This window comes from Gluconobacter wancherniae NBRC 103581, assembly GCF_007988885.1.
GTDB lineage: Bacteria > Pseudomonadota > Alphaproteobacteria > Acetobacterales > Acetobacteraceae > Gluconobacter > Gluconobacter wancherniae.
Genome location: NZ_BJUZ01000001.1, coordinates 1 through 115343, shown reverse-complemented (window position 1 = coordinate 115343; position 115343 = coordinate 1). Strand labels below are relative to the sequence as shown.

105 protein-coding genes, 1 other RNA gene, 4 pseudogenes and 1 riboswitch (1 of these 111 running past the window's edge) are annotated in these 115343 nt (G+C 55.5%); of the genes and pseudogenes, 50 read left to right on the top strand and 60 right to left on the bottom strand.

Annotated features, from left to right (window positions below):
- Positions 1-320, bottom strand: partial view of an MBL fold metallo-hydrolase gene (locus GWA01_RS00540; RefSeq protein ID WP_146792988.1) — the beginning only. 607 nt of this gene lie to the left of the window's left edge; 320 of the gene's 927 nt are visible here — the first part of the coding sequence; it begins with the start codon at positions 318-320; the stop codon falls past the left edge of the window.
- A gap of 107 nt (positions 321-427) precedes the next feature.
- Between GWA01_RS00540 and GWA01_RS00535 the strand changes: the two genes are divergently transcribed.
- From GWA01_RS00535 to GWA01_RS00525, 3 genes are all read left to right on the top strand, one after another.
- Entirely contained in the window at positions 428-1075 is a 648-nt protein-coding gene (locus GWA01_RS00535) for a peroxiredoxin (protein ID WP_146792986.1), read from the top strand.
- Positions 1072-1467 (top strand): ArsR/SmtB family transcription factor, encoded by a 396-nt coding sequence (locus GWA01_RS00530; RefSeq protein ID WP_146792984.1) that lies wholly within the window; start codon positions 1072-1074, stop codon positions 1465-1467. Before GWA01_RS00535 ends, GWA01_RS00530 begins: the two co-directional genes overlap by 4 nt.
- Positions 1468-1576: 109 nt before the next feature.
- The gene (locus GWA01_RS00525) at positions 1577-1837 is read left to right on the top strand and encodes a hypothetical protein (protein WP_146792982.1); all 261 of its coding nucleotides are present in this window, start codon (positions 1577-1579) and stop codon (positions 1835-1837) included.
- A 220-nt stretch (positions 1838-2057) separates the two neighbouring features.
- On the opposite strand, the gene GWA01_RS00520 is transcribed toward GWA01_RS00525, so the two are convergent.
- Genes GWA01_RS00520 through GWA01_RS00505 form a run of 4 tightly spaced genes read right to left on the bottom strand, consistent with a single transcriptional unit; the run spans position 2058 to position 5940 of the window.
- Entirely contained in the window at positions 2058-3341 is a 1284-nt protein-coding gene (locus GWA01_RS00520) for an MFS transporter (RefSeq protein ID WP_146792980.1), read from the bottom strand.
- A 60-nt stretch (positions 3342-3401) separates the two neighbouring features.
- The gene (locus GWA01_RS00515; RefSeq protein ID WP_146792978.1) at positions 3402-4064 is read right to left on the bottom strand and encodes an HAD family hydrolase; all 663 of its coding nucleotides are present in this window, start codon (positions 4062-4064) and stop codon (positions 3402-3404) included.
- Between the two features lie 45 nt (positions 4065-4109).
- Positions 4110-4988 (bottom strand): methylenetetrahydrofolate reductase [NAD(P)H], encoded by an 879-nt coding sequence (metF, locus tag GWA01_RS00510; protein WP_146792976.1) that lies wholly within the window; start codon positions 4986-4988, stop codon positions 4110-4112.
- Positions 4989-5016: 28 nt separating this feature from the next.
- The gene (locus tag GWA01_RS00505; protein WP_146792974.1) at positions 5017-5940 is read right to left on the bottom strand and encodes an ArsR/SmtB family transcription factor; all 924 of its coding nucleotides are present in this window, start codon (positions 5938-5940) and stop codon (positions 5017-5019) included.
- A 65-nt stretch (positions 5941-6005) separates the two neighbouring features.
- Positions 6006-6132, top strand: a riboswitch (cobalamin riboswitch).
- On the opposite strand from GWA01_RS00505, the pseudogene GWA01_RS13395 reads away from it, so the two are divergent.
- Positions 6108-6598 (top strand): annotated as a pseudogene (locus GWA01_RS13395) (transposase); the annotation flags it as partial. It overlaps the preceding riboswitch by 25 nt.
- Before the next feature lie 237 nt (positions 6599-6835).
- On the opposite strand, the gene GWA01_RS13115 reads toward GWA01_RS13395, so the two are convergent.
- From GWA01_RS13115 to GWA01_RS00485, 3 genes are all read right to left on the bottom strand, one after another.
- Positions 6836-7153 carry a hypothetical protein gene (locus GWA01_RS13115; RefSeq protein ID WP_228118251.1) on the bottom strand — a complete coding sequence of 106 codons (318 nt, stop codon included), beginning with the start codon at positions 7151-7153 and terminating at the stop codon, positions 6836-6838.
- A 68-nt stretch (positions 7154-7221) separates the two neighbouring features.
- Complete coding sequence (locus GWA01_RS13110; protein ID WP_228118250.1) at positions 7222-7764, bottom strand: glycosyltransferase family 2 protein; 543 nt, start codon at positions 7762-7764, stop codon at positions 7222-7224.
- 238 nt (positions 7765-8002) lie between these two features.
- The gene (locus tag GWA01_RS00485; RefSeq protein WP_228118247.1) at positions 8003-8293 is read right to left on the bottom strand and encodes a winged helix-turn-helix transcriptional regulator; all 291 of its coding nucleotides are present in this window, start codon (positions 8291-8293) and stop codon (positions 8003-8005) included.
- A 178-nt stretch (positions 8294-8471) separates the two neighbouring features.
- Here GWA01_RS00485 and GWA01_RS00480 point away from each other — a divergent pair, with 178 nt between their 5' ends.
- Positions 8472-9326, top strand: a complete 855-nt coding sequence (locus tag GWA01_RS00480; RefSeq protein WP_146792970.1) for an SDR family oxidoreductase — start codon at positions 8472-8474, stop codon at positions 9324-9326.
- Positions 9327-9366: 40 nt separating this feature from the next.
- On the opposite strand, the gene GWA01_RS00475 is transcribed toward GWA01_RS00480, so the two are convergent.
- From GWA01_RS00475 to GWA01_RS00460, 4 genes are all read right to left on the bottom strand, one after another.
- A complete protein-coding gene (locus tag GWA01_RS00475) occupies positions 9367-11514 on the bottom strand; it encodes a family 20 glycosylhydrolase (protein WP_146792968.1) in 2148 nt (715 codons plus the stop codon).
- A gap of 83 nt (positions 11515-11597) precedes the next feature.
- A complete protein-coding gene (locus GWA01_RS00470) occupies positions 11598-12560 on the bottom strand; it encodes an ABC transporter substrate-binding protein (RefSeq protein ID WP_229316019.1) in 963 nt (320 codons plus the stop codon).
- A 4-nt stretch (positions 12561-12564) separates the two neighbouring features.
- On the bottom strand, positions 12565-13341 hold the full coding sequence (locus tag GWA01_RS00465) for an ABC transporter ATP-binding protein (protein WP_146792964.1): 777 nt from the start codon (positions 13339-13341) through the stop codon (positions 12565-12567).
- A complete protein-coding gene (locus tag GWA01_RS00460; RefSeq protein WP_222592693.1) occupies positions 13338-14324 on the bottom strand; it encodes a FecCD family ABC transporter permease in 987 nt (328 codons plus the stop codon). Before GWA01_RS00460 ends, GWA01_RS00465 begins: the two co-directional genes overlap by 4 nt.
- Before the next feature lie 397 nt (positions 14325-14721).
- Here GWA01_RS00460 and GWA01_RS00455 point away from each other — a divergent pair, with 397 nt between their 5' ends.
- The 3 genes from GWA01_RS00455 to GWA01_RS00445 are packed head-to-tail and all read left to right on the top strand — an operon-like array spanning position 14722 to position 18858.
- Positions 14722-16056: a cytochrome c gene (locus GWA01_RS00455; protein ID WP_146792961.1), complete on the top strand. Its 1335-nt coding sequence runs from the start codon at positions 14722-14724 to the stop codon at positions 16054-16056.
- Positions 16057-16082: 26 nt separating this feature from the next.
- Complete coding sequence (locus tag GWA01_RS00450; RefSeq protein WP_146792959.1) at positions 16083-16556, top strand: (2Fe-2S)-binding protein; 474 nt, start codon at positions 16083-16085, stop codon at positions 16554-16556.
- Complete coding sequence (locus GWA01_RS00445) at positions 16549-18858, top strand: xanthine dehydrogenase family protein molybdopterin-binding subunit (protein ID WP_146792957.1); 2310 nt, start codon at positions 16549-16551, stop codon at positions 18856-18858. Before GWA01_RS00450 ends, GWA01_RS00445 begins: the two co-directional genes overlap by 8 nt.
- An 86-nt stretch (positions 18859-18944) precedes the next feature.
- On the opposite strand, the gene ypfJ is transcribed toward GWA01_RS00445, so the two are convergent.
- From ypfJ to GWA01_RS00420, 5 genes are all read right to left on the bottom strand, one after another.
- Positions 18945-19811, bottom strand: a complete 867-nt coding sequence (gene ypfJ / locus GWA01_RS00440; RefSeq protein ID WP_146792955.1) for a KPN_02809 family neutral zinc metallopeptidase — start codon at positions 19809-19811, stop codon at positions 18945-18947.
- Between the two features lie 100 nt (positions 19812-19911).
- Positions 19912-20247, bottom strand: a complete 336-nt coding sequence (locus GWA01_RS00435) for a YegP family protein (RefSeq protein ID WP_146792953.1) — start codon at positions 20245-20247, stop codon at positions 19912-19914.
- A gap of 90 nt (positions 20248-20337) precedes the next feature.
- Positions 20338-20763 (bottom strand): MliC family protein, encoded by a 426-nt coding sequence (locus tag GWA01_RS00430; protein ID WP_146792951.1) that lies wholly within the window; start codon positions 20761-20763, stop codon positions 20338-20340.
- 84 nt (positions 20764-20847) lie between these two features.
- Complete coding sequence (locus GWA01_RS00425; protein WP_264818531.1) at positions 20848-21915, bottom strand: glycosyltransferase family 4 protein; 1068 nt, start codon at positions 21913-21915, stop codon at positions 20848-20850.
- On the bottom strand, positions 21876-22421 hold the full coding sequence (locus tag GWA01_RS00420) for a hypothetical protein (protein WP_146792949.1): 546 nt from the start codon (positions 22419-22421) through the stop codon (positions 21876-21878). The genes GWA01_RS00425 and GWA01_RS00420 overlap by 40 nt, the downstream gene beginning before the upstream one ends.
- Before the next feature lie 137 nt (positions 22422-22558).
- On the opposite strand from GWA01_RS00420, the gene GWA01_RS00415 reads away from it, so the two are divergent.
- On the top strand, positions 22559-25261 hold the full coding sequence (locus tag GWA01_RS00415) for a M16 family metallopeptidase (RefSeq protein ID WP_146792947.1): 2703 nt from the start codon (positions 22559-22561) through the stop codon (positions 25259-25261).
- Between the two features lie 37 nt (positions 25262-25298).
- On the opposite strand, the gene GWA01_RS00410 is transcribed toward GWA01_RS00415, so the two are convergent.
- The 7 genes from GWA01_RS00410 to aroA all read right to left on the bottom strand — a co-directional run bounded on the left by GWA01_RS00410 (position 25299) and on the right by aroA (position 37303).
- Entirely contained in the window at positions 25299-25631 is a 333-nt protein-coding gene (locus GWA01_RS00410; RefSeq protein ID WP_146792945.1) for a hypothetical protein, read from the bottom strand.
- Between the two features lie 81 nt (positions 25632-25712).
- The gene (locus tag GWA01_RS00405; protein ID WP_146792943.1) at positions 25713-26735 is read right to left on the bottom strand and encodes a CgeB family protein; all 1023 of its coding nucleotides are present in this window, start codon (positions 26733-26735) and stop codon (positions 25713-25715) included.
- 47 nt (positions 26736-26782) lie between these two features.
- On the bottom strand, positions 26783-29764 hold the full coding sequence (locus GWA01_RS00400) for a glycosyltransferase (protein WP_244945707.1): 2982 nt from the start codon (positions 29762-29764) through the stop codon (positions 26783-26785).
- An 8-nt stretch (positions 29765-29772) separates the two neighbouring features.
- Positions 29773-33123 carry a glycosyltransferase gene (locus GWA01_RS00395; RefSeq protein WP_146792941.1) on the bottom strand — a complete coding sequence of 1117 codons (3351 nt, stop codon included), beginning with the start codon at positions 33121-33123 and terminating at the stop codon, positions 29773-29775.
- Positions 33124-33372: 249 nt separating this feature from the next.
- The gene (rpsA, locus tag GWA01_RS00390; RefSeq protein ID WP_146792939.1) at positions 33373-35085 is read right to left on the bottom strand and encodes a 30S ribosomal protein S1; all 1713 of its coding nucleotides are present in this window, start codon (positions 35083-35085) and stop codon (positions 33373-33375) included.
- Positions 35086-35333: 248 nt separating this feature from the next.
- Positions 35334-35969 carry a (d)CMP kinase gene (gene cmk, locus GWA01_RS00385; protein ID WP_146795347.1) on the bottom strand — a complete coding sequence of 212 codons (636 nt, stop codon included), beginning with the start codon at positions 35967-35969 and terminating at the stop codon, positions 35334-35336.
- Between the two features lie 5 nt (positions 35970-35974).
- Complete coding sequence (aroA, locus tag GWA01_RS00380; RefSeq protein ID WP_146792937.1) at positions 35975-37303, bottom strand: 3-phosphoshikimate 1-carboxyvinyltransferase; 1329 nt, start codon at positions 37301-37303, stop codon at positions 35975-35977.
- A gap of 151 nt (positions 37304-37454) precedes the next feature.
- Here aroA and GWA01_RS00375 point away from each other — a divergent pair, with 151 nt between their 5' ends.
- Both GWA01_RS00375 and GWA01_RS00370 read left to right on the top strand, forming a co-directional pair.
- A complete protein-coding gene (locus GWA01_RS00375; protein ID WP_146795344.1) occupies positions 37455-37781 on the top strand; it encodes a TIGR02300 family protein in 327 nt (108 codons plus the stop codon).
- The gene (locus GWA01_RS00370) at positions 37735-38334 is read left to right on the top strand and encodes a chorismate--pyruvate lyase family protein (RefSeq protein WP_228118243.1); all 600 of its coding nucleotides are present in this window, start codon (positions 37735-37737) and stop codon (positions 38332-38334) included. Before GWA01_RS00375 ends, GWA01_RS00370 begins: the two co-directional genes overlap by 47 nt.
- Here GWA01_RS00370 and GWA01_RS00365 read toward each other — a convergent pair.
- The 8 genes from GWA01_RS00365 to GWA01_RS00330 form a co-directional block, all read right to left on the bottom strand.
- Entirely contained in the window at positions 38326-39084 is a 759-nt protein-coding gene (locus GWA01_RS00365; RefSeq protein ID WP_146792935.1) for an SDR family oxidoreductase, read from the bottom strand. The genes GWA01_RS00370 and GWA01_RS00365 overlap by 9 nt on opposite strands.
- Complete coding sequence (recR, locus tag GWA01_RS00360) at positions 39081-39674, bottom strand: recombination mediator RecR (RefSeq protein ID WP_146795342.1); 594 nt, start codon at positions 39672-39674, stop codon at positions 39081-39083. The genes GWA01_RS00365 and recR overlap by 4 nt, the downstream gene beginning before the upstream one ends.
- A 28-nt stretch (positions 39675-39702) precedes the next feature.
- Positions 39703-40026, bottom strand: a complete 324-nt coding sequence (locus tag GWA01_RS00355) for a YbaB/EbfC family nucleoid-associated protein (protein WP_146792933.1) — start codon at positions 40024-40026, stop codon at positions 39703-39705.
- Between the two features lie 16 nt (positions 40027-40042).
- Positions 40043-41989: a DNA polymerase III subunit gamma/tau gene (locus GWA01_RS00350; RefSeq protein ID WP_146792931.1), complete on the bottom strand. Its 1947-nt coding sequence runs from the start codon at positions 41987-41989 to the stop codon at positions 40043-40045.
- A gap of 107 nt (positions 41990-42096) precedes the next feature.
- Positions 42097-42193: signal recognition particle sRNA small type (gene ffs / locus GWA01_RS00345), an RNA gene on the bottom strand.
- A 45-nt stretch (positions 42194-42238) separates the two neighbouring features.
- On the bottom strand, positions 42239-44038 hold the full coding sequence (ggt, locus tag GWA01_RS00340; protein ID WP_146792929.1) for a gamma-glutamyltransferase: 1800 nt from the start codon (positions 44036-44038) through the stop codon (positions 42239-42241).
- Positions 44035-44841, bottom strand: coding sequence for a type I methionyl aminopeptidase (map, locus tag GWA01_RS00335; RefSeq protein ID WP_146792927.1), 807 nt, complete (start codon positions 44839-44841; stop codon positions 44035-44037). Before map ends, ggt begins: the two co-directional genes overlap by 4 nt.
- 94 nt (positions 44842-44935) lie before the next feature.
- Entirely contained in the window at positions 44936-45985 is a 1050-nt protein-coding gene (locus GWA01_RS00330) for a D-alanyl-D-alanine carboxypeptidase family protein (protein WP_146792925.1), read from the bottom strand.
- Between the two features lie 246 nt (positions 45986-46231).
- Here GWA01_RS00330 and clpS point away from each other — a divergent pair, with 246 nt between their 5' ends.
- Positions 46232-46657, top strand: a complete 426-nt coding sequence (gene clpS, locus GWA01_RS00325) for an ATP-dependent Clp protease adapter ClpS (RefSeq protein WP_228118240.1) — start codon at positions 46232-46234, stop codon at positions 46655-46657.
- Positions 46658-46791: 134 nt separating this feature from the next.
- Positions 46792-49116, top strand: coding sequence for an ATP-dependent Clp protease ATP-binding subunit ClpA (gene clpA, locus GWA01_RS00320; RefSeq protein WP_146792923.1), 2325 nt, complete (start codon positions 46792-46794; stop codon positions 49114-49116).
- Between the two features lie 48 nt (positions 49117-49164).
- On the opposite strand, the gene GWA01_RS00315 is transcribed toward clpA, so the two are convergent.
- Positions 49165-49629, bottom strand: coding sequence for a DUF3465 domain-containing protein (locus GWA01_RS00315; RefSeq protein ID WP_146792921.1), 465 nt, complete (start codon positions 49627-49629; stop codon positions 49165-49167).
- A 78-nt stretch (positions 49630-49707) separates the two neighbouring features.
- Positions 49708-51180, bottom strand: a complete 1473-nt coding sequence (locus tag GWA01_RS00310; RefSeq protein WP_146792919.1) for an aminotransferase-like domain-containing protein — start codon at positions 51178-51180, stop codon at positions 49708-49710.
- A 111-nt stretch (positions 51181-51291) separates the two neighbouring features.
- On the opposite strand from GWA01_RS00310, the gene GWA01_RS00305 reads away from it, so the two are divergent.
- Entirely contained in the window at positions 51292-51906 is a 615-nt protein-coding gene (locus GWA01_RS00305; RefSeq protein ID WP_146792917.1) for a LysE family translocator, read from the top strand.
- A 6-nt stretch (positions 51907-51912) separates the two neighbouring features.
- On the opposite strand, the gene GWA01_RS00300 is transcribed toward GWA01_RS00305, so the two are convergent.
- The 6 genes from GWA01_RS00300 to GWA01_RS00275 all read right to left on the bottom strand — a co-directional run bounded on the left by GWA01_RS00300 (position 51913) and on the right by GWA01_RS00275 (position 58387).
- A complete protein-coding gene (locus GWA01_RS00300) occupies positions 51913-52848 on the bottom strand; it encodes an ABC transporter ATP-binding protein (RefSeq protein WP_146792915.1) in 936 nt (311 codons plus the stop codon).
- Positions 52845-53798: an ABC transporter ATP-binding protein gene (locus tag GWA01_RS00295; RefSeq protein WP_146792913.1), complete on the bottom strand. Its 954-nt coding sequence runs from the start codon at positions 53796-53798 to the stop codon at positions 52845-52847. The genes GWA01_RS00300 and GWA01_RS00295 overlap by 4 nt, the downstream gene beginning before the upstream one ends.
- A complete protein-coding gene (locus GWA01_RS00290) occupies positions 53788-54771 on the bottom strand; it encodes an ABC transporter permease (protein WP_146792911.1) in 984 nt (327 codons plus the stop codon). Before GWA01_RS00290 ends, GWA01_RS00295 begins: the two co-directional genes overlap by 11 nt.
- Entirely contained in the window at positions 54768-55706 is a 939-nt protein-coding gene (locus GWA01_RS00285) for an ABC transporter permease (protein WP_228118402.1), read from the bottom strand. Before GWA01_RS00285 ends, GWA01_RS00290 begins: the two co-directional genes overlap by 4 nt.
- Positions 55707-55926: 220 nt before the next feature.
- Positions 55927-57285 carry an L-serine ammonia-lyase gene (locus GWA01_RS00280; RefSeq protein WP_146792909.1) on the bottom strand — a complete coding sequence of 453 codons (1359 nt, stop codon included), beginning with the start codon at positions 57283-57285 and terminating at the stop codon, positions 55927-55929.
- Between the two features lie 283 nt (positions 57286-57568).
- Positions 57569-58387: a DeoR/GlpR family DNA-binding transcription regulator gene (locus GWA01_RS00275; RefSeq protein WP_146792907.1), complete on the bottom strand. Its 819-nt coding sequence runs from the start codon at positions 58385-58387 to the stop codon at positions 57569-57571.
- A gap of 732 nt (positions 58388-59119) precedes the next feature.
- Here GWA01_RS00275 and GWA01_RS00270 point away from each other — a divergent pair.
- From GWA01_RS00270 to GWA01_RS00260, 3 genes are read left to right on the top strand one after another with little or no spacing between them, the layout of a single operon-like run.
- The gene (locus GWA01_RS00270) at positions 59120-59491 is read left to right on the top strand and encodes a hypothetical protein (RefSeq protein ID WP_186819409.1); all 372 of its coding nucleotides are present in this window, start codon (positions 59120-59122) and stop codon (positions 59489-59491) included.
- Positions 59469-59675, top strand: coding sequence for a hypothetical protein (locus tag GWA01_RS00265; protein ID WP_146792905.1), 207 nt, complete (start codon positions 59469-59471; stop codon positions 59673-59675). Before GWA01_RS00270 ends, GWA01_RS00265 begins: the two co-directional genes overlap by 23 nt.
- A gap of 22 nt (positions 59676-59697) precedes the next feature.
- Positions 59698-60831 (top strand): nucleoside hydrolase, encoded by a 1134-nt coding sequence (locus GWA01_RS00260; protein ID WP_146792903.1) that lies wholly within the window; start codon positions 59698-59700, stop codon positions 60829-60831.
- 75 nt (positions 60832-60906) lie between these two features.
- On the opposite strand, the gene GWA01_RS00255 is transcribed toward GWA01_RS00260, so the two are convergent.
- From GWA01_RS00255 to GWA01_RS00225, 7 genes are all read right to left on the bottom strand, one after another.
- Positions 60907-63348 carry a TonB-dependent receptor gene (locus GWA01_RS00255; RefSeq protein WP_146792901.1) on the bottom strand — a complete coding sequence of 814 codons (2442 nt, stop codon included), beginning with the start codon at positions 63346-63348 and terminating at the stop codon, positions 60907-60909.
- A 176-nt stretch (positions 63349-63524) separates the two neighbouring features.
- Positions 63525-64943 carry an NCS1 family nucleobase:cation symporter-1 gene (locus GWA01_RS00250; protein ID WP_146792899.1) on the bottom strand — a complete coding sequence of 473 codons (1419 nt, stop codon included), beginning with the start codon at positions 64941-64943 and terminating at the stop codon, positions 63525-63527.
- 26 nt (positions 64944-64969) lie between these two features.
- Positions 64970-65254 (bottom strand): hypothetical protein, encoded by a 285-nt coding sequence (locus tag GWA01_RS00245; RefSeq protein WP_146792897.1) that lies wholly within the window; start codon positions 65252-65254, stop codon positions 64970-64972.
- Between the two features lie 11 nt (positions 65255-65265).
- Positions 65266-66528: a Zn-dependent hydrolase gene (locus GWA01_RS00240; protein ID WP_146792895.1), complete on the bottom strand. Its 1263-nt coding sequence runs from the start codon at positions 66526-66528 to the stop codon at positions 65266-65268.
- 50 nt (positions 66529-66578) lie between these two features.
- A complete protein-coding gene (gene preA / locus GWA01_RS00235) occupies positions 66579-67859 on the bottom strand; it encodes an NAD-dependent dihydropyrimidine dehydrogenase subunit PreA (RefSeq protein ID WP_146792893.1) in 1281 nt (426 codons plus the stop codon).
- A gap of 3 nt (positions 67860-67862) precedes the next feature.
- Positions 67863-69206, bottom strand: coding sequence for an NAD(P)-dependent oxidoreductase (locus GWA01_RS00230; protein ID WP_229316022.1), 1344 nt, complete (start codon positions 69204-69206; stop codon positions 67863-67865).
- Between the two features lie 157 nt (positions 69207-69363).
- Positions 69364-70044: a TetR family transcriptional regulator C-terminal domain-containing protein gene (locus GWA01_RS00225; RefSeq protein ID WP_146792891.1), complete on the bottom strand. Its 681-nt coding sequence runs from the start codon at positions 70042-70044 to the stop codon at positions 69364-69366.
- Between the two features lie 100 nt (positions 70045-70144).
- Between GWA01_RS00225 and hydA the strand changes: the two genes are divergently transcribed.
- Positions 70145-71563 carry a dihydropyrimidinase gene (hydA, locus tag GWA01_RS00220; RefSeq protein ID WP_146792889.1) on the top strand — a complete coding sequence of 473 codons (1419 nt, stop codon included), beginning with the start codon at positions 70145-70147 and terminating at the stop codon, positions 71561-71563.
- Positions 71564-71597: 34 nt separating this feature from the next.
- On the opposite strand, the gene GWA01_RS00215 is transcribed toward hydA, so the two are convergent.
- Complete coding sequence (locus tag GWA01_RS00215; protein WP_146792887.1) at positions 71598-72005, bottom strand: tautomerase family protein; 408 nt, start codon at positions 72003-72005, stop codon at positions 71598-71600.
- 24 nt (positions 72006-72029) lie between these two features.
- The gene (locus GWA01_RS00210; protein WP_222592692.1) at positions 72030-73319 is read right to left on the bottom strand and encodes an aspartate aminotransferase family protein; all 1290 of its coding nucleotides are present in this window, start codon (positions 73317-73319) and stop codon (positions 72030-72032) included.
- Between the two features lie 225 nt (positions 73320-73544).
- Between GWA01_RS00210 and GWA01_RS00205 the strand changes: the two genes are divergently transcribed.
- Positions 73545-74954, top strand: a complete 1410-nt coding sequence (locus tag GWA01_RS00205; protein WP_146792883.1) for an aminotransferase-like domain-containing protein — start codon at positions 73545-73547, stop codon at positions 74952-74954.
- Here GWA01_RS00205 and GWA01_RS00200 read toward each other — a convergent pair.
- From GWA01_RS00200 to GWA01_RS00180, 5 genes are all read right to left on the bottom strand, one after another.
- Positions 74951-75889: an ABC transporter permease gene (locus GWA01_RS00200; protein ID WP_186819408.1), complete on the bottom strand. Its 939-nt coding sequence runs from the start codon at positions 75887-75889 to the stop codon at positions 74951-74953. The genes GWA01_RS00205 and GWA01_RS00200 overlap by 4 nt on opposite strands.
- On the bottom strand, positions 75886-76929 hold the full coding sequence (locus GWA01_RS00195; protein WP_146792881.1) for an ABC transporter permease: 1044 nt from the start codon (positions 76927-76929) through the stop codon (positions 75886-75888). Before GWA01_RS00195 ends, GWA01_RS00200 begins: the two co-directional genes overlap by 4 nt.
- Positions 76926-78560 (bottom strand): ABC transporter ATP-binding protein, encoded by a 1635-nt coding sequence (locus tag GWA01_RS00190; protein ID WP_146792879.1) that lies wholly within the window; start codon positions 78558-78560, stop codon positions 76926-76928. The genes GWA01_RS00195 and GWA01_RS00190 overlap by 4 nt, the downstream gene beginning before the upstream one ends.
- A complete protein-coding gene (locus GWA01_RS00185) occupies positions 78502-79602 on the bottom strand; it encodes a BMP family ABC transporter substrate-binding protein (RefSeq protein WP_146792877.1) in 1101 nt (366 codons plus the stop codon). Before GWA01_RS00185 ends, GWA01_RS00190 begins: the two co-directional genes overlap by 59 nt.
- Positions 79603-79663: 61 nt before the next feature.
- Positions 79664-79960, bottom strand: coding sequence for a Rieske (2Fe-2S) protein (locus GWA01_RS00180; RefSeq protein ID WP_146792875.1), 297 nt, complete (start codon positions 79958-79960; stop codon positions 79664-79666).
- Positions 79961-80340: 380 nt separating this feature from the next.
- On the opposite strand from GWA01_RS00180, the pseudogene GWA01_RS00175 reads away from it, so the two are divergent.
- The 4 genes and pseudogenes from GWA01_RS00175 to GWA01_RS00160 form a co-directional block, all read left to right on the top strand.
- A pseudogene (locus GWA01_RS00175) lies at positions 80341-80565 on the top strand (aromatic ring-hydroxylating dioxygenase subunit alpha); the annotation flags it as partial.
- On the top strand, positions 80562-81896 hold the full coding sequence (locus GWA01_RS00170) for an amidohydrolase family protein (protein ID WP_146792873.1): 1335 nt from the start codon (positions 80562-80564) through the stop codon (positions 81894-81896). The pseudogene GWA01_RS00175 and the gene GWA01_RS00170, both read left to right, overlap by 4 nt.
- A 1-nt stretch (position 81897) precedes the next feature.
- Positions 81898-82410 carry a nucleoside deaminase gene (locus tag GWA01_RS00165; protein ID WP_146792871.1) on the top strand — a complete coding sequence of 171 codons (513 nt, stop codon included), beginning with the start codon at positions 81898-81900 and terminating at the stop codon, positions 82408-82410.
- Positions 82411-82572: 162 nt separating this feature from the next.
- On the top strand, positions 82573-83928 hold the full coding sequence (locus GWA01_RS00160) for an 8-oxoguanine deaminase (protein ID WP_146792869.1): 1356 nt from the start codon (positions 82573-82575) through the stop codon (positions 83926-83928).
- A gap of 224 nt (positions 83929-84152) precedes the next feature.
- Here the strand turns inward: GWA01_RS00160 and GWA01_RS00155 are convergent, their stop codons facing one another.
- Positions 84153-84635 carry an Lrp/AsnC family transcriptional regulator gene (locus GWA01_RS00155; protein WP_146792867.1) on the bottom strand — a complete coding sequence of 161 codons (483 nt, stop codon included), beginning with the start codon at positions 84633-84635 and terminating at the stop codon, positions 84153-84155.
- Between the two features lie 163 nt (positions 84636-84798).
- Here GWA01_RS00155 and GWA01_RS13105 point away from each other — a divergent pair, with 163 nt between their 5' ends.
- From GWA01_RS13105 to GWA01_RS13335, 4 genes and pseudogenes are all read left to right on the top strand, one after another.
- Entirely contained in the window at positions 84799-85641 is an 843-nt protein-coding gene (locus GWA01_RS13105; RefSeq protein WP_228118238.1) for a TonB-dependent receptor plug domain-containing protein, read from the top strand.
- Positions 85642-85687: 46 nt separating this feature from the next.
- A complete protein-coding gene (locus tag GWA01_RS00150; RefSeq protein ID WP_229316035.1) occupies positions 85688-87085 on the top strand; it encodes a TonB-dependent receptor in 1398 nt (465 codons plus the stop codon).
- Between the two features lie 562 nt (positions 87086-87647).
- Positions 87648-88592, top strand: coding sequence for an arginase (gene rocF, locus GWA01_RS00145; RefSeq protein WP_456305985.1), 945 nt, complete (start codon positions 87648-87650; stop codon positions 88590-88592).
- Positions 88593-89138: 546 nt separating this feature from the next.
- Positions 89139-89340, top strand: a pseudogene (locus GWA01_RS13335) (IS5/IS1182 family transposase); the annotation flags it as partial.
- 334 nt (positions 89341-89674) lie between these two features.
- On the opposite strand, the gene GWA01_RS00135 reads toward GWA01_RS13335, so the two are convergent.
- Entirely contained in the window at positions 89675-91834 is a 2160-nt protein-coding gene (locus tag GWA01_RS00135) for a tail fiber protein (protein ID WP_146792863.1), read from the bottom strand.
- Between the two features lie 614 nt (positions 91835-92448).
- Here GWA01_RS00135 and GWA01_RS00130 point away from each other — a divergent pair.
- The 10 genes from GWA01_RS00130 (at position 92449) to GWA01_RS00085 (ending at position 101180) form a co-directional block, all read left to right on the top strand.
- On the top strand, positions 92449-92838 hold the full coding sequence (locus GWA01_RS00130) for a hypothetical protein (RefSeq protein WP_146792862.1): 390 nt from the start codon (positions 92449-92451) through the stop codon (positions 92836-92838).
- Positions 92839-93322: 484 nt separating this feature from the next.
- Positions 93323-94003 carry a hypothetical protein gene (locus GWA01_RS00125; RefSeq protein ID WP_146792860.1) on the top strand — a complete coding sequence of 227 codons (681 nt, stop codon included), beginning with the start codon at positions 93323-93325 and terminating at the stop codon, positions 94001-94003.
- 165 nt (positions 94004-94168) lie between these two features.
- On the top strand, positions 94169-94357 hold the full coding sequence (locus GWA01_RS00120) for a hypothetical protein (RefSeq protein ID WP_146792858.1): 189 nt from the start codon (positions 94169-94171) through the stop codon (positions 94355-94357).
- Positions 94358-94465: 108 nt separating this feature from the next.
- Positions 94466-95368, top strand: coding sequence for a SctD/MshK family protein (locus GWA01_RS00115; protein ID WP_146792857.1), 903 nt, complete (start codon positions 94466-94468; stop codon positions 95366-95368).
- A 36-nt stretch (positions 95369-95404) separates the two neighbouring features.
- A complete protein-coding gene (locus tag GWA01_RS00110) occupies positions 95405-95785 on the top strand; it encodes a hypothetical protein (RefSeq protein ID WP_146792855.1) in 381 nt (126 codons plus the stop codon).
- Positions 95786-95789: 4 nt separating this feature from the next.
- Positions 95790-96113 carry a type III secretion protein gene (locus GWA01_RS00105; protein WP_146792853.1) on the top strand — a complete coding sequence of 108 codons (324 nt, stop codon included), beginning with the start codon at positions 95790-95792 and terminating at the stop codon, positions 96111-96113.
- On the top strand, positions 96110-98251 hold the full coding sequence (gene sctV, locus GWA01_RS00100) for a type III secretion system export apparatus subunit SctV (RefSeq protein ID WP_146792851.1): 2142 nt from the start codon (positions 96110-96112) through the stop codon (positions 98249-98251). Before GWA01_RS00105 ends, sctV begins: the two co-directional genes overlap by 4 nt.
- Before the next feature lie 31 nt (positions 98252-98282).
- On the top strand, positions 98283-99002 hold the full coding sequence (locus GWA01_RS00095) for a winged helix-turn-helix domain-containing protein (RefSeq protein ID WP_186819407.1): 720 nt from the start codon (positions 98283-98285) through the stop codon (positions 99000-99002).
- Between the two features lie 22 nt (positions 99003-99024).
- On the top strand, positions 99025-100464 hold the full coding sequence (locus tag GWA01_RS00090; RefSeq protein WP_146792847.1) for a type II and III secretion system protein family protein: 1440 nt from the start codon (positions 99025-99027) through the stop codon (positions 100462-100464).
- Positions 100461-101180 (top strand): hypothetical protein, encoded by a 720-nt coding sequence (locus GWA01_RS00085; RefSeq protein WP_146792845.1) that lies wholly within the window; start codon positions 100461-100463, stop codon positions 101178-101180. The genes GWA01_RS00090 and GWA01_RS00085 overlap by 4 nt, the downstream gene beginning before the upstream one ends.
- On the opposite strand, the gene GWA01_RS00080 is transcribed toward GWA01_RS00085, so the two are convergent.
- Positions 101141-101986, bottom strand: a complete 846-nt coding sequence (locus GWA01_RS00080; protein WP_146792843.1) for a tetratricopeptide repeat protein — start codon at positions 101984-101986, stop codon at positions 101141-101143. The two genes, GWA01_RS00085 and GWA01_RS00080, sit on opposite strands and share 40 nt — an antisense overlap.
- 306 nt (positions 101987-102292) lie before the next feature.
- Here GWA01_RS00080 and GWA01_RS00075 point away from each other — a divergent pair, with 306 nt between their 5' ends.
- Positions 102293-102805 carry a hypothetical protein gene (locus GWA01_RS00075; RefSeq protein WP_146792841.1) on the top strand — a complete coding sequence of 171 codons (513 nt, stop codon included), beginning with the start codon at positions 102293-102295 and terminating at the stop codon, positions 102803-102805.
- Positions 102806-102885: 80 nt separating this feature from the next.
- Here GWA01_RS00075 and GWA01_RS00070 read toward each other — a convergent pair whose 3' ends face one another.
- On the bottom strand, positions 102886-103500 hold the full coding sequence (locus GWA01_RS00070; RefSeq protein WP_146792839.1) for a hypothetical protein: 615 nt from the start codon (positions 103498-103500) through the stop codon (positions 102886-102888).
- 164 nt (positions 103501-103664) lie between these two features.
- Here GWA01_RS00070 and GWA01_RS00065 point away from each other — a divergent pair, with 164 nt between their 5' ends.
- The 12 genes from GWA01_RS00065 (at position 103665) to GWA01_RS00010 (ending at position 113294) form a co-directional block, all read left to right on the top strand.
- Positions 103665-104201 carry a hypothetical protein gene (locus tag GWA01_RS00065; protein WP_146792837.1) on the top strand — a complete coding sequence of 179 codons (537 nt, stop codon included), beginning with the start codon at positions 103665-103667 and terminating at the stop codon, positions 104199-104201.
- A gap of 4 nt (positions 104202-104205) precedes the next feature.
- Positions 104206-104964: a type III secretion system inner membrane ring lipoprotein SctJ gene (gene sctJ / locus GWA01_RS00060; protein ID WP_146792835.1), complete on the top strand. Its 759-nt coding sequence runs from the start codon at positions 104206-104208 to the stop codon at positions 104962-104964.
- Entirely contained in the window at positions 104961-105596 is a 636-nt protein-coding gene (locus GWA01_RS00055) for a hypothetical protein (RefSeq protein WP_146792833.1), read from the top strand. Before sctJ ends, GWA01_RS00055 begins: the two co-directional genes overlap by 4 nt.
- A complete protein-coding gene (sctL, locus tag GWA01_RS00050) occupies positions 105589-106188 on the top strand; it encodes a type III secretion system stator protein SctL (protein WP_146792831.1) in 600 nt (199 codons plus the stop codon). The genes GWA01_RS00055 and sctL overlap by 8 nt, the downstream gene beginning before the upstream one ends.
- A complete protein-coding gene (locus GWA01_RS00045) occupies positions 106181-107890 on the top strand; it encodes a FliI/YscN family ATPase (protein ID WP_228118236.1) in 1710 nt (569 codons plus the stop codon). The genes sctL and GWA01_RS00045 overlap by 8 nt, the downstream gene beginning before the upstream one ends.
- Entirely contained in the window at positions 107866-108411 is a 546-nt protein-coding gene (locus tag GWA01_RS00040; protein WP_146792829.1) for a hypothetical protein, read from the top strand. Before GWA01_RS00045 ends, GWA01_RS00040 begins: the two co-directional genes overlap by 25 nt.
- Positions 108408-109466, top strand: coding sequence for a FliM/FliN family flagellar motor switch protein (locus tag GWA01_RS00035; RefSeq protein ID WP_146792827.1), 1059 nt, complete (start codon positions 108408-108410; stop codon positions 109464-109466). Before GWA01_RS00040 ends, GWA01_RS00035 begins: the two co-directional genes overlap by 4 nt.
- Positions 109463-110113: a type III secretion system export apparatus subunit SctR gene (gene sctR, locus GWA01_RS00030; RefSeq protein ID WP_146792825.1), complete on the top strand. Its 651-nt coding sequence runs from the start codon at positions 109463-109465 to the stop codon at positions 110111-110113. Before GWA01_RS00035 ends, sctR begins: the two co-directional genes overlap by 4 nt.
- A 38-nt stretch (positions 110114-110151) precedes the next feature.
- Complete coding sequence (locus GWA01_RS00025) at positions 110152-110424, top strand: EscS/YscS/HrcS family type III secretion system export apparatus protein (RefSeq protein ID WP_146792823.1); 273 nt, start codon at positions 110152-110154, stop codon at positions 110422-110424.
- Positions 110425-110427: 3 nt separating this feature from the next.
- On the top strand, positions 110428-111234 hold the full coding sequence (sctT, locus tag GWA01_RS00020; RefSeq protein ID WP_146792821.1) for a type III secretion system export apparatus subunit SctT: 807 nt from the start codon (positions 110428-110430) through the stop codon (positions 111232-111234).
- Positions 111231-112274 carry an EscU/YscU/HrcU family type III secretion system export apparatus switch protein gene (locus GWA01_RS00015; protein ID WP_146792819.1) on the top strand — a complete coding sequence of 348 codons (1044 nt, stop codon included), beginning with the start codon at positions 111231-111233 and terminating at the stop codon, positions 112272-112274. Before sctT ends, GWA01_RS00015 begins: the two co-directional genes overlap by 4 nt.
- Before the next feature lie 78 nt (positions 112275-112352).
- Complete coding sequence (locus GWA01_RS00010) at positions 112353-113294, top strand: hypothetical protein (protein ID WP_146792817.1); 942 nt, start codon at positions 112353-112355, stop codon at positions 113292-113294.
- Between the two features lie 112 nt (positions 113295-113406).
- On the opposite strand, the gene GWA01_RS00005 is transcribed toward GWA01_RS00010, so the two are convergent.
- Positions 113407-114648: a hypothetical protein gene (locus GWA01_RS00005; protein ID WP_146792815.1), complete on the bottom strand. Its 1242-nt coding sequence runs from the start codon at positions 114646-114648 to the stop codon at positions 113407-113409.
- 511 nt (positions 114649-115159) lie between these two features.
- Positions 115160-115343 (bottom strand): annotated as a pseudogene (locus GWA01_RS12935) (hypothetical protein); the annotation flags it as partial.

The window sequence follows — 115343 nt, the reverse complement described above, 5'->3', positions numbered from 1 at the left end:
AGTTTCTCTTGCAGCCAGGGGGCTGCGGACAGATGATCCGCATGAGCGTGGGTTTCAAGCTGCCAGTCAACGCTCAGGCCTTCAGCCACGACATAATCAACGATGGCCTGCGCAGAAGCAAAAGACGTCCGGCCTGCCGCCGCCTCATAATCGAGCACGCTATCAATGATCGCAGCATGCTTGGTGACAGGGCAATGCACGACATGACTTGCAGTATTTGTCGCCTCGTCGAAAAACGTGCAGATAACAGGGGCAGGCGCCTGCCCTTCTTCCACACGGCGGATCTGGGCGCTTGCAGTCTCGATGGCGGCGTCAGTCATGACGTTTACCTCTGGGATTTCGTGCTTTTACAGCATACTTATTATGCTTTAATTTAATTATTAAACTATGTTACGTCAAGGTTTCAGGTTCGGCCCAGAAGATACGCATGACTGATCTTACCTTTCAGGACACTTCATTCCCCCCGCCCCGCATCGGAGACGAGGCACCGGATTTCCGGGCCCGGACCACGCAGGGTGACTTCACGCTAAGCGAACTGCGAGGGCGATGGGTGATGTTGTTTGCCCATCCGGCAGACTTCACCCCTGTCTGCACCAGTGAGTTCATCGCACTGGCACGCTCGGAGGAAGAGTTCCGGGAGATGAACTGCGTTCTGCTGGGCCTGTCGGTCGACAGTCTCCCGGCGCATCTCGCATGGGTAGAGGCCATCCGATCCCGTTTCGGTATCCGCATCCCTTTCCCGATCATCGAAGATCCTTCAATGATCGTCTCTCGCGCTTATGGGATGCTGGATCATGCCGCACAGGACAGCGCGACCGTCCGCGCAGTTCTTGTCATCGATCCGTCGGGATTTATCCGCGCCTCCCTCAATTATCCTGCAAGCGTGGGGCGATCAGTTTCCGAACTGCTGCGCCTGCTTGCAGCTCTTCAGGAGGTGGACCGCAATAATGTCCTGACTCCCGAGGGCTGGTCTCCCGGAAATGACACGATCAAACCACCCGTCCAGACACAGGACGATGTGGCCGAGGCCGGCCCGGCGTGGTTCCTCCGCACGACCTCAGAGCGCTCGTCATGACTATCCTGACGATTGACGAAAGCCGTGCTCTCGCGGAATGGCTTCGCCTCCTCGCGCAGCCCCAACGCCTCATGATCCTCTCTCTTCTTCTGGATGGCAGCCATGCCGTCAGCGAGATTGAAGCCGTAACAGGCATCGGCCAGCCCACATTGAGCCAACATCTCGGGACGCTGCGCCGCGCCGGGCTAATTGAATCCCGCCGAGAATCCCGCACAATTCATTACGGCCTGGCGGAAACAACCCATGCTGCGCGCGCACGCGCACTAATCCTGATGATGCGTAATGGCGCGGAGATCCCTCATACCCCGTCGCCCCCTGCTCCTGAGCGCCCCCGCAGACCAGCGGAAGGCGCAAGGTTTGCACAATTACTACCCAGAACTCCTCGTCATTAGGCCCAAAGGAAAAGCCTGCAGAATATTTTCCTATAATATGCAGCCCTAGAATACCTCGATGGAAACTCACTCGGGGTCAGATGCGCTTTTATTTGCGAGGAGAGACACAATGACCAAAATTCCTGTTATTCTGGCACTTGCTTCCCTTGCTTTTGATACAACGGCATACGCTGCAACACGAGAAGAACAAACGGCAGCATGCAAAGGCGATGCTATCCGTTACTGCGCTTTCTACATCCCAAATGAAGACAAGATATCCGCCTGCATGAAGAAGAACATCGACAGGCTTTCTCCCCGCTGCCGCGCCATGTTCCAGCCAGCGCCAACAGCGAAAAAACCTGAAACTGCCAAGAAAAACCCTAAAGGCTGAGTTTCAACAATACAGCCTTCAGGCAGTCTGTCCGTGTAGTCCGCTGCCTTTTTTCGTGCATTTCGTAGTCTTTTAGGAGGGCGTCGATCTTCTTATTTTCGAAGCCTCATGAAGGCCTGAGGAAGAACTGACCGCATGTCCGGAAAAACTCTCTGCCCTCGCCGAAGCAGAGTGTCTTTTCACCTGATCACTACGTCCAATCAGACGAGAAGCCGGCCCGCTATACTGCGCCGCTCATCTTTCGGGCCACCCACACGCGATGGAGGCCCAGATTAATCACAACACCCACCACAAGATCCACAACCATCGCGTAACCCGCCGTCATCGGGCTGCCGCTCTGGTGAATGAACCATGTGATCAGCGGCTGCGTCGCGCCCCCGAAAACCGAAATCGCCACTGCGTAAAGAATGCCGAAAATATAAGTCCGGCTGACGGAGGGTAAACTCTCCTGGATAATCTTCCAGGTGGTGACTGTTGTCATGGTGGAAAGAACAAACATTGTCGTGTTCAGAGCTGCCTGACTGGCGAGCCCGGGCGACAGGATCGCATAGCGATACAACGGAACGGCAAGCAGTGCTGAAAGCATACCCGGCACGACCAGCAATATCCGCGCATCCCCCAAAATTCGGTCAAACTTGAAGGCCACCGGAATGGCCAGCATTGATATGCCAAGACCGATTGCCATCCCGATCATGGAAATGTTTGCGGGCAAACCCAGAACCGAGACAGCGTAACTGACACCGAATGTCCGCAGATATGTCGATACGGTTGTTGTCACCATGGCACCAAACACCAGGAATGCCGTCCAGACCGGCGCTTTCAGTGTTTCTGGCGGCAGCGGCTCGGCCGTTCCGTGGCCTTCCGACAAAGCAGCCACCGTGTATCGGCGCAGTAAAAGCCCAAAAGGGACAATCACAAGCCCCAACGCGAACGGCACACGCCAGCCCCAGGCATAAAGCGCATCATGAGACAGGATACTGGACAGCACGAGCCCCAGGCTCACGGCGATGAAGGATGCAATCACCTGAGTGAAGGACTGCATGGCGGTGTATGCACCGCGTGCGCCCTCAGGGGCCGCCTGATAGAGCATTGTTGTCGCGGGTCCGACCTCTCCCCCTTCGGAGAAACCCTGAACCAGCCGCGCAACAACGATCAACCCCGGTGCCCATATGCCGATCTGACTCGCTGGTGGTGTGACCGCGAGCAGCAGAGACCCTAGCGCCATAAGACTGAAGGTGAGCATGAGCGCTGCCCGATCCCCCCGGCGCAGCGCATATCGCCCGAACACGAACGCACCAAGCGGCCGTGCCACAAAGCCAACGCCAAACGTGACGAGACTGTAGAAGAGCGCCATGATTTTCCCTTGGCTTGAAGGGAAAAAACTGGCTGCAATCATCGGCGCGAAGAAGGCGTATGCCAGAAAATTATAGAATTCGAGCAGATTACCTGCACACGCTCCAGCGACGATCAGGGCGCGATTAGGCGCGGCGGGGCTTGATGACATGCGCGTCTCCTCGTTGCGAGGTGACAACTAACACCCCCGCCGACATTTCACAAAACCGCTTCAGCCAACCAGTTTCAGAAGGTCACGGACGTCTGAAATTTCAAAATTAGGCTTCAGGCCACGGCAGGCCTGTTCCAGTCCGTGCCCATAAGAGACCCAGCAGACTGCAATTCCTGCGGCCTGCGCAAAGCGGATATCCGTCACGGTATCGCCGACCATCAGGAAATCTTCGATGGCTGCTCCCGGAAACAGCGGAAGAACGCGATCAGTCATCACCCGGGCATCCGGCTTGGCCGGCTGAGACGGCTCGGAGCCCAGAACTGCGGCAACCCTGCCCGTAAGACCGAAGCGCTCAAGGCTCGCATCCACAAAAGGACGATGCTTGTTGCTCAGGATAACCGGCTTGATCCCCAGCCTGTGAAGCCCCTCGATCATCTCTGCCGCGCCATCGAAAAGGAAGGTCTCTTCCTGATCTGCGGCAGGATAATGATTGCGATACGCCGCAATAAAATGCTGCTCCTGCTCAGCCGTACTTCCGGGCATGAGCGTGCGGAACAGTTCACCAAGCGTGGCACCCCGCGCCAACTCCTGAGCCAGCTCTTCCAGCGGCGGTGGAGGCACATCACATTCCTTCAGCGCAACAGCAAGGCTGCGGAGAATGGCAGGCCGCGTCTCAGCCAGCGTGCCATCATAATCGAGCAGAACAATCGGAAAACGTGTCATGGGTGCAGTTTCACCCGGAAAAGCTCCCGTGCGCTACCCCTGCCTTCATGATGATTGCATGTTTCGGCCCTGCAAGCGGCAGAGCGCATAAGACGTGTCTGCGTGATTCAGGGTATAGAAATGAAAATGTTCAACGCCTTCTGCCCGTAATTCCTGGCACAGGCGATCTGCAACCGTAGCGGCCACCAGCGCACGCGTCTGAGGACGCTCATCCAGACCATCGAACAGATCACGCATCCATGCAGGCACACTCGCACCGCACATATCAGCAAACTTCCAGGCCTGTGCCACACTTCCGATAGGCAATATCCCCGGTACGATAGGCTTGGTAATGCCAATACGCGCCGCGCGGTCTCGGAAGCGTAGAAACGTTGATGCCTCAAAGAAAAACTGAGTTATTGCGCGATCGCCGCCAGCATCCAGCTTGGCCTTCAGATGCGCCAGATCAGCCTCCGGACTCAGGGCCGCGGGATGAGCTTCAGGATAGGCAGCCACTGAAATCTCAAACGGAGCGATCTTTCTTAAACCTTCGATCAGGTCCACTGCGCCAACATAACCCTGCGGATGCGGCGTATAGACCCCGTTGGCCTCTGGAGGCGGATCACCACGCAGGGCCACGATGTGCTTCACACCGGCATCCCAGTAGGCACGTGCTACCGCTTCCACCTCTCCTTTCGAGGCCCCTACACAGGTGAGATGTCCAGCCATGGGGACGCCCGTCTCGCGCACCATGTCCTTGAGTGTGGACAACGTCCGATCTCGTGTGGAACCGCCTGCACCGTAGGTGACGGACATGAAACGTGGCCCGAACCCTGCAAGCGTGCGGGAGGTTTGCAGAAGTGATTCCGCCCCTTTTTCAGTTTTAGCCGGGAAGAATTCGAACGAAATTTCGGGACCGGCAACGGTCCGGGTCTGTGCGGGCATGTGCCGGCTCCTTGGTATCGAAAAAATATCAGGCTGAGCGAGAAGCGAGCCAGAGTTTGACAGTCAGCTCGCCATCGAGGGCCACGGGCTCTGAAGGCACCAGCCCTGCGGATCTGAACCACGCCGCCATCTGCGCGTCTCCAAACCCCAGCCTCAGATGGGCGTCACGTGTGCGAAGTTCCTCGCGGCCATGAGACGCGAAATCGACCACCAGAAGCCGTCCGCCATCGTCGAGAATGCGGGCGGCCTCCACGATCGCAGCAGCCGGATGCTGTGCATAATGCAGAACCTGATGCATGACCGCGAGATCAGCCGATTTCTCCGGCAGCGGCAGGGAATAAAGATCTCCCTGCCTCAGTTCGGCACAATCGGGGTAAGTCGCGAGCTTTGTTCGCGCCAGGCGAAGCATTGACGGACTGCGATCAAATCCGATTGCAGATTCTGCCCCTGCTCCCAGAAGCTCCAGCATCCGGCCCGTACCAGTTCCGATATCCACCAGTCTGCGAAACGGACGATCCGCGAGAACCCTGAGGATTGCAGCCTCAACATCATGCTCTGCAACATGGAGGGAGCGGATGGCATCCCACTCAGCAGCATGCGTTTCAAACCAGTCTTCGGCCGCAACCGCACGAACATCACGAACTGCCTGAAGCCGGATACGATCAGCCCGGATATCGGGAGAGTCGCGCCCGGCCCACCGATCCATGGCCGCGAAAGCCGGAGCGACGTCATCCTCAGGCCCCAGCGTCAGGAAGACCCAACTTCCCTCCTTGCGGCGTTCGGCCAAGCCGGCGTCCACAAGGATTTTGACGTGCCGCGAAATGCGGGGCTGACTTTGCCCCAGCACCTGCGCCACCTCTCCCACAGACAGCTCCATCTCACGCAAAATAGCGAGGATGCGCAGCCTAGTGGGGTCCGCGAGGGCCTGAAAAATAGTCAGAGCATGATCCATTTCTAATTCATATAACGAGTTCTTTATATGCGCAATCCATATTGAATCTATTTTTAGAACGATACGATTGAACCTCTGTCATGATTCCATGGGCCATGTTTTTCGGATTACGGCTTAGAGTGAAGCCGGCGCAAAACCGGCACTGCCCCCGCAACTGTCAGCGGAGAGTGCTGATCCAGACGCTGAACGATCTCTCCGACGAGTGGACGGAGTACCCGATCAATGATCGTCTCTCCTTTATCCGTTTCTTCGGCCTGAGACTGTCGGACCGTGTACCTGACGCCAAAACTGTCAGGCTGTTACAACCTAGCTGGGGGCGATTGAGAGGGGCTGCTGGATACAACCAATACGGCCTCAACCATTTGGGCTGATACAGCCTATCGCTCAAACGCCAATGAGGGTTTTATGGGCATAGAGGGTTTCATCTTGAAGGTTCACAGGGGAAAAGTCGCATTTCAAGACGATGCCCCGCCATCTCCAGCGGTTCAACGCGGGCAAGTCAGTGCTCCGATCCCACGTCGAGCAGGTCTTTGCCGATCAGAAACCGCAGACGGGGCTGGTTATCCGAACAGTAGGCATAAAACGAGCCATAATGAGGATCGGTCTGACCAATATCGTCTATAATATGCGCCGCTTCCTCTTCCTGCAGAGCAAGTAAGTATGTTCGAGGAAAACGTCAGATTTGATATCACAACAATTCTGGGAATTCGGAACAAGATAAGATGTTCGACGGCAATGGTTTCTTCATGGCCCGATTGGCCGGGCCCAGTCATACCTGATTTCAGACTATGACTCCTGCCAACCTAGCATACTCCTTATCCTCCTACCTTTCCGAAGAGATAGTGGAAGACACATAGATCGGTGAAATTATCGGCTCTTTGATAAAAAAGGGGGGTTAGCCCCCATCTCCGAGATCGCGGTTTTCGTGGAAGCCATGCCGGAGATAATGTTGAAGTGCCCCCAAAGCGTAGCCATGAACGTCGGGGTTCTTCCGTAAATATGCTGTGTTATCCCAAATACGCGGTACAAGTCCGGGCCTTTCTATGACGACGGTCTCCGTGCAACCGGGCCCAACAGAAAGGCGCACGTCGTCATCATATTGGTGAAGATAGTCCTTCTGAGACATAAAGAGAGAGGCGACAAGATGCGCCCCTTCCGCGCGCGGGATATTGCCGTAAGCGCGGAGTGCATCGAGATCATCGACGTCGACCAAGCCGGAAAGCTTGTTTTTCAGGCGCGCGCGCCAATTTTCAAATGGCCGATTATGGTTGTGTAAGTATGTCAGTCGCGTTGACTGGTACCCGGCGTGCCGCCTTGAAACTGGCTCGTGGTGGCCGTCAGTGAATGGGACGCCAGAAAGCCTTTGTGAAAATGGCGTATGGGTGCGTACCAGTCAGGTCGCTCAGGAACATTGAAGAGCGACGTCTCAATACGAAACGCAGAATGTCTGCCTAGCAATTCTTCGAAGGCTGTATGGATCTTCTGCTTATCCAGACTTAAGCCGTTTTCGGTAAATACGCCCAAAAGCTCATCGCAGTCGACCGGAAGCGCGAAATCGTAGTTATATTCCGCGTCCCAGTGATGAACAATGTTGCCGATATGACCGCCCTTACGCAAAAAATCATGGTGTGTATTCAGATGCCAATAAATATGGGTTCCGCGCGCTTCGGCGTCTTTCAGGAGCGATAATGTCCATGGGTCTGATGATCCGTTATCCATGATCGACAGATTTTCAAATCCGAAAAGACCAGAATAATGAGTTAGCCAGCGGGCCAGCATATCCCCTTCATCACGTTGCATCATCACGCAACGAACAATTGGCATCAGACCTCTCCATCGTAAAATCGCAAGCCCGATGTTCGCTTCTGGGGCAAGTTATTAGTGTAATCGTTTATGGCACGGATAGCTGTACAAAATACGCACGGCAATGAGCATGGAAAAGATGTCCCTGCCAGAAGCAGCAGCGCAGACAATCGAGAGGCGCAACCTCTGGGTCAATCCGGATTGCAATCTCAAAACCTGCAAATGACCCGAAGTCGGGACCGCACTCGCAAGCAGGGTATCATGCCTGTTCAGGCATGGCAGCAAGTTGCGGCATGTGATCTTCAACCCAGTTCGCCAGACATTCGACATGAGCCGCAGCCTCATGCCCCAGATCGGTCAGGGTATACTCCACGTGAGGGGGCACCACAGGATAGCTCCTGCGCGTCAGAAGCCTATCTCCTTCAAGCTGCTGCAATGTCTGTGTCAACATGCGTTCACTGACGCCGTTTACTTTGCGGCGCAACTCGCTGAACCGCAAAGTGCCGGATTTCAGGGCAATCAGCGTCAGAACACCCCAGGTACTCGTCATGTGCTTCATCACGGTTCGCGATGGGCACTTCATCGCGAACACGTCGCCGCGCATCATACGATCCGAGAGGTGAACAGGTTTATGAGCCAATTTCCATACTTACTTTTATGTTGGTACTTCCTGAAAGGAAGTTAGGGACCTAAATCGGAGGAGACAACCCTCAGCACTGGAAAAAACGATGTACGCTGTTACCGGAGCCTCTGGCCAACTGGGCCGCCTCGTCATTGAAAATCTTCTTGGAAAAGTGGCGCCAGAAAAAATCGTCGCTCTTGCGCGCGATCCAGCAAAGATCGCAGACCTCAAAACACGTGGCATCACAGTCCGTACGTTTAACTATGACTCGCCCTCAACACTCGCCCCCGCACTTGAGGGTGTCGAACACCTGTTAGTCATTTCCTCAAGTGAAGTTGGCCGTCGTACGGAACAGCATCGCGCCGTGATCGAAGCCGCAGCTGTGTCAGGTGTTACGTTCCTCGCATACACGAGCATCCTGCATGCAGACACCAGCCCATTGGGGCTTGCAGTTGAACACCTCGCCACCGAGGCACTTCTGGAAAAATCAGGCGTGCCATATGCGCTTCTGCGTAACGGCTGGTACACTGAAAATTATACTGCCAGCGCACCCATTGCGCTCCAACATGGCGCCCTTCTGGGCAGCACAGGCAATGGCCGCATCTCGGCAGCCAGCCGCGCGGATTATGCAGAAGCCGCCGCAATCGTCCTGACGCAAGCCAACCCTGCAAAAGCCATCTATGAACTGGCAGGTGACGAGAGCTTCACACTGGCCGATTTCGCACAGGCAATTACGGATATCAGCGGCAAGCCCGTCGAATATCATGATCTGCCAGAAGCGGAGTACAAGGCTGCACTTATTAGCGCAGGCCTCCCGGACTGGCTGGCCGAACTACTGGCGAACAGTAGCGCCAGAGCATCTGGTGGCGCGCTGTTCGATGACAGCCATACGCTGAGCAGCCTTATCGAACACCCGACGACACCAATGCGCAGCACGTTGGAAAAAGCGCTGCAAGCCTGAAACCTGTCGCGCCCCCTATGAGCGGGGCGCGATTTACAGATCAGGGTGTTGCTTCAACGAGCTTTTTTACGCCCGGCAGGATGGCAATCAGCAATCCGCCCGGAGGCTGAGGTAAGTTCAAGGAAAAAATGTGGTTGGAGGAATTGCGGAACATCTCTTCCTGATCAGCAATCAGACGATCTGCATCCATCCGCCATGGCTTGTTCCCCGTACCATCCAGCGCCCTCAGGCCCACCCGGGCAAACGCAGACAGCGTCTGGGAGGCTGGCAATGCGTCCTTCAGAGCCGCGTTGTCTTTCGCAATCGCTTTGAAAGCGTCGTCGTTATCGGCCCAGATCTGAAGCTGCGCACGTAATGGAGCGGCTAGGCTTTTCTCGCCCTGAACATAACGCCCAGCCATCTCGTTGAAGCGTATTGCTGCAAAGGAATCCGGGGCGGCGATCGCGACGGGCGCCGAAAGCATTGCGTCGCCTGTCGGGGCTGCAAGGTGATTCAGTGCGTAATTCCGAACCGGGACCGTAGCCTGCGTCAAAACTGCCAGCGGGCCAGTATGACCAGGTGCAAGAGCATCGATCATCGCGTTTTCGTGCTGGGATGCCTGAAGGCCCGTCGCTTCCAGTTCAGCCTGTACCAGCGGCAGACGACGCTCCATGTCATCGACATCACGCACGGAAGCCGGAGACCAAAAACGCTCGGCAACCGCAGCCGTCCGAGGCCATAGCCGCGCATCGAGCATTTGCTCGCTGACAATTTCGGTCCACAGCGTCGCCTCTCCTCCCATCACGAGCGCCTGCTGCCGCGCATCAAGAGGCGGAGCATTGGGATCTTTCAGGAACGGTGCAAAAAATGGTGTGAGCTTCTTATGAACAGCTTCGAGCTGTTCTGGCAGAAGGCCATCCGCACGTGTATCATACGGATCAATCAAATAATGCTGACGCGCAGGCTGAAGCAGGTCGAGATAATATCCCGATGAGACGACCACAGGATGGCCAGCCTGGGTTGCCGACCCTGTCCATTTGGAACCGCGCCACCCTTCAACAACAACATTTTTGGGAATAGGTGCTTCACTGACCTCGTCCCAGCCCATCATGATCTTGCCCTGATTGGCCAGAACGCCCTCGACCTGTGCCGTAAAAGCTGCCTGCAATGATGCTGGGTTCTGAAAACCATGAGCTTTCATATAAGCCGCGATCGCAGGGTTTTTCGTCCACTGAGAGCCGACAACCTCGTCCCCGCCCGCGTGGAAATAACGATCGGGGAAGAGCGCGCCCATTTCGCCAAACAACGCCCGAACGAACGACAAGACCTTGGGATTAGTGGGATCAAGGGCCGCGTTATTGAGGTTTTCACCCTTCTGAGTACCGTCCGGCAGTGGCTGCGCACCAAGCTCTGGATAACTCTGGACAAGCGCATGGGCATGTCCCGGCACATCAAATTCCGGCACCACGCGAATACCGCGATCAGCCGCATAGACCACGATCTCGTGGATCTGTGCCTGCGTATAGAATTCTCCGTGAGAGCCTACAGTCTGAAGCTTTGGAAACAGATGGCTTTCTACCCGGAAACCCGTTCCGTCGCTCAGGTGCCAGTGAAGCACATTGAGCTTCACCAGTTCCATCGCATCGAGCTGTCGCTCAACAGTCTCAACGGAAGCAAAATGACGCGACACATCCATCAACACGCCACGCCACAGGAAACGCGGCGCGTCATCAATATGGACACGTTCGATCTCTGCACCCTTGGGCGTCTTCTCAACAAGCTGCAGCAACGTCGCCAGACCATGAATAAGGCCTGCCGGACCATCCGCCTCAAGATGCGCACCATGGCTGGTTGTGGTGAGAGTGTAGTGTTCTTTTTCCTGAATCGTCAGGAAAGCCGGATCCTCAGCAACATGGATTTGAACCACATAAGGCTCACCGTTTCCCGCAGGACCCGCGATACGCGATAGACGCGTAATGAAACGGGTTGTGGCACGCTGCATGAGAGCCGTTGGATGTGTAACCCAGACAATGCGCATACCTCCCGTCAGGGGCGTGGAACCGTTGGGCATGGACATGGAAGACGGCACGGGCATCAAAGCCGGAGCGGCATGCGCCATCATGCCAAAAGCCGTTCCCGCAAGCAGGAGAGATGCTGCGCCAGCCCTGCGCAGGCAGGTCAGGAAGCGGGGGCGTCGGGTAACGGTCATTCAGGCCTGCTCTTTTTCGTCCAGAACGGTATGTGAAACGATTCCTTACAGCCTCACAACCCCCCGTGATAAGCCGTGCCGCCTCAGCCCGGGGGAAGCGCTGCCAGCATCCGCCCAGCGTCTGCCTCGGAGAGGGAGATTCCGTAAAATTCACTGTAAAACTGACGTATTCTTTTCACCATGTCATCGGCATCAACATGCCCGCTCTGGACAAGCTGTCGCGCCCACGTCACCTGAAGCATGAGTTCCGGGCTATAGCGATCCCACGGGAACAGCCCGGCCGGATTGCGATAGACTTTCCCGTTACGCACTGCCGACACCTGAGACCACAGCGGCGCGCCCTTCAGACCAGACGGGTCTCCTGCGCCAGCGCCGACAATAATGATATCCGGATTCCAAGCCAGAACCTGCTCAATGGACACAGGCTGCTTATTGCCATGCACACCATCGGCAGCGTTACGACCGCCTGCCGAACGGATCCACTGATCAATGATGGTTGAATCCCCGTCCACCCGAAGCGGATGCAGGGATTCAACATGGAGCACTCTGGGACCATTCGGGTTGGTCTGGAAGCCGGACACGGTTTTCAGGAATGCTGCCCGATATTCCTGTGCCCGCTTTGTTGCCAGCGACGACTGGAGCAAGGTTGCGGTGGAGTCCACGCAGTCCAGCAGGCCGTCGAAGCGGTCAAAACCTTCTTCCACCACATTCAGCCCCGCCCGACTAAGAGGATCAGCAGCGTGGCCCGATGCCGTGACGAACACGAGATCAGCATGAAGTTTCAGTAGCTCTTCAGCGTTAAGCGCGCCTGGGTCGAGAGTTTCAGCTCTTCCCAGAGCGGGGACCAGATGAAACATCCATGGCAGCATGGAAGGACGCGCCACAGTCGCCACGATGCGGTCCTGCGCACCGAGCATGACCAACATAGCGTTATGGGCATACCACCCTTCTGCAATACGGGTCGGCGGCGCGGCTTTCGCAATACCAATACCAGCGATGAGAACCGAGAGAGCCAGAACAGAGCCGAAACGCCGTAGCAATGTCACGTGCCTACTTCTCCATAGTGAAAAAACGGCTGCCTTCATGGTCAACCTGCTTCAGGGAAACGCCATAAAGACGCGACATATGCTCAGCCGTTACAACATTCTGGGGCAACCCGTCAGCCACGATGTGACCGTCGTCCAGAACCAGTACCCGGCTTGCTGGCGCAAACAGCTCCTCCGGACGATGGGACGTCAGCAGGATCAACCGCCCTTCCGCAGCGAACTCGCCCAGCAGACTCATCAACCTAAGCTGATGGCCATAATCAAGCCCCGTCATGGGTTCGTCCAGCAGCAAGGCTTTTGCCTCCTGCGCCAGCGCACGGGCCAGAACCACACGTTGTCGCTCTCCTCCCGAAAGCTGGGTTACCGGACGCTCTGCCATCTCCTGCAAACCCAGACGGGCCATCGCATGATCTACAGCTGCATGATCTTCTGCCCGCAACGCACTACCGAGCCCCGTATGTGGAACGCGCCCTAACTCAACCATCCGCCGGACGCTGTAGGGAAAGGCAGCCGTATGAGACTGTGGAACGTATGCCAGTTGCTGAGCGACCGAGCTGGCGGAGTATGCTCCCAACGGCTTTCCTTCAAGCAGGACATGTCCCCTGTCAGGCTTGAGCAAGCCAAGTAGAATCCGCAGCAGGGTGCTTTTTCCCGCTCCGTTCAAGCCAAGAAGACCTACCAGCTCTCCCGCTCGCAAAGACACCGACACATTATCCAGAACAGTTCCGCAGCGGCCTCTGCGCAAACAAACTCCCTCACAGGCCAGCAGGTCAGCGTTCACAGAAAGCCCCCACGGAGGCGACGGAGCACCAGGACGAAAGCGAGCGCGCCAAACAGTTCGGTCACAATTCCCAGCGGGATTTCGCCTGATGTCAGCGTGCGGGCGCACATATCCGCAAGCACCAGCCCCGTGGCGCCCAGCAGCGCGCAGACAGGCATCATATGTCGATGCTCTGCCCCTACCATAAGTCGTGCAATATGCGGCACCAGAAGGCCCACCCAGCCAATGATGCCCGCCATAGAAACGGTCAGCGCGCAGGCGAAGGTCGCCAGCACAATCAGGAGTGGCCGCAATACGCTGACCGGAACGCCCAGACTGCGCGCCTCATCATCGCCAAGCGACAGAACGTCCAGAACTGGCGCGGCGCGGATCAGCAGCACCGTCAATGCAATCAACAGAGGCGCCAGCCAGTATATTTCCTGCCAGCTTACATCTGAAAGACTACCCAAAAGCCAGTTTACGATCGCAGGCAGTTGGTCCAGTGGATCAGCCAGATATTTCACCAGCGAGAGAAGCGACGTGAACAGCGCGTTGCTGATCAGACCACCGAGCAGCAGGGTCAGCAGCCCCCCCTCGGGCAGAAGCCCCGCAACCGAAAGCCCAACTCCCACAGCAAGCAGAGCACCTGCAAACGCGCCCAACTGAACAATAAACGCTGAAAGACCCAGTACGATCGCCAGAGCAGCACCGAAGGCTGCGCCACTCAAAACCCCAAGAAGCCCTGGAGACACGATGGGATTTCGGAAAACGCCCTGATACACAGCCCCGCCACAAGAGAGCGCGCTGCCCACCAGAACCGCCGCAACAAGGCGGGGTAATCGGGCCTGGAATACGACGGCATCAGCGGCCGCATCCTGAGCTTTCACCAGATGAAGCGAATGACCGATAACACCAAGAACCTGAAGCAGGGAAAGCGGATAGCGCCCTACACACAGTGCAAGCACGAAAGCGGCGCACAGACAGATGGAAATCAGGGGAAACAGCCATCGTACACGATGAGACAGAAATACGGATTTCGTGTCTGCAGAAACTGAAACAGAGTTACGGATCACCGAGGAGACAGTTTAACAATAGAAAGATTCAAATCGTGCTCTACGAAAATTACAGAATGGGAGACGGAAAATACTTTCATATCGAAGAAGATATGAAGAGGAATATCACGCATCTACTCTGTCACTTTCCATATCTTACAGTTTCCTTACACCGATCCGAGTGTGGCAACAAAGACGCGCCTCTACACGAAATAATCATTTCTGCGACAATAAGACCGATTTTGATCAGCCTCAATCTTTCAATTTTTCGTTTTATGCCATATTTTGCAATCAATTGCCGTCCCCGAGAGGACGGACGGCCTTTTAACAGCGCCGGGACAGTACCACTATGCTCAAACGAATAGCCGCCATTGCCGTGGGCCTTGGTGCAGCGGGTGGCATCGGTTTTTTTGCCTATGCGTGGTATCCCGCCATTGCACCGGTCGCTCGCCCTGCACCCTCTTCCTTCTCCCCTGATGCCGTCAAACGCGGAGCGCTGGTTGCAGCAGGTGGATATTGCGCCGAGTGCCATACACGCACCGACAATGGTGGCGGCCCTGTTATGGCTGGCGACTACAAGATGGAAACGCCATTTGGCGACATCTTCTCGTCCAACCTGACACCAGACCCAGAAACGGGCATTGGCAACTGGTCTGAAGCTGCTTTCAAGCGTGCCATGAACCTGGGTATTGCCCGCGATGGCAGCCAGCTTTATCCGGCTTTCCCGTTCGATCATTTCACCAAGGTCAATGATCAGGACGTCTCGGATCTTTATGCATATCTGATGAGCCAGCCTGCTGTTCATCAGGAACCCCGCAAGAACACGGTTCCTTTCCCGATCAACATCCGCATCACGGGACAGGGCTTCTGGAAGCTGCTGTTTTTCAAGCCAGGCCGTTACCAGAACGACCCGAAGCATGATGCAGAATGGAACCGTGGCGCGTATCTCGCAATTGGTGATGCCCATTGCGGCGCATGCCACACGCCACGAAATCTTCTTGGCGCTGAAAAATCCGGCAGCGAATATGATGGTGCTGTGATCGATGGCTGGATTGCTCCGCCATTGAACGAGCACAACCCGACACCCGTCGTGTGGACCGAAGAAGAGCTGTTCCAGTATCTGCGCTTCGGCGTGGCTCCGCTGCATGGTTCGGCCGCAGGCCCCATGTCCCCGGTCCCGCATTCGTTCCTGTCCCAGCTTCCGGAATCCGATGTGCGGGCCATTGCGCATTATTATGCGGATGTGGACCATGCAGCCACGCGCTCCAGCGGCGACGCAGCAGCCGTCACGCGTGCAATGCAGATGTCAGGCCGCAACCTGACAGGCCCGCAGACGCAGGATGCTGATGCGCGCCTGTATCAGGCAGCCTGTGGCGCCTGCCATTACAACTCTGGCCCGGCGCCGGTCTCCGGCCGCCCGGAACTGGCTCTGAACAATGCACTCTGGCTTGATGAGCCCAACAACCTCTATCAGGTGATGCTCCATGGCATTGGCGCAAAGGAAGGTCAGGATGGCATTGCCATGCCGAGCTTCTATGCCGGTCTGACAGACCATGACATGGCCCGCATCGCTGCGTATTTGCGCCGCACGCGCACAACTCTCTCCCCCTGGACGGATCTGGAAAAGAAGGCTGCGCAGGCGCGCGCCACGCTGAAGACGCCGCCCATCAACGCCTCGCACTGATCCGGGCAGGACAGGGAATACAGAACATGACGACGAAATTTGAACTCAACGGGCAGCCTGTCTCGGTCGATGCACCAGACGATACACCACTATTGTGGATCATCCGTGACGAACTGAACCTGACAGGCACGAAGTTCGGCTGTGGCATCGGGGAATGCGGCGCCTGCACTGTTCATGTGGGCGGTCGGGCAACGCGCTCCTGCATCACACCACTTTCCTCCATTGAAGGCGCGGCGATCACGACGATCGAAGGCCTTGATCCGGAAGGAAATCACGTTGTGCAGGTCGCCTGGCGGGATCAGCAGGTCCCGCAATGCGGATACTGCCAGTCTGGCCAGATCATGCAGGCCGCAAGCCTGCTGAAAGACTATCCACAGCCAAGCGACGATCAGATCGATGGCGTCATGGGAGGCAGTCTGTGCCGCTGCATGACCTATGTCCGTATCCGCAAGGCCATTAAGGACGCTGCGGGCAAACAGGGAGGCGCTACCAATGGGTAAGCTCGAACAGCTGGCCAAGGCCGGAAACAAGCCTCAGCTTTCCCGTCGTGGTTTTCTCATGACCGCAGCGGGCGCCGGACTTATGTTCGGATTTGCCCGAAAGGCCCAAGCCGCACAGACCATGCCTTCCGCAATGCCAACGGAAGCCGCATTTGAGCCCAACATCTGGTGCGCCATCGCACCCGATGGGTCTGTGAACGTCAACATCGTTCGGGCCGAGATGGGCCAGCATGTCGGAACTGCCCTCGCCCGCATCATCGCGGACGAGATGGAAGCCGACTGGGATCACATCAAGATTACCGAAGTCGATACAGGCCCGAAATTTGCAGGTAAATTTGTAACGGGTGGTTCCTGGTCAGTCTGGGACACGTGGGACACGTTCCGTCAGGCTGGAGCGGCTGCACGCACAATCCTGGTCGAGGAAGGCGCAAAGCTCCTTGGAACCACGCCGGACAAATGCACGGCCCGCAACGGCATCGTGACAGCTGGCTCCAAGACAATTTCCTATGGCGACATCGTCGCGCAGGCGAAGCCAACACGCAGCTTCACACCTGAGGAAATGGCCAAACTGCCGCTCAAGCCCGCTTCCGAGCGCCGCATGATCGGCAAAGAGGTCGCGGCTCTCGATATTCCAGACAAAACAACAGGCAAGGCCATCTACGGCATTGATGTGAAGCTGGACGGGATGGTCTATGGCCGTCCGAAAATGCCGCCCACACGCTATGAGGCGAAGGTCGTTTCCGTGGATGACACGGAAGCCAAGAAGATCCCCGGTTATATCCGCTACGTAGTTCTGGAAGATCCGTCCGATATCGTGCCGGGCTGGGTTGTAGCACTCGGCAAGACATACCCTGCTGCAATGCGTGCCGCCGATGCCCTTAAGGTACAGTGGACGCCTGGCCCCACGATCAAGGTTTCGGAAGCGGACATCATCGACCATGCCCGCACGCTGGGTAAGGATGCGAAGAACGGCACACACGTCTTTAACGATGACGGCGTGGATGCCACCTTCAAATCCGCAGCCAAGGTGATAACTGCGGAATACACCTGCGCTTCCGTCGCGCATTATCAGCTGGAACCCCTGAATGCCGTTGCTCGGCATATTGACGGAATGTGGGAAATCCATGCTGGTAATCAGTGGCAGTCACTGGTTTTGCCGCAGCTCTCCAAAGCCCTTCAGGTTCCTGAAGAGCAGATTGTCATGCGCTCCTATCTGCTGGGTGGTGGGTTTGGACGTCGTCTGAACGGCGATTATTCCATTCCTGCGGCCCTTGCTTCAAAGGCAATCGGTGGCGCGCCAGTCAAGCTGATCCTGACGCGCTCAGATGATATGGCGTTCGACTCCATCCGCTCCCCGTCGTTGCAGACCATCAGCGTGGCACTGGATTCCAGCGGCAAGAAAATCTCTGCCATGAACTACACGGCGACGGCTGGCTGGCCGACCCAGGTCATGGCGCCCGCTTTCCTTGCCAAAGGTCTGGATGGAAAATACGATCCGTTTGCTCTCTCTGGTGCTGATCACTGGTACGAAACCGGCCCGACACGCGTCCGCGCGATCAGCAATGATCTTGCGAACCGCACTTTCCGTCCGGGCTGGCTGCGTTCGGTAAGCGCAGGCTGGACGCCATGGGCGCTTGAATCGTTCATTGACGAAGTGGCTCATGCTACGGGTCAGGACCCGGTGGAGCTCCGCCTGTCCATGTTCACCGCAACCGGCCGTAACGCCGGTGAGGCACCGAACTCCACGAATGGCGCCCATCGTCAGGCAGCAGTCGTGCAGAAGCTGGCCGAGAAGATTGGCTGGGGCAAGACACAGCTCCCGGCCGATACGGCTCTGGGTATTGCCACCAGCTTCGGTCAGGAGCGCGGAATGCCAACCTGGACCGCAGGTGCCGCACAGGTGCATGTGGATCGCAAGACAGGGATCGTGACATGCCAGAAGCTCTGGCTTGTGATTGATGCCGGTACGATCGTTGATCCGGGTGGCGCGCTCGCTCAGACCGAGGGCGCCGCTCTCTGGGGCCTGAGCATGGCTCTGTTCGAAGGCACAGAGATCGTCAACGGCACGATCAAGGCCACGAACCTCAACAACTACACGCCACTACGGATCCCCGATGTGCCAGATATGGACATTGAGTTCGTGGAAAGCGCCGAGAAGCCCATGGGTCTTGGTGAGCCGGGTGTGACGGTGATCGCTCCTGCCATTGGCAATGCGATTTTCCGTGCCGTCGGTGTTCGCATGCGTCATCTGCCAATGCGCCCGGCGGATGTCCTGCGAGAGCTGAACAACCACACGGTCTGAGGTTTTCAACCTCAATCAAAGAAAAAGCCTGCCCTTTCTGGGGCAGGCTTTTTTGTATCCAGCGCCGGGAGTGAAGAACGCAGATATTAGAGTGAGGGCGCGCTGAACGTATCGCATCGATTGATATCACCAGACTCCAGACCCCGTCTGAACCACGAAACGCGCTGAGCCGAGGTGCCATGGGTAAAGCTGTCAGGCACGACATAACCCTGCGCTTTTCGCTCCAGACGGTCATCCCCCACCGCAGAAGCCGCGTTCATGCCTTCCTCAACGTCGCCGGTCTGAAGAATATTGCGTGCATCATTGGCACGCTTGGCCCAGACACCGGCGAAGCAGTCTGCCTGTAACTCGGTACGAACGGATGAGCCTGCGGCACCGCGCACAGACATCCCACTATTGCGATCGACCTGCTTCATGATGCCAAGTTCGTTCTGAACATGATGTCCGATTTCGTGTGCCACGACATAGGCCTGCGCGAAGTCGCCGCTAGCCCCAAGCCTGTTTTTCAGGTCCTGAAAGAAACCAAGATCCAGATAAACTTTCTGGTCGGCGGGGCAATAGAAAGGCCCTACGGATGTCTGGGCATACCCACACGCAGACTGAACGCCACCCGTGAAAAGCACCAGCCGCGGATCATGATAGGTGCGGCCCATCTGCTGGAAATAGGCGGTCCACACGTCTTCCGTTGACCCCAGAACACGCGCGATGAAACGCTTTTCCGGGTCATTGGCTGCCACCTGCGTATGATTTTTCTGTGACGCAGGCGCACTGGAGGATGGGGCATTGTTCAGGAGGTTGAGCACAACCTTGGGATCGACGCCAAAGTAAAGCGCGCCCAACACAAGAATGAGGCCACCAAGACCGCCAATTCGCAGAGGTGTTCCACCGCCCCCACCACCTGAACCGCGCTGATCATCAACGTTGCTGCTCTCCCGTTCATCGTCCAGACGCATACAGCCCTCACCCCGTCATAGTCCTCCCGAAGGGGACGTCATTACGACACACGCGTATTTCCCCAGCGCTGCCGTTGCGTGGGAGAGTGTAATTCGGAACTTAGTGCGTCCGGTCAACCGTTACAGCAGATGCCGTATTTCTCTTGACGGACTCTATTCCCACATCACGCGCACTCTCACTGCTGTACAGCTGACTTGTGCCGATCACCTGTCCATTGGCGGCTTTGAGATTGAACATCGGCTTTCCGGACGACGAGATTTTGCGCTCGTAATGGGCGTCATTCGACGCGTTGGCATGCACAGACGCAATACCATTCACCGCACTGGCTTTCTGCCGGTATCCCTCACTCGAGAGAATGATCTCTCCGTTGCCTGCCTTCAGACGGAAACGGAATTCTCCGCCATGATCAATGTAAAGCTCGAATTTTGAACTCATGGAACACGTCCTTCCCGAGAAACAGCCCCCTCACAAAACACGACCAACATGGCGCCTGAAGGGCGTTGGCGGACAACCATATCGGGCATATCAACGGCGGAGGTACGGAACTTCCTTGCATGTCAGTGCAGCACCATCATCCATCTCATTGATGAACGTCGCCTCCTTGCCTTTGCTCCACCAGACATACTGGGCACCGGCATATTTTGCGCCGTCTGCAGCTATGACATTAGAAAAAACCTGCATCTCGCCATCAACCGGCAACACAGCGAGATGAATATTTCCTGCATTGATGTAGTCGACCTTCACGAAATCCTTCGGAAGAATTCCCATCAGCTTTTTCTGGGCGTCTGTTGCCACACCGTCCGGCTTGCACGAAAAAAGCGCAGGTTGGTGGCTGACTTTCTGAGTGCCATTTACAGGGATCGTAATAACCTGCGCAGAGGGCGCGGCCAGAGCAACGGAGCTTGAAAAAGCCATACCCAGCAGCAAGCCGAAACAGAATGTTTTTCGCATGAAATTCTCCTCCTGCATAAAACGCCTTAAGGAAAAATTCGTTGCCCGCTTTAGCCGCTTTTACAAAGGGAGCGGGAGGTCAGGTCAGCGAGTCAGGTCACGGTAGAACCGGTCCAGTTTTGGAATTTGCTGATCCAGAGAGAACCCTGAAAGATCCCAGGCGCCCCGCGGGCAACCATAAAGCTCGTGCAAACCGTCAGAAAGCGCCTGTATATTCTGTGGGGCGACGAGACAATCCGGGTTATTCTTTAAAATATCCAGCACACCCCCGGACGCCGCTGCACGAACCGGCAATCCAGCGCCCATGGCCTCAAGCAAAACAAGCCCAAAAGGCTCATGGCGCGACGGCAGGACAAACGCATCAAGTCCTGCAAGCGCATCTGGCATATCCGTTCGAAAACCGGTGAAGATCACACGCCCGGTCCCTTTGCTTTCCTCTTCAAGGCGCGGCCGCTCCGGGCCATCCCCTATCATCAAAAGAACTGCGTTTTCCGGCAATGCCGCCAGACGCCATGCCTTGAGCAGGAGCGAAAAGTCTTTTTCCTCCACCATCCGCCCAACTGCGCCGAACACAAAACAATCATCGCTCAGGCCCCATTCCTGTCGCAGATTGCGCCTGAGTACCGCTTCCTCTTCAGGGGAGCGGGTCGGCGCAACCGTCCAGTTCGGGATTAGCGTGGAGCGCGCCTTCTGCTGCGGTGGCAACGTATTCTGCTGCCAGCTCGCAATACAGATCAGGCCGTCATGAACGCCGTAGCTTCTGGCGCGGTAACTGGTGTGCAGGGTGGCCACCAGTGGGGTACCATTCCAGATGCCAGCCCGTTTCAGCCATGTCGCCCGTGCGGAAGCGCGACCGAGATGGGTGTGCACCACATCAAATCCGCCTTTTCGCACCAGCTTAGCCAGTTTCAGCAGATATCCCCCCCGGCCAGCCCTGATCACGTTCAGGCCCGGGGGAAGAACATCCGTAATATCTCCACCCGTCAGACGATCACGCGTCTGGTTTTCCAGCAGAAGCGTGACGTCGCTATCGGCCATCTGAGCCGAAACCAGCTCCGCCACATGTCGTTCCGTCCCGGCAAATTCATGGGTTGAAAGACAATGAAGAACCTTCAGAGACCTTGGGATGATCTTATCTTTCCAGTAGGCCACAGCCCTTCAATGACATTGCCTTGCCGCATGGAAACACGCTGTCTTGGCGGACGTGGCTGGCAGGCTACGAAATAAAGTCCAACCACAAAAAGAAGCTGCGAAAGCGTCGTCAGCTGCGCTGGCAGCCAGTATGGCGCGGCAACGGACATTCCACGATAAGCAACATACACGAGGAAAATGATCGAAATTACACGCATCGACATCAGCAGTGGCCGCAATGGATTCAGCGCATTCGCACGTACCACATGGCGTGATTTCTGGAGCCCCAGAAAGAATGCCATTCCCATGAGCCAGACAAGGATCGTATCGATCACGTCTCCAACCGTCGCCCCCATCACGAAAATAGGGATCAGCAGCGAGAGGCCATAAAACAAAAGGGAGCCAAGCTGACAGCTCATCCCCAGTTGCAAAGCAGGAATACTCTCAGGCAGGCGGTCTGCGACAGGCTGAAAAAGGGTGTCGATCACCCAGCCATCCGCACGTTTGATATGATCTGATGCAGTCATTGGCGGCACTCTAAACCTCACATGCGAGAACCGCATCTGATTTTTTATTCATGCGCCCGCAATCAAGACCTTATGGACAGAACAGGCTCGAGGAGGTTTATTCGACGTAACATTCTCTTTCACGAGGCTCTGCTTTCATGCCCATGCTGCCCCGTCTTTCCCGCCTGACGCTGCTTGCCGCGTCCATGCTTGCACCCCTTGCAGCGCCAGGAATGGCCCATGCAGCGCCCCCTGTTCCGCAGAAAGCAACCTCCGCGCCCGCCACCGTGACACGCGCCACGCTCTCCAACGGGCTGCGCGTTGTTGTCATCCGTGACACTCTGGCTCCTGTTGTTCAGACAATGGTGAATTACCAGACAGGCTCCGTGAACGCGCCAAAGGGCTTCGCAGGAACGGCACATGCCCTTGAGCACATGATGTTCAATGGCTCAAAACACCTGACCCGTGATCAGCTTTCAACCATCAGTGCGCAGCTTGGAAACAACAACAACGCCGACACGACGTCGGATGTCACGCAATACTATTTCAAGGCGCCCGCGGCAGATCTGGATGTTGTGCTGCGAATTGAGGCCGGTCGCATGCGTGACCTCAACATCACCGATGATGAATGGAAGCACGAACGCGGCGCGATTGAGCAGGAAGTCTCACGCGATCTGTCGAGCCCGATCTATCGCTACCTCTCGCAGGTCCGCTCGGTGCTTTATGCCGGCACACCCTATCAGGAAGACGCGCTCGGCAGCCGACCGTCTTTTGACGCCACGACAACGTCAATCCTGCGCAAGTTTTATGATTCCTGGTATGCGCCCAATAATGCCATCCTAATCATCGCAGGCGATGTGGATCCGCAGGACGCCATCCAGAAGGCACAAGCTGCTTTCGGTGCAATTGCACCCGTGAAGCTACCTGATCGTCCCATTGTTTCCCCTCAACCCGTTAAGGCACAGAGCCTGTCTCTCGACACGGATTTGCCGATTGGGCTGGTAACAATGGCATGGAGAATGCCGGGACAGCGGGACCCGGATTTTGCCGCGGCGACACTTCTTGCAGACGCAATATCGAGCCAGCGTGGCGAGTTGTTCGAACTGGTGCCTCAGGGCAAGGCACTTGATACCGGCTTTATGTATGATCCTGATGCGCAGGCCGGCCTTGCCATCGCGTATGCTGGCTTTCCAAAAGGGACAAATCCAGCCGAGCTCCGCAAGACACTTGCTACGATGATGGAAGACTATCGTCAGCACGGTGTTCCGGAAGAACTGATCGAAGCCGCCCGCCGCCGCGAAATCGCTTCCATGGAATACAGTGCCAACAGTATTTCGGGCCTCGCCGAGAGCTGGTCCTCAGCTCTTGCCGTCCAGCAACTCAACAGCCCGGAAGATGCTATCGCCTCGTTCCGATCGGTGACGAAAGCTCAGGTTGATGCTCTTGCGAAAAAACTTCTCGATCCTGCACAGGCCATCAGCGCAACCCTGACACCCAGCGACAAGGGCAATGCTGTTGGAGGCAAGGGATATGGCGGTGCAGAATCCTTCAATGCTCCGCCTCAGGGCAAGGTCGTCCTACCGGACTGGGCACAGCAGGCACTCTCGCGTCTGACACTTCCCCCCGCCTCCCCAACGCCTGTCAGCTATGTTCTGCCAAACGGCCTGAGGCTGCTGGTCCAGCCGGAGCACGTTAGCCACACGATTGAGCTTGTCGGCAGCATCCGGCAGAACGCGGACCTCCAGCAGCCCGCAGGCAAGGACGGTCTGGCTAGTCTGACGTCGTCTCTCTTCCTGTACGGTACGAAGAAGCATGATCGCCTCGCTCTTGTCCGGGCGCTTGACGATATTTCCGCTAGCGAATCAGCGGGCCCGTCATTCTCCCTGAGCACACTGACCCCTGATTTTGATAAGGGCCTCGCGCTGCTTTCCGAGCACGAACTCAACCCTGCCTTCCCAGAAAAGGCATTCCTGATCACCCGGATGCAGGAAGCACAGGGACAAGCGGGAGAGCTCCAGTCTCCGGCCTATCATTTTGGCCGCGCCGCAATGCGTGCCGTTGTGCCTCCACAGGATCCGACCCTGCGGGAAGCAACGCCCGCCACAATCATGAAGCTCACGCTTGCTGATGTTCGGGACTACTATGCCAAAACCTACCGCCCCGATCTGACGACCATCGTGGTTGTGGGTGATATCGCGCCTGAAGCCGCAAAAGCTGCTGTGGAAAAGGCATTCGGAAGCTGGAAGGCCAATGGTCCCAAGCCACAGGTTGACCTGCCGGGAATTCCGTTGAGCCGGGCTTCACAGGCAGTTATTGCAGATCCGGGGCGCTCACAGGACGACGTGAAACTTATCGAAAATATCGGAATAAGCGTCCGTGATCCTGATCGTTATGCACTATCTGTGGGTAACGAGATCCTTGGCGACGGGTTCTCCTCACGCCTGATGCAGGACCTTCGCGTCAAAACCGGATATGTGTACAGCGCTGGAAGCGGGTTCGACTATTCCCGTACCCGAAGCGGTTTCGGCATCACATTCGGGGCCGATCCAGACAAGGTGGTTCGTGCCCGCGCACTCGCTATCAAGGATATCGAGGACATGCGCAACAAGCCTGTCTCACAGGAAACGCTCGACCTTGCCAAGGCAGCCATCCTGCGGGACCAGCCCATGTCACAATCAAGCTTTGGAGCGCTCGCAGGAAGCTACCTGCACCTCGTCAACCTGGATCTTCCACTTGATACACCAGCAAAAGCCGCTCAGGCGACTTACGACATGACACCCCAGCAGATTCAGAAGGCGTTCCATACCTGGGTGCGTCCCAATGATCTGGCCCAGATCGTCTTCGGCCCTCACCCGCACTGACATTCACAAACGGGGGTCTCGGCCCCCGTTTTCGTGTTCAGCGCCATACCGTCATCACAATGCCACCGCTGATGATCAACGCGCCGCCTGCGCAGATTCCCACACCCGGCACTTCCCCGAACGCAAAAAAGGCCACGGCCTGCGCCACGATAAAAAACAGCGTGACATAAACCCCCATGAGGCGCCCAAAATCCCATGGCGGCAAATTGACCACAACGCCATAAACCAGCAGGACCAGTCCACCTGCAAAAATCGAGATGGCGCGGGTCAGGTCTGTACTGCCGTGCAATCCGTGGCGAACCAGAGCATCTCCACCAACTTCGAGGCACGCAGCCATAATCAGCAAAACCGCGACTGTCAGCACCGACATGCAGCGTCCTTCTCATGCAGGGTTATCAACAAAAAACCGGGCACATGGCCCGGTTTCTGATCTGCCATACTCTGGGTGAATTCAGAGCAATTTTTCTGACTGAAGAACAGCTAGAGCCTGTTGTATACGATGGCTGTAAAGATGCTCGGCCTGTGTCCGGGCCTGCGCTTTGCGGGCTATTGCAAGACGACCAGCATCATCACCAATATGCGTTGCAACAAGGCGCTCGAAATCCACGCGGTTCGAAAAGACAGGAATTTCATCTGCGCTGTAATAACGGCGGATTTCATGAGTATCCTCATGGAAAACCTGAAATGCCCCTGCCAGCGCTGCCTCAAAAGTACGCGGCCCCGGCGTAGAGGGTGCAATGATGAAGCGCTTGTTTTCGAAATGCAGCGAACGGCCAAGATTCAGAACCAGTCTGGAGCGACGATAAAGTTCCACGAGCTGGGACTTTTCGATACGTGCATCCGAGAACCCGATACCCAACTCGCCCCAGCCCGGACCGATGATCTTGATGTTTAAATCCTGCAGGACCGGCAGCAGGTTACGAACGATGTCCTTGCGGTTCGTGAATGCAACACCGCAGAAAAGAACATCAATCGTCTTTTCTTCATTATCTGCAATCGGTGCGTAATGCAGCTTAGGGCTTGCAGCCAGCGGAAGGTGGAACACACGATCGCGCTGGTAGAAATTATGGCCCCAGCGGTCACAGGAAAACACGACATCAAAGTCGTCCGCTACGCGATAATTCGCATCCTGCTCATAGGGATCTTCGGTAGCCCAGAAAACGGTTACTGCACCGATTTTCTTGGCCTCACGGCAGACTTCGCCAAAATATGTGCTTTCGGGGAGGTATGAGCCGATAGCAAAAACAATCGTGGGCTTCAGAACTTTGATAGAAGCGGCGGCGGCTGAAATATGAACAGCCGTAACATTTTCTTCGCCAAAGCAGTCAGCCCAGCCATCCATGATGGATTCACGGATCTGGACGTTGGCCTGGCTTTCGTAACGACCGCCGCTGCATACCAGAACGCGGCCGGAAAGACCCGAAACCGTCTTCTGTTCAGCCTTGCTATCGCGTTCTTTAATCGCTGCTGACATAGCCTTACCCTTGCTTTCTTAACCTTTGTATAACGCGACTATGTGCATCACGCGATACAGGACTGAAGGATTTCCAAAAGATCGTGTCTGAAACGTTCAGGCGCGCAATCACGCTTGACGGCATCCAGACCACCACGCCGGATTTGCTCCCACAAACCAGCATTTTCATGCAGATCCACCACCTGAGCGGCAAAGCCCTGCGGATCATCGGCGCCAGCAGAGAGTATTTCCTCTCCCTCCGCCCAACCTACCTGAGAACGGATTAACTCGGTCGCGACGACAGGCAAGCCATAACCCGCAGCTTCCTGAACTTTGAAAGGAAGCCCGCCAGCAAATCGTGTTGGCGCAACGAACACCCGATGCGTTGCAAAAAGAGCAGCAAGATCCTCGACAGGCCCCGCAATATCAATCCGCGGATGCTGTGCAAACGGAGCCATGTCCACAGAAGGATGGATGTATCCTGCGATAGTGAATCGAACGTCTGGCGGTAATTGCTCCTCAAGACAAGGGAGCACTGAACCAATAAACCATTCCAGACTGTCGTAATTGGGTGCGCTGTCATCATGAAGCGCCCCAAGAAACAGTATTCCGCGACGCTCATCAAAAGCCGGGCGCGTCGGACGGGCTCTCATCTCATGTCCGAGAACCGAAACATTCGCATAACCTGCGCGACGTATGAGAGCAGCATCGCTCTGTGTGACAGCAACAATTTGCTGGCAATAATGCGCGCATTCCAACTCCTGGCGCAGCATCTCATCAAAATCCAGTTCGGCCTCAGGAAGCTCAAGAATCCGGATCCGCTCCATTATCCGAGGCGTCGCAACTACTTCCGTATCCAGAACAGCGCCACCATTCGGCAAATAACGGCTCAGTTCGTTCAGGATCGGAAGCAGGCGCGACATATTGTGAGTCCGGCCGACCCACACGAGATCGTAGTACCCTGCCCGCTCCTGAATGAATTCAGCAAAATTGCTGATATCTTGGTCGGATATCAGTTCAACGTTCTCGGGAAAGTCACCAAACAGGTCGATCACACTCTGCCGACGTGGCAGCATCGGATAAACGGTTACCTGATAGCCCAGCTTCGCCATTTCACGAATGACGTCATTGGAACGAACATACCCCGATCCGAGCCTCCGCAGCGGCAGACGGTCTTCGATAAATAGAATATGCCTGCGCTCTGACCGCCGCTCCCGCCCCAGAACAGCATTGCGAATATGGGCCGGCTGCTGAAGTCGCAGGAAATCCTGCTGCGCACGTGCAAATTTTCGCAAATTTCCTTGAATCAGCGCATGCGAACCAGCATGCCCCGAGCTACCAAACTCCAGATGCTCAACAACCACATTCGGATCATAGACAATCCGGGCTCCAGCCTTGATCAAACGAACGCAAAGGTCCGTATCTTCAAAATAAGCAGGCCGGTAACGCGTATCATATCCATTCAGACGCCGCAGAAGGGCGGAGCGCACCACCAGAAAAGCCGCCGAGCAATAATCCACATCCCGGACAAAATTGGCCTCCGTCAGATTAGGATCATCCTCCCGCCGATAGCCATATGTGGCTCCATCCCGCCAAATGATCGAACCGGCTTCCTGCAGCTTCATATTGGTACGAATCAGCTTGGCACCGACAGCACCGATTTCCACATCCGCACGAAACCGCCCAAGAGCATGAGCGACTGCTCCGGGATAAAGCCGCACATCATTGTTCAGATACAGAACAAATGGGGCCGTTACTTTTTCGAGCGCCGCGTTGCATCCATCAAGATACCCGATGTTGTAACGATAACGCAGAATTCTGGCGCCACGAAGTAACCGTGGAAGGTGACGCGTCTCATCTCGTGAGCCGGAATCCACCACAATCAGTTCAATGGCACCGGCATAATTCGCCCGTAACGATGCAAGTGCCTGCATGGTCAGAGCTATGTGCCCGTAAACAACCATGATGACACTGATTTCCGGGATGCCGTGCACCGAAAAATCCAGAGGCTGCCGTGCGATGGCAGGCAACTGCGCCTCCGCCTCGCGCTCGAACAACAGACGCGTATGTATCTCCGAGATACGGTCTTCTTCTGCAAACCCTGCATCTTCGGCACCACTACGGGCGGCAACCAGCTGGGCGAAAGGACTGTCGTAGAGATCACCCTCAACCTGTTGCCTCACGAGAGAGCGTAGAGAATGGGCGCGTAAATCAATTCCTTGGACAGGTGCACGACCTTCATGCGCACCAAATCGTACAAAATGTTCATACCCATTCCGAAATGCCCCATCAGCAAGTGCGGGCGCCACATCGGGATGCGCTGAAGCGTAATATTGTTCAGAGAAAAATGGCTGTGGATCAAAACGGCGAGGTGTCTCGTTCGTGAGATAATGATGCAATGCGCTGGCAAAACGGCCTGCAGCAATCTCAGCGGTCACCTCGGGATACCGCGTCAGATACCAGACTGGATCAAAATACCACGAGACACGTCCTGAGTCCGCCACGCTGGATGGAAGAGCAAGCCAGGACGCAAAAAGCCCTGATCCACTATCAAAATACTCAGGGAAATGAAATGACAGCTCCTGACACAGGGCTTCGTCGAAAAAGCGGCTCCCCGTGCTGTAGCTCGCTTCCCCAATCTCAAGGTAATGGTCGTAGCCGTTCCAAAGTCCGGTTTCGGCAAGGACCCTCTGTGTCAGCTCCGGATAGCGACGCCTGTACTCTTCTTCATCGAACAGCCAGTGTGCAGAGTGGCTGACATAACCCTGAGCACAATAGTGCTCAAAACCAGATCGCCATTTTTCCTGAATAAGCGCCTGCCGGACATCGGCATATACGTCCCGGTACCAGACCTCATCAAAATAGCGATTGGGAGAATGGCCATAAGTCTGACCAACCTCCTGATAAAAGACATAGGGGTCTTCATAGCCCCCGCTTCGCATTTGCTCACGTGCTTCAGGATAGCGGAGCAGATACCATTGTGCATCAAACCGCCGCCACCGAGGCTCCCGCGAGGGCCTGTCTGGAACGTCCTCGGAGACAGGCACCACGACCACCCTCAGATTTCAGCTTTTGCCGCAATAAGCGCCTTCGCACGCAAGGCCTGTGCCTCAGAAACATCCGCACGTGCCGTTGAGATGATCATGCCATTATCGAACACAGCGACAAGGTCCGTCATGCAACTCCCAAAGACCTCTCCCGAGACGTTGATGAGAGTGATACGATAAGCGCCATCAAGGGGGCGGGCATAACCCTGCAACGGCATGAAACGACCAATGAAGCCCGCACAAAGAGGTGCATCGCGGTGCACAACACCCACATCGCCACGAATGACACGCTCCGTACCGACAAGAAACACCTCATCTCGCTCCTCCTGAACCAGACCGACATAAATCTGACCAGCACGGGAGAGGGAATGCAGGAAAGCCCACCCACGGACGACCAAGGCGCCAGCGGGATCAATTTCCGTGACCGGGTCGCCGATGACGCCGGTGAATTCATCGATAAAGTGCTCGAGCTCACCCGCTTCGTGCACTCTCAAACCCGGTTTGTGAAAGGCTGAAAGCTTAATCCCGCGAAGCAGGCCGTCGCTATGCGAGACCCGGTTGAAATCCGCAAGAATTTCACCGTTCGACGGACGCGAACGATGGATTTTCGTAATTTTTCCACCATCCACCTCAATCTGAAGAGATGTTAACTGGAAAGCTCCCTGTCCGTTAATGACATTGACAAGCCCGATCCGGAAACGCCCCTCACACCATTTTCCACGCAGCGCTGCCTTGGCAGAGAATCCTGAACGACGTGGCGCATTCACGAATAATGCCGCAATGTCCGCACGGATTTCGCGTTGATTTTCAATGAAAATCATTGGGCTGTCGGCATCTTCCCCAAGCAGGACAGTATAAAGTTTCCCCGCGGAACTGATCCCGGGAATAAGCAACCAGCCACGAATATGAAATTCTGCAGATTCCTTGAAATCTTCGTCATCATTCTGGGCAAATACATGATGACAGACATCATCAATGTAGCATTCAGCACCCTGAATGGAGAACCAGTCCGATACTGGCACCGGCATTTCGACAGAAAGATCGCGTGCAGTCGGGGGATCAAAAATATGGCGTGGAGGAGCCTGATGACGCCAGGACGCATGCGGCAGCAGGTGGACTTGACCAGCATCGAGCTGCAACTCTGCGATACCCATTTCCCGGCGTGGCGCAACCTTGCGATAAAGGGCGAGAAGATCATCGCCATATTCGCGGGCATGCGTCCACAATGCAGGAGAAATATTTCCCATAATTTTTCTGCGGACTGGCTCGGAAGCACGCAGCAATTCAAGACGTTCCAGTACGGCACTCGGGCGGCTAATGGGAACCTTGAAACCGTTGACGCCGTCTTCCACACGGTCGCCGAGAGCACCAACATCTGTAACGATTGGGATCAGGCCGTTCTGCCAGGCTTCTGAAAGCGAAATGCAGTAGGTTTCAGGCCAAATGGAGAGGTTTAGCGCTACGTCGGCAATCTTCAGGGCTTCAATATCGCCCATGTCATAGCGGCCATAAATTTTGACATTCGGCCGTGCATTAGCATTGAGAACAGCTTCGTATTCTGGATGCACGTAACCAAAAATGTGGAATACGAAATGATCAGGATGCGCGATATCGATCAGATTAAGGATCGTATCGGCTCCCTTCGTCCGTAGGAAATTTCCAACGATCGCGACACCCAACGGGCGCTCGCCAAGCGGCTCATAGCTTTTAGGGCGCACCGGAACTGTATTATCGGGGCTGGGAATCCCCGTGATAAGACTGATCTTCTCGTCCAGGATCGGATAGATCTCGTGCGTCAGATCACGCGAATGCTGCGTACCGAACATGATAGCATCAACCGAACGAAGCATTTTGGCAATGAAAGCGCGTCTGGTCTGCTCGCCACCATGGTCTACATTCTCCGACGCCTTAAGCGTGATGTCGGCTGCGAGAACAGAACGCACCTCATCTTCCACATAGCGGAGTTCATGATTGAGAAGGTTGTAGCGCGCAGATACAAGCCAAAAATCATGAGCAGAGAAAATCACACCCGCGCCAGTTGCCTTGGCGATGATCGGCAGCGAAAGGGCGTGATGTCCAAGATGCTGGAAATGTACGAGGTCCATGTTGTACTGGCCAATAGCACTGGAAAACGCCATTTCCTCCGGCCCGTCGCACATGGCGTCCTGCCAGCCCACCTCTGGAACGTCAAAACGCTCCAGTTCCTGACCACTGGCTGTAAGCAGGCGGCAGAAAGTACCCCGACGCAGCCAGTAGAAAAACTCAACATCGCGCCCAAGCAAAGCACAGAGGGCCTGCTGATAGACCTCAACACCACCCCACGCCTGCTCATGAATTGTGGAGTGCGTGCACATCAGAACACGCAGACGGCGGCGGCGCGCCAGCACTGGAATTTCGCTCTTCGAACGACGCCCGAAATTCGCTCCCGTGATTTCGCGCATCTTTTCGAGACGATTCTCGTAGAGATGATGAGCAAGTGCTGATTTCTGGGCAGCAACCGCAGCCTTACGGCGCCCGTTTTTATTCGCCAGAATACGCGCCACGGCATCCACAACGGCATCGGAATCACGCGCAAGGCTGATGCCTTCAACCGTGTCAAAATGCTCACTGCCCATTGTCTCAGGTGCTTCAACAACCTGAGCCGTACCTGCGAGAGCGAGTTCAAAGAAGCGCGGACCAGGCGCAGTTGCCTGACTGACATCGCCGTGGCTTGCGTAATCGCGAAACATCGTCAGGGTCACGGCACTGACATTGGCGAAGTCAATAAACGCTTCGTGACTAACAGGCCGCTGAATAGCCAGTCCAGCCAGATCAGCAGGTAATGGCGGCAGATACTCGTTCCCCGGGCAGATCAACTTGAGCTTTGCATCGGGAAAGGCCGCGATAACACGGCGCAGCGTCTGAACGCGATTAGGCCACATCGTACCAGCAAAGAAGATATCATATTCAAGCTCGGTGGCGGGCAGCACTTTACGCTCATGTATCGAGCGGCTTGCGGCTAGGGGAAGATAATATCCCTTACCGTGATATGAATCCGCACAGGACGGATCATTCGTAAAGACAAAGTCAAAAAGCGCAGCATTCTCTACATTGAAGTCCCGCATAAACGGATCTTCAAATGTCCAGAGTATCATCGTTTTGAATGCAGGTCGTACACGACGGATTAAAGCGAGGTTTATGCGCTGGGCATCGAGGCATATGAGGGTGTCATGCTCGCCGGACGCTGCGATGCCAGCAAGGCTCATATTGTCTGCGACGACAACCTGATCATGCCCGAGAAGAGCGCGAGCAGCGCGTTCAACCGCTAAGGTCAAGTAAGAGTTGGGATTGTGCGTGTAGTTAGTATTATAGATTACCGCCATCAATCTCCTAGGCGCTAGCGCCTACTCCTGCTCTGAAATGCGAGAACGTCTATATCTTTTCAACGGAGTCTCCCGAACTAAGGAGTACCGATGTCTTGCTACCATTAACTGAATATTGGTTTTTGCAAAACCCTATCTGCAATCCACGGTAATAGTCATACATAAACAAAAAGGGCCGCCAATGGCGACCCTTTTTGCGTAGAGTAGAAAGCGCCCTGATAGACAGGACACTTTCTTTTCCAGCGTGTCTTAGACGTCCGTGTTGCGACGACGGATCGCTGCACCAAGGATATCACCCAGGGACGCACCCGAGTCAGACGAACCGTATTCGTTGATGGCCTGCTTGTCCTCTTCCATTTCGCGTCCACGAATGGTGAGGGCCAGCTTGCGGGAAGCGCGGTCAACAGACACGATCTTCGCATCAACCTTCTCGCCGACTGCGAAGCGCTCAGGGCGCTGCTCAGCCTTGTCGCGAGCCAGTTCGGCGCGACGGATGAAGCCGGTCAGAACGTCATCAACCTTAACTTCAATACCGTTGGTCTGCACTGCCGTAACAACGCAGGTGACAACTGCACCCTTCTGAACGCGGGACAGCGTGTCAGCGGCCGGATCTTCCTGAAGCTGCTTGATACCGAGAGAGATGCGCTCTTTCTCTGCGTCAACGTCCAGAACCTTGGCCTTGACGACCTGACCCTTCTCGTAGTTCGCCATGGCTGCTTCGCCGGCTTCGTCCCAAGACAGGTCGGACATGTGAACCATGCCGTCGATGTCTGCGGAGAGACCGATGAACAGGCCGAATTCCGTAATGTTGCGGATTTCGCCTTCGATGATCGTGCCAGCCTTGTGCTCTTCTTCGAACTGCTCCCAAGGATTGCGCTGAACCTGCTTGAGACCAAGCGAAATACGACGCTTGCCGCTGTCCACATCCAGCACCATGACGTCGACTTCCTGGGAAGTAGCAACGATCTTGCCCGGGTGTACGTTCTTCTTTGTCCAGGACATTTCGGAAACGTGTACCAGACCTTCAACGCCCGGCTCGAGCTCAACGAATGCACCGTAATCGGTGATGTTCGTGACGCGACCCGTGAAGCGTGCGTTCGCCGGATACTTGATCGCGACGTTCTCCCAAGGATCAGCCTCAAGCTGCTTCATACCCAGCGAGATACGCTGCGTGTCGGAATTGAAGCGAATGACCTGAACGCGAACCGGCTGGCCGATCTGCAGAGCTTCGGACGGATGATTGATACGCTTCCAGGCAATGTCGGTGACATGCAGGAGGCCATCAACGCCACCGAGGTCAACGAACGCACCGTAATCGGTGATGTTCTTGACGACGCCGTCGAGGATCATGCCTTCCTTCAGGCCCTGGATCAGTTCCGAACGCTGCTCAGCACGCGTCTCTTCAAGCACTGCACGGCGTGAAACGACGATGTTGCCGCGAGCGCGGTCCATCTTCAGGATCTGGAATGGCTGCGGCTGCCCCATCAGCGGGCCGACATCGCGAACCGGACGAATATCGACCTGGCTGCCCGGAAGGAACGCCATTGCGCCGCCCAGATCAACCGTGAAGCCACCCTTGACGCGACCATAGATCGTGCCGTTGACGCGCTGGTTGTTTGCGAATGCACGCTCCAGAGCGGTCCATGCCTCTTCGCGGCGAGCCTTCTCGCGCGACAGGACGATGGAACCGTCACGGTCTTCGTAACGCTCGACATACAGCTCGATCACGTCACCCGGCTTCACGTCAGGAGCAGCGCCCGGCGGTCCGAATTCCTTGAGAGCCACGCGGCCTTCGCTCTTGAGACCAACGTCAACGATCGCGAATTCGTCGGTCAGACGAATGACGCGGCCGGTGACAACGGAACCTTCGAAGCCGGTGTCACGGCCGAGGGTCTCGTCGAGAAGGGAAGCAAAGTCCTCCATGCCGTGTTCGGCAGAGGCAGTCTGATTGGCTGAAGCCATGTGAAATCTAGCATTCCCGGACTTCCAGAATATCTCCGGACGTCCATGCCTGCGCCATGCTGAAAAGCGTGACGACTCCCCGCTGCCGATACGGTCAGATCGGGTCTGTTGAGAGAACGATCCGCACACACTCCGCATGCAGGACCACGCCGGTTACTACAGGGCACCAGACGATGTATGGCACCAACACCCTAGAGGGGGCCGCTGTCAACACAAAACGCGACTTATCCCCAAGGTTTCCCCGGCGATTATGCCACTGAACACCGCTCGCTTATGATCTTGCATGCCTTTTCCAGCACTTCGGCAGCGCTTAGCGTGTCTGTTTCGATCCGGATAGCGTCAGGGGCTTCCAGCAGAGGCGCCGTTTCACGCGAAGAGTCGCGCGCGTCGCGTTCCGTAATTTCTGCTACCGCCACAGCAAGAGCTTCGCCATCCAGTACCTTCTCACCCTGCGTCTGCCGGTGCCGCCTGAGCGCACGCGCCTGCGGAGAAGCCGTGATGAAAAATTTCACATCGGCATCCGGAAAAACCACCGTGCCGATGTCTCTTCCATCAACCACAGCACCTGTCTGCGCTGCGAACACCCTCTGGCGTTCCAACAATGCGTGGCGAACTGCAGGCTGAGCTGCAACCAAAGAAGCACCCCGATCAACTTCGGGTACACGAAGGTCCGTGCGTGCAAGATCTTCCTGCAAAAGGGCAGTTGCCTCTTTGGAGGCGTCTCCCGCAGGGTCGAGGCCAGCGTTGATCATACGTCGGGCCACGGCACGATACAGCAGGCCAGTGTCCAGATAGGGAAGAGCCAGCCGTGCTGCCAGCGCCTTAGCCAGGGTCCCCTTTCCTGCCGCAGCAGGTCCATCGACCGCGATCACCAGTCGGCGCATGGAATTCACGCCTCGATTCCGGCACCCAGAGCATTCATCAGATCGACGAAGCCGGGGAAGCTGGTTTCAATAAACGCAGTATCGTCAATCTGCACGGCACGGTCTGCAGCCAAACCTAGCACAACAGCACTCATGGCCAAACGATGATCCATGTGCGTACGCACAATGCCACCACCAAGAGTTCCGCTCCGCCCAGCAACGATGACGTCATCACCTTCAACATCAACACGCGCACCATTCGCCTCAAGCAGCGCGACTGTAGCGGCCAGACGGTCACTTTCTTTCACGCGCAGTTCTTCCAGCCCGCGCAGGCGGGATGGACCTTCGGCATAAGCGCAGGCAACTGCCAGTACGGGGTATTCGTCAATCATTGAGGGAGCACGATCAGCAGGCACGTCCACGCCCTTCAGATGACTGCCGCGCGCATGTAGGTCCCCAACCTTCTCGCCACCTTCGATCCGCTCGTTCTCGATCGTAAGATCGGCACCCATTTCCAGCAGCGTAGTGAAAAGACCGGTACGGAGCGGATTAAGACCTACGCCTTCGATGACGATATCCGAACCTGGTATGAGCAGTGCTGCCACCAGTGGGAAAGCGGCAGAAGATGGATCGCCTGGCACGATGACATCACGTGCCGACAAACGCGTCGGTCCCGTCAGCTCGATTCGGCGTCCACCCCCCTCAAGGGGCGAGACATCAACCGTGACGCCAAAATGACGCAGCATATTTTCCGTATGGTCACGCGTCGCCACAGGTTCCTCGACAACCGTGCGTCCCTGTGCGTTCAGGCCCGCGAGCAAGATCGCGGACTTCACCTGCGCAGAAGCAACCGGGAGACGGTAGGACAGTGGCGTTGCAGTACCTGTGCCCTTGATCGCCATCGGCAGACGGCCACCATCGCGCGTCAAAAACTGGGCACCCGTTCCAGACAAGGGATCGGTGACCCGACGCATCGGGCGCGAACGCAAAGAAGCATCTCCGGTCATGATGCTCGTAAATGGATGAGAGGCCAAAATACCGGACAGCAGGCGTGCTGCCGTACCCGAATTGCCCATATCCAGAACGTCTGCCGGCTCGCTGAGCTGGCCCACGCCCTTACCTTCGATCGTCCAACCTTTTTCATCACTCGTGATTCTGGCACCCAGCGCGCGCATGGCATCTGCCGTACGCAGCACGTCTTCGCCTTCCAGAAGGCCACGGACCTGCGTCGTACCTTCGGCGAGAGCTGCCAGCATCAGCGAACGATGACTGATCGACTTGTCACCGGGAACGCGTGTATGGCCGGAAAGTCCCTGTAGGGACGCGGAGACGGTCAGGGGGCGTGTGGATTGCATAAAGACGTTCATTGCGGAGGCAGTCAGCCGCTGTCAATCGTCTGTAAAAGAGGCGAGCCATTCTGATAAAGAACGTTTTCAGGTTTGACACAGCGGAAACAAGATGGCATGGCCCGCTTCCTCTTTCGTGGCATTGGCAGGCTCCCGCAACATGGCAAAACCCGATCTCGGTCTTAAACGCACATGCGTTGAGTGCAACGCGCGCTTTTATGATCTGAACCGCGCTCCAGCGGTGTGCCCGAAATGCGGCACCACCCAGCCGTCGGACATCAATCGTCTCAAGCGTAGCGAAGAACCGCTACCTGAAATCAAGGACCTGAAAAAGTCCGAGAATGAGCACGAAGACGACGTCGATCTCGACACAGACGGTGACGACGATGACGACGTAATCGAAGCTGCCGACGATCTTGATGATGATGACGATCTCAGCAATGACATCGAAGTCACGACCGACAAAGACGATCGCGACGACAACTGACGTTGTCCGCACGGCCGTCTTTCTGACGGCCCTCAGCGGCTGTACTGTGCCGGAAGGAGACCCCTCACCCCGGCACAGTGCAGACGTATGTGCATTGCGGGCGCGCCTCAACAGTCGTCCAAGCGCGACAGCAGTCCTGCAGGCAGCATGTCCCGTTCCGATCCGGGTCATTCGGCTTCCGGTTACGGATTTTCCTTCTCCAGATATTGTATCAAGTCTCGGCGTTACTTCCGTGCATGATATCGTCACGCGGCACGTTCGCCTGATGTGCGGCGGAACTGTGCTGTCAGATGCATGGAACTGGTATGTTCCTTCACGCCTGACGGGCGAGATGAACCGTCTTCTTACGGAAACCGACACCCCGTTCGGACGCGCAGTCCATGAGACGCATTTTCATCGAAAGCTTCTGGAATCCATCGTTCCAGAACCCTCGTCCAAAATAGTTCTGGAAAACCGCGCTCTACTTCTGAGAGCTTCGGATCATGCTCCGATTGCACTGGTCGTTGAAAATTACACGCCAGCAGCCCTGAAAAGCCACATCAATTCAGATTGAGGGTGGAGCACCCGGAGCACCCCAGTTGAGGTGCTGCCCGGCGTCCATGGCCAACATCTGCCCTGTTACGGACGGTAGAGAGAATAGCGCGAGCGCACCCTGAGCGATTTCCTCTGGCGGAGCGGAGCGTTTCAAAGGCGTTTTCAGACACATCTCATCGAACTGTTCCTGCGTCTGTCTGGCAGCAGGCAGAACAGGCCCCGGGCCGATAGCATTCACGCGAATCCGGGGGGCAAAAGCGAGAGACATACTCTGTGTGAGCGCCCACAGGCCACTCTTTGACACTGTATAGCTCACAAAATGTGGCGTCAGATTCCAGACACGCTGATCAAGAAGATTGAGAATCAGCCCTTCGGCGCCTTCCGGCAAACGCCGCGCCATTTCCTGCGACAGCACGAAGGGTGCACGGAGATTGGATTCCAGATGCTGATCCCAACTCTCACGCGTCGCATCAGACATCTCGTCACGTTCGAACGTGGACGCATTGTTGATCAGGATACCTAAGGGCCCCAGAGCAGTCTCAGCACGCGAGACCAGCGATGCAACTTCTTCTTCTCGCGCGAGGTCCGCGTCAAGAACGCAGCCCTTTCCGCCAATTTCTGTAAGAAGCGCTTCAGCTTCCACCCTGCTATTGCGGAAATGGATCGCAACCGAAAATCCCTGCTCAGCAAGCATTTTCACTAGCGCCCGACCAACACGCTTCGCGCCTCCGGTAACCAGAGCAACCCTTGGAACGCGATCAGAAATCACATTGATCGCCTTGCTGTAAGAGCTGCGGCCAAAGTGCCATCGTCCAGAACATCCAGCGCACCGCCCATCGGAACACCGTGACCGACACGTGTCACAACAACACCGCTCGGCGCAAGACGCTCCTGCAACCAGTGTGCTGTCGTGGCACCCTCAACCGTTGCGCCAAGAGCAAGAATAACTTCCCGGACATTCCCCTCGCCCACCCGATCCAGCAGCGACGCGACATTGAGGTCATCCGGACCGAGGCCTGCGAGCGCAGAGAGTGTTCCACCCAGAACCTGATAGACACCACGATGAATCCCCGAACGCTCAAGCGCCCAGAGATCCCCCACCGTTTCGACCACACAGATCAACCCCTGATCACGGTGGCTATCCGTACAGATGGAACACGGATCATGGTTATCGAGATTACCGCAGCGCGAACACGTCCTGACCGTACGTGCCGCACTCTCCATGATCCTCGCCAGAGGCAACATGCGGGCTTCTGGCTGGCGCAGAAGGCTAAGAGCCGCACGCCGGGCCGATCGTGGACCGAGCCCCGGAAGCCGGGAAAGCATGGAAATCAGCTGCTCTATGTCGTTCCCGGCCATCATACGCCCAGCCTCGCTCCGCCTGAGATCAGAATGGCAGCTTCAGGCCAGGCGGTAGATCCAAGCCACCCGTCACCTTGCGCATTTCTTCCGAACTGGCAGCTTCTGCCTTGTTTTTGGCATCCGTATAGGCTGCGACGATCAGATCCTGCAGCATCTCCATTTCTGAAGGGTCAGCCAGTTTTGGATCGATCTTGAGGCCTTTCATTTCGCCTTTGCCCGTAAGGGTCAGGGTCACAAGACCAGCACCAGCCGTACCACTAACGACAAGACCTGCAAGGCTGTTCTGAGCCTCTTCCATCTTCGCCTGCATTTGGCTGGCCTGCTTCATCAATCCTGCAAGGTTCTTCATAACCACTCCTGCGTCTTTAGTTCAGATCGTCTTCGTCAATCGCATCCGCGTCATACGGCGCAAATTCAAGATCGGGAGGGCTATCCTCCCCGAGCTGCGTCGTGATTTCGGGGGGCAAACCATAATCGTCAAGAGAGTGGTCCTGAACTTCACCGATCCGCGCGCCCGGAAAAGCGTTCAAAATCGCTACGACAAGCGGATGGACCTCTGCGCTGGCCTGATTGATCGCGACAACCTCGGCGCCCTGCTCGTCTAATGTAGGCTCGCCTTCAAGAGTGGAAGCAATAACCTGCCACTCTCCCGGATAGACACGATCAAGCAATTGCTGCAGCCGGCGATCTGCCCGGGCAGCAACATCGACGATCCGCAACTCCACCTCTGGCGGCGCAAAGCGCACCAGATGGGCCGAATGCCGCAGAACACCATGCAATAATGCTTCACGCTCGCGCGCAACCATTGCCACCATTTCCCGCCATGTCCGGGGCGACGGCAATACCTCAGGCTCTGGTTCCGGCAAGACGACAGGCATCGCAAGATCAATGCCGGGCTCTATAAGCGCGCCACCATTTGCCACGAGCCGGACATGCGCCCTCGGGCCGCCATCTCCAGATGGCCCACTCGTAAAAGACGAGGACTGCACAGCATGAACCGTACTGTCTCGCTGGCTGGAATGCGCAGCGCCACCGCCAGATGGCGCAGAGACAGCCGGAGCGGACAGGTCTGCCCCCCCCTCAGTCAATTGACGGATCAACCGATCGGGCGTTGGAAGAAGGCTGGCATGGCATAGCCGGATGAGAACCATCTCGGCCGCCTGCCGACGATCAGGAGCGCTCTCAACCTCACCCACGCCCTTGAGCAGAATCTGCCATGCACGTCCGAGGACAGTATTGGAAAGCCGATCCGCCAGCGCGCTTCCACGGACACGCTCTGCCTCAGGCAATTCGCGCCCCTCACGCAATGCAGGTATCGCTTTCAGGCGTGATATCAGATGCAAAAGATCGAGTAGATCCTGCAAAACCACACCTAGATCGGCCCCTCGCGCATAAGCCTGATCGGTGATGTGCAGAGCTTCTGCTGCACGTCCTCCCATTACGGCTTCCACAAGGTCAAAGATCAAACCGCGATCAGCAAGGCCAAGCATGTCCGCAACCGCATCAGCGCCGCTTGCACCCTGAGCGATCGCCTGATCGAGCAGCGACAGACCATCACGCACCGAACCATCGGCCGCGCGAGCAATCAATGCGAGAGCATCCTCGGAAAGCGTTGTGCCCTCCTTAATAGCGATACGACCGAAATGCTCCGCCAGCATGTTCTGGGGCACACGACGCAGGTCAAACCTTTGGCAACGCGACAGCACCGTCACTGGCACCTTACGCAGCTCCGTCGTGGCAAAAATGAACGTAACCTGGCTTGGCGGCTCCTCAAGCGTCTTGAGCAAAGCATTGAAGGCATTGCGCGACAGCATGTGCACTTCGTCGATGACGAAGACTTTCATACGTGCCTGCATTGGCCGGAAACGGGTGGCCTCAATAATCTCACGCACGTCGTCAACGCCCGTGCGGGAGGCAGCGTCCATTTCAAGAACATCGGGATGGCGGTCTGCGAGGATAGCCGTGCAGTTTGCGCAAACACCGCATGGGTCAGCAGTCGGGCCACCGTTGCCGTCTGGCCCGATACAGTTGAGTGCACGCGCGATAATTCGGGCTGTAGTCGTCTTGCCGACACCACGTACGCCCGTCAGCATGAAGGCGTGAGCAACGCGATTGAGCTCGAATGCACGGCGCAGGATACGCACGAGCGCATCCTGACCAATCAGGTCATCAAAGTTCTGGGGCCGGTATTTACGAGCAAGAACGCGATATGGAACGGCCTCCGCCACGACCGGAACAGGCGCCGGAGCATCGGAAAAGAAGCCACCGCCGCTTTCGGGCGGGATGGGCAGATCATCATTTGCGTCGTTCATGAAATCGGAAAACCGTCAGAGCAGAGAAAAAAGACCTCGCCCTGTCGGTCAAGGCCGGGGCGCTGACCGCATAGTGCGATCCCTGTGCGCCCGCTCGGCTGTGTGAGGTGGGAGGCCGGACATTCGACCCGGATAAAACTCACTGCGGCTGCTTCCTTCCGGACCTGACCGGGTTGGCAAGGTATCCGTCCAAAGCCGACCTCCCGGCGCCCTCCTAGCATGCAGACGGGGGTATTTGGCAACCCCCTATCATTCGCCTGCTGCTTCACCACCCGCATGTCGTGGATCAGACGCGCCATACAGCAGGCCGGTACGATGAGCCGAAAGGCTTGCCTGATTGGCAAGAATGCCTTCTGCGAGGCCCCAGGGACGATGCAGGGAGAAGGTATACCCCTCGGATTCCAGCTTCGCCTGAACATCAGGAGTGAGCGCACCAGGCTCGATTTCGACAGCTGTAGGTTCCCACTGCTGATGGATTCGCGGCAGATCGACCGCCTGCCGGATATCCAGCCCATAATCCAGCACGCCGAGAATCGCGGAAAGTGTAATCGTGGGGATACGGGAGCCACCCGGGCTGCCAATCACCATAACAACCTGCCCATCCTTCGAGACGATGGATGGAGACATGGACGACAGGGGTGTCTTGCCCGGTGCAATCGCATTTGCCGCTGAACCGACAATACCAAACATGTTCGGAGAACCCGGTTTGGCCGAGAAATCGTCCATTTCATCGTTCATCCAGATGCCCGTATGGCCACCCATGACACCCGCACCAAACCAACCATTAAGTGTGTAAGTGGCGGAGACTGCCATTCCGCTCTTGTCCAGAACGGAGAACTGCGTTGTCTCGTGCTTTTCCTGTGTATCGGGCGCAGCCGCGGCTTCTGCAACTGGCATCGCTTCTCCAGCACGGAGGCGAGACGACGAGAGTGCTTTGTCCAGCGGAATGCCAGCACGGACCTGTACCGCGTAACCGGGATCCGTCAGGTGTTCGATTGGATTGCTTACGAACGCGGGATCACCGAGATCACGTCGATCCGAATAGGCATGGCGCATCGCTTCGATTTCGCGTTGCACAGACGACGCCGTGTGCAGGCCCAACGCATGCATGTCATATCCTGAGAGAATGTTCAGGATTTCGCATAGCGCTACACCGCCGCCGCTCGGCGGGGGGGCTGTGTCGATTTCATAACCACGATAGGTGCAGCGAATCGGATCAAGGAAGCGGATATGATAGCTGGCCAGATCGGACGCCTGTACAATACCGCCGCCTTCCTTGCTCGCACGGGCGATCTCGGCTGCGATCGGCCCTGTGTAGAATGCCTTCGGGCCTTCCTTCGCGATCAGCTCAAGGGAGTTAGCCAGCTCTTTCTGAACAAGTCGATCACCTGCCTGAAGCGGTGTGCCGTCTGCGCGCAGGAAGACCGGACGCGCATAGACATCCTTCTGGAAATAGGGCGTTGAGGTATGCAGAAGCTGCGCGTCTCCGCCATTCAGCACAAATCCGTCACGAGCAAGAGCAATCGCCGGAGCCATGACTTTCGCGCGTGGCAGACGACCCCACTTCGTCAGAATCGCATCCAGACCCGCAACCGTTCCGGGAACCGCAACAGCTTTCCAGCCTTCCGTAGACAGCTTAGGAATAACGTTACCAGCGGCGTCCTGATACATGGTGGCTGTGGCTGCGCCGGGAGCGTGTTCGCGAAAATCGATAAAGATCGTTTTACCATCTATGAGGCGCAGGGTCATAAACCCGCCACCACCGATATTGCCTGCGGCCGGATACACCACCGCAAGCGCATATCCCACGCCCACAGCCGCATCGACGGCATTTCCGCCCTGCGCAAGGATCTTCGCCCCAACATCGGATGCGAGATGTTGGGCAGAGACAACCATTCCATGTCGGCCTGTGGCGAGAACGCCCGGCGTTACGGCATCGGGACCAAACGCCAGCGGATCATGTGCCGAACTCAGCGGAGTAGAAACCGGAGCAGCCAGAGCGGAGCTGCACATCAAGCCCGCCAAAATCGCAGAAAAAACGGTTTTCATGCACCTGCTCCGTAGGGTGGTTTGGTGAAACCTTTGGGGGAAAGGGTAAAGATTTCACAGCCGTCTTCAGTGACGCCGAGCATATGCTCGAACTGTGCGGAAAGCGTGCGGTCACGCGTCACTGCTGTCCAGCCATCATCAAGAATTTTCACGTCCGGCCGACCGATATTAAGCATGGGCTCGATCGTGAACACCATTCCGGGAACGAGCTTAACGCCCTGCCCTGGCTTACCGTAATGCAGAACATTCGGGGCCGCATGAAATGTGCGACCAATGCCATGACCGCAGAAGTCACGGACCACGGACAGACGGTTCCCTTCAGCGTATGTCTGGATGGCATGACCAACATCCCCAAGCGTATTGCCCGGCTTCACTTGGGCAATGCCACGCATCAGGGATTCATAGGTCACATCAATAAGGTTTTCGGCCTTTTTCGGCACTTTCCCAACGACATACATACGCGAGCTATCGCCGTACCATCCATTTACAATGGACGTGACATCAATGTTGAGAATGTCCCCGGCAGACAGTTTTTTCTCACTGGGAATGCCGTGGCAGACCACGTGATTGATCGAAATGCACGAGGATTTTGGGTAGTCGCGATAACCGAGGCAGGCCGGGATTGCATTATGAGCGAGCGTGAACTCGTGGATAATACGATCAAGCTCTCCCGTCGTTACGCCGGGCTGGACGTGCTCGGTGATCATATCCAGGGTTTCTGCTGCGAGGCGGCCCGCCGCACGCAGATGAACAAAATCTTCCCGGTCGTAAAGGACAATCCCGCGTTCGCTGTCGTCGGCCATACCTGCTGCCAGATCCTCTTATCAAAAAGAAGGACAGCATGCGTCCGTCAGGCCATGACCGCAAGCGCAAGCGGGAAATTCACGACGAAGCTTATCAGCCCCGGCTGTGATGTGCCGCTTTGTGGCGGACCGCAACATGCCGCGTCGTGACCATCCGAACGGATACCGGGTGATGCCCCAGTCGACCATAGCGACGCGGGCCGGAAGGAGCATCCGCAACCTCCATCGGGCGCGCAGCTGCGATCATCACGCCATGTCGAAAATGACGTCCATGCCTGGCAGAGGCCATCAACACACGCGGCGCAGCCGGATGCAGCAGAGGCTGAGGCGCCACACCTTCATCCGCAAACCCCTTGTCCAGAAGCGCTGCCATTTCCATTGAACGGCGCGCATTGCTGGTGGAACCCATCACGACGCCAATGAGGCGGACATTTCCGCGCTGGGCGGACGTTACCAGATTGCGGCCTGCCAAATCCGTATAGCCGGTCTTCAGGCCATCAGCACCTGCGTAGATTTTCAGCATCGGGTCATGATTGGGAATCATGCGGCGGTGAAAATAAAACGAAGGCACATCAAAATAGTGATAATACTGGGGGTAATCAGCAATCAGACGCTGCGCCAGAACTCCAAGATCCCGAGCAGTCGTGACCTGATCCGGGTCTGGAAGGCCGGAAGCATTGCGGAATGTCGTATTGGACATGCCGAGCGCCCGAGCCTGCTGCGTCATCAGGCCAGCAAACCGAACCTCATCCCCGCCGCCAAGGAATTCGCCAAGCGCACACGCAGCGTCATTCGCAGATTTTGTAACGAGTGCGAGAATCGCCTGCTCGACAGTGAGCTTCGTTCCGGGAACCAGCCCCAGCTTTGATGGAGCCTGCATCGAGGTATGAATGGAAACAGGAACCTGTTCATCAAGTGTGATCTGCCCCGCCTGCAATGCACGGAACGTCAGATACAGGGTCATGAGTTTAGTCAGGGATGCAGGGTATCTCTGAAGATCCGCATCGTTCTGCGCCAGAACCGCGCCAGTATGTGCATCCATCACGAAGCTGGAGACATGCCCCACATACTGAGCATGGGCTGAACCAACTCCTGTTGCCGTCATGGCACTTAGAAGCAGGGCTTTACGGAACCGGAAACGCATGTCTGACGGCCTCTGACTCGGGAAGTGCCATTTGAAACTGGCGAGGGCAGGAAACTCCCAACCTGATCCCCCACTGTAGGCGCATGGAAAAGGGCCCGTCCACAGCCTTTAAGCTCGATACCTTAATTTTATGTAAGCATGACCAAAAGCTGGCGCGATCATGGCGGAACCAAGGCAAAATTGACTAAAATCGCTCCACATCCCCCTCTTCTCAAGCGGGGGGAAGCGTCCCATATCATACCAGTCATGTCTTCTTACGCTATATTCCCGCACGTCCCAGAGCATCTGGCCCCTTCCTCTGTCTGGCAGACCACCGTGTCCGGCCAGCCACCGCAAGAGCCCGACTCCGACAAGCCCCAGTTTCCTGAGGATGATGATCTTCAGGCGAGCGTGGTCGTGCGGCCAAAACCCAAGACCCGCAAACCATCCATGTACAAGGTCTTGATGCTGAACGACGATTACACACCTATGGAATTCGTCGTCCATGTTCTTGAACGGTTTTTCTCAAAAACGCGCGATGAAGCCACGACCGTCATGCTCCACGTCCATCAGCGTGGTGTCGGCGTCTGTGGCGTCTTCACCTACGAAGTGGCCGAAAGCAAAGTCACGCAGGTGATGGATCTGGCCCGCCAGAATCAGCACCCTCTTCAGTGTACCATCGAAAAAGACTGAGATTTTCGCGGTTTTCAGTACTTCATGAAGGTTCCGTGATAATTTTCTGTTCATTTCCGCGTTTCTGACTGGCGTCGCACGCTGCATCGCGACAAGATACCTGACCAACGAGAGGTCGAGAGGAGCGCCATCCTATGCTGTCCCGTACGCTCGAACAGACGCTCCACCGCGCCCTTACATTCGCGGGTGATCGTCGTCACGAATATGCCACCCTCGAACATCTGCTGCTTGCGCTAACAGAAGACTCCGACGCCCTCACCGTATTCAAGGCGTGCGGAATCGATCTAGACAAGCTGCGCTCGGATCTGACGGAATTTCTCGATAAGGATCTCGCGGGCCTGGCCTCCGAACGTCCGACCGAGGCAAAACCGACAGCTGCCTTCCAGCGCGTGATCCAACGCGCTGCGATTCACGTCCAGAGTACCGGGCGTGACGAGGTCACAGGAGCCAACGTGCTTGTCGCGCTCTTTGCCGAGCGCGAGAGCCATGCGGTCTATTTCCTGCAATTACAGGACATGACCCGGCTGGATGCCGTCAATTTCATCTCCCACGGTATCGCCAAAGCCCCTGACCGTGGGACATCCCGTCGTGCGGCAAGTGCTTCTCGTGACAACTCCGAACGTGAAGAACGGAAGGAAACCACCAAGGAAGGTGCACTCGCCAGCTACTGCGTGAACCTGAATGACCGCGCAAAAGAAGGCCGGATCGATCCTCTTATCGGGCGAGATCAGGAAATCGAGCGCACCATCCAGATCCTGTGCCGACGGACGAAAAACAACCCGCTCTATGTGGGTGACCCTGGCGTCGGCAAGACGGCAATCGCCGAAGGTCTGGCAAAGCGGATCGTGGAAAAGGAAGTTCCGGAAGTCCTTTTCGACGCAACGATCTTCTCGCTCGACATGGGCTCCCTACTGGCTGGCACGCGCTATCGCGGAGACTTTGAAGAGCGCCTGAAAGCCGTGGTAACGGAATTGAACCAGACGCCCGGTTCAATCCTGTTCATTGACGAAATCCATACCGTCATCGGCGCAGGTGCGACTTCTGGCGGCGCGATGGATGCTTCGAACCTACTCAAGCCTGCGCTGGCTGCAGGCACACTGCGTTGCATCGGTTCAACAACCTACAAGGAATTCCGCCAGCACTTCGAAAAAGACCGCGCGCTTGTGCGTCGGTTCCAGAAAATCGATGTGCCAGAACCTTCGGTTGAAGACACGATCAAGATCCTGCGCGGGTTGAAGTCCAGCTACGAGAAGCACCACAAGGTTCGCTACACCGATGAGGCGCTGCGTGGTGCGGTCGAACTGGCTGCCAAATACGTGCATGACCGCAAACTGCCCGACAAGGCGATCGACGTGATCGACGAAGTGGGTGCTGCGCGGATGCTAGTGCCAGAAAACAAGCGTCGCAAGACAGTGACCCTCAAGGACGTGGAAGACGCGATCGCCAAGATTGCGCGCATCCCGCCCAAGAGCGTCTCCGCTGACGATCGCGAGACCCTCCGTCATCTGTCCCGTGATCTACGCAACATGGTATTTGGTCAGGACAAGGCAATCGATGCCCTTACGGCAGCCATCAAGCTGTCTCGTGCGGGATTACGCGAAGCCGAGAAGCCGATTGGCAACTACCTTTTCTCAGGCCCGACAGGCGTGGGCAAAACGGAAGTGGCCAAGCAGCTTGCATCCTCTCTCGGGATTGAACTCATCCGCTTCGATATGTCCGAGTACATGGAGCGTCACTCGATCTCGCGACTGATCGGTGCGCCTCCGGGGTATGTTGGCTTCGATCAGGGTGGCCTGCTGACGGATGCTGTTGACCAGCACCCCCATGCAGTCCTGCTTCTGGACGAAATCGAAAAAGCCCATCCGGACCTGTACAACGTCCTGCTCCAGGTCATGGATCATGGTCGCCTGACAGACCATAACGGCAAGATCGTCGATTTCCGAAACGTGGTGCTCATCATGACCACCAATGCGGGTGCCGCCGATCTGTCGAAGGAGGCTATCGGTTTCGGGCGCACGCTGCGTTCCGGCGAAGACGAAGAGGCCATCAAACGCACCTTCACGCCGGAATTCCGCAACCGTCTGGATGCGATCATTCCCTTCGCCAACCTCTCACCCGAGACGGTTGGGCGGGTTGTTGAGAAGTTTGTCCTTCAGCTTGAAGCACAGCTTGCAGACCGCCACGTCACGATCGAAATCTCGTCTGGCGCCAAAGAGTGGCTGGCCGAGCGGGGCTATGATCGCCTGTATGGTGCACGCCCACTGGGTCGCGTCATCCAGGAAAACATCAAGAAGCCTCTGGCGGAAGAACTGCTGTTCGGCCGTCTGGCAAAGGGGGGAGCTGTGAAGATCACCCTCAAGAACGATGCGCTCGATTTCGAGATCATCGAAGGAGCCTCCTCTTCCACAAAAGGAGCAGAAGGCGAACACAGCCAGGACGAGACCGCTAGCGGTTCCTGATCTGGTTCAGAAAAAAGCCCGGAAGGTCGTGCCTTCCGGGCTTTTTTATTATTCGTAGCGCGTGCCGTTCACAACGATATAGCCAGGCCATTGCCATTTGCGGCCCGTGCCGCGGTGCGTCCAGTCCACGCCCTGCTGACGCGGGCTGTCGAAATAGTATCGGCCCTGCACTTCAACCTGATCACCCTTCTTGACCCAAGGCCATTGCGGCGCATTCATTTCATCCAGATTGGAGACGATGCGAATGGATACGCCCTGCCCGACATTGAGATAAAAATAGCCATGAACGCCACTACGTGTCCGTCGCGCTCGCGGTGACAGGGCAATCACCTGACCGCAGATATGTTCCGGCAGGTCGATACGGCGCGGGCCACCCTGCTCGAAACCCTGCTGATCACTCAGAAATTTTGAATTATCGCACGACGCGGGCATAGACCCTACATTCTGTGCCATTGCAGCGACAGGGGCCAACAGGCAAGCCGCCGCAGCTAACAATACAGGGCGAAAGATCATGGGGCTTCTCCATTCATGGGAATAAGCCGTTATGGCGCGCACAGCATGATCCGTGAAACGGAAAAACACATATCGCGCTTATGAAGAGCCAGACAGGCAGGAAGCCTCATCAAGAATGTCCCGCAGAAGCGGCCATAATTCCGTACGCTCCATGGCGCTCACGCTGAAGCGCAGCATGGTAGACGACGCCTGCTCAGGTGAGAATAACGTTCCCGGTGCGAGGAGAATACCTCGCTCTGACGCAAGCCTTGCGACAAGTTCGGAATCGTATCCACAATCTGCCCAGACGAAAATTCCGGCCTGAGGAACGCTTGGCAGCCTCAGCCCACAACTCTGGAGTGCCTCGACACAGCGATGTCGTGCATGATCCACACGCTGCCGAAGTCGCAGAAGGTGCCTGTTATAATGCCCCTCATGCAGCAGATGATATGTCACGCTCTCCCCGAGCGAAGAAGTAGTCAGCCCGGCGAGCATTTTCAGGTCCGTCAGCCTTGCGATCAGATCTGGGCGCGCTGCCAGAAAGCCAACACGCAAACCCGCGGCGAGCGTCTTTGCATACCCACTCACAAGAATAACGCGCTCAAGTCTCCCCATGGCTGCCAGACGGATAGGAGCACCAGCATAGAAATCCGAATACGTGTCGTCTTCCACAATCAGGAAGTCATGACGCTCAGCCAGCATCAGTACATCATGCGCAGCAGCCACCCCAAGCGTATGGCCCGTCGGATTGTGCACTACGCTGTTGATGAGAAAGAGCCTGGGCTTATGAATTTGCGCCAGACGCTCAAGCATTCTGAGATCGGGGCCCTCCTCCAGCCTTGGAATGCCTACGATCCGAACGCCGTACGCGGCGAGACGCCCGAAGATCAGAAACCAGCCAGGCTCTTCCACAAAAACCGTATCGCCCGGCTGAACCAGCAGACGCAGCACAAGATCCAGACCATGCGTCACACCCGCAACTGTCAGGATATTGCGATCTGCCTGTGCAGGCACACCCTGCGCCTGAAGCCGACTTGCCGTCTGCTCCCGGAAACTGGGGAGGCCCCGTGGATCGCCATATTCCAAAAGCAGGGACTGGCTTCCCCGTCCTACAGCCCTGACAGCGGCATTGATCATCTCTGCATTGAGCCAATGCTGTGGCAACAGCCCCGCAGCGGCAGGAATCCGGTCTTTGGGATGAGGCCGGACCATCTCACCAATGAGCCATGAAATATCAAGCTGGGAGGGGGCACTGCGCTCCGGATCGCTGTATTCGGCCGTCGCTGGCAATGTTTCGGGCTGAATACGCACGAAATACCCAGACCCCTGCCGCCCTTCCACCAACCCGCTGGCAACAAGCCGATCATAGGCCTCAACAACTGTAAACCGGCTGATACCTGCGCTTTCTGCCATTTTCCGGACGGATGGCAATCGGCTTCCAGGCCTGAGGACATGCTGGTTGATGCGCGATATCAGTTCGTCTTCCAACTGGGAGACGAGCGTTCGTTCGCTCCCGCGAAGAGGTTGCCAGGACTGAAAAAATCCCGGCGATGAGGCTTTGACAACTGACATGGCCGTTTTTCCAGAACAGTTTGAAAATTGGCCGGTCAACTGTACCGGTCATGTTCAGGGATGATCGCTGATAATCTGCCTGTTCAAACCCCGCAATGGAAGATCCACGCCATGTCGCCCTCTTGGCAGGCTTTTGCTCCCCTCGTCGTGTTCGCCTTTGTTGCGTCCGTCACACCTGGTCCCAATAATACGATGCTGGCGGCTTCGGGCCTCAATCATGGGATGCGCAAAACCGTTCCCCATATTCTGGGCGTCAGCATCGGGTTTTCCGTCATGATTGGTATTATAGGGCTGGGTCTGGGCAAGCTCTTCGAGGCCGTTCCTCAGCTTTATACTGTCCTGAAATATGCGAGCGCGCTGTATCTGCTCTGGCTTGCATGGAAAATCGCCACATCGAAATCAGGCAGCGAAAACAGTGCAACATCCCGGCCGATCACGTTCCTGCAGGCAACGGGTTTTCAGTGGGTGAATCCAAAAGCCTGGGTCATCGCGATCGGAATCGTTTCCGCGTATATGCCTCAGGGAAACTACCTGCTCAATTTGCTGATTGTTTGCCTGATCTGCTGCATTGTGAATCTACCCTCTGTCAGCCTCTGGGCCGGCTTCGGCGCAGTAATGAAAAGAGGGCTGAGACAGCCTGCCATTCTGCGCAGCTTCAATTACGGAATGGCCGTCCTTCTGGTGGCGTCACTCTATCCCCTGATGTTGGAAAACGCGCATCACTGAGAGCATTCAGCTTACCAGCGGATAGTGACACGCCACTTCACGCCCGCCCGTGATCCCGCGCAACTCGGGCCGCTCCTGCGCACAGCGGGCCTGGGCAATCGGGCAGCGCGTGTGAAACCGGCACCCTGATGGCGGATTGACCGGGCTGGGCACATCCCCCGCGAGCGGGGGTGGCAATGGGCGGTCCGGACGAGGCACTGCATCGAGCAAGGCCTTTGTGTATGGGTGCGCGGGAGCGCCCAACACTGCAAGGCCATCTCCCTGCTCGACAATGCCCCCCAGATACATGACGGCAATGCGATCGGCCATTTGCCGAACCACGGCCAGATCATGCGAAATGAAAACACACGCCACACCAAGCTGACTGCGCAGATCTCCAAACAAATTGACGATCTGGGCCTGCACGGAAACATCCAGTGCAGAAACTGGCTCGTCCGCGACCAACAACTCGGGGCCGAGTGCGAGTGCACGCGCGATATTCAGCCTCTGGCGTTGGCCACCCGAAAACTCATGCGGGTATCGCTTTAGTACTGAACGCGACATCCCCACCTGATCGAGCAGTTCATGAACACGCTCCACAATGCCTGTCCGTCGATGAATTTTCAGAGGCTCGGCAAGTGCTTCCCCAACCGTTCGACGCGGATTGAAGGAAGCCGAGGAATCCTGAAACACCATCTGCATACGGGCGCGATAGGGACGCAGACTTCGGTCCGAAAGACCCGAAATCCGCGCACCGTCAAAAAGAACCTCTCCGGATGTAGGCGCGCCCAGACCAATCAGGGTCCGCCCAAGAGTGGATTTTCCACACCCGGACTCACCAACAAGCGCCAGTGCCTCTCCACGACGCACCTGTAACGACACTCCTGCGACAGCCTGAAGAACGCGGCCGCCACCGAGGCGGTAATGCTTCTCAACCGAGCGGGCTTCCAGCAGAATACTCATGCTCCGTACAGAACACACGCCACGCGCCTGCCCTCTCCCATTTCGATCATGTCAGGGCGTACGGCGCAATCTGGTCGGACTTTCGGGCAACGAGGCGAAAAGACGCATCCCGATGGCCGTGCCTCCGGGACGGGGGGCTGCCCAGGTATGGTTGGCAATCTCTCGGGCTTTGGGCCATCCAGGGGCGGAATGGCAGCCAGAAGAGCCTGCGTATAAGGATGCAGTGGCTGCTGAAGCACATCAACCACTGTGCCGCGTTCAACCACAACGCCAGCATACAGAACTGCAACATGCGTACAGCTCTGCGCGACAACGCCCATATCGTGGGTAATGAGCATTACGCCCGCTCCCTCTTCCCGCAGCGTACGCAGAAGCACCAGAATCTGTGCCTGAACAGTAACATCCAGAGCAGTTGTTGGCTCATCGGCAATCAGCAATGCTGGCGAACATGATAGTGCCATGGCAATCATGGCACGCTGCCGCAAACCACCCGAAAGCTGATGTGGATAACGCCTCGCGGCCATTTCAGGGTCAGGCACGCCCATCCGCTCCAGCAACTTGACGGTCAGTGCGCGTGCTTCGTGGCGGCTTAGGGGTTGATGCAGGCGGATCTGTTCGTCGATCTGCGCGCCAATCGAGCGGACTGGCAGAAAGGCGGTCATCGGATCCTGAAAAATCATGGCCATCTGCGACCCGCGGAGTTTGCGCCTTTCTTTCTCCCGCATCGAAAGCAGTTCGTGCTTTTGGAAAACGATGCTTCCCTTCGCTTTAAGGCGAGGCAGCAACCCCATGACACTCATGGCCGTCAGGCTCTTGCCGGAACCGGACTCTCCCACAACTCCCAGTGACTGACCTGCAGCAACATCAAGCGTCACGCCGTCAAGCAGCCTCCGTCCATCCGGAAGTTCAAGCCTTAGGTCCTGGATCTGAAGCAGCGGTTCAGCGCGCATTGCGGCCTCCTGCGATCCGTGGGTCCAGCAATGTATAGATACCGTCAATTAATGCGTTGGCCACAACAACGAAGATCGCAGAATACATAACGGTTGCCATGATCAGAGGCAGATCCAGCGTGGCCAGCCCCTGATAGGTCAGGCGGCCGACACCCGGAAGAGCGAAAACCACTTCCGTGAGCAATGCGCCCCCCCCCAGAAGCTGAGCAAAATCCAACCCAAAAAGCGAGACATAGCTCAGCCATGACAGTCGCAATCCATGCCACAGCCAGACGCGAACAGGCCCGGCGCCCTTGGCCCGCGCGGTACGGATGGAATCCTCGCCCATGGCCCCCAGAAGCTCGGCACGGAGCACCCGCGCATAAAGCCCGATGAAGGAGCTAGCGAGCGTCAATGATGGTAGGAACAGCGCCTTCGCCCACCCCCATGGGTTCTGGCTAAATGGGACATAGCCAAGCGAAGGCACCCACGAGAACATCCAGGTGTCATGCCATCGGCTCTGCGTGAAAAGATTGACCACTTCCCCCAGCCAGAACACCGGCATGGAAAGCCCGATCACCCCCAGAACCATCAGGATTCTATCTATCCAGCTATCACGCAGAACCGCTGATGCCACGCCAATCAGCAGGGAACCACCAACCCAGAAAAACGCTGCCCAGAGTACGAGCGAGAGCGTAACAGGCGCAGCACCCATGACTTCGGGCACGACAGGCTCCCCGTGATCGACATAAGACGTGAGATCACGCGTAACGAACAGCTTCTCCATCATGCGGACATACTGGATGGGCAACGCACGATCGAAGCCATATTCCGCACGAATGCGCGCCACGACCTGTGGGCTTGCTCCACGCCCGGCGATCCTTGCCGTCGGGTCTGCTCCAGGCGTTGCGAAGAAAATGCTGAAAACCAGAACCGAAATCCCGAAAATCACAAGCAGCATCTGCCCCGCACGGGAGAGAAAAGCGCCAATCATCGCCCTGCTCCTTTCGGATCAAGATGATCTCTCAGGCTATTTCCCAGAACGTTCAGCGCAAGCACGGTCAGAACGATGGCGATACCCGGAACGATCGCCACGGCAGGTCGCGTATAGAGCAATCCTTCCCCGTCCTGAATGATAGACCCCCATGATGCGGCTGGTGCCTGCACGCCAAGGGAGAGGAAGGACAGTGCAGACTCAGCAAGAAGACACAGAGCCATGACCAGCGGCCCCAGAACCACCATTGTCGTAGCCAGATTGGGAAGGATCTCGCGCAACACGATCCGTCCATGGGATGCACCCATTCCCCGCGCTGCCATGACAAATTCGGCCTGCGCCAGACTCAGAGCCCGGGCCCTCAGCGGACGGGCGGCATAAGGCACATAAACCAGCGCGATAATAACGATCGGTATCAGCAGGCTGTCAGCGCCAATAACAAAGGGTCCAAGACGCAATCCGTGCCCGACCGTCACAACAGAAAGCGAAATCGCGAACAGGTAAACCGGAATGGCCCACATGATATCGAGAATACGCGACAGGATTATATCAACCCATCCGCCGAAATACCCGGCACAGATCCCGATCATTCCTGCCAGTGTCAGGCACAACAGCGATGCCGTTGCTGCAATCAGCAACGAATTTCGTCCGCCATACAGAACGCGTGCCGCCACATCCCGCCCCTGAGAATCAGAACCCAATGCATAGGGTCCTGGCTGCCAGTCCGGCCCTAGTGGCGTCAGGCCTAGGTGGAGGGGATTGTCGTTCGGCTGCATCAGATCGACCGTCTGGCCACCTCTCTGAGTTGTGCCCGCCAGATCTGAGGCAAATGGATCAACCCCCACCATTGCCGCGTAGAGAGGAGCGCTCAGGGATGCCAGAACAATCCCTGCTAGCAGAAAAAGGGCCGCGACAGTTCCCTTGCGGGCACGCAACCCATCAAGCCAGCGTAAAGAGCGGTCTTTCAGCACGATCCATCCCTGGCCCTTATGGCCTCTCTTGATCCAGCATCCTGCAAAACAGATGCCAGCGCCGTTTCCCGGAGACAGAAAAGAGCATGTCCTTTCGCGAGATGCGCCGGGAACGACACAAGGCACGTTACGCTATGGAGACATTCTTGATCAAATCCGGCCATGCAGCCGGTCTAGCGCGCCGTCAGCACTCTGGGAAATTTACCGCCAGACCACCGAGAGACGTCTCTTTGTAACGATGGTTCATGTCGCGTCCCGTCTCCGCCATTGTCCTGATCACCTGATCCAGAGAGACATGATGTTCCCCATCCCCATGCATGGCGAGAGATGCAGCGTTGATCGCCTTGACAGCCCCGAACGCATTGCGCTCGATACAGGGGATCTGCACCAACCCACCAATCGGGTCACAGGTCATCCCGAGATGGTGTTCCATCCCGATTTCCGCCGCATTTTCAACCTGTAACGGATTGGCTCCCAGCACTGACGCAAGGCCCGCAGCCGCCATAGACGACGCCACGCCCACCTCCCCCTGACATCCAACTTCCGCGCCCGAGATGGATGCATTCAGTTTGAATAGCCCACCAATTGCTGCAGCCGTCAGCAGGAAATCCCTCATTCCCTCCCGCGACGCTCCAGGGCAAAAATCCCGGTAATATCGAAGCGTTGCCGGTATAACGCCTGCAGCCCCGTTCGTTGGGGCTGTCACCACACGGCCACCCGCAGCATTCTCTTCGTTCACTGCAATGGCAAACAGGCTGACCCAGTCCATAACTTCGTGGGGAGAACGCTGGTTCTGGAGTGTATTCCTCTGCAGCTTCTCATGAAGCGCTGCCGCACGCCGACGTACTTTCAGTTTCCCAGGCAGTGCCCCTCTTTGTGTAAGGCCACGCTCGATACATCCCATCATCGTATCAATAATGAGATCCAGGTAAGCCTCAACTTCATGCGCCGGGCGCAGCGCGCTCTCATTTGCGAGCACAATCCGGGCTATGCTCAGGCCCGTTTCAGCTGTCCGCGCCAGAAGCTGAGCACCATCCGCGAAATCGTGAGGCATGTCAGGCAGCGTATAGGACGTCGTCTCGGCAACATTCTCAGGAACGATAAACCCACCACCCACCGAGCAATAACGTGCAGATGCGACGATCGCCTCATGCTCATCCAGCGCCCGAAACTGCAACGTGTTGGGATGAACAGGCGGGATGGTCTCGTAATCAAAGAGGACGTCAGAGGCCGGTGCAAACCTGACCTGTCGTCCCCGCACGTTGATCATTCCAGCAGTAGTGATCGCAGCCACAATGCCTTCTGCCTGATCGGGATCGATCGTGTCCGGGGCTTCTCCGGCAAGCCCCAGAACGACAGCGGTATCGGTCGCATGACCGAGACCGGTCCAGGCGAGAGAACCATAAAGCGTCACCTTTATATGGTGCACGTCCAGTTCCACATCGAGCCCATCTATAAAGCGTCGGGCTGCCCGCATCGGACCTACCGTATGCGAAGATGACGGCCCAATGCCGACTTTGAAAATGTCAAACAGGCTGATCATGCAATGAAGCATCCGGCAAAAAGGCAGAAGCGCATGGCCGTAACACGGATCACAAGGCCATGCCTACACAGCCCAAGCACTCTCAAAATTCGATATATTCAATTTTCAGATGAAATTATTGATTCCCTCGGCATACAATTGAACACACTTTGTATGGGCCTGATCGCAATGCACGCTCAGGGACGCACAGCAGGCGTCTGAGCGAGTGTATCCTCCGGATCTGTGGCCCCAGAGGATCAACACAACAAAAAGCCAGCCCTGAGTGGAGGCGGGCTTTTTTATTTCACCCGCAGATTTCGAGTTTTACGTCTGCCTGAAGCAGCGCCTTGCGCGTGGCGGGCTTCAACTGAGTGTCCGACAGAACGAGATCGAACTCGGACAGATCTGCGAGCCGATGCAACCCACCTTTCTGGAACTTCGTGCTGTCTGCCAGAAGGATGCAGCGGTCTGAAATTTCCATAAGGGCACGTTTGACCTTAACCACGTTTTGATCATTCTGAAACGCTATGGCGTTATGAATAACAGAAGTGGAAAGAAACATCGTGTTGGCACGAATTGAACGCGCGGCCTGCTCGCAAAGGAGCCCAAAAAAAGCATTGCGTGGCGCGCTGTAATCTCCACCAAGGCAGATCAGGTTGAGATTTGGATAGGGTGCCAGCGCCTGAATGACGCCCATAGCATTGGTAATGATGGTCAAAGGCGCGAGTGCCGGAAGCAGCGGCAGCATCTGCGCAACCGTCGTGGAATCATCAAGAACAAGAATTTGCTCGGGCTCGATCATCGAGACGGCACGCGTGATGATGTCCTGCTTGAGATCTGCGGCACGGGTCTTGCGGAAATTAACAGTCTTTTGCGTGACAGCACGGTTTTTAAGCCCGATGCTGCCGTGAAATTTGTCGATAAGTCCCTGTTGCGCCAAGGCATGTGCATCTCTGTGGATGGTCATACGGCTCACGCCAAAACGCTCGGACAGAGTCTCGATACTGACATTGCCTTCTTCGAAAAGCGCATCGAGAATACGCTGCTGACGCGAAGCATTATCCCGACGTTTTCCCGAGCCCGATGACAGGGTGGGATAAGGTTCGCCCTGGCTCTCACTCATGTCTTGAATCGATCCTTGTCCATCTTCAGCACTGAAGTGCCCAATACACCATATCCGTGAGCGGCGATATTCGTAACGCTTTGATAAAATGTCAGACGTGTGCGGGAAACTGCCACATAACGACTTGACCTTAGCGCATTTTTGCATATTCCAACACACGCAAATGACAATAATAACAATTTTAATGATTATTCTAACATTATTTTGATATATTTATGCTTTTCCATGTTAATTTTAACAATGGCAATGTGACACCTGAAGGTCGTCAAGAAAGAGAAGGCGCTACCAAAAAAACTATGTGGCTCCTCGCATACTAAAAAATCATGAGCTTTGCCTTGATCGCCCGGTATCATGAACGCCTTTCATGTGAACGGGTCCGCCGTGCAGCCTGAGTGTAACGCAATAACTCTACGCCCCTCGACCCTCAACACGGGGGGAGGAACAACAAGAGTTAGCCACGTCAGTTCATAGACGAGCCTGATCGCGATGCAACGTAGTAAACTATATTAGTAAGCTGAAGCACCCCTGCATGACAGATTGATACGAAACGCATACGGTTCTTTCCATTAACGACCGCACCTGCTCTGATAGCGGGTAGACCATATTGTCTACCTGCTACTAGACCGGACCCGTTGCATGCGACTGCCTCAAACCAGCAATGCCCTTGCGCTCGCCGCAGCTTCTCTTCTGACCTACGCCACTGCATAGGCAAAAGACCCTAACACCGCCCTTATGGTTCGCAACGCCTATATTTTTTCGATGGCAGACACCCAGAAAGAGCCGTTTCTGGGCTACATGACCGTGATGCAAGCGGCACAATCATTACTGTCCATCCGGGAAATCCATCCCCCAGACTTCATGCTTCATCCACGCTCGACACCCGAGGATTTTCACTGGTTCACACTGGACGGCGCTCTGGACCATCTCCAGCACGGCGTAACGACAGCCTTCAATTTCAACTACAGCAATCACTGGGGTGCTGCACCTTCAGAGAAAGACAATGTCGATCATCAGCAGTTCAGAGCGGAACTCGCATCTGGCATGCGCTTCGTTCACGGCATCCAGCCAACAGCAGACAACCATGACCAGTCCCGAGATCATTGATAAAACGGGGAAAGCTGGCGCGACACTCGTCTTCGCGGCCTCCCAACGCGACCTCGAGGCCGTGTATATCGGCGGACACAAAGTGGTTGATCACAGGCACGTCCTGACACAAGACATGACAGCGGTTGAACAGCAATCTGACAGTCGCGTCGTCAGAGCACTGCGCGAACACACAAAACACTGATCCGGCAGCAGGAAGGCCAAAAATGAGAACACAATCTGGCAAAAAATGGCTCGGCCTCGCCGTGGCGGCCGCAACGCTAGGCTTTACGCAGGTTGCAAGCGCCGAAAGCCGAAAGGTCATTTTTGATGACGATGGCTTCGCACTCGCACAATGGCTCGCCATCAAAGCACCTAATGTAGAAGTTCTGGGCATTACCACCGTGTCTGGTGATGTCTGGCAAAAACAGGCCACTGCTCAAGCACTGCGCGGCGTTGAAATTGCGGGGCGCCCGGATATTCCCGTTATGGCGGGTGCAACCTATCCGCTCGTAAACTCAGAAAAACTGACGGAGCGCTGGGAGTCACTCTATGGGAAGCTGACGTGGAAGGGCGCTTGGATGAAGCACTGGGTTGAACCCACACTTCAGGCGCTTCCACCTTATCATGGTCCAGATGTCGTTCCCGATTTACCCGAGGGCAATGCGACCAAAAAAGCAGAAAGCGAACGTGCCGCGGACTTTATGATCCGTATGGTGCATCGCTACCCCGGCCAGGTCACCATCATTGCGACGGGTCCATTTACAAATCTCGCACTGGCAGAACGCCTTGATCCGGAATTTGCAGGGCTTGCAAAGGAACTGGTCTATATGGGCGGCAGCTTGAACCCCCAACAAACGCGGAAAGATCAGGTTGCTGCCGAATTTGCGCGCGAATTCATCAACTCCCCGCGTCGCGAATTCAACCTCCGTTTCGACCCGGATGCGGCGAGCATCGTGTTGCGCTCACCCTGGCGCCATATCACGATGGTACCTTCTGATCCGTCAACAGATACCGAATTTTCACCAGAGCTCGTGAAGCGCCTTGGCTCAGGTAACACGCCCGTGGCGCATATGGTCCGCCAGAACAAAGGGGGCTTTCCGCTCTGGGATGAAATTGCTGTTGCAGTGTGGCTGGACCCAAGCCTCATCACCAAGAAAGCAGAGCTCTTTATCGATGTGAATGCACAGTTTGGTGCAGCCTATGGCGACGTCTTGTCATGGACACCGGGCTATGAACCAGGACTTGGAGAACAGAAGAACACAGTCGTGCAAAAAGTAGATGTACCGCGCCTGGAAAATCTTCTGAAGCAGCTGATTGACCGCCCTCAGAACCCGGTGAGCGGTAAACCACTGCCCTGATTTCTTCTCAAAATCCAAAATAAAAAACCTGCTTTCCATCGTTCGGAAAGCAGGTTTTTTTAACGTCTTCGGCTCTTAAAAGCCGGTGGAAAGTGTGACCATCGCGCTGAATGGTACCTGAAGATAATAGGTTGGCGCAGACCCTGCGATCGTGCCGCCATAAATGCCTTTGGTGGCATTGGCATTGGTTGTGAAACCATAAACGCCGCTACGGAATTTAGCGCCGGTCAGGTTCTGCATGTTGAGCTGGATCTGCGGGGACTTCAGGAAGCCGGCGTTATGAAAACGATAGCCTAGCCCTACATTGTTGGTGATGTATTGCGGGATGGAGCTATCGTTTGTGAACGTGGCATACTGCTTCCCGACATATTTGATCTGCCCAGAAAACCAGAAACTGCCGTCATCATAATCAATACCGATCCCAGCCATTTCATGAGGGGAGCGAATTGCCGTCTTGCCTTTGGTGGGAAGATAATCGGTCGTGCCCGTCGTGGTAGCCGCCTTGATGTTATTATCAATGGTCGAGTGCAGATATTCGAACGTCACATATGGGCGCAAATGATGCCAGATTGGCCGCGTACTAAGCTGAACGTCCACACCGCGCGTTGTCTGGCCACCGGCGTTCACAGTCTGGCTGTAAGATGCGCCATTCAGATAATAGTTCAGAGACTGCTGACGGTTTGACAAGTTGTAGTTGAAGAAGGACACCGATCCAACAATGACATCACCGTTGTAGCGATAACCCAGTTCTTCCTCGATCGTGTACTCAGGATTGCTGGCCCCACCGATCTGGGTTTGCTTCTTGGCGGTACCGTAATAATCAACCAGCGATGTATTCGCGGGCATTCTAAAGTTTGTACTTCCTGAAATATAGATCTGATTTTTATGATCGAAATTCCACGCCGCGCCAACTTGTGGCAGCGGCTCGGCGTTATGCAGATTTCGGTTGTAGGTAGTGCCGGGTGTGTAATCGTAGGTCCGACGGGTGACCATCGCTTCCTTGAAGCCGAGCGTCACATGAAGACGATCATTAAAATATTTCATTTCATCGCCGATGAACAGCATGTTCACCTGCGTCAGTGTCAGGAAGTTGCGGACATTGTAGTCCTGCCCGGTGCTCGTCTTGATGACATTACCCGTACCCCAGATATTGTATGGCTGCCCAGTCGCCTGATTGACCTGACCATAAGGGGAATACTGCAGGAGGTTCGAATATTCGTACCACCACCCCAGTGACAGATCATTGTGCCGATCTGGTTTGTAATGCAGGGACAGCGTGTTGCCTGTACGAAACTGCTCCTGATTAGAAGGTGTCAGCGCAAGAGCCGAAGTCGCCCCATTCAAATCAACCGTAACAGCCTGATTACCGAGGCCGGTTGAGGAATTGACCAAGCCTGCGCCTGTTCCGTTTCCAATTCCATGCCAAAAATACAGGGAATCATCGATCGAAATTTTGGGCGAAATCACAATATGGGTCGGAAGTGCTGCAACAACATTTCGGAACGGATTAACGTGCAATTTATAATAAGCAGCACCCGCCGAGGTCGCACCTGCGTAATCTGCCGCGTAATTATTGCTATATCCGGATTTCAGGTACTGCGTAAGGCTAGGATTTAAATAAGAATCATTGACCTGATCATTATACGAGACCGTCAAACCCGTGTGGCTACCGTTATCAAAATCTTTTACAGCCTTAAAATCATAATGGAACTTCTCTGCCTGACCCGCCCCACGCCACTGATTACCCTTTGTATGGCTGAACGCGAACATGGCTCTGATACCGCTGTTCCCAATATAGCCGGAGTTCAGACGCAAGAACTGACGGAACGTGTCATAGGATCCGAACGAAACATCCATCAAACCGCCTGCACGTGTGGTGGGGTTGGTCATGGTCATGCTCGTCAGGCCAGCAGAAGCATTCACCACCGGGCTGTTGATATCGACAGACCCAGGCTGAAGAGAAACAGTCTCCAGATCTTCGGATTCCAGAACTTCGTTGGCATAGAACTGCCCACCGCCAATGTCGTTCAGTGGGGCCCCGTCCAGTGTCCAGCCGACTTCGCTCTGATCAAAGCCACGAACATTGACCTGACCTGAATACAGACCAGCCGCGTCCTGCTGCGAAACGTTCACACTTGGCAACATAGCAATAAGCTGCTGCACGTTTGCGGAAGGCATCTGCTTGGCAATGAAGTCACGAGTGATTGTCTGCACTGCTTTTGGCACAGTCTCGACCCGCATCAATCCGCCACCTGGAGAGCGCGTACGCGCACTGCGGCCGGAAACATTGACTTCTTCGGCCTGGCTGGAGGCAGTTACATCATGGGGACGCGGCTGGACTGCAACCACGGGAGGGCTAGCTACAGGCTTGGCTTTCCCCTGAGCGCTTTTGCTACTGACCGTTGAAGCAGCAGCACGATGTGCATGACGCGCTGGCGCGGCATGGGCAATGGTGCTGGCAAGGGCAGTACCGGCAAGGAGCGTCACATAACATGTTCGGGTAAAAGGAAGCGACATGGAAACGCGTTTTCCTTCCAAAGCGAGCAAACGGCGGCTTTTTTTCGCAGTCTGCTCAGGGCTGGATTGTTGCAAAGCTGACTGAGCAGTCAAATTGATAGCAAACCGCCTTAACGACCACAATGATTCTTCATCGAAACAGATAACTTCTTCATTAAAGCTTCATGTACCGATCGTTACATGCCTAATACGCTTGGGATCGGAACCTTGCGAGCCAAAGCGACATAAATTCCAAACCCCAGAAGAACGCCCACAAACCATGCAATTGCACCCACAGAATGAAACGCAGGGATGAACTCTCCGGCGGAGGTAACAGCGGCGCCAACAAGCAGTGCAATAATCGCAGGGAGGTGCCAGCCTCTGTTACCGTCATAGATATCTTCATGCCGATACAGCGCATTTACATCGAGTGCCTGTCTGCGGATTACATAATAATCCGCCAGCATGATGCCGGTTACCGGCCCAAGCGTACCACCGATGATATCGAGCATCCGATAAATATTAGCGGCATGATCAAACCATAGCCACGGTACGAAAAACACGCCCAATATGAGAACAAGCTGGCTGGCGCGTCTGAAATCCAGATGGCGGGGAAAGAGATTTATAAGATCGTATGACGCTGGCAGAATATTGGCGACAACATTTACCGAAAGCGTCGCCAATATCAGGGTTGCGCCACCAATAACCGTAATCATTGGCTGATTAAGTGCCAGCAAAAGCTCTGTCGGGTTCCAGATCGGTCGCCCGAAGAGCAGGACTGTAGCGGACGTGGTAATGATTGCCATAGGCGTGAAAACGAGGGCGGTTAGTGGCAAACCAATTGCCTGACCGATCACCTGATCACGCTGAGAGCGTACAAAACGCGACAGATCGGGAATATTCACAGCAAACGTCGCCCACATCCCGATCATACCGGTGACACCAACCGCAAATGCCCCCACAAACGCTAATCCATGCAAGTGGGATGGAACGGAGAAAAGAGGGCCAAGTCCATGCCCGACATGCAGCCCCCAGAATGTTGCCATAAGGCCAACCACAATCACTAATGGGCCCGCAATCAGTTCAAAATTCCTGATGCGATGGACGCCATGACTGGAAATCCATGCATGAAGTGCCCAGACAATTGCCATTGCAGCCCAGCGTTTCTCAGGCATTCCAAGAATATATTCATTGAAACTGGCCCATGTCGCACTCAGCGTCGATAAAATGGCATCCATTGCCTGAGTGGCCCCATAAGCCTGCACCGAAAACCAAAAGACTGCACAAAAACCCCGGAGAATTACCGGGATCTGAGCTCCCTTGGGGCCAAATGCAGACCGGATCAGAACACAGAATGGGATGCCATAACGCGTCCCGGCACGGGCATTGAACCACATTGTCACGAATAAAATTGCATAGGCCACCGCGACAACTTCGAGGCATTCCCAGGCAGAAAGACCAATGGCCATAAGACCAGCAGCAGCCTCGTAGGCGACGATATTGTGCACCATGCCCATCCAGACGGTCGCCATGTTGAGCCATGACCAGTTCCGCCTTTCCGGAGCAACAGGGGCAAGTTCCTCGTTATAGAGATCCGCTGCAAAAGCTGCTTTCATGAACGTATCTCCGTTATCTGGAAAAATCAGGATGCCTGCTGTAGCGTGTGGCGAAAAAGCGCCTTCATGTGCTCTGAATCCACGTCAACGCAGACTTTCTGAGATGGACGGCTGTCCCATGCACTTGCTGGCCCCTTTTGAACATCCGGCACAGCCTGCAGGAAAAGAACCGCCATGACATCATCAATACTAGGATCAGTATCGAAAATGACTTTTCGGCGTATTGGAGTTGCCATCGCCGTTCCGCACTGCGTAATGAGGGCTGCGGGGGCTGAGGCAAGAAGTGTTCCCCGGTTGGGCATTACTGTCATCTTTTAGCGTTTCAAAGACGCATATCCGTTTCTAATACGGCACGAAGTAGCACATTGGCCCCTGCCGTGACATCATCGGACTCCGCACTTTCTGCCTCGTTGTGGCTGAGGCCACCCGCACAGGGTACAAAGATCATCGATGTCGGAGTAATCCGCGCCATATATGCAGCATCATGGCCAGCACCTGAAACGATGGCTCTGGCCGGGTATCCGAGTGTTTCGGCTGACCGCCGCACGGAAGCAATACACTCGACATCAAAATGAACAGCAGGAGAATCCCAGACGCGCGCCAGCTCCAGCGTCAAACCTGCCTTTTCCGCGAGGTCATTCGCTATCCGATAGAATGTCTCTTCCATTTTCTGAACAACGCCATCATCGGGATCGCGGAAATCAACCGTAAAAAATACCTCTCCCGGCACCACGTTCCGACTATTGGGCGTATTTTCAATAAGCCCAACGGTTCCCACCGCGTCTGGCCCATTTTCCAGCGCAATTTTCTGAACTGCATCGATCATGCGTGCAGCTGTCACCAAAGCATCGGCGCGCATACGCATCGGTGTGCTGCCTGCATGTGCATCCTGCCCTCTGAGCGTGACTTCATACCAGCGCATACCCTGAACACCGGTTACAATACCGATTGTCTGATGCTCGGCCTCAAGAATGGGCCCCTGCTCAATATGAAGTTCGAAATATGCCGCAACGGGATGATCTCCACACGGCGCCACGCCACGATATCCGATGCCATTAAGAGCATCCTCAAAGCGAATACCCTCACGATCCTTTTTATCGAGAGCTTCCTGTTCCGTAAAAACGCCAGCAAATACGCCCGAACACAGCATGGCAGGTGCAAAACGCGAGCCTTCTTCGTTCGTCCAGTTGATCAGCTCGATTGGATGGCGGGTCTCGCGCTTGGTCTCATGGAGCGTCCGCAGGACCGCCAGCCCACCCAAAACTCCAATAATGCCGTCAAATTTTCCGCCGGTCGGCTGCGTGTCCAGATGACTTCCCATAGTGATCGGCGCAAGGGCATCATCCGTTCCTGGGCGCCGGGCAAACTGGTTCCCCAGAGAATCATACGAGACACTGCACCCAACAGCTTCACAGGCCTTGGTAAACCAGTCACGCACCTGACGGTCTTCCTGCGTCAGCGTCAGACGTTTGATGCCGCCCTTCGCTGTTCCGCCAAATTTTGCGGTCTCCAGAATATCATCCCAGAGCTTCTGCCCATCCACAATGATATTGCCAACCGCGCCAGATGACTGCTGTGTGCTCATTGTCGTTCTCCGTCGTAGGTATTGTGCTGCTTTGGCTGTGAGCCCGGCGATCAGCCGGCTTCAGCGGGGAGTTTGCGCATCGGATTATTGGGGTGTTCGGTCCATGTCTGAACGCCATCAAAGGGCTGCGGTACCATTGTGATGCAATCGTCCACCGGGCAGACATGCGCGCATAGATTGCATCCCACACATTCTTCTTCGATTACCTCGTAATGACGTTCGTTATTCAGCAGGCTTTTAGAAATCGCCTGATGTGAGGTGTCTTCGCACGCGATATGGCAAAGGCCGCATTTGATGCAGGAATCCTGATCTATCGCCGCGAGTGTCTTGAACTTCAGATTCAGCTGATTCCAATTTACGAAATTCGGAATCGCACGCCCCGTTACATCAGCAATCGTTTCGAAGCCCTTTTCATCCATCCAGTGTGAAAGACCATCGATCATGTCTTCCACAATCCGAAAACCATAATGCATCGCAGCTGTGCAGACCTGTAGAGATGTCGCACCCATCACGAGAAATTCGGCAGCATCCCGCCAGTTTGAAATCCCGCCAATGCCAGAAATCGGTAGGACGGACGTATCTGGCGTCCGGGCGATTTCCCCCAGCATGCGCAATGCGATCGGCTTTACGGCCGGACCGCAATAGCCACCATGCGTGCCCAGACCACCCACAACTGGCATAGGTGCCATCGCATCCAGATCAACACCCACAACAGACTGAATCGTATTGATCAAAGACACAGCGTCCGCGCCACCACGAAGGGCCGCGCGTGCAGGGTTGAGGATATTCGTGATGTTCGGCGTCAGTTTCACGATGACCGGCATGCGCGTATACTGCTTGCACCAGCGGGTCACCATTTCCACATATTCCGGAACCTGCCCTACCGCGGAACCCATGTTCCGCTCAGACATTCCGTGTGGGCAGCCGAAATTCAGCTCAATACCATCAGCACCCGTCTCTTCCACAAGCGGCAGGATGCGCTTCCAACTTTCCTCGACGCATGGGACCATGATGCTGACAATGATTGCGCGGTCCGGATAGTCTTTCTTTACGGCCTTGATCTCGGCCAGATTTACAGCAAGCGGCCGATCCGTGATCAATTCAATATTATTGAGCCCCGCCATGCGCTGCCCGTTATACCGGGTTGCGCCATAGCGGCTGCTGACGTTGACAACTGGCGGGTCCTCACCCAGCGTTTTCCAGACAACGCCCCCCCACCCTGCCTCAAGAGCCCGGCGAACATTATATTCCTTGTCAGTCGGCGGCGCTGAAGCGAGCCAGAAAGGATTGGGAGAGCAAATACCAGCAATATTGATGCTCAGATCGGCCATAGCTCAGTTTCCCACCATCATCAGATCAGCATTAATCGCTTCGGCAGCATTACGACCATCACGCACAGCGGCGACCGTCAGGTCTTCCCCAGCCGTACAATCTCCACCCGCGTAAACACCGCGCATCGTGGTACGCCCTTCGGCATCTACCTTGATCCGGCCATCCTCGATCAGGATTTCATCATCCACTAGTGGATCTGGAAGAAAAAGCTGTCCCACTGCCTTGAGGAGCATGTCCGCAGCGAGTGTGTACTCACCCAATTCATACACTGGTCGGCCATCCTTCAGCAGCCCGCGTGCAAACGTTATGGACGATATCTTACCTCCGTCCCCGTCAATACGAACCGGTGCAGACCAGTAGCGCAACGTGACGTTGTTCGTCTGGGCCCATTCCTGCTCCACGGTCGTTGCAGACATATTATCCGCAGCCCTCCGATAAACCAGTGTAACCTCTTCCGCACCCAGTCGCTTCGCCTGAACAGCGGCATCAATCGCGGTATTTCCCCCACCGATCACGACCACACGTCTTCCCACCGCGACATCCGACTTGGTTGGAGACGACCGAAGTTCTTCAATGAAATCCACAGCGTTTCTTACGCCATCAAGATGCTCTCCCGTAATCCCGAGAGCCCTGACACCAGCATGCCCAATGCCGAGGAAAACTGCGTCGAATTCAGCTTTCAATGAGGCTAACGTCATGTCGCGTCCAAGCTTCATATCTGCTTCAATCGTAATGCCACCGATGGACATAACGAAATCCACTTCCTTCTGCGCAAACTCATCCGCAAGCTTATACGCGGCGACGCCATATTCATTCAGACCGCCAGCCTTGGGGCGCGCATCGAACACCGTGACATCGTAACCATGCACTGCAAGCCGATGAGCGCAGGACAATCCGGCAGGCCCTGCGCCAATAACTGCCACACGCTTACCCGTCAGAGGAGCGCGAGCAAACGGCTGCTTCATTTTCTGCATCTGCCAGTCTGTGGCATGCCTCTGAAGGGCACCTATCTGCAGAGGACGGTCTTCCTGCGTATTGCGAACGCATTTGTCTTCGCAGAGGATTTCAGTCGGACAGACGCGGGCGCAGGAGCCACCAAAAATATTAGACTCCAGAATAGTTCGAGCGGAACCCGAAACATTTCCAGATGAGATCTTTTTTATGAACCCGGGAATATTGATCCCGGTCGGGCAAGCTTCAATACACGGAGCGTCATAACAGAAATAACACCGGTCCGCTTCAATGACAGCCTGAGCTGCCGTCAGAGGCGGATGCGCATCTGAAAAATTTCTTGCCAGCACGTCCGGCGGTAGGCGGTTTGCGGCGATACTCTGGGAATGATCCACGAAAAGAAATCTCCACCATGTGCATTTCTTGACACAACATGACTGAAGTCAGACCGATTCCGCAACGTAAACTTGACCAAATAGTCAAAAAATTACATCGTACCTTTAGCAACATTCATTTTCCCACACTCAGGCGGGAGAAATTTCATTGCCGATCTCACGATTTTCCTGCCACATCATTGCAAAAGCCCAAAACGAGGCGCAGGATCGTTTGCAGTCCTGTTTCGAAATCAGATTCAAGGAGATGCGCGTTGCCAATTACCGCATTCATCTGGGCGCTCATGTCTGCGTAGGCCTGTGTCATTGACCAGATTGCGAACATCAGATGCGCGGGATCAACACGAGGCATCTGCCCATCTTCTTCCCAGACTGCAAATGTCTGCCCGCGTCTCGCAACATGCTCCCGCAGAGTCGTAGAGAGATAATGGTGAATATTCCCCGCTCCTTGCAAAAGCTCATATGCAAAAATACGGGAGGCATCAGGACGCTCTCGGGAGAACATCATTTTCGCACGGATATAGCCCTCAAACCCGTCGCAAGCCCGGCGCTCAGGTACCAGCCAGTAATCGGCATCGTGCAACCAGAAAGTCATGATGCCTTCCAGAACACTCCGATAAAGTTCTTCCTTCGTACCAAAATAATAGTGAATGTTTGCCTTGGGGACTCCCGCTTCCTGGGCGATCTCGTTCATGCTCGTGCCCCGAAATCCGTGCTGCCCAAACACGCGCTCAGCCGCCGCAAGAATAGTCGCCTCCGCCGCCTGTCTGGGCACGCCCGGGCGGGTCTTCTGGGAAGACCTACTGTCGGATATGCCGCGCGCGGAAAGTATCTCGTTCATAGAAACATCGTTCCAGCCTTTCCTCGATCCTGGCAAGATCTGACTCCTTGGAACATCGAAAAATAATAATCGTAACTGTCTCGTCTCAAAGGAAAACCCAATGCTTCTGATCCGTGGTGGCACCGTCGTGACAGCTGAAACCTCTCAAAGCTCCGATGTTCTATGTGACGACGAAGGAAAAATTTCTGCTGTCGGCCATAATCTGGAAGCACCATCGGGCTGCACTATTCTGGACGCCGGGGGGCTTCTGGTCATGCCGGGGGGTATTGACCCACACACCCACATGGAAATGCCGTTCATGGGGTCAATCGCGAGTGACGATTTCTACACAGGAACCTCTGCGGGCGTCGCTGGTGGAACGACAACCATTATCGATTTCGTCATTCCCGAACGCGGAACCTCCCTTCTCGATGCATGGAAAGAATGGCGCCGCAAAGGCGAAAAGGCTGTCTCCGATTATTCCTTCCATGTAGCCGTGACGCATTGGGACGAGAAAGTGCATGAAGACATGGCAACGCTGACCAGGGAATGCGGTGTCAATTCCTTCAAGCACTTCATGGCTTATAAAAATGCTCTCATGGTCGACGATGACGTGCTTCTGCGTTCCATCAGCCGCGCGCTTGAGCTGGGGGCGTTGTGCAATGTCCATGCAGAAAACGGGGATGCCGTGGCCTATCTGCAAGCTGATCTTCTGAAGCGAGGCATGACAGGCCCGGAGGCACACCCGCTCTCTCGCCCGGCGTCAGTTGAAGGAGAAGCGGCGCAGCGTGTGATCGCGATTGCGGGTCTACTTGGCGCACCAATCTACATCGTGCACGTCTCGACAGAAGAAGCGACAGCAGCAATTGCAGCAGCCCGAGCGCGTGGCCAACGTGTCTATGGCGAAGTTCTGGCGCAGCATCTTGTAATTGATGATAGCGTCTATGCAGATCCGAATTGGCTTGGCGCCGCCCAGCATGTCATGAGCCCCCCATTCCGGCCCAAACGCCACCAGAAGGCACTCTGGGCAGGACTTGCTTCCGGTCAACTACAGACTACGGCCACTGATCACTGCTGCTTCTGTGCCGGACAAAAAGAGCAGGGCCTGAACGATTTTACCAAAATTCCCAACGGTACGCCCGGCATTGAAGATCGGATGAGTGTGCTGTGGCACCATGGCGTACGTTCGGGTCGGCTAACGCCACAAGAATTTGTAGCCGTAACATCCACTAACACGGCCAAGATATTCAACATTCATCCGCGCAAAGGGAGCGTGTCGGCAGGCGCAGATGCAGATCTTGTTTTGTGGGACCCTGCGGCCAGCCGGACCGTTTCCGCAGCCACGCATCACCAGAACGTTGATTACAATATCTACGAAGGCATGACGCTGACCGGGCTGGCACGTTACACCATCAGCAGCGGGAAAATCGTCTGGGCAAATGGCGATCTGCGCGTTACGCGTGGTGCGGGAAAATACGTGGAACGCCCCTGCTTCAGCCCCGACATGCAGGCCACCATGCAACGTAAAAACCTTTCCTGACCTCATAGTATCAGGAAAGGATATGAAGCCGAAGTCAGTCCGGCTTTTTTGCGCCCAGTTCTCCCGTCAGAAATTGAGCGCGACCATAGCCGAACGACCAGTGTGCATCTTCGTTTTCAACAACAGCAATCATGACGTCAGATGATGCAATCCCACACGCTTGTTCAAGCTTCTCCACTAGCAATCGATAGAAGAGTGCATTGGCTTCTTCTCCGCGGGGACGACTGAACATCTGAAGAAGCACAACGTTTTTGGTCCGTGGGATGTTCAGTCCAGTGTCTTCGACGATCATCCGTGAAGGCTTATGCTCCGAAACCAGTTGATATCGGTCGCCACGCGGGACATTAAATGCCTCCAACATGGCCTCATGAGCAGCGTCGAGAAGTGTTTTTATTTCTTGATCGGTACGACCTTCAATAAGATGAAAGTGCAATAACGGCATAGTCTTGTCCTTGTTTTTCTAAATTCAGGAAACGAACTGGATGAGACGGCGGACCCCATCAATCATTCCGCGAAGCTGATCTGGTGTGGAAATAAAGGGAGGGCCGAAAGAGATGGTGTCGCCAGTGCATCTCAGAAGAAGCCCCTCGCGCAGACCTTTTTCGAAAATGGCAAGCCCTCGAGCGCCCGGCGCACCATCAGCGGAACAAAGATCCACACCTGCCGTCAGCCCGATATTGCGTACGTCCTTCACTGAAGAAAGCTCCCGCAATCCATGAACTGCATCTTCCAGAACCGGCTCCAATGTACGGACACGTGCAAAGAGGGATTCTTCCTCCATGACGTCCAGAACGGCATGAGCAACAGCCGTGGCCATGGGGTGGCCGGAATAAGTGTAGCCATGCGCGAATTCGACAGCGTTTTCAGGGCCGGTCATGAAGGTATTGTAGATTTCATCCGTCACAATAACGCCGCCCATCGGAATAATTCCATTAGTGACGGCTTTTGCAAAAGTGATCATATCCGGCTTTACGTCAAAACGCTGGGCCGCAAAGTTTTCTCCCATGCGCCCGAAACCCGTAATGACTTCGTCAAAAATCAGCAAAATGCCGTATTTCGTACAGATCTCACGCAATTTCTGCAGATATCCGACAGGTGGCACAATAACGCCTGTTGATCCCTGAACCGGCTCGACAATAACAGCCGCAATAGTCGATGCGTCATGCAAACCGACAAGGCGCTCCAGATCCTCTGCATACTCCGCACCCCAATTGGGCTGACCGCGTGAAAACGCCATGTGCTCAGAGCTGTAGGTATGGCGCAAATGATCCACGCCAGGCATCATCCCGGAAGCAAACATTTTTCGGTTTGGCACGATGCCACCCACGGACATTCCGCCAAACCCAACTCCATGATAGCCCCGCTCCCGCCCGATCATGCGAAAGCGCTGCCCTTCATGACGCAGACGATGATAGCCAAGCGCGACCTTTAAAGCCGTATCGACAGCTTCGGAGCCTGAATTGGCGAAAAAAACATGCTCCAGACCGGCCGGTGCAAGATTGGCAATGCGTTCGGCCAGATGGACCGTCTGCGGGTTCGTCATCTGGAACGGCGGGGCGTAATCAAGTTTTTCCGCTTGGGTTTTTAGGACCTCGACAATCTTCGGATGTGCGTGGCCAAGTGGGGAACACCAGAGCCCAGAAAGGGTATCAAAAAGCTCTGTGCCATCAGCCGTATAATAATATGGCCCCTTTGCAGACGTTAAAAGCCGGGCATGAGGATTGGCTTTTACTCTCCGATTGGCGGTGAAGGGCATCCAGTATGGGCCCTTCCTGATGGTTTCAACACAGTCAAACTCATTGGTCAGTTTCGACACGATACGCCTCACAGACTGATGATAGGTGTGTTCCTTACCGGTCGTCGTTCCGGATCCGTCACATGCGAACGATATTATCGCGGATATAAATCAAACTGAATATATACAGTTGTGAGAATATGGGGCTAAACTGTATCATCAGAACAGGCAGTACAGTCAGCCATCATGCTTGAAATTGACCATCACGCCCAGACGCCACTCGTGGCTCAGATCATCCGGCAGGTCTCTGCCCTGGTACAGAATGGCAACTGGATACCGGGTACGCGGCTGCCCTCCATCCGACGTCTGGCTGCACAATGCGAGGTCAGCCCGCTTACCGTATCAAATGCCTATAACCGCCTTGTAGCCGATGGTGTTCTGGAGGCACGGCGCGCTAGTGGTTTTTTCGTTGCACGACAAGCCGAGCAAAGGAATGAAGCCGCAGCCGTGCCTGCGGATATCGCGACATCGATCGACTCTTCGTGGATGTTGCAACGGGCCTATGAAAACAATGCCTCGGTCATTCAGGCCGGGTGTGGTTGGCTACCGGACAGCTATCTTTTCCTTGACGGAATTCGCCATGCCTTCACCGCATTGGCTCGTCGCCCCGACCCCGCCATGTCGGGGTATGGCAATCCATACGGCCACCCCGGACTAAGGGAAATGGTACGTCTGCTTCTGTTGAGGCAGGGGATAAAATGCGATCTTTCTGCTCTGATTCTGACACATGGCGCCAGTCAGGCGTTGGAACTGAGTGTCCGTTGTCTGACGCAGCCCGGAGATACCGTGCTGGTTGAGGACCCGGGCTACTGCAATCTATTCCCGGCTCTGGAGGCACTTGGCCTCAGGGTCATTGGCATTCCGCGCCTTCATGATGGCCCGTGCCTGAAAACGCTTGAGCAAGTTGCCCACACAAAGCGACCAAAGGCCTTTGTGCTCAATACACGCCTCCATAATCCGACGGGTACCAGTTGTACGCCGTCTGTTACGCATCATGTGTTGAGCTTGGCTGAAAGGCACGACTTCATGATCATCGAAGACGATATCTTCGGTGGGCTGGCGGATGAGGCCATTCCCACGCTGGCACATCTCGATCAGTTGCGACGCGTCATTTTCATCAGCAGCTTTTCCAAAACAATATCGCCGGGCTTGCGTGTGGGATTTCTTGCCTGCCCTGCAGACATCTCGGCACGGATCCTGCGCCTTAAAATGGCCAGCAGTCTGACAAGCAGTTCCATGGGCGAAGCAGTCGTCCATACAATTCTGGCAGATGGACGGTATCGCCTGCATCTGGCGAAACTCCGGGACAAATTGGCAGTTACCCGAAAAAATGTCGAAAGCTCCTTGCGAACAGCCGGGCTGGAGATTTTTACACGCCCTGAGGGAGGAATGTTCCTATGGGCTCGCTTTCAAAACAGAGGAACCCCCGTGGAAATTTCGAGGAAAGCCGCGGAGCAGAACATCATGCTCGCCCCCGGTTTTCTGTTCAGCCCGGATCAGACACCGACACCATGGCTGCGCTTCAACGCGAGTCAGATGGATAATCCGCGGCTGTTCAGTTTTCTGTCTAATCCTATCCCGAACCCGCGCTCCTAGCGCCCTGTCCGATGATAGGGCGTTGCTAGCGCCGCAGGAGCCGCCATCGCGCGGCGTAGGCGGGGAAACGCCAGAATTGGCACGATGATACAACCAATAGTCCCAAGATATGGCAGCGTGTTCAAAACTGCTGGCGCAACAGGCCATCCCCGCGCCTGCCCCATGAAACCGATTGCTGTGACAAGGCCGAAGAGCAGCCCTGATGCTACAGCCCAGACAGGTCGGTAGCCTGCAAAAATTACAAGCGCCACCGCAATCCAGCCACGTCCGGCAATCATACCGTCAGACCATACAGGTACGACAGCAAGCGTTAGATCTGCGCCCGCAAACCCGGCCAGTATCCCCCCAATCATCACCGCCATGACACGCAATTTCGTTACCGGAACGCCCACTGCGTCGGCCGCAGCAGGGTTTTCGCCAACAGCTCTCAGGTCCAACCCATACCGCGTTCGGAAGAGCCAGAAATGTACAATCAGTGGCAAGAGCAGATAGATGAAATAGACCAGAATATTCTGTGCGAAAACAGCTGGCCCGATAACAGGTATGCTGGAAAGCATAGGGACTGAGACAGGTTCGAAAATCACCGGAACAGGCATACCAGCAACAGGACGGCCTATGGTCGCGCTAAGTCCGAGCCCGAGAAACGTCACGGCTACGCCACACAGAACCTGATTGGCACGCAGCACGACGCTGGCCAGCGCCAGAACGCCCGCTCCAAGACCTCCAACCAGCCCTGCCATCAATAGCCCGACCCACGGGTGAGGAATGGCCGCCACCGTCATCACGGCCACCACCGCACCAAGAGACATCAGCCCTTCGACGCCAAGGTTCGTCACGCCCGAACGCTCGGCTATGACTTCTCCCAAAGCCGCGAGTGCAAGAACGCTGCCAGACAGCACAGCATGACCCAGAAGGCCTGTAAGAAGCTCGATCATGAGGTTTTCTTTACCCGTGCATAAGCTGCAAGTTCATCACCAACAGCAATCGCCAACACCAGAAGACCGGTAATGGCGAGCACGGCGGATGCGCTGATCTGCGTGGTCTGGAGTACGATGCCCGTGTCCAGAATAAACGCCATCAGCAGGGCTGCGGGAATGAGGGACAGGCAGGATCCTCGTGCCAGAAGCGCCACGACAATACCCAAATAGCCATAATTATTGGCAATCCCGCCCTGCAGCCTGTGCACCGTTCCCGCGACCTCAACCATGCCAGCAAGCCCAGCCAATCCACCCGACAGAAGCAGGACAGCCAACACACGCGGCGCCACAGAGATACCCGCGTAGCGGGCAGCTTCGGGATTGGCACCAGCAATTGCCGTTTCATACCCGAACCGGCTGCGGGCCAGCAGCACCCCCAGAACAACGACAGTGAAAACTGCGAGAGGGAAGCCCCAGTGCACTACCCCCCAGATATCAGGGAGGATTACGTGCAGCCGCTCTGTAGAAGCCAGAGCACCCGTCACGCGATCTGCCCAAGGCCCAGTTGCCAGATAATATACCAAGAGCGATGCCACGAAATTCAGGAGCAATGTCGTGACAATTTCACTCACACCCAACCACGCACGGGCGACCGCGGGAACAAAAATCCATGCCATTCCAGCTGCCATGCCAGCAACAATCATGGCTGGTATGGCGAGGGCTGGCGGCAAGCCAGTGAATAAACCAACTGCGGTTGCAGCCGTAGCGCCAGCATAAAATTGCCCTTCCGCGCCGATATTCCATAAATTGACGCGAATTCCGACCCACACCGCAGCGCCCGTTAGCATGAGAGGCGTCATGAAGAGCGCAAGGTCCTCAAGCCCGAACCGGGACCCAACAGTCGAGTGCATAACCAACCCAAACAGCGTAATCGGCGAACGCCCCATTGCAGCTAACGTCACAGCGACGATCAGCAGGGCAGCAAGAAGCGCAAGTCCGCGCCCCACAAGAATGCGCTGCGTGGGAACAACGGTCAGACGTGTCCGTGAGCTGCTCATGCTGCCTCCGCCTGTGTACGCCCGCTCATCAATGCACCAATGCGGTCACGATCGGCATCACAGCGGTCAATCACGGCCATCAACCGGCCTGCACACAACACCGCCACACGATCACTCAAGGCAAAAATCTCATCCAGATCTTCAGACATCAAAACGACCGCCACACCCGCATCGCGTGCCTTCGCGAGCATTTCACGCATCGCTGCAATCGCACCAATATCCAGCCCACGGCTGGGATAACTGGCCACTAAAACCCTGCTCGCAATACGGATTTCGCGCTCAAGAACCAGGCGCTGCTGGTTACCGCCTGAAAGCCCACGAATAGGCATCATTGCGCCTGGAAGCTTCACACCAACCTTATCGGCGAGAAGCTGTGCAAATTCGCGCGCACGTACGATGGAAAATCCAAAACGCCCCCCGATGGGAGCCTGCGCGTATTCTCGCAGGACCGCATTTTCGGCAACGCTCAAAGAAGGTGCAAGCGCCCTCCGCAGGCGGTCTTCCGGCACATGACCTACGCCGGCACGGGCGAAAACAGCCGGGTCAGCCTGCTTCACGGCCACCCCATCAAGTGCAACGCTACCTTGATCGGGCGCACGCAGGCCAGTCAGAACTTCAGCCAGCTCAGGCTGGCCATTTCCTGTCACGCCTGCGACACCGAGAATTTCCCCTGCACGCAAGGAAAGCGTTACGCCTTCCAGCCTGATAATCCCGCCGTCATCACGAGCAGTTACCTCCTCGAGAACCAGTGGCGAGGGCGTCACCGGAACCTCATTTCCTCGTGGATATGACGTCGCCAGCGTTACCGGGCGGCCAATCATTTCCGCCACCAGAAGAGCAGGTGTCGTCGAAGCCGTGAGATGCGTGCCAACAAGTCGCCCATGCCGCAGAACCGAAACACGATCAGTAAGGGCCATGATCTCATCAAGCTTGTGGCTGATGATGATGACGGCGCCTCCCCCATCACGGAAACGCCGGAGTGCTATGAACAGCTCTCCCACCTCCACGGGGCTGAGCACCGCTGTCGGCTCATCCAGAATAAGCAGGCGCGCACCACGTGAGAGAACACGCAGGATTTCCACGCGCTGCTGCTCGCCAGCAGAAAGCGTCCCAACAACAGCCTCGGGGCGAATTGCCAGACCAAATTTCTCAGACAACGTCCGCGCATTCGCCTCGATCTGTCTGGCAGAAAGACGACGGGGCGTTTCAGACCAGCCCAGATGCAGATTTTCAGCGACCGTAAAACGCGAGACCAGCTTGAAATGCTGATGAACCATGCCAATCCCAGCCGCGATAGCAGCGTCAGGCGCAGCAAACGTCACACCGTACCCATCAACAATGATTTCACCGCCATCCGGCTGGTAAAGCCCGGTGACAACATTCATCAGCGTTGATTTTCCTGCTCCGTTTTCTCCCAACAGCGCATGAATTTGGCCAGGGAAAACATCCAGAGAAACGTCTTCGTTCGCAATAACACCTGGGAAATACTTGCAGATGCCAGATAATGTCAGAACTGGCGGTGTTCCAGGCGCAAGATTAAGGGGACGCGGCGCGCCCTCAGAGCGCTCATGCTCATCCAAGGCCCGATACTCCCTGCAGTTGCCAGTTCCAGTTGTAGAGCTCCATGTCATTCATGACATGCCCCTCCGCCACCCTCAGCTTCCCCTCGGAATCATAAAGAGGACCCTGAAACGGAGACCAGCCACCAAGCATGCGTGCGCGTACCGCATCGGCTTCCACACGAACTACCTCTGGCACACGTTGTCCCCATGCATCGCGGTCGACACCAGCACCCAACGTCAGGAAGCGTGCTTCAGGCTTCCAGTCTCCACGGATCCGAGCGCCCACCTGCTCAATGTAAAATTTGGCAAAATCCAGCGTAACGGAGCTGACATACGCGTCCGGGCCGAACTGACGCATATCTGTGTTCCACATAGCGGCCCATACACCACGATCCTGTGCAACGCGTAGATATCCGGGATCATCCATGATGCCACAGAGAAAATCACAACCGCTATCAACGAGTGCAGACCCGGCCTCTGTCGCAGCCTGTGGGTCGAACCACGAGTTGATCGAAATCACTCGCATTGTTGCCTCGGGATTTACGGACCGCGCCCCGAGCAATGTAGCATTGGCGCCTGCATAAACCGATGGAACAGGAAACGACGCAACATAGCCAAGCCTGCCAGTTTTACTCAGCCGCGCTGCTGCAACGCCAATGGCATAACTCGCATACCAGTGTGTGATGTAATACCAGCCGAGATTCCCACTGACGGCATGTCCATCGCACTCCATAAACGCCACTGCTGGAGCACGATCCGCAACGTCCCGGATGAAGTCACCGTAATTGGACGTCGAGATGACCATTTGCGCACCTTCTGCGACAAACTGGCGAAATATCCGTGTTGCATCTGCCGAATATGGAATGCTCTCAACATACAGCGTTTTCAGCTTCGGATACGTGCGCTTCAGAGCCTGAATTCCCATATCGTGCGCATGCGTCCACCCGCCGTCCGTTACCGGGCTGGTGTGCCCGAACGCAACCAGAAGGTCTTCTTCTCGAACAGGTGCAAATCGCGGAGTTGCCGCCCTGACGCCAGACGTTAGCAGAAAGCTGCCTGCCCCGGAAAGGGCCGCCCGGCGCCCAAAGAAAAATGGTTTTTTCAGTGACATTCAGGGATTCCTGGCATTGCGATAAACCCCGTAAGCGCAGGGATGCGCCGGATAAAATGCCTCATGGCGGGATACAGATCATGGCCGCCATCAATATGTTTCGACGCAGCACCGAACATTCCTCGAGCATACGAGCAGCACCATCACATTGCCAACAATGATACAGGCACGTCAGATTATTCCCGTGCACAAACCCGAAGCTCAGGTGCATGCCCCGATGGGGACACCGATCTTCCCAAGCATGAAGCGTCCGGTTCGGCTCGCGCCAGAGAGCGATCTCTTGCCTAGAAAGACGCGCGGGCGCCACCGCTGCAAGTTCGATATCCATGGCTCGCGCAACGGGGGACCACCTACTCATCTCGAAGATCCGCTTTCCATAGATGTTACGATGCATTCCTGCAGCCCGAGTAGGCACGCGATTTCAAACATACCCAACAGTACCGCATCTCCTTTCAACAGAAAAAAGAGCAGCCATTGCATCACAAAAGCACGCAGCCGATCCGGAATGAAGCGCCCCCTGCACCGAATCCACCTCTAGGCCAAACCATATGCCTCTTCGCGTATGCCGGACATGATCGTTCCTTGAAGACAATGTTTTATATTTTGCCAGACACCACATCCCCGTTAAAGTGTCAGAGACAAGATCACGCCATATAGAGGGCACCAGACTGCATGACCGAAATAGATACCGAAACACTTGCTCAATGGTATTCTTTGGCCATGCTATCAACAATTGAGGCACATCCCGTCATGTTCCTGATTGATGACACCTCCCCGCTGGACGCACTGATCGAGTTCCAGCAGCTTACCTTCCTTCAGGATCGCATCATTCTGGAAAACCAACATCCACACCTGTTATCCCTCGACGGCACCATGGAAATCCCCGCACTGGTGGATCGTGCGTCTGTCGCATACCGAAGGTGGCTCAAAAGTCGTGGTGTGCGTTATGGCGCGCTCGCATGAGCGGCTTTGTCATCACCGGGCGAATACTCGATCCAATCTCCCCGGGCTGCACTTCCCTGACATGGAGTGCTCTGCGAATTGATGACCACGGCATTATTGCAGAGCGCGCAGAAGAAGGCTCCAACGCCTATAACGATCTCTGTAAAAGCCCCGGGACAATTTCCCTGAGCGCAGACAGCATTCTCATGCCCGGCCTTACAGATCTGCACATTCATGCGCCACAATGGCCGCAAGCCGGAAAAGCATTGGACCTACCGTTGGAACAATGGCTGGGAAGATACACGTTCCCGCTGGAATCCCGGTATGCAGATCTGGATTTTGCAGCCTGCGTCTATGATGAACTGGTGCCTACCCTGCTCAGAAACGGGACGACCACAGCTCTGTATTTCGCCACGATCCATGAGGAAGCCAGTCTGGAACTGGCAAAATCCTGCCTGCGCCACGGGCAACGTGGATTTGTGGGGCTGGTTGCCATGGACGACCCACAACTCTGCCCGCCGGAATATCGCAATTCCAGTGCAGCCGCCGCGATAGAAGCAACACGACGTTTCATAACAGCTGTCCAGCAGCTTCCCGGTAACGAAAGCGGCCTTGTCCAACCCGTCATTACGCCTCGCTTCATACCTGCCTGTTCCGACGCCCTTTTGCAGGGACTAGGCGATCTCGCCAGGGAAACAGGCGTCCGGGTGCAGACCCATGCCTCCGAAAGTGACTGGGAACACCAACATGTTCTCAGTCGACTGCATTGCACAGATACTGAAGCCTTGGACTCTTTCGGCCTTCTGCGCCCCTGTACGATTTTGGCGCATTCCAACTTTGTCACTCACCAGGACCGGACGTTGATCCGCAATCGCAGCGCTGGCCTGGCGCATTGTCCAATTTCAAATGCATTCTTCGCGGGCGCTGTACTTCCCGTCCACAAAATACTGGATGAAAATGTCCGGTGTGGCCTCGGCACCGATATCTCAGGCGGTTATTCGCCCTCCATTCTGGAAAATGCACGGCAAGCCGTGCTCGCTGCGCGAATGCTTGATAGCGGAACAGACCCGCATGTTTCTCCCCAATCAAGGGGAGCACCGGGCAACCGCATTGATTTTCAGGAAGCATTCTGGCTTGCCACGCGCGGAGGAGCTGAAGCCCTTGGCGTCCCCACCGGTCAGTTACAGACTGGTATGACATTCGATGCTCTGGAAATTACTAGCGGCCGTAGCTCCCTGCGACTTGACCTTAATGAAAACGGCCCGACTGCAGCACAGAAAATTGTCTGCCATGCGGGGCCCGAAAATATTGCCCGAGTCTGGATAAACGGACGATTAATCCGGAAGGAATAACATGACTGCGCCGCCCACCAGCGCCCTCGATGATACCAAATTTCTGCGTATGGCCTTCGGCGTTGCCCGCAAGGCGCGGGCGGGAGGCGATCATCCTTTTGGCTCCGTCCTCGTAGACGATCAGGGCAATCTTCTCATGGAGCAGGGAAACGGTTTCAGCGCAGAAGGATACGACATGACCGCCCATGCCGAGCGCCTTCTTGCAAGCCGTGCCAGCCGCCAATACGGGGCAGAAAAACTTGCGAGCTGCACATTATACAGCTCCGCCGAACCATGCGCGATGTGCTCTGGCGCCATTTACTGGGCCGGTATTGGGCGCGTGGTCTATGGGCAGTCGGAAGCTAGTCTGAAAACCATGACCGGTGACCACCCGGAAAACCCCACTCTGGACCTACCATGCCGCATCGTATTCGCTGCCGGACAGACGCCGGTAGAGGTTGTAGGGCCGATGCTTGAAGATGAAGCCGCCGCACTCCAGCGCGAATTCTGGAATGCCCAGCACACTCAGGCCTGAATTTACGCTGGAAAACCATAATACCAAATGCTAGACGCTCCATAAATCCAAGCCCGTTCAATACCATCTTGATGACGATCCGGACCTCGCAGCTCCGGGACAGGGCCTCATCGCGACAGGGCGCATACCGCCCTGCAACCGGTATTGAACAAGGACACCGTCATGACGGTCGATCTTCTGATCAGAAATGCATACATTTACGTTGATCGTGATTGGGAAATCGCAGATGGCTGGATTGCCATCGAAGGCGGTCGCATCCATGCGATCGGGAGCCACGCCGAGGAGCCTCCTCCCTCCGTCAAAACCATCTCCGCACATGGTCAACTGATCACGCCGGGGCTGATCAATGCCCATCACCACATGTATCAGAACCTGACGCGTGCCTATGCGCCCGTCACCAATGGTACGCTGTTCGAATGGCTGACAGGCCTCTACCCGCTCTGGGCCGAACTGAATGAAGATTCAGTTTATCTGTCGACATTCATTGCGATGGTCGAACTGCTCATGGGCGGCTGCACAACGTCGATGGACCATATGTATGTCCATCCGAAGCCTTTCCTAATCGATGCACAGTTTAAAGCTGCGCAGGAGATAGGCTTCAGGTTTCACGCGACCCGTGGCTCCATGACACGCTCCGTGAAAGACGGCGGCTTGCCGCCTGTGTCTGTCGTGCAGGATGAAGAAACCATTCTGGAGGACAGCGAGCGCCTTGTAGCAAAATTCCATGACGCATCTGCGGGATCCATGGGGCGCGTAGCCCTCGCGCCCTGCTCGCTATTCAGCGTCTCCGAACGCATCATGACTGAATCAGCACGAATGTCAGAAAAACACGAACTGCGCTTACACACACATCTTGCCGAAGACCCTGACGAAGACACGTATTGCGCCGAAATCTACGGTTGCACGCCCACCGAATATTTCGAACGCGTTGGCTGGGCAAATCATCGCTCGTGGGTCGCCCACTACATTTACCCGTCCAAAGACGAAATCGATCGCCTCGCTCATGCCGGCGTCTGCACAGCACAATGTCCATGCTCCAATATGATGATCGGCGGGGGTTCAGCAGACGCGATGGACATGCGTCGACGCGGCATGAAGGTTGGGCTTGGGTGTGACGGATCTGCATCCACAGATCACGCCTCCATGTGGCTCGAAACGCGCATGGCCCTGCTTCTGGGCCGATACCGCAACGGCCCACACGGCATGACAGCCCGAGACGCATTGGACATGGCAACCCGCGGCGGCGCTGCGTGCCTTGGATGGGAAGATGAAATCGGCCATCTGCGTCCGGGAGCCTGTGCGGATCTAGTCGTGTGGAAAATGTCCGAAATTGCGCTCGCTGGCGCATTAAGTGACCCTATTGAAGCGTGGCTACGCTGCGCTCCAGCGATCGCGGGTACGACCATTGTAAACGGACGAATTCTCGTAGAGGAGGGCGTCCCCCTTATCGCAAACCTAGGGGACATACTGAAAGAACATAGCCAACACGCCCGTCGCATCCAAAAACTCCTCCCGTAGAAAATGAGCAGAAGAAGGCCGTCTTTCAGCTAGTAGGCTAACACGCGACCTTCTTTTTTTTATAAAATCGTTAGATTTAAGAGAAAGATGTCAAAAATACTCCCACAGAGAACAATAAATTGGTTTGAATTCGAAATAAATTACATTTCAAAGCACCCCTCAAAACACCCAAAAATCTATCATTTGATCTAAAATTAAAAACCACCCTGCTTACCAGGTGAAAATTATAAATAAATAGACGCTTCGTGCCGATCTATGACTTCCTTTAGACAAATAAAGGTTCGCGTCCTGGACACTCCAGGAATGCAAACAAGGTAATTACTATATATTTCATTAAATTTATAAATATCTGAAACACGAATTTTTAGAAAATAATCAAATTCTCCTGACACCAAATAACAATCTATCACTATATCAAGCGAAGTTATAGATTTTTCAAAAGAAACCATACTGTCCTTGTCAAGGATATTCAAATTAACCCCAACGATAACAAGCGCACCACGTCCAACTTTAACGGGATCGAGGATAGTACTGAACCGTAATATAATACCTCGCTCGACCAAACGTTGTACGCGACGAAAGCAGGTCGCTGTGCTCAAATGCACAAGGGGAGCGAGATCAGAAACAGGCAAGCGTCCGTTTTCCGCCAGATAGCCCAGAATCGCTTTATCAGTTTTGTCTAATTCTATTGAAGAATTATCCCCCATATATCCTCCCCAAAAAACAAGATTCGTTCATTTTATACCATCTTATAGAATGAAATTTCCATTTTATCCTTATAATCAGATAAGACAATTCATGTCGCTTCCGATATTATTGCGCTTCACAAATTGTAATTACGAGGCAGATATGTCGGGCCAGAAAAAATGTTTGCTCCTTTTTACGTCATATCTGGGTTTGCTGGCCGAGACATCCCCAGCTCATGCAGCTGTGAACCGGCACACCAAACCAAAGCCACATGCTGCCAAGCATGCAGCTTCTGTGCCTCAAAAGCCTTCCACTCCGGAGTCCGTATCCGTAACGGCCAGCCGCTTAACTTCACATGGCATGGAACAGACCATAACCCGAAAGACAATGGATGCGTTTGTCCCAGGGACCAGTCCACTTCAAGTATTATCAGCCACAACACCAGGCGTAAGCTTCGCTTCCGACGATCCATTCGGAATGGATACCTGGGCAAATACATTTTATATTCGCGGGTATACCCAAAGCCAGATCGGCATAACTCTTGATGGCATTCCTCTGGGCGATGGTCAGTTCATTAACGCTAGTGGCCTCGACATCAATCAGGCGGTAATTCAGGACAATATTGGCCATGTCGATATGTCTCAGGGGGGCGGTGCTCTCGACGTGAATTCAATTACCAATCTTGGTGGTGCGCTTCAGTATTATACTGCAGACCCCAGAGATAAAATGGGGGGTGACATATCACAGACATTCGGGAGCAATTCGACGTATCGAACATTTGCGAAATTCGAAAGCGGAATTCTAAATCATACAGGCACCAAATTCTCGGCATCATATGCACGGACAGACGCGGGCAAATGGAAAGGTGTTGGAGATCAGTTCGAGCAGCAGGCGAATTTTAAAATTATCCAACCGCTAGGAACGCGGGGGAAAATCAGCGGATTCTTTAATTATTCAGAATTCGATCAGTATAATTACAGCGACCTTAGCCTAGAGATCATTCAGAAGATGGGGGCAGCGAGTTGATTACTACTATCCAAATTACGCGACTGCCTATCACGCAGCGCAGGGAATTTATCCTGCGGGATATGAAAAACTTTCGGACCCGGCAGATGCCTCATATTACGATGGTGCCCAGAAACAGAGGAATTACCTGACTGGCATTAATTTGCAATATGACCTGACCAGCCGTATGCACTTCAAGAGCGTTCTGTATGATCACCAGTCGGGTGGTAACTATGAGTGGACAAACCCCTATGTGAGCTCGCCTTCTGGCGCTCCTATGATACAGCAGGTTGGGCAAACCTCCGTGACCCGACTAGGTGCAACGGCATCATTACAGTATGATATCGGCCATCATGAAATTCAGTCCGGCGTCTGGTACGAGCATGTTGGATACACTTGGGCGCAGCGCTATTATAGCCAGCCTGTTCTTAGTGAAGGCACCCCACGAAACGCTTTGGGGCCATATAATGATCCATTTACTACTGCCTATGCGATGATGTTCAATACGAACACCTTCCAGTACTACCTGGAAGATGCATATAAAATCTTGCCAAACCTGCGAGCTCATGCAGGCTTCAAATCGATGCTGACAACAACGGCAGGTGGCGCAACGCAGAACGATCCAACATATACGGGTCAAGACACACTTCCGAATGGAAGTTTAACCACTGCCGGCGCATTTTTACCCCACATAAGTTTGAACTGGACATTCTTGCACCATAATGAATTGTTTTTTAATTTTTCAAAAAACCTTCGCGCCTACACTTATAATACGTGGCAGAGCGGAAATGCGTGGGGCGTAAACGAAATGCCACGCAACCTGAAACCAGAGACAACATTCAACTATGAAGTGGGGTACCGCTACAACTCTAAACCACTGACCATTCTTATTAATCTCTATTATATTGACTACCGCAATCGTTTGGCGACCATTACCGTTGGCAGCCTCGTAAACGCGCATAACAGCTATATCAACGTGGGTAATATGAACATGTGGGGCGCTGATGCAGGCGTCACTGTGCGCCCGGTCCAAAACCTCGAGATATTTAACAGTTTCAGCTACAACAAATCGACTTATGGCCGCGATGTGGTCAGTGACGGGGTTAATTACGGTATCGCAGGAAAACTGGAGGCTGGATATCCACAGTGGATATATAAAGCCAACGCATCTTATTCATATAAAGATGCCCGCCTCAACTTTAATGTAAATTATATGAGCCGACGTTATATTTCTTACATGAATGATGCAAATGTTGACGGATACTGGCTCGCGACGCTCTCTGCGAATTACCGTTTTCATCACATCCCTCATCTCGCAATGCTGGAACTTAACCTAGGGATCTACAACCTTTTCAATCAACAATATGTTGGTGGTATTGGTGGTTACTCCCTGTCTGGCGACACACAGCAACTCTTTGCAGGTGCACCACGCCAGTTCTTCGGCTCACTGCACGCACGCTTTTAATACCTTTTATAAAGGCTCCTCTCGCATGACAGCGCGAGGAGCCCAGTCCTCCCCCCTAACCTGCCCCAACTGTTGCAAAGTCATTGTAGACGCTCGAACATCGACCATGGAAACACCCTTCGGGCCGGTCGGGGGCCATATGTGCCTACTTTCCCTCAAGAGATCCTTTTCTCACAAATCATTCTGCATGGAATGAGCAGGGTGCTGAACAGTCACCGTTAGTTCAAGCACTTCAATTATACGTTTTTCTCTATGCTCGTCTGAAGAAAAATAAGCATTTCGCGTTTGAGCAGTAGATACCGTTATTGAGACTGCAAAGCTCTCGTCGCTTCATAAGCGCTAGAGTCTGTGCTTTCTGGAAAAATTATTCGTCCCTTTTCCCTCCGACAGCACGAATATCCACTAAAATGACATGGAAAATCTGAATATTCCCGATCACCTCGGATCGGCAGAATTGGCCATTTTTGAAAATACGAAAGGTAGCATGGTTGTATCCCCATTTGACCCATTCAGCAGCCGCTTTACAAGGGCGTGGTGAAGCCCACATGCATCTGATCGAGCTATGAACACGAGAGAGAATGATATGAAGACATGCCAAATTCTGGGTGTTCCAACTCAGAGCGGGACATCAGAAAGAGGATGCATCATGGGGCCAACCGCCTTCCGCATCGCAGGATTGCCTGAAATCCTGCAGGAACTGGGATGGCAGGTTACAGATGTTGGAGACGCCGTTCCGTCGGAAGCCCCCGTCGTCAGTCATTCCAACCCCGCTGTGCGGAATCTGGATGCGATCATTGCCTGGACCAAAAGCGTTAGCCTCAAGGCTTACGACATGGCCCGCTCATGCGATTTTCCTATATTTTTAGGAGGGGATCACTCAATGTCTGCCGGAACGGTTTCCGGTGTAGCCCGCAGGGCACAGGAAGTGGGCCAGCCGCAATTCGTGCTTTGGTTAGATGCCCATACTGACCTACATACGCTTAACACAACTACCAGCGGCAACCTTCATGGCACGCCTGTTGCCTATTTCACGGGGCAGCCAGGCTTTGAGAACTGCCCCGCGCCTGTGGCTATCGTCGATCCACGCAATGTCTGCATGATGGGAATCCGTTCTGTCGATCAAGCTGAAAAACGCCACGTTGCGGATATCGGTATTACCGTTTTCGACATGCGCGCAATCGACGAACAGGGCATCGTCGCTCCGCTGAACAGTTTTCTAGAGCGCGTCCGGGCAGCTAACGGGCGCCTACATGTCAGTCTGGATGTGGATTTTCTTGACCCTGAAATTGCACCCGCCGTCGGTACGACAGTCTGCGGCGGAGCAACATTTCGCGAAGCTCATCTGATCATGGAAATTCTACATGACAGTGGTCTCGTGACCTCCCTCGATCTGGCAGAACTCAATCCGTTCCTGGATGTACGCGCAAAAACAGCGCACCTCATGACCGACCTTGCCGCAAGCCTTTTCGGGCGCCGCGTTCTGGAGCGCAAAACAAGGACCTACTGACATCTGATCAACCCTGCTGATGCTAAAAAACTGCACGCGAAGATTGGCGAGCCTCTCGTGGAAGGCGATTTTTTACGCGATGCCTCTATGCGGTTGAGCGCCAATTTACACGCTGCAGCTAAACCAGTCGGGCTTCTCCTGTCGGCCTATACCACAGAACGATGCCAATCTGGCGTTAACGCGACTGATCAACATCCAAGTTATTGAAAACGCCGTATCATGGCTCACGACAGATGACATACCATCGGCGTCGTTCGAAACATGATGTCGGCCGCAAGAGGGTCAGGCAGCTGGCTCATGAACTAGTCCACGCGCAAGGTCTTGTCCTGACGTTTGTGAAACACGACGAACGCGGAGCTCTACATTGAGGTGCTGCAGGATGCCCTCACGCGTTATGGTTCCCCGAAAATTTCAATACTAGAAGAGGCACAGTTCACGACATCCCGCTTAACCTCCAGCCTTGAAAAGCGTTAGCCAGAGGGTTCGAAAAACCCTCTGGCTTTGGGTCGTTATCTGTGATTCCATCCTTGGTATGATGACGGAAAGATGGATCATGAAGAGTCCGGCTTTTTTGATATTGAGGAACGTCTGGCCCGTCTGAGCGGGTTTGGTGCTCAGCTTGATGCGTTTTTTCGGACTTTGGGTTTTGAAGTCTTCCGCCCTAATTTGTAGCAAGTTCTGACCTAATTAAGACGGGCGCAAGAGCGGGCGTCCACCGTTTGATCCGGTACTGATGCTCAAGATTTTGGATGCCACGCTGGCGCCCCCTCCCCCCAAAGCAGCGCAATACCAACGCCAAAAGACAGAACTGCGTAAAGAGCGTATTCCACAGTACTGGCTCTGATTAGCAGGCGCAGACTGAGCTGTTCGTCCGACCCGTAGGCATCACCCTGGTCGCAATGAGGATCGGCCTTGCCAATATCGTCTACAATATACGCCGCTATCTCTTCCTGAAGAGGATGAACGCGAGCGGGTAGTAATCCAGTGTGGGAGTCCCAGTCTACTCAAAACGCAATCGAACACTACACAGCAACCAACAATTAGTACGCCAAAAGTTTAAAAATAAGACTCGGACACATCAATCAACGGCTCTTCGCCCCCCCCACTTGCAGTGTCACATCGCCGGACCAACTATCCGAAACCAAGTATGGACCCGCGCTATGAATCTGAAGAGCCATGATCGCTGTGCTTTCAACCGACCGAGAACGAAGCGGTAGCAGTGCACTCCCATTTGTCCAGCGCATGGCACCATTCTCGATATTATTCCATCCAGACAGATCAACGTCCTGCAAATGAGAGATCAGCGTTGTCGTTATGTCAGATTCAAAAAGCTCGATATAACCGACCAACACACCAAGCATACGACGATCATCCACAAAAGGACCGATCACATCACAAGGACGGCTGGCATTGGACAGAATACGAACGGACCTCACGCCAGAAGGGATCTTGAACATGACCCGATCTTTCACCTTGCGGATAGGATGAAGTAGGCGCCCGGTTTCGGTGACAAGGCATAACCCATCTTCGTATGTCAGAAGCGGGGTTTGCGACCCACCCATATGTTCAACGTGATCGGCCCGAGACTGAAAGCTACGAAACAGAGGTTCAACAAAATGACGCGAAACATCGAGTGGGGCCGCCGCATCATCCCAAGTTAAATTACGGCTCTGCCTAATTGAGACAACCGGACCGTTCTGGTCGAAGGCAAGCCTGTTACCGGTATCGAGGTAGCTTTCAGTTAATACGCCATCGGCCATAATGACAGAGTGATCCTCTGTCTCCACATGATAATAATCGTAAGATACTATGCTTTTATCGAAAAAAATAGAACGTCCGTTGACAAGCATGCGCACTGGAACGAACCGACCATCAAGAAATAAACAATGCTCTGATGTAATCAACATATCCTTGTAAGGAACGTTATGCGCGATAGCCCCTTTCAACAGACGCACCGGATAGCCAGCTTCATCATCCGGCAGACGTGAACGAACGACGGCACGCGATTGTCCCACCCACGTCACCGACCTGATAGTGCCCCCTGTTACGTCGTCATCAAAGGCAACAATATGATCGCCGATCTGGATCTCTTCTACCGGAATATCGCCTCTGGACGTACGTATACGGCTTCCTCGGCAAAAGCAGGCCCCTCCAGATACGCTTAGAATGGCAGAGTTGCTTCCGTAAGTCTTCCCAAAACTCTGAGACCCACCACTTCCGGCAACAACTGTATCTGAAAGATTCGGAAGGGCAAAATTCGTGGTACCATTACCGCCGTAAGTTGTGCCCAAAAGAGAAAAAAGTGCCTGATTTTGAGCAATGGGCAGCAGTGCACCATTCGCCAATACCCACCCCTGAGGAATTGAGGTCGCTGATCCTGCATAGGCACGGATTTCGCCCATGACGGGCCCACTATTGCTCCCTGAACTAGGATAAGTACCGCTGACACAGATAATGTAATTTAGTGCGAGCCCGGGAGCACGATTGTCAAAAAACGTACCGCTACCCCCATCAGACACGGGGACATTCGCATTACTCAGTGAGACTGTCTGCTTTCCCACAACAGCCCCCAATTTTAACGTGCTGGATGTCCCGATAATGCTGCGTCCAGTCAGATTAGGCAACGCAAATGTTGCCAGTCCATCTCCGCCATAAGTGGTGCCAATTACCGCATATAACTGGGGGTATTCGGCGATAGGCAGTAATTGCCCAGCCGCCACAAGAAACTGACCACCAGAGATCGTGAATGTTGTCCCTGCAAAAGCGTCAACCTCTCCCACGAATCCCGGCGACGACGAATCACTCGTCACGCGAATGAGATAATTGACGCTCAGAGAAGGTTGAGCGTTATCCACTGACTGACTAACGCCCCCTAATGCCGGCGGCAACTGATCTTCGGTCAGCGTGGTCTGGCTTTCGCCAGTCACCTGTCCCAAATACGCGCTGCTTTGGCTTCCTACTTCTACTTTCCCTGCCAGATCCGGAATATTGAAACTTTTATAATCATCTCCACCATATATCGAGCCAATAGAGGCATACAGCTGTTCGTTGCCCGAAATGGAAAGAAGCTGCCCCTCGCTCTTTAAGGTGACTGACGATAAAATATTGTCAAAAGCAAAGGTTCGGATCATTGCTGTCGGCATATCCGAGGAGCTTTCGGCAGATAGAAAGCTACCGCTAACGACAATCGCCTGCGTTAACGTTATGGTCTGCTGATTATTATCGAATACCCCAGTAGTCATGCAGATATGCGCCTTTGATACTTTTTTCTGTCGTATTTTAAGTGAAAAAAGATCACACTCAAAAATACATCTCTATGAAATTGACTATTCTTAAAAGATATACCTCCAATCTCGACCTCGGCCTCAAAAAAAGCAAGTCGAAACATGAATCTTACCAAAAATGCGACAAAGGGATTTCCTTCATCCGGCAGATCTCTAAAGATGACGCCTGATCATTCTGTTGGGCATTTGTATGGCATACGCTGACTTCTCACCTTCCGATCACAAAACCGTGCCAACCTACACAGTCGATAATCTGATTGCCTCACCGGCCTTCCTTCAACGCCTAAATTTCTGCAACCAGCAACTTCTAGAGATTCACAGGCAAATGCCGAGAGAGGCCCGCTATGTCGCTGATTTATGCCGTGGGTCATGACTCACGGCGCACTTGCATCGAATTTTTCACACAAGATTAATCTGGATCTTCCACCACTCACGGCAACAAACCTTTTCGTGCGGTTGAACATACAGGGATAACCAGTCCCAATACGGTGACGAGTTATCTGAAAGAAATTCATGCACGAGGCTATATCACTTTGCTGCCCAAAGCGGACCGGCGTATGCGGGCCTGTGCCATGACCGAATTTTTTGAAAAAATGTTTTACCTTTATCTTCAGATCAGCCTACAGGGGTTGGATCTGATCGATGGTGCCGGGCGCGCTGACATCGCAAATGCAGATCCACGCATTCTAACCCATATGCACCCGATTTTTGCGCGGCACACGCTCAATGACCCGATCTATTACGCGCGCCCTCCTTCGATTGCCGCCCTGGTCAACACAACGATTGCAATCTCCGTTCTCAACGAAATGACGCGAGCACAGAAAGAGACACGATCGAATATCGATCGCGTCTATGTTGGTCTTGGCACAGAAGCTGAGAGCCGAGGAAGCTTCGAGGACGTACCCACGTTCGATCTTACCATTCCTTTCTTGAGATACAGATCTAATGTTTCCACTAGCTAGAAATTTAGACTGATCCATAAATAAAAATATATCCATAAACAATTTAGAAATTATTTTAACCAATAAAAATTATTAACAGTAAATTCTTGAAAAACGATAGTTATCCGTAAAATTTATTTAAAAATAAAATTTAAATACAATACTCTTGCCTATTTTTATTGCCAACAACCAGAATATTTACCTGAGAATCGCAAAAATTAAGCAATGCGAAATTCAAAATCGCGACTACCCGATTCACCCGGATCGGAAATCAGATTGAAAATCAACAGCAGGACTACATTGCAATTAAGTGAATATTTACGGGTTTTAAGCAAAAATATGTTTTGCTGAAGCTTACGTCAGGTTCTGGTCAGATTGCTTACATATCTCTTTTTTCAGGCCGAAACGACCATGAGAACTGCGACTGCAGAACGTGGAAATTTCGGTCAAGAGGGTAAGTCACACCTTGCTCTCTGATCGCAGATTTTCTGGTGTGGAGAGCAGTATGTCCACCGTTGACAGCTACAACACAACATTTAACCCGACGAACACGAGCACCCTCAACACTTCAGCGGACGGCCAAAACCTGAGCACGGAAACGGCACAGGAAATGGAGCAGGCCCTGATCCAGCTCTTGCAAGAAATGGAAGCCAGCGGCAACGCCTCGAGCACGGGTACGTCCGACACCGGATCCTCGACCCCCACACCTGTTGGAAACACAGGCCTGTCCCTGACCGGAAATCTCAGCGACGACATGAAGACGTTGAAGACGCTCGTCGACATGAACGGCACGAATGGAAACACCCTTCAGCAGTACGCTCAGGCTGTTTCTTCAGAAGCCAGCCAGCAGGGCAACGGCCTCGACTCTTCCGTTGCAGGTAATATCGGACGCAGCCTGTCAGATGGCACCTACGATCAGGGCGGCAGCAGCAATGCCATCAAGCAGGCCCTTCAGGGCAATAGCGTCGATGCGCTGAGCAACAATGTCGACACGATTGCTAATGCCCTCCAATCCGGTAAATCCGGCTCGGATGAGTTCAACAATCTCAATGCCCTCGCCCTCGAAGCCTCGAACGCCGGCAACAACAATCTTGCCGATGTTGCAAAGATGCTAGCCAGCCAAATTCAGTCCGGCACGTTCAACAGCAGCTCTGCTGCATCCGAACTGAAGTCCGCGCAGGGTTGACGCTCGGCATTCTGCCCTGCGCTCTTTTGGGCCACGGGAGAAATGCAGAGCGTGTTCAGACGTTTGTTACAAACGTCACGGTTGTCGGAAGTTCATGTGAGCTTCCGAATGGCGCCAAGAGAAAACGGCGCTGATTTAGTCACCAACAACGTCATGGAGAACAAAATGAGCGGTTCCATCTCTGCCAGCAGCGACTCAACCATGCAGCAGATCATGCAGCAGTCTGAAGCTATGGAAGACCAGAACCTGCAGAAGCAGGAACAGATGTCTGAAATCTCAAACGCCCAGACATTTGCGAACGATTTTGCCCAGACGATGGAAAGCAACGCGAAGTCCGCCTTCACGAAGGACTGATTTCCGCATCGTCGGACATGGCCTGCATGCCGGGGGCAGACCCCGTCGTGCAGGCCATTTTCCGTTTTTATCACCTGGAGGATCTGTCCTCCCAAGCCGGGATGAATAATGCTGGTTGTTCAGAACGGATTGCACAGCGATGCCGTCATGACGTTCGGCACAGAGCCTGTAATCATTGGTTCAGGCCCGGACGCGACAATGGCCCTGCTCGATGATGGCATCGCCGCACAACATCTTTCGATCAGACAACAGTCTGGCAGTGTCTATCTGCTGCAAGCCCTTGCACCGGATGTCGTTGTGAATACGATGTCGCTTCCTTCTGGTGAGAGCACGACCATCACAGGTCCTGCGACACTTCGGCTTGGTCCCGTCTCCCTTCATCTGGGTTTTGATGGCACCATCGCGGCTTCGCCGGAGACGTTTACCTCCGCATCTGAAAACACTATCAGTACAAAACAAAAAACTATTCCCACAATCATGATTATTGGGGGAGTGGCAACAATTCTGATACTTGTCGTGATACAGGCGCTGTCACATTCCGCAACACCCGCCCCCAGAATAGCCAGTGCCTCCCCTTCCCACGCGCCTGATCTGGAAACAGCCTCCCTCCAACAGCCGGCCAGCGATGCTGAACTTGGCCATCTGGTCGTGCAGCAACTAACGCAGCATCACCTACCTGAATTGAAGGTCAGTGCGTCTTCCGGGGTTATCATCGTTGATGGAAGCCTTTCGGCTCAGGAAATGAAAACATTCCGGGACGTCGAAAAATGGTTCGATGCGTCCTTCGGAACGCAGGCTGTGTGGGTTTCGAATGTCTCAATTGCGCCAGTGACTGCGCCGGTTGATGTGCCCATTCAGGCCGTCTGGACAGGAAAAAATCCTAATATTGTCGTGCATTCGCAGCGCTACCGGGTTGGCACTGAAATTGTCACAGGATTGTCTCTTTCAGAGATACGGAAACATACCGTAATAATGCACAAGGGTTTACGACCTGTTAACTTTAAGTATTGATTTGCCTTACCGGCAGATCAGCTGGAGACAGTACAGATGGTTCAGAGAGTCTGGTCCGAAGGCACTGTTCGTCTCGACCGCGCTCTGCAGGAACTGTCACTTCAGCATGACGATAGCCTGCTAAACGCTGAAGTTGCTGCCCTTCGCCAGACACTAGCGCCTGAAAACGCACTCTCCGAAACCATTGATCCGCCCACCGTCATCGGCGCGGTCTACGCCCATATTATGCCGCATCTCCGCAACCCGGCAGTTCTTCTACCACCGCGCAGACAGGAACTTCTGCGACGGCTGGAAGAACAGCTCTCCTCACACTCCAGCCCGGCGCCTGTTGTTCCCGGGGGGATCGAAACGCTCAGACATGAACTGGCAGCCCTGGAGCAGTTGCTCAAGGCATCCAACAGTCTGATCGGCGGCTGAAGTCGTGGAAAGTGATCAACGCGATCTCCTGCTGTCTCTCGCCTATCTCTACATCTGCTGCGGACGCCCCTGGCGGGCTTTGCCCATGCTGCTGCTGGTACTCGCCCAGCGCACGGGTGATCATGAATGTCTGCGGATGCTGGCGCATGTTTATACCGTCATCCGCCGCAGTGAGCTCGCCCTCGTTGTGCTCGACTGTCTCGACAAGCTTGAGACTACCCCCGATGCGGGCAATGCCCTCCTGAGAGCACGGGCGCTGCATCAGCTTGGCCGGCTCGACGAAGCACGCACCTGTTTTGCGCAATATACGCGGCACGCTGCGGCATGAAACATCTCACGCACTTTTTCAGGGTCATGAGCCAGCGGCAGGATCTGGCCCTCGTTCTGGTGCTGGTCTTGACGATAGGCATGCTCATCATGCCGCTGCCCGCAGCCTTCGCGGACGTGCTGATCGGATGCAATCTTAGCCTGTCGGTCCTGCTTCTGATGGTGGCCGTCTATCTTCGTTCGCCGCTGGATCTGACGGCACTTCCCGGCATGATCCTCGTCTCGACCGTGTTCAGGCTGGCGCTTGAAGTCACGGTCACAAGGCTGATCCTGACGACAGCGGATGCCGGAGCAATTGTTGAAACGTTCGGCGAATTTGTCATTGGCGGAAACATCGTCGTCGGTCTGGTGGTCTTCGCGATTGTCACCACGGTCCAGTTCATCGTCGTTACAAAAGGCACCGAACGTGTTGCCGAGGTAGGCGCACGCTTTACCTTAGATGCCATGCCCGGCAAGCAGATGAGCATCGATAGCGATCTGCGGTCGGGAGACATCGACGCGATCGAAGCACGCCGCCGTCGCACGGAACTGGCTAGTGAAAGCGCCCTCCATGGTGCCATGGATGGCGCTCTGAAATTCGTGAAGGGCGATGCAATCGCCGGACTGATCATCATCGTGGTCAATCTGGTCGGGGGGATCGGCATCGGCGTGGCGCAGCACGGCATGGCGATCGGTCAGGCCATGCAGACCTACACGCTGCTGACGGTTGGCGATGCTCTGATCTCGCAGATCCCAGCCCTTTTGCTGTCCATCACGGCAGCTGTCGTAGTAACGCGCGTGGGCGGTCATGGCATGGATCTGGGCCGCGATATGGCGACCCAGCTTACGGCAAACAGCAGCGCCCTGCGCGTGGCGTCAGTCGTTCTTCTGGCAATGGGGCTTATTCCAGGCTTTCCCAAACCCGTCTTCCTCATTCTAGCTGCAATTTTCTTCTGTGGCAGCCGCCCTGACTGGAAAAGCCTGACGAACCGCGTATTCCGACGCTCCGCCCAAACGCATCCCGGCGAGCAGGACGATATCTTCTCCACCGCCTCACCGGCGGGACAGACCGACACGACACTTCAGGAAAATTTCACCCCCCTGATGGCGATCACTCTCAGCCAGAAGCTGAGTGCCATTCTGGACCAAGCACGTTTGAGCCGCCTTCTGGCGCGAGCCAGCATGGAAATTGGCAACGATCTGGGCTTCCAGTTTCCCCCGCCTACCCTCCGTCAGCGCGACGACAGCGGAGATCTGCGGTTTTCAATTGATCTGGAAGACGTCCCCATTGAGGAGCATGAACTACGCAGGGACTTCCTTCTCCTGCATGACGATCCGGTTCATCTGGATCTTGCAGGAATAGAGGGCGAAGAAGGCGTTGCCCTGTTGACCAACGATCCGTCCCTCTGGGTTCCCTCCGCCAGCGAGGGGCGGCTCCGAACAGCAGGGCTCGGGTTCTACGATCATGCCGGGATCATTGCTTTCCGCTTTCGTGCTGCCCTGCGTCGCCATGCCGGGCGTTTCCTTGGGCTTCAGGAAACGCGGCAGATCGTCCAGCGTGTGGAGACACAATATGCCGACCTAACGCGCGAGGCCACAAAATTGGTGCCCGTCCAGCGGCTCGCCGAAGTCCTCAGACGTCTCGTGGAAGAGGACGTGTCGCTGCGCAACATGCGTCTTATTCTCGAAACGCTCGTAGAGTGGGGCGAGACCGAGAACAAAGTGCCAATGCTGGCCGAACACGTCCGGAATGCCCTTTCCCGTCAGATCTGCCACCGTTATGCGACGAACCACAGGGCGATTCCCGCGATCGTGCTATCACAGGCAACGGACCAGTTTCTGCGACAGTCCGTCCGCGAGACGCCTGCCGGCTCGTTTCTGGCATTGGAAGTGGATGCATCCCAAAAGCTTCTGGAGGCCGTCCGCGAGCGTCTGGCCAACGCACCCGGAAAATCCGGCGCGGAAGCGGAAACCACCAAACCCATCATCGTGTGTTCGGTCGACACGCGACGGTTCATCAGAGGATTCCTGATCCGGAACGGCTTCGACAATCCCGTTCTCTCCTATCAGGACCTTGCCGACGAGTTCCCGGTCCATCCCATTGCATCCATCGGAACGGACGTGTTCGGGGGCGATGCTGTCATTGCCAGACAGCAATGATGGATCAACGGATTTTGCAGGAGAAACGCACATGAGACTGATGATCATGTCCCCCGATAGCGGGTATGCAGACGGCCTTGCCAAAAACCTTCAAAGCGCCGGTTTCGGAACAGATGTTTTCACAACGCTCGACGATGCAAACGAGGCTCTGACGGTATCGAATTACAGCCTCGTCCTGCTGGATTCCACAAGTGGCGATGGCGTCTACAGCGTTTGGTGGCAAGCGCGCTGTCGTTGCCGGCGCCATGACGGCGACGAATTCCTCGTGCTCATCGCCAATTGTCAGGAAGAGCGGATCGCAGCTCTCGAAGCGGGAGCAGACGACAGTGTGACACGTGATGTGAGCCCGCGCGAACTGGTCGCGCGGGTTCGCACCATCATGCGCCGTCCCCGCATCCGTTCAGCAGAGCAGCACCAGTTCAGCGACCTCACACTCTGCACCGCCACACGCGAAGTCCGGGTCGGCAATCTCGAGCTCACGCTCCAGCGCCGCGAGACGCTGATCTTGGAATCGCTGATGCGGCGCCGTGGTCACGTCGTCCCCCGCTCCGGGCTCGAACATGACGTCTATGGCGCACAGGCCGAATACTGCCCGAACTCTCTTGAGGTGCGTGTCAGCAGGATTCGGCGGCAACTTGCAAAGGCCCGCTCCCTTGTGACGATCGAATCCGTGCGCGGCGTGGGTTATCGCCTTGCGGCACGGCTCGACAAGGATATGGGACTGACACAGTCGCAGGAACTTACGGCATGATGAGCGGGGACAGTTTTCCAGTATGATTTTGGCCCGTTCAGCACACAATACACGCTTCTGGCAGATCGCCCTTACAGGCGTCTTGCAGGGGTCTTTTCTGTTCCTGAGCATTGCCAGTGTCGGGCTGACCACACAAAGTGCAGTCGCGCAAGCACAGCCCGCGCGGCATGGTGGTTCCATGACGCTGTCTGTCGGAGGAGCTCAATTGATCCAGCTTCCCCGCGCGGCAGGCAATGTCATGATCGCCGATCCTACGATTATGGACGTGCAGTACACCGATAATAACGGCCTGTTCATATTCGGTAAGAAACCCGGCCATACGACACTCATCGTGCTGGATCAGAGCGGCCAGAAAATGATTTCCGGCGACGTGACGGTAATGTTCAATATGGATGCGATGCGCGCCATGATCGCCAAAGAAGGTGGCCGGAATGTTCAGCTCCAGATGTCGCCTGACGGTGTTGTCCTGTCCGGATCTGTTGCGGATGCCAAAGCGGCCGCACATCTAGAGGCTCTTGCCCGACAATATGGCGGGAGCGGCGCCAAACTGATCAATCGTCTAACGATAGGCGAGCCGGTTCAGGTCAATCTTGTGGTCCGGGTTGCGGAAGTGCAGCGGCAGCTTTCGCAGGATCTGGGCTTTAACTGGACAACGGTTTTCAACGGTGTGGGCTCTTTCGCAATCGGGGCCGCAACGGGTGGCCTAAGCGGCGTCCCCAGCGCCATCAAAACACTGTCGAGCGCAAGCAATGCACTGTCGGGGAGCTATACGAACGGAGCCTCTTCCGTCACGGGCACACTCGACGCCATGGCGACGGAGGGGCTTGCGACCATGCTAGCGGAACCCAACCTCACTACCATGTCCGGTGAGACAGCAAAGTTCCTGTCCGGCGGTCAGTTCCCAGTTCCGATCCCGCAAGGTCTGGGCACTGTCGGGATCACCTACAAAAATTATGGTGTCAGCGTCGATTTCACGCCAACGGTTCTGTCTGACGGGACCATCAGCATGCATGTCGCACCGGAAGTCAGCTCCGTTTCCACCGAAGCCTCGGACGGTGCGTATTCCATTTCAGGTAGTAGCGTCGTTCCCGCCATCCGCACCAACCGGGCCGATACCACCATCCAGCTTGCCTCGGGTCAGAGTTTCGCCATTGGCGGTCTAATTTCGAACGATGCGAGCAATACTATTTCCAAAGTGCCTGGGTTAGGGGATATTCCCGTGCTTGGATCGCTGTTTCGCTCCGCCTCATTCCAGCGCAACGAGAGCGAACTGCTGATTGTCGTCACGGCCTATATCGTTCATCCATCCGACCGTGTCCCGGCGCTGCCAACTGATTATATCCGCCCGACATCGGCAATCGAAGCACTGTTACTCCGCCGCTCGGCCGCCGCCGCAACAGATGCGCCCGATACCACACGTATGCCCCATCTTCAGGGTGCGGCCGGGTTCCTTTACGAATGAGACACACGCTTTTCGCCCTTCTTGCACTGTCGCTGGCCGGATGCACATTCAACGGCACCCGTTCGTCCGGCTCACCGCCGCCGCTTCTCCTTGGCATCAACCAGCATCGCATTCCTCTCGATGCCGCCAACGCAGACAGTGCTCTCGATACCGCGCTCACCAGACTTGGCGATCCGCGTGCCGTCCATGCCACGATCAGCAGCGCGGACCCGCAGATTACAGCTCTAGTGACCCACGCACTGGTCCATGCCGGGGTGGAACCGGCACGGATCCGCGTCGTCCATGACGCTTCGGACACGCTCGTCCTCAGGACGTATGTCGTTGCCCAACCCGATTGTCGTCGGGCCGTCCGGCCGTCCTGGACCGGAGATACATCCGAAAGTCTGTATCCGCTCGGACAGTGTCTTCAGGCCTCCGCCTTGTCTGCGGAAATCGCCAATCCGGGAGATCTGCTGGAGCCTGCACATCTGCAACCGGCCAATGGTGCGCGGTTTGGCCGTGTTGTGGAATTATGGGAAGCGGGAATGGATCGTAATTCACAGAACAAAACGTCTGCGACGTCAGCCTTCCCGTCGGCTATGAGCGGGGGCAGCACAGGTGGCAACAGTTCCACGCCGACGACGGGAAGCGACAGCCCGGCAGCGTCTTCAGACGCCACAACAAAGAACGATGCGTCTCAGTTTCCCGCTGCGGATGAGGCAGCATCCACGCCCTGAGCTGCGTGCAGGAGCGTATAAAATCGCATGTTTTGCTGGATCTGTTCGCTGCTAAGGGCGGCAGAGCGCGCAGATTGCCGCGCGTCCGACAATTTGCCTTCAAGAGCGTAAACAATCGCCAGATTTCCATCGATCGTGGAAAGTGAAGCCGCTGATGCACCGCGCTCGACAGCCTGTGTCCTCAGGGCCAGAAGCTCAGTGCGCGCCTGCTGCGGCTGCCCTCCGAGGGCTTCCGAAAGGGCGAGATCATTGGCGGCGGCGATATTGGCAGGGTCGATCCGCAACGCATCGCAATAACTTTGGCGCGCACCCTGCGCATCCCCGGAAATTTCATAGGAAATTCCCAACGCCACTCGCAAAGGAGCAGAATTGGGATTCTGCTGGATCACGGGGAGGAGAACCCCGATCGCCTCCTGTGACCGCTGTGCAGTATTGAGGAGCGGAGCAAGCAGCAGCGCAAGACGCACACGCTCGGCAGACGTCGCGTTGGCCTCAGCGCCATGAATGGCTTCTATCGCCTCGTTCGTCCGCCCCTGATGCATAAGCGCTTCGGCGTATGGTCCAACATAATTCGGCTGTCCGGGACGCAGCGCAACAGCGCGGCCATAAAAGGCTGCGGCGGTCGACCACTCTCCGTGCGCGCGGGCACTATCCCCGACTTTCATCATGCTATCCGGGTTGCGTGCCGCCTGCTGCTCCCGCGCGACATCCTGCGCGTTATGGGAAGCGTTTGAGACACAACCGGCAAGAGGAACCGCCAGTGTGAAAGCAAAGAACGAAGCACGTGACGGAAAAGAAACCCGCATGGAAAAACTTTCGTAGCGAAGCGCAGAACAGATCTGGAAGGCGCAACCTGCCAAACCTATCAGACGCTAACGATTTCAGGACATATCCTGAAATATGGATTTTTTTTGACAGGCGGAAAGCATCGGGATTTTCATCATATTATTATGGTTCCATGAAAGCGGAACAGCGCTTTGCAAATATCAAAACCAGATCAGGATAAAGACAGACTGCTCTCTTACAGAATGAAAGCACGCCGATTTGCCCCTCTGTCCCGGCCTTTCAGCATTTCGGTGATGAGCGCAACATTGATTTATGGAGAGCCAGAGATGACCGCTAGAATCGGATCCAGCGATATTGAGCTACATACGCCCGTAACCCACGCTGGCGGTAGCACCTCCACCCCGCAAAACGAAATTACGGGCTTTAACGATACCCTTCACAACACGGCACCGAGACCCACCAGCTCCGTTTATTCGCAGAATTCAGAAATACTACATCCCGCATCGGTAGCATCTGAACATGCGCCTGCTGCGCACACCACTCATACTGAAACCGAGGCGGCTACCGAAGAACCGACAGCAAAGCCTGCCAAGTCCAAAAGCGACCAGGCAAAAGATTTTGGCGATAAATTCGATAAGATCCTGAAGCCTCTTACCGTCACGCTAGGATCTACCGCACAGATTGCCAGCCTGATTTCTTTCGGCCAGGCTCAGGAGGCCAAAAACAAGGACTCTTCCAGCAATTCCAGCACAACCAGCGACGCTTCGGGAAACGATACCTCAGGCGCGACCGGACAAGTGCCGGATATGGCTCCCATTCCTTCGCAGCAGACTTCCTGAGACCTGCGCGCAATTCTCTTCCCGGCCACCATTTTTGACCGGGAAGAGTTTTCATATCCGTTCGTCAAAAATGTCCCGATCTATTTCGAGACTTCCTGAACGGCACTTCCCCGGAAAATCCTGACTGTCCGATGACCTGCGCCCGGTCCACTGAGGGACTGGATCGTCTGGTTAATGCGATCACGCAGATCGGGTGGCCCGAAGACACTAACGGAACGCCCGTGATCATCGGTATGAACCGAATAATGGGGCTCAAGCATTTTCTTCGCGTCCACAACCCGCATCAGTGCCGCATACGACACGCCGCCAAGCGGAAAAAACTGTGTGGTCGTCGCAGATGATGGTGTGACGTGCAACGTATTGCCATCATAATACCAGTCCAGCCTGTATTCGGCGGACAGCGCATTCAGGAATGCCAGCGGCGTCTCTGCGGTAAAGCCGGATCGCACACTTCCCTGAATGGACGGGTCCACGACAACGCGCAGGTTCACATCTTCACAGAACTGGATCAGGACGTCGGGCAAAGTCTGATGAATGACCGTATAACGTCCCTGGTCAGGGAGCGGGAGCGGCTCGGCCCGGACCCTAGCCAGCACCCCGGAGCCCAGCACCGCAGAGGCCAGCAGAACGCCGGAAAGAAATCGCCGGTGTAGCATCGCCACCTTTTCTGAACTGCAAGTGGAGTTCTGCTTCATCTGTTCTTCTATAGACCGCGCGCAGGGGCCCGACAATTCTTACCGGACGCCTGAAGACGTTTTTGGACAGTCAGCCTGAAGGTCAGGTTCAGATCAGCTTACGTCCCTAGGGTTGATTGCGATAGGTCCGGGCCTGTTACAGGAAATCGTTCGGGGTCGCAGGTATGACAGGCATTACGGGATTGGATGCGACAACGCTGACCCAGCGTTCCCTCACTGACCAAACAAACAGCCTGACAGCAGGAGCGCCTGCGCCCGGTGACGACCAGGTTGCTTTCCTGCAAAGCACACCCGCCCGTCAGACATACCAAACGCAGTCTATCTCAACGACAGACACACTGGGAGACCAGATCCTGTCCGGACTAGGGCGGATCAGCAGTGCGTTCTCGACGCTCAATACGCTGGCACCCACTGTCATTCCGACAACAGGGCCGGAACATCTGGCTCTTTCTCAAAGTAGCGTCGGAACGCCGGGTCTTTCCGGTGCAGCCAGTGCCATTTCCTCTGGCAAAACGGATGAGAAAACGGCTCCCCTGAACAGTCTGTTCGAGAAAGTCGAGCAGGAAGGGATTGCGATGTACAACGAGGCCCTGACGCGACAAATGGCGTTCACCAATTCTGAATTCGAAACCCACATTATCACCGTGTCATCACAGAACATGACTTCCACACTGAAAAGCCTCCTCACTCAGGGGGGGTGAGACAATGTTCCGCATCCGGCGTCTGTTTCTCACCCTTCCCACCCTGCTCCTTCTCCTCTCCCTCACCGCGTGCCAGACCGTGCTCTACACCGAGCTTTCCGAACGCGATGCGATGGAGATGATTGCCATCCTTTTGCAGCATGGAATTTCTGCTACCCGTCTGATTGCCAAAGACGGTAGTTCCACCGTGGAAGTGCCGGAACGGCACGTGGCGGATGCTGTCTCCATCCTGCGCAGTAGTCATTATCCCCGCAACGGATATGACAGCATGGACAAGATCTTCCAGCAGCAGGGCATGATCAGCACCCCCACGGCCGAGCGCGCCAAGCTGTATTACGGCATCAGTCAGGAGCTTGGCCACACGCTCAATGACATTGATGGCGTGATTGATGCGCGCGTCCACATCGCGCCCGCCGCGAGCGATCCGGTGACGGGTGTGGACAAACCGGCCACGGCATCAGTTGTCATTCGATATGACTCCGGAACAACAGTGTCAGGACTGCTCCCCAAGATCAAGTTAATGGTCGCCAATGCAGTTCAGGATCTGGCCTATGACCGGGTGTCCGTCATTCTGCTGCCGGTCGCGGTTCCTCATCTTGCGCCAGTTCAGACGGAATGGATGAGTCCGCTCGGCTGGACCGGATGGTTTTTCGCCTTCGCCTTCCCTGCCGGATATGGTGCCAACCTCCTATGGCGGCGCTTTCGCAGGAAACCGATTCAGAAGACCACGGAACTGGCCATCGTGCCGCGTGAGGCCGCGTGACGACACCACACGGCATGAACGCATCTTTTAGGTCAGATTACAGTCAGATGCTGGCAAGTATTCATCCGTCCCATCTGCAACTGCACCTACCGATGCTGCAACGTGACACAGTCCAGAAACTCCAAACCTGTTCAAGGCTGTCAGAACGTCTGATTGAATTGCTGGATTATGAGGGACTGCCACCGGCCCACGCTCCACAAAGCCCGCTGGAAGCCCTGGCGTTGCAGCCTGAACACGCCTTGCAGAACGCAGGACGACGTATGGGGGCTGTCGTTCACTGGCGCAGTCTGGCGAAACAGGTGGACCGTCAGGCGACTACGGTCCTTGACGCCGCATTTGGAGAAGGGGTGCGGCTGTTTGGTATCCGCAACGGGGCTCACTGGGCGCAGGCTGGTCTGTCCATCCCGCCCTCAATAACATCGACCGAACCCGACATGGACCTTGCCACCCTTGCCAGAGCCGTCACGGACTGCGGCTGGTCCTGCCTGATCCGCTGGCGCGACAGTCTGACCGGAGATTACGGACGCCTCGCCACGCTGAAGCTGCCTGCAAGAACCCTTCTGCCCGCAGCATCCAGCACATACGATCCGATCATCCTGAAGGTCGCGGAAGGAATTGCCGCGCATGTCTGAACGGATGTTTTCACGGATGCGTCCCTCCACGACGATCTTACGCCCCGAGGAGATGAGCGCCTGGTGCGACGCATCCCAAGCCTATGACACCGCCATTCGAAACGCCACGATGCTGCTTTCCGCTACGCGGAACGCCTATGATGCGGAATGTCGGCGTGGCTATCAGAGCGGCCATGACCAAGCTTCCGCAGAAATGGCGCGTCGTCTTATCGTGACCGATGAAGCAGTCGCAAAAGTGCTTCGGGATCTGGAAACGAGCCTTCCGGCCATTGTGACGGATGTCGTGACGGATCTTTTCGGGCGACTTGATATCGGCAAAGCCCTTCCCGCCGCCATCAGGCATACGCTGGGAAAAATCCGGCATGGCACACTCGCCACGCTGCGGGTGGCGTCCGACTGCGCCGATATCCTGCGCCCGGTCGTGGAAGAGTTAACGGCCCGTAATCCCGGACTACGTCTTGAGATCGACCCGATGCTGGCGCCAGGCAGGTGTGTGCTGGAAAGTGAACTGGGCGTGGCAGAACTGGGCGTAGATGCCCAGCTTGCCGTGCTTCGGGAGCGTCTAACGGCGCAATGGATACAGCATGACTGACATCCCGCTCACGCCACTCTCTCATGCTCCGGACAACACCGCTTCTGCGGATGGCATCATAGATACCGCGCGTCCGACTGTGTCTCTCGCCAGTGCGCTGGAGGCGGATTTCGTTCGGCTCCACGCATTGCAACGGACGGACGAGAAACGGCAGGCACAGGAAGTGGCCCCGGAAGAAATGGAACAGACTGTTTCACCTTCCGATCCTGAAACACCCGATGCCCAGGCCGGCCAGTCCGGTGCGTCTCTTATCGGACAGTATCCGGCTTCGGAAAACGCAGACCTGACGGACGCCCCCCGTCTGCCCGATGAGACTGAGGCGGGTAAACTGCAGGCCAAGCAGGCGCAGGTGAGCCGTGATCCGTCACAGACTGCCGATCATGTCATCGCGCGCATGAAGACCCTCCTGCCCATGTTGCGCTCACGGGCGGCGGGAATCGACACACATCCGATGCAGGGGCGCGTCGTCAGCGCTACTGGAACCATCATCCGCGCCATTCTGCCGAATGTGGCCGTGGGCGATCTGTGCCGGCTGCAGAACCACGATCGCGACTGGTCTTTGGATGCAGAAGTGGTGGGGCTGGACGGAAACGAAGTGCTCATGACGCCGATGGGCAGTCTCGAAGGTGTTTCGGTCGATACGGAAGTCGTCACGACTGGGGGACGACGTAACTTTCCGGTCGGCGAGCGGCTTCTGGGCCGTGTTCTCGATGCGCTCGGCACGCCCATTGATGGTCTGGGGCCGTTGGAGGCAGGGCCATCACGCTTCGTCCAGGCCGCACCGCCCCCCGCGATGGAACGTCAGCCGATCGCCCGGCCGCTGCCTGTCGGTCTTCGCGCTCTGGACGGGTTGCTGACCTGTGGCGAGGGCCAGCGGCTCGGGGTGTATGGCGAGGCCGGAGCGGGAAAATCCACGCTGATGTCCGCCATCGTCAAAGGTAGTTCCGCCGATGTCGCGGTCGTGGCACTTGTGGGCGAACGTGGCCGCGAAGTGCGCGAATTCGTCGAGCATAATCTGGGAGCGAACGGGCTAAAAAATGCTGTCCTGATCGTCGCCACCTCCGACCGGCCCGCCGCCGAGCGCGTCGTCTGCGCGCAGGCCGCCACGACAGTTGCAGAATATTTCCGCGACCAGGGGCTGAAGGTCCTGCTGTTCGTGGACAATGTCACGCGTTATGCCCGGGCCCTGCGCGAGATCGGGCTAGCTGCTGGGGAACCGCCCACGCGGCGCGGTTTCCCCCCATCGGTTTTCGCGGCCTTGCCCCAACTCATGGAGCGCGCGGGCATGGGCGTAAGGGGATCGATCACGGCGTTTTATACCGTGCTGGTCGAAGACGGGATGGATGATCCGATTGCCGAAGAAACACGCGGCATTCTGGACGGCCATGTCATTCTGTCGCGCGCGCTGGCGGCGGCAGGGCATTATCCGGCGATTGACGTCCTGACCAGCCGGTCGCGCGTGATGTCTCTCGTGACCGATCCCCGTCATCAGGCGGCGGCCACGAAAATCCGGAGCCTGTGGGCGAAATATCAGGAGATCGCATTTCTGTTGCAGGTCGGCGAATACAAGCCGGGCGGTGACGCACTTGCGGACGAGGCGATTGCCAAAATCGGCACGCTGCGGGGTTTCCTGCGTCAGGGCAACGACGAACGGACATCCTTTGCGGAGATACTGGAATGGCTCAACCGTCTTTGCGCCTGAGCCCACAGGCAGCGGAACAGCTTATGACGCTGCGCCAGCGCCGTGCGGCAGAGGCGCGTCAGCTTCTGTCGGCGGCAACATTGCAGGTCGATCAGCGCCTAGCGCTCCTCAACCACGCCAGCCAAATCCTGTCCGACCATCAAACACACCAGCTTCAGGTTCAGACGAAGATTGCCGCACGCGCACAGAATGCACCGGTCAGCGCCGTGCTCATGCGGCGGGATCATGAGCATATCGAAGAACTCGCCCGTCACGAAAAACGCCTAGAAGACGGTATCACCCAAGCCGAACGGGACGTCGAAAAATCCCGGCAGCTCGCCGCTGTAACACGTCGCCTCCTGATGCAATACGAACAGCGCGAAAAACAGGCGCGCGACCTGTTGGAGCGCGTTCTGACCGAACACCGCACAGCACAGGAACAGCGCGAGGAACAGGACATCGCGGAACTTGCCATGATGCGTCAGAGCAGCGGGCGGCTCACACGTCAACGCAGCACGACATCGCGGTTCAGTCTTCCATGACACTGTCTCTGCCGCGCGCGATACATCGCCTCACGCCGAGGCCTCTGGGCTATGACGCTTTAGCGGCAGGTCTGCTCGGACGGCACGACTTTGCGTTGTCCGTAGGCGAAGAGCGACTTTCAGTACGCTTTACGCCGCCGATCCTCCCATCCGCGCAATGGAGTGCGATCTGTTTTCGGATCGGTGACAGGGAGGGGCAATGCCTTCTCCCTCACGATATCCTTCAGAGGCTGGTTTCGCTGGCGGAGCCGAAGCCTCGTGCCCCGATGGAAGCGCCGGCAGCCCTGCTGCTGCTTGAAATGTTGCTGGATCAGGGTCTGACCGCACTGGAAGCTACGACAGGCGCGCCAATCCGGTTTACGCGGGTCGAACCTGCACAGCAGACCATGCCCCACATGCCCGCGCTTGGTGAGATCGGGTTTGAGGCCCGTTTTGGAAATTCGGACAGTTTCTGCGGCCTCGTGCGCCTCCCTCCGGCATTGATGCCTGTGCTTCACCGTCTGGTCCCGCCACTTATGCGCCACTTTCCCGATCCGCCGGTGATGCTATCGCTGAGAGTTGGCAGCGTTCTGGTCTCGCCCTCAGAACTTATGGCGCTCGCCCCCGGTTTCGGACTGGTCCTCGGGGCGGCGGCACAGGTCCGACATGTCATCGTTGCGGGCGAGGTGCTGGGCGCAGCGGCCCGGCATGATGGCAGCAGAATTGTCTTTGAAGGCGGGTTTGTGCCTCTCGCCCGGATTTGGCCAGCAGATTGGAACAGCATGACTGAAACACCCCCCTCCTCCGCCGCGACCAGCCCGCACCCGGCCACGACAGTCGAGGCCGAAGCGTCCGCCATCGAGCACCTTCAGATCCCCCTGACTTTTGAATTGGCGCGGATGTCGGTCTCGCTGGCCGAACTGAGGACGATCGGAGAAGGACATGTGATTGATATCGGCGCGCTAACCGAGCGTTCCGTGTCGATCATGGCCAATGGTCGCCGCATTGGCGAAGGTGAACTCGTAGATCTTGGGCCCTCCGCCGCCATCCGGGTAACGCGGATCATCACCGCATGATCGGCTCGAGCAATCTCGTCACGGCCCTTGTCCTGACCCTTGGGTTCGGCGTCCTGATCCTGGCGGTCATCACCACCACGTCGTTCGTGAAAATCTCGGTCGTCCTGTTCCTGCTGCGCACCGCCCTCGGCATCCAGCAGTCTCCGCCGAATATCGTACTCTATGCAATCTCGCTGATCCTCACGCTCTTCATTTCCGCGCCTCTCGGCCACGACATTTACAAGGCGGCCATCGAAAGCGACCAGAAATACGAGACGCTGACGGATTATGTGGATGCCTATGAACGCGTGCAGGCCCCAGTCGCCCAACATCTGCTCCGCTTTACACAGGCTCCCGAGCGCAATTTCTTCATGAACGCCACCCAGCGCCTGTGGCCCGAGGATATGCGCGACAGCCTGACGCCGGAATCCCTCCCGATCCTCCTCCCCTCCTTTCTGACGGGAGAGCTCAAACGCGCGTTTGAAATCGGCTTCCTGATCTATCTGCCATTTATCACCATTGACCTTGTCGTCACCACGATCCTGATCGCGATGGGCCTCTCTCAAGTGCAGCCCAACACAATTTCGGTTCCACTCAAGCTGCTGCTGTTCGTTCTGGCCAGCGGCTGGACACGCCTGCTGCACGGGCTGGTGATGAGCTATGCATAAACCAGCCTGGCGCGCACATCTGCGGGAAAAAACCATCTGTGGATGATGCGGCCCTTACGCAGGAACTCTCTGCCGCGCTTTTCCTGTTCGCTTCGATCGCGGGGCCACCGCTGGCAATTGCGCTGGTGGTCGGACTTATGATCGGGCTTCTACAGGCCGTAACGCAGCTTCAGGACCAGACGATGCCACTGACCTTCAAGGTCGTCGCCGTCTGCGCGACGCTGCTGCTCATGGCCTCGACACTCTTTCCGCCACTGCTGGCCTTTACAGAACACGTCCTGACCGATTTCCCGGCCATGACGCGCTTCTGAGCCGTGCCTACCACTGACGCCCTTGTTGTCCTGCAACAGATGATGCCCTGGCTGAGTTCCATCGCGCTGGCGATGAGCCGCCCGGCAGGGGCGGCCATCGTACTGCCGGTCTTTACACGCATGCAGCTTGGCGGCCCTGTCACGGGGGCTATTGCCTTCGCGCTCGCTATTCCCGCAACTCCCATGATCCATGCCGGACTGCTCATCGAACCACGCACCCTGATAGCGCTCGGTATGATTGGGGCCAAGGAAATGGTGATCGGCGTCATCATTGGTTTGCTCATCGGTCTGCCAATCTGGGGCGTGCAATGCGCGGGCGAACTGCTCGACACCCAGCGTAGCGCAACGCAGGGTCAAGCCGAAGATCCGGGGAGCGGAAATCAGGAATCCACAAGCGCCGGTTTTTTTGCCCTTGCCGTCACGACGCTGTTTGTCCTGTCCGGGGGGCTCAATCTTCTGGCCGATACGCTGCTGTCGTCAGAAACGCTCTGGCCTCCGCTCGCTCTGACGCTGGCACCGCAGCCGGGGTTCGGTATGGTTCTGCTGGGCCTGCTTGACCGGCTGGAAACCGTAAGCCTTTCAATCGGCGCTCCCGTCATGCTGGCGATGCTGCTGTGTGAGGCAAGTGTCATTCTGCTGATGCGCGCCATCCCGAAACTGCACCTCTATGATCTCGCCCCGAACCTGCGCAATCTGGTCTTCGTCCTGATGATGTTCGGCTACTGCGCCTGGCTCGTGTCGTACATGAAGCATGATCTTGTCGCCTCGCGAAATGTCCTTGGCATCATGCACCAGTTGCTGAAGCCATGAGCGGAAGCAGTAGCGAGGAAAAATCCCTCCCGGCGTCTGCCAAAAAGCTCGCTGATGAACGTCGCAAAGGCCATATCGCCAAGGCTCCGGATCTTCAGTCGGGGGGAGTGACTATCATGCTGATCGGCTGGCTTCTCCTGCGGCGAAACGCAATTGCCGTTCATCTGCAAACGATGATGGATGCGGTCGGAAACGCTCTGACGATGGATTTCAGATCTGGGATCGCAAGCGTGGATCAAACCCTTAGAACCATTTGCATCGAAGACGCCTTAACCCCTCTCGCTCTGGCCGTTTTCACGGGCATTATCGTCAGGCTTCTGACCAATGGCGGGTTTGTTTTCGCACTCGATCCCCTGATGCCGAAATTCGAGAAGATCAATCCGGTTTCGGGGTTTGCAAACCTTTTCAAACCCCGGACTTTCGTGGATCTGGGTATGTCACTGGTGAAGGTCCTGTTTTTCGGCGGAGCACTGGCACTCATTATTCATAGCGCGATTGGCGGCCTCGTCCGTGTGCCTGAAGCTGGTATTACTGCACTGCCCCGCATTCTCTTCATGCTCCTTATGCCGATCCTAGGTGCAGCCTGTGTTTTCTACATGGTTGCCGGTGTGATCGACCTGCTGATCCAGCGGCAGATGTTTCTCAAGGAAATGCGGATGACGCCCACCGAGGCCAAAAACGAACAGAAGGAAAGCCAGGGCAATCCGTTAATTAAACGGCAACAGCGCCGTCTTCAGAGCCAGGCACGTCGTAATACGGCGCCACTTGGCCCGAAGCAGGCAAGCGTTATGATTTGTGGAGACGCGGTTGTCATCGGTCTGCGCTATAAACCGCCACAAACTCCGCTTCCACGCATTGTCTGCCGAGCGCATGGAGAACAGGCCGAGATCTATCGCACGATCGCTCAGGAGGGCCGTATTCCTGTCGTCTGGGATTATGAACTTGCGCGAAATCTTGCGGATAAATTCAAACCAGGCACAACGATCACGCCTGAATTCTTCCAACCCGTCGCGCGTATTCTTCAGAATCTTCCGTCGTGACGCTGTCTGGACGCAAATCAGGCTGACGTCAGCTTCCCGTCGTAAACAGATTCCGCAGAAAAACGCGGCGAGGACGACATGAGCACTTCAATTACGCCCGACACACAGAGCCTAATGCAAGAACTAATAACTGCAATGCAGTCTGGAAGTCTGTCTTCCGGGACTGGAAGCACGAATGGCGCAGGTCAGAGCGACGGTACCCAGAACACGCAGGAAGAAGCCAAACTTGCAGAAGTCTTTCAGGAACTCATGGCCCTGCTGAAGCAAGGAAACCAGGAAGGTTCAGCAAGCCCCGGCTCCGATACAGCAAGCCCAGCCATATCCCCGGCTACTGGATCTTCCGCCTCCGCAACACCCGTCACAGGATCTACGTCGCCCGCAACTTCGGCCTCGAGCAACACATCCAGCCCTGCTGCGACAACCTCTGGCGCGTCTAGTGTCAGTGCGGGAGACGGCCCCAATACCACCACCATCACCAATACCAGCAATCACGATGAGAAAATTGGCCAGTTTCTCAACGGCGGGTCCACGACCCAACCTACAGCTGAGATCGACCTCAAACCCGGCCAGACCGGCACACTGAAATACGAGAATGGACAGGGCGGCTATGACGCCGAAGCAGACTCGTCCGGCAATTTCCAGTCCACCGCCAGCCGTCTGGAATTCTATGCTGATGCCAAGGGCGTTAACAACGACGATGTCAGCTACATCGACGGGCGTAACGCTTCCATCAAGGTTTCTGACGGCAACGGCAAAACCGCAGGCGATAGCCAGAGCATTGCCGCCGACGCCCCCTCCAACGCCATCACGAAAGATGCAGGTGGCCGCGCGACCGTGACCGGATGGTATGACGGTTCAACACAGGGCATGAAAGATGGCGGCGCCTATATGGAGTCAAAGCTGGGCACTGGCAACGCCTATATCCATCCGGATGATGATCGCAACGCGACTGGCTCCAATCCGATGACCATGGCACAGGATCCAAGCCAGCATTACACGGCTGACTTCGGAGACGCCTGATCCGACATCAGATAAAAGAACCATGAAGCGGGATAATAGCGTCCCGGTTCATGGCTTCTACTTAGAAAACGTCAAACAGAAACGCCACCAAAGCGGCGCAACAAAGTCCTTCTCAGGCTTCGCCTGCATTTTCGTGCTGTTGCACAATCGGGTCACCCTGCCCCATGCTGTAAAGATTATATCCATAATCCGCTGTATCCAGGGCAGTCAAAAGCCCGTTGCCTGCTTTTCCGGCAGCACTCTTGAGAATGTCCCCAGTCGAGGAAGCCCCCTTCTCCGCACCTTCCGTAACACCTTCGGCCGTACGGGCAGCAGCTTCCGCCCCATCAACTTCCGGCGCGATCTCGGGGACAAAGAGCATCGCGGCATCACTGGCGACACCTTCAAACATTCCACCAAGATCTTTCAGACCCTGACTTTTGTTGCCCTTGGCAAACTGATCGATCATTCCAACACCGTCTGTCAGCGGAGAGACCATAGAAGACAAGAAGTTACCAACTCCCGTCTCAAACTTGTCCCATCCTTTTGCAGCCTTCGTGCTGCCGCGATCAATCGTGCCTTCACCGAACTCAGCCTCGAAAGCCGCTGCGTCCTTCTTGGAAACCTTACCTGCCCCCATCTGCCCGATCTGGCTTCCAAGTGCCGCAGCATCCGCATCGGAGAATGCACCGCCAGAGTCAGCCACTTCCTCGCCGGCAACTTCCAAATCCTGCGCCATGGCGTTGCCATTCTTCTTGCTGGCATCGGTCGAAAACTGCTGGGCTAGAGAAGGATCTGTCTGTTCGAGATCAGACATGGCCTGCTGTGTTGCACTCAACAAAGCACCACTTCCTGCCTGAAGAACCGTTTCCTTGCCCGGTCCGTCGGAAGTCGTGGATTTAATACCCTTCACGATCTGGGCAATCGGGGACGTATCTTCGAGGAATTTGAGAATAGCATGACCGGCACGAGTCTGGCCGCCCTTGATATAGCTTCCCCCCAGAACCTCTTTCGCCTCGACCCGCTCCTTCTTGTTGATCCGTCCGCCGCCATTGTTGTTTGCAAGTGACTGAGCACCGGAAATCGCTGCAATCGCCTGACTCTTAGTCAGATCGCCATTCTTGTAAGCTTGGAGTTCATCCTCAACGAGGCTGTTACCGTTTCCAGATTCCCCAGCGGTCATGATCTTTGAAAACAAAGCCGGATCGCTCTGCTGGAGCGTATTCATCCCCTGTTCGAGATTTTCGTTATACGCTGCGTTCTTATTAGCCTTTTTTCCCGTCTTGGTACTTTCGGTGCCAGCCTGCTCCAACGCACTACCAGAAAGCTGAGTAGCAGTGTCCGTGCTTCCCAACGCAATGGTTCCAATCGCCATGTTTGCACTCCATCAAGACAGAGAAAATCATTCTCTTCACACAGTAAAGGCGCATCCTGACGTTAACCTGTCTGTACAAAATCCACATGATAATACCTTTCTTGTGAGGTAAAGCATGCGAGATAGATGATTAGATTATTACGCGTGGACCTTAATTCTCACAGACACGGATGTCGCTCCTGCGTTAAGAAAAGCTTCAAGAGACCCTCTGATTTTTGATATTCCTCTATGATTTCAATGATCCGAATTCGGACTAATCGGCCTGATCAACGAACAGAATATCTAACCAACGAGCGCTTTTTTTGCACGGACTTCTGAAGCCAGGATATGTTGACAAAAGATCTAATCCAGAACCTTGCGACGGTGAGGTTGAGGAAGCTTATGAATGACAAAGCGGTTTTATCGTAGCGGGTTGCGATGCGGCGCATCGTAACGCTCCAGTCAGTGTTTCATGAAGTGCTACGGCCTTTACGTGAGGGAATAATCGACAGGCTCGCTTGCATCACACAATCTAGCGAACACTGTTACAGTCATAGTCCCGGTCGGCAAGCATGGTTTTAAGGTTCTGAACAAGCACCATCGTCAGGGCATCTTTGGCTCTGTAGTCCGAGACCTTTCCTCCGGTAAGGACAAAGCCGAAAGGACGCCCCCTGATTGTCACATCGGGCATGGATTTTACTCGTAAAGCTGCCGCA

Coding starts and splice junctions, on each gene's coding strand:
- clpS (WP_228118240.1), top strand. CDS start 46,232: ATGTCTTCTTACGCTATATTCCCGCACGTCCCAGAGCATCTGGCCCCT.
- GWA01_RS00375 (WP_146795344.1), top strand. CDS start 37,455: ATGGCAAAACCCGATCTCGGTCTTAAACGCACATGCGTTGAGTGCAAC.
- GWA01_RS00045 (WP_228118236.1), top strand. CDS start 106,181: ATGACTGACATCCCGCTCACGCCACTCTCTCATGCTCCGGACAACACC.
- GWA01_RS00355 (WP_146792933.1), bottom strand. CDS start 40,026: ATGAAGAACCTTGCAGGATTGATGAAGCAGGCCAGCCAAATGCAGGCG.
- GWA01_RS00265 (WP_146792905.1), top strand. CDS start 59,469: ATGACCAGTCCCGAGATCATTGATAAAACGGGGAAAGCTGGCGCGACA.
- GWA01_RS00115 (WP_146792857.1), top strand. CDS start 94,466: ATGCTGGTTGTTCAGAACGGATTGCACAGCGATGCCGTCATGACGTTC.
- ypfJ (WP_146792955.1), bottom strand. CDS start 19,811: ATGCGTCTGGACGATGAACGGGAGAGCAGCAACGTTGATGATCAGCGC.
- GWA01_RS00350 (WP_146792931.1), bottom strand. CDS start 41,989: ATGAACGACGCAAATGATGATCTGCCCATCCCGCCCGAAAGCGGCGGT.
- GWA01_RS00270 (WP_186819409.1), top strand. CDS start 59,120: ATGGTTCGCAACGCCTATATTTTTTCGATGGCAGACACCCAGAAAGAG.
- GWA01_RS00035 (WP_146792827.1), top strand. CDS start 108,408: ATGACACTGTCTCTGCCGCGCGCGATACATCGCCTCACGCCGAGGCCT.
- GWA01_RS00420 (WP_146792949.1), bottom strand. CDS start 22,421: ATGACTGCATCAGATCATATCAAACGTGCGGATGGCTGGGTGATCGAC.
- GWA01_RS00435 (WP_146792953.1), bottom strand. CDS start 20,247: ATGAGTTCAAAATTCGAGCTTTACATTGATCATGGCGGAGAATTCCGT.
- GWA01_RS00280 (WP_146792909.1), bottom strand. CDS start 57,285: ATGATCAGCCTGTTTGACATTTTCAAAGTCGGCATTGGGCCGTCATCT.
- GWA01_RS00245 (WP_146792897.1), bottom strand. CDS start 65,254: ATGACAGTAATGCCCAACCGGGGAACACTTCTTGCCTCAGCCCCCGCA.
- GWA01_RS00135 (WP_146792863.1), bottom strand. CDS start 91,834: ATGACTACTGGGGTATTCGATAATAATCAGCAGACCATAACGTTAACG.
- GWA01_RS00290 (WP_146792911.1), bottom strand. CDS start 54,771: ATGATTGGCGCTTTTCTCTCCCGTGCGGGGCAGATGCTGCTTGTGATT.
- GWA01_RS00185 (WP_146792877.1), bottom strand. CDS start 79,602: ATGTCACTGAAAAAACCATTTTTCTTTGGGCGCCGGGCGGCCCTTTCC.
- GWA01_RS00310 (WP_146792919.1), bottom strand. CDS start 51,180: ATGTCAGTTGTCAAAGCCTCATCGCCGGGATTTTTTCAGTCCTGGCAA.
- GWA01_RS00015 (WP_146792819.1), top strand. CDS start 111,231: ATGAGCGGAAGCAGTAGCGAGGAAAAATCCCTCCCGGCGTCTGCCAAA.
- GWA01_RS00535 (WP_146792986.1), top strand. CDS start 428: ATGACTGATCTTACCTTTCAGGACACTTCATTCCCCCCGCCCCGCATC.
- GWA01_RS00530 (WP_146792984.1), top strand. CDS start 1,072: ATGACTATCCTGACGATTGACGAAAGCCGTGCTCTCGCGGAATGGCTT.
- GWA01_RS00250 (WP_146792899.1), bottom strand. CDS start 64,943: ATGAAAGCAGCTTTTGCAGCGGATCTCTATAACGAGGAACTTGCCCCT.
- GWA01_RS00295 (WP_146792913.1), bottom strand. CDS start 53,798: ATGCGCGCTGAACCGCTGCTTCAGATCCAGGACCTAAGGCTTGAACTT.
- GWA01_RS00300 (WP_146792915.1), bottom strand. CDS start 52,848: ATGAGTATTCTGCTGGAAGCCCGCTCGGTTGAGAAGCATTACCGCCTC.
- GWA01_RS00480 (WP_146792970.1), top strand. CDS start 8,472: ATGTACGCTGTTACCGGAGCCTCTGGCCAACTGGGCCGCCTCGTCATT.
- GWA01_RS13110 (WP_228118250.1), bottom strand. CDS start 7,764: ATGCCAATTGTTCGTTGCGTGATGATGCAACGTGATGAAGGGGATATG.
- rpsA (WP_146792939.1), bottom strand. CDS start 35,085: ATGGCTTCAGCCAATCAGACTGCCTCTGCCGAACACGGCATGGAGGAC.
- GWA01_RS00240 (WP_146792895.1), bottom strand. CDS start 66,528: ATGAGCACACAGCAGTCATCTGGCGCGGTTGGCAATATCATTGTGGAT.
- GWA01_RS00210 (WP_222592692.1), bottom strand. CDS start 73,319: ATGCCCTTCACCGCCAATCGGAGAGTAAAAGCCAATCCTCATGCCCGG.
- GWA01_RS00415 (WP_146792947.1), top strand. CDS start 22,559: ATGCCCATGCTGCCCCGTCTTTCCCGCCTGACGCTGCTTGCCGCGTCC.
- GWA01_RS00090 (WP_146792847.1), top strand. CDS start 99,025: ATGATTTTGGCCCGTTCAGCACACAATACACGCTTCTGGCAGATCGCC.
- GWA01_RS00505 (WP_146792974.1), bottom strand. CDS start 5,940: ATGGATCATGCTCTGACTATTTTTCAGGCCCTCGCGGACCCCACTAGG.
- GWA01_RS00485 (WP_228118247.1), bottom strand. CDS start 8,293: ATGACGAGTACCTGGGGTGTTCTGACGCTGATTGCCCTGAAATCCGGC.
- GWA01_RS00330 (WP_146792925.1), bottom strand. CDS start 45,985: ATGCGTTTCCGGTTCCGTAAAGCCCTGCTTCTAAGTGCCATGACGGCA.
- GWA01_RS00525 (WP_146792982.1), top strand. CDS start 1,577: ATGACCAAAATTCCTGTTATTCTGGCACTTGCTTCCCTTGCTTTTGAT.
- GWA01_RS00200 (WP_186819408.1), bottom strand. CDS start 75,889: ATGATCGAGCTTCTTACAGGCCTTCTGGGTCATGCTGTGCTGTCTGGC.
- sctJ (WP_146792835.1), top strand. CDS start 104,206: ATGTTCCGCATCCGGCGTCTGTTTCTCACCCTTCCCACCCTGCTCCTT.
- GWA01_RS00190 (WP_146792879.1), bottom strand. CDS start 78,560: ATGACATGGAGCTCTACAACTGGAACTGGCAACTGCAGGGAGTATCGG.
- GWA01_RS00520 (WP_146792980.1), bottom strand. CDS start 3,341: ATGTCATCAAGCCCCGCCGCGCCTAATCGCGCCCTGATCGTCGCTGGA.
- GWA01_RS00070 (WP_146792839.1), bottom strand. CDS start 103,500: ATGAAGCAGAACTCCACTTGCAGTTCAGAAAAGGTGGCGATGCTACAC.
- GWA01_RS00170 (WP_146792873.1), top strand. CDS start 80,562: ATGAGCGGCTTTGTCATCACCGGGCGAATACTCGATCCAATCTCCCCG.
- GWA01_RS00040 (WP_146792829.1), top strand. CDS start 107,866: ATGGCTCAACCGTCTTTGCGCCTGAGCCCACAGGCAGCGGAACAGCTT.
- sctV (WP_146792851.1), top strand. CDS start 96,110: ATGAAACATCTCACGCACTTTTTCAGGGTCATGAGCCAGCGGCAGGAT.
- GWA01_RS00475 (WP_146792968.1), bottom strand. CDS start 11,514: ATGACCGTTACCCGACGCCCCCGCTTCCTGACCTGCCTGCGCAGGGCT.
- GWA01_RS00455 (WP_146792961.1), top strand. CDS start 14,722: ATGCTCAAACGAATAGCCGCCATTGCCGTGGGCCTTGGTGCAGCGGGT.
- metF (WP_146792976.1), bottom strand. CDS start 4,988: ATGCCCGCACAGACCCGGACCGTTGCCGGTCCCGAAATTTCGTTCGAA.
- GWA01_RS00155 (WP_146792867.1), bottom strand. CDS start 84,635: ATGGGGGATAATTCTTCAATAGAATTAGACAAAACTGATAAAGCGATT.
- map (WP_146792927.1), bottom strand. CDS start 44,841: ATGGCCGACGACAGCGAACGCGGGATTGTCCTTTACGACCGGGAAGAT.
- GWA01_RS00005 (WP_146792815.1), bottom strand. CDS start 114,648: ATGGCGATTGGAACCATTGCGTTGGGAAGCACGGACACTGCTACTCAG.
- GWA01_RS00445 (WP_146792957.1), top strand. CDS start 16,549: ATGGGTAAGCTCGAACAGCTGGCCAAGGCCGGAAACAAGCCTCAGCTT.
- GWA01_RS00120 (WP_146792858.1), top strand. CDS start 94,169: ATGAGCGGTTCCATCTCTGCCAGCAGCGACTCAACCATGCAGCAGATC.
- GWA01_RS00205 (WP_146792883.1), top strand. CDS start 73,545: ATGCTTGAAATTGACCATCACGCCCAGACGCCACTCGTGGCTCAGATC.
- GWA01_RS00370 (WP_228118243.1), top strand. CDS start 37,735: ATGACATCGAAGTCACGACCGACAAAGACGATCGCGACGACAACTGAC.
- GWA01_RS00080 (WP_146792843.1), bottom strand. CDS start 101,986: ATGCGGGTTTCTTTTCCGTCACGTGCTTCGTTCTTTGCTTTCACACTG.
- GWA01_RS00165 (WP_146792871.1), top strand. CDS start 81,898: ATGACTGCGCCGCCCACCAGCGCCCTCGATGATACCAAATTTCTGCGT.
- GWA01_RS00160 (WP_146792869.1), top strand. CDS start 82,573: ATGACGGTCGATCTTCTGATCAGAAATGCATACATTTACGTTGATCGT.
- GWA01_RS00315 (WP_146792921.1), bottom strand. CDS start 49,629: ATGATCTTTCGCCCTGTATTGTTAGCTGCGGCGGCTTGCCTGTTGGCC.
- GWA01_RS00405 (WP_146792943.1), bottom strand. CDS start 26,735: ATGTCAGCAGCGATTAAAGAACGCGATAGCAAGGCTGAACAGAAGACG.
- cmk (WP_146795347.1), bottom strand. CDS start 35,969: ATGCGCCGACTGGTGATCGCGGTCGATGGACCTGCTGCGGCAGGAAAG.
- GWA01_RS00225 (WP_146792891.1), bottom strand. CDS start 70,044: ATGAACGAGATACTTTCCGCGCGCGGCATATCCGACAGTAGGTCTTCC.
- GWA01_RS00130 (WP_146792862.1), top strand. CDS start 92,449: ATGACCGAATTTTTTGAAAAAATGTTTTACCTTTATCTTCAGATCAGC.
- recR (WP_146795342.1), bottom strand. CDS start 39,674: ATGGCCGGGAACGACATAGAGCAGCTGATTTCCATGCTTTCCCGGCTT.
- GWA01_RS00075 (WP_146792841.1), top strand. CDS start 102,293: ATGACCGCTAGAATCGGATCCAGCGATATTGAGCTACATACGCCCGTA.
- GWA01_RS00260 (WP_146792903.1), top strand. CDS start 59,698: ATGAGAACACAATCTGGCAAAAAATGGCTCGGCCTCGCCGTGGCGGCC.
- GWA01_RS00095 (WP_186819407.1), top strand. CDS start 98,283: ATGAGACTGATGATCATGTCCCCCGATAGCGGGTATGCAGACGGCCTT.
- GWA01_RS00305 (WP_146792917.1), top strand. CDS start 51,292: ATGTCGCCCTCTTGGCAGGCTTTTGCTCCCCTCGTCGTGTTCGCCTTT.
- sctL (WP_146792831.1), top strand. CDS start 105,589: ATGTCTGAACGGATGTTTTCACGGATGCGTCCCTCCACGACGATCTTA.
- preA (WP_146792893.1), bottom strand. CDS start 67,859: ATGGCCGATCTGAGCATCAATATTGCTGGTATTTGCTCTCCCAATCCT.
- GWA01_RS00065 (WP_146792837.1), top strand. CDS start 103,665: ATGACAGGCATTACGGGATTGGATGCGACAACGCTGACCCAGCGTTCC.
- GWA01_RS00180 (WP_146792875.1), bottom strand. CDS start 79,960: ATGAGTAGGTGGTCCCCCGTTGCGCGAGCCATGGATATCGAACTTGCA.
- GWA01_RS00410 (WP_146792945.1), bottom strand. CDS start 25,631: ATGTCGGTGCTGACAGTCGCGGTTTTGCTGATTATGGCTGCGTGCCTC.
- aroA (WP_146792937.1), bottom strand. CDS start 37,303: ATGCAATCCACACGCCCCCTGACCGTCTCCGCGTCCCTACAGGGACTT.
- ggt (WP_146792929.1), bottom strand. CDS start 44,038: ATGAAAACCGTTTTTTCTGCGATTTTGGCGGGCTTGATGTGCAGCTCC.
- hydA (WP_146792889.1), top strand. CDS start 70,145: ATGCTTCTGATCCGTGGTGGCACCGTCGTGACAGCTGAAACCTCTCAA.
- GWA01_RS00430 (WP_146792951.1), bottom strand. CDS start 20,763: ATGCGAAAAACATTCTGTTTCGGCTTGCTGCTGGGTATGGCTTTTTCA.
- GWA01_RS00110 (WP_146792855.1), top strand. CDS start 95,405: ATGGTTCAGAGAGTCTGGTCCGAAGGCACTGTTCGTCTCGACCGCGCT.
- GWA01_RS00125 (WP_146792860.1), top strand. CDS start 93,323: ATGTCCACCGTTGACAGCTACAACACAACATTTAACCCGACGAACACG.
- GWA01_RS00215 (WP_146792887.1), bottom strand. CDS start 72,005: ATGCCGTTATTGCACTTTCATCTTATTGAAGGTCGTACCGATCAAGAA.
- GWA01_RS00275 (WP_146792907.1), bottom strand. CDS start 58,387: ATGAGTGAGAGCCAGGGCGAACCTTATCCCACCCTGTCATCGGGCTCG.
- GWA01_RS00450 (WP_146792959.1), top strand. CDS start 16,083: ATGACGACGAAATTTGAACTCAACGGGCAGCCTGTCTCGGTCGATGCA.
- clpA (WP_146792923.1), top strand. CDS start 46,792: ATGCTGTCCCGTACGCTCGAACAGACGCTCCACCGCGCCCTTACATTC.
- GWA01_RS00195 (WP_146792881.1), bottom strand. CDS start 76,929: ATGAGCAGCTCACGGACACGTCTGACCGTTGTTCCCACGCAGCGCATT.
- rocF (WP_456305985.1), top strand. CDS start 87,648: ATGAACACGAGAGAGAATGATATGAAGACATGCCAAATTCTGGGTGTT.
- GWA01_RS00395 (WP_146792941.1), bottom strand. CDS start 33,123: ATGGCGGTAATCTATAATACTAACTACACGCACAATCCCAACTCTTAC.
- GWA01_RS00010 (WP_146792817.1), top strand. CDS start 112,353: ATGAGCACTTCAATTACGCCCGACACACAGAGCCTAATGCAAGAACTA.
- GWA01_RS00515 (WP_146792978.1), bottom strand. CDS start 4,064: ATGACACGTTTTCCGATTGTTCTGCTCGATTATGATGGCACGCTGGCT.
- sctR (WP_146792825.1), top strand. CDS start 109,463: ATGATCGGCTCGAGCAATCTCGTCACGGCCCTTGTCCTGACCCTTGGG.
- GWA01_RS00085 (WP_146792845.1), top strand. CDS start 100,461: ATGAGACACACGCTTTTCGCCCTTCTTGCACTGTCGCTGGCCGGATGC.
- GWA01_RS00255 (WP_146792901.1), bottom strand. CDS start 63,348: ATGTCGCTTCCTTTTACCCGAACATGTTATGTGACGCTCCTTGCCGGT.